Source organism: Dysgonomonas sp. BGC7 (assembly GCF_001261735.1).
Lineage (GTDB): Bacteria > Bacteroidota > Bacteroidia > Bacteroidales > Dysgonomonadaceae > Dysgonomonas.
The window spans coordinates 115344-201421 of sequence record NZ_CVRP01000003.1; the positions used below are offsets into that span (position 1 = coordinate 115344).

89 protein-coding genes (1 of these 89 only partly in view) are annotated in these 86078 nt (G+C 39.9%); 51 read left to right on the forward strand and 38 right to left on the reverse strand.

Annotated elements, in window-relative coordinates; all coding sequences use genetic code 11:
• On the reverse strand, nucleotides 1-539 hold the 5' portion of the coding sequence (locus BGC7_RS02230; protein WP_157258624.1) for a tetratricopeptide repeat protein. Its footprint begins 352 nt before the window's first position; 539 of the gene's 891 nt are visible here — the first part of the coding sequence; it begins with the start codon at nucleotides 537-539; its stop codon lies beyond the left edge, outside the window.
• Nucleotides 540-614: 75 nt separating this feature from the next.
• Between BGC7_RS02230 and BGC7_RS02235 the strand changes: the two genes are divergently transcribed.
• From BGC7_RS02235 to BGC7_RS02245, 3 genes are all read left to right on the forward strand, one after another.
• Nucleotides 615-1637, forward strand: a complete 1023-nt coding sequence (locus BGC7_RS02235) for a pirin family protein (protein WP_050699932.1) — start codon at nucleotides 615-617, stop codon at nucleotides 1635-1637.
• 21 nt (nucleotides 1638-1658) lie between these two features.
• Complete coding sequence (locus BGC7_RS02240; RefSeq protein ID WP_050699933.1) at nucleotides 1659-2174, forward strand: 5' nucleotidase, NT5C type; 516 nt, start codon at nucleotides 1659-1661, stop codon at nucleotides 2172-2174.
• 87 nt (nucleotides 2175-2261) lie between these two features.
• Nucleotides 2262-3200: a DUF4421 family protein gene (locus BGC7_RS02245; RefSeq protein WP_050699934.1), complete on the forward strand. Its 939-nt coding sequence runs from the start codon at nucleotides 2262-2264 to the stop codon at nucleotides 3198-3200.
• Nucleotides 3201-3239: 39 nt separating this feature from the next.
• Here BGC7_RS02245 and BGC7_RS02250 read toward each other — a convergent pair whose 3' ends face one another.
• The 3 genes from BGC7_RS02250 to BGC7_RS02260 all read right to left on the reverse strand — a co-directional run bounded on the left by BGC7_RS02250 (nucleotide 3240) and on the right by BGC7_RS02260 (nucleotide 4493).
• Nucleotides 3240-3608, reverse strand: a complete 369-nt coding sequence (locus BGC7_RS02250) for a DUF4890 domain-containing protein (RefSeq protein WP_157258626.1) — start codon at nucleotides 3606-3608, stop codon at nucleotides 3240-3242.
• Nucleotides 3609-3720: 112 nt separating this feature from the next.
• A complete protein-coding gene (locus tag BGC7_RS02255) occupies nucleotides 3721-4224 on the reverse strand; it encodes a terminase small subunit (RefSeq protein WP_050699936.1) in 504 nt (167 codons plus the stop codon).
• Nucleotides 4224-4493, reverse strand: coding sequence for a hypothetical protein (locus tag BGC7_RS02260; protein ID WP_050699937.1), 270 nt, complete (start codon nucleotides 4491-4493; stop codon nucleotides 4224-4226). The genes BGC7_RS02255 and BGC7_RS02260 overlap by 1 nt, the downstream gene beginning before the upstream one ends.
• 448 nt (nucleotides 4494-4941) lie before the next feature.
• Here BGC7_RS02260 and BGC7_RS02265 point away from each other — a divergent pair, with 448 nt between their 5' ends.
• The gene (locus tag BGC7_RS02265) at nucleotides 4942-6246 is read left to right on the forward strand and encodes an alpha-L-fucosidase (protein WP_050699938.1); all 1305 of its coding nucleotides are present in this window, start codon (nucleotides 4942-4944) and stop codon (nucleotides 6244-6246) included.
• Between the two features lie 314 nt (nucleotides 6247-6560).
• Here BGC7_RS02265 and BGC7_RS02270 read toward each other — a convergent pair whose 3' ends face one another.
• A complete protein-coding gene (locus tag BGC7_RS02270) occupies nucleotides 6561-7964 on the reverse strand; it encodes a cation:proton antiporter domain-containing protein (protein ID WP_050699939.1) in 1404 nt (467 codons plus the stop codon).
• A 565-nt stretch (nucleotides 7965-8529) separates the two neighbouring features.
• On the opposite strand from BGC7_RS02270, the gene BGC7_RS02275 reads away from it, so the two are divergent.
• Together BGC7_RS02275 and BGC7_RS02280 are read left to right on the forward strand one after the other, a co-directional pair.
• Nucleotides 8530-11040: a tetratricopeptide repeat protein gene (locus BGC7_RS02275; protein ID WP_050699940.1), complete on the forward strand. Its 2511-nt coding sequence runs from the start codon at nucleotides 8530-8532 to the stop codon at nucleotides 11038-11040.
• A gap of 166 nt (nucleotides 11041-11206) precedes the next feature.
• Nucleotides 11207-13192, forward strand: a complete 1986-nt coding sequence (locus BGC7_RS02280; protein ID WP_050700019.1) for a DUF4954 family protein — start codon at nucleotides 11207-11209, stop codon at nucleotides 13190-13192.
• 73 nt (nucleotides 13193-13265) lie between these two features.
• Here BGC7_RS02280 and BGC7_RS02285 read toward each other — a convergent pair whose 3' ends face one another.
• Complete coding sequence (locus tag BGC7_RS02285) at nucleotides 13266-13526, reverse strand: type B 50S ribosomal protein L31 (RefSeq protein WP_050699941.1); 261 nt, start codon at nucleotides 13524-13526, stop codon at nucleotides 13266-13268.
• Between the two features lie 210 nt (nucleotides 13527-13736).
• Here BGC7_RS02285 and BGC7_RS02290 point away from each other — a divergent pair, with 210 nt between their 5' ends.
• From BGC7_RS02290 to BGC7_RS02305, 4 genes are all read left to right on the forward strand, one after another.
• A complete protein-coding gene (locus tag BGC7_RS02290) occupies nucleotides 13737-14708 on the forward strand; it encodes a glycosyl transferase family 90 (protein ID WP_050699942.1) in 972 nt (323 codons plus the stop codon).
• A gap of 28 nt (nucleotides 14709-14736) precedes the next feature.
• Nucleotides 14737-15921, forward strand: coding sequence for a lactonase family protein (locus BGC7_RS02295; protein WP_050699943.1), 1185 nt, complete (start codon nucleotides 14737-14739; stop codon nucleotides 15919-15921).
• Between the two features lie 158 nt (nucleotides 15922-16079).
• Nucleotides 16080-17696, forward strand: coding sequence for an ABC-F family ATP-binding cassette domain-containing protein (locus BGC7_RS02300; protein WP_050699944.1), 1617 nt, complete (start codon nucleotides 16080-16082; stop codon nucleotides 17694-17696).
• A 78-nt stretch (nucleotides 17697-17774) separates the two neighbouring features.
• The gene (locus BGC7_RS02305) at nucleotides 17775-18257 is read left to right on the forward strand and encodes a hypothetical protein (protein ID WP_050699945.1); all 483 of its coding nucleotides are present in this window, start codon (nucleotides 17775-17777) and stop codon (nucleotides 18255-18257) included.
• Nucleotides 18258-18332: 75 nt separating this feature from the next.
• Here the strand turns inward: BGC7_RS02305 and pfkA are convergent, their stop codons facing one another.
• The 3 genes from pfkA to cmk form a co-directional block, all read right to left on the reverse strand.
• Nucleotides 18333-19313 carry a 6-phosphofructokinase gene (gene pfkA, locus BGC7_RS02310; RefSeq protein WP_050699946.1) on the reverse strand — a complete coding sequence of 327 codons (981 nt, stop codon included), beginning with the start codon at nucleotides 19311-19313 and terminating at the stop codon, nucleotides 18333-18335.
• Between the two features lie 103 nt (nucleotides 19314-19416).
• Complete coding sequence (locus BGC7_RS02315; protein ID WP_050699947.1) at nucleotides 19417-20292, reverse strand: 4-hydroxy-3-methylbut-2-enyl diphosphate reductase; 876 nt, start codon at nucleotides 20290-20292, stop codon at nucleotides 19417-19419.
• Nucleotides 20285-20983, reverse strand: a complete 699-nt coding sequence (gene cmk / locus BGC7_RS02320; RefSeq protein WP_050699948.1) for a (d)CMP kinase — start codon at nucleotides 20981-20983, stop codon at nucleotides 20285-20287. The genes BGC7_RS02315 and cmk overlap by 8 nt, the downstream gene beginning before the upstream one ends.
• 263 nt (nucleotides 20984-21246) lie before the next feature.
• Here cmk and nusB point away from each other — a divergent pair, with 263 nt between their 5' ends.
• From nusB to BGC7_RS02355, 7 genes are all read left to right on the forward strand, one after another.
• The gene (gene nusB, locus BGC7_RS02325) at nucleotides 21247-22173 is read left to right on the forward strand and encodes a transcription antitermination factor NusB (protein ID WP_050699949.1); all 927 of its coding nucleotides are present in this window, start codon (nucleotides 21247-21249) and stop codon (nucleotides 22171-22173) included.
• A 117-nt stretch (nucleotides 22174-22290) separates the two neighbouring features.
• Nucleotides 22291-22641: a preprotein translocase subunit YajC gene (gene yajC / locus BGC7_RS02330; RefSeq protein WP_050699950.1), complete on the forward strand. Its 351-nt coding sequence runs from the start codon at nucleotides 22291-22293 to the stop codon at nucleotides 22639-22641.
• Nucleotides 22642-22674: 33 nt separating this feature from the next.
• Nucleotides 22675-23658 carry a YbbR-like domain-containing protein gene (locus BGC7_RS02335; RefSeq protein WP_050700020.1) on the forward strand — a complete coding sequence of 328 codons (984 nt, stop codon included), beginning with the start codon at nucleotides 22675-22677 and terminating at the stop codon, nucleotides 23656-23658.
• Nucleotides 23659-23686: 28 nt separating this feature from the next.
• Nucleotides 23687-24277: a dephospho-CoA kinase gene (coaE, locus tag BGC7_RS02340; RefSeq protein ID WP_050699951.1), complete on the forward strand. Its 591-nt coding sequence runs from the start codon at nucleotides 23687-23689 to the stop codon at nucleotides 24275-24277.
• A 3-nt stretch (nucleotides 24278-24280) separates the two neighbouring features.
• Nucleotides 24281-24925: a carbonic anhydrase gene (locus BGC7_RS02345; protein ID WP_050699952.1), complete on the forward strand. Its 645-nt coding sequence runs from the start codon at nucleotides 24281-24283 to the stop codon at nucleotides 24923-24925.
• A complete protein-coding gene (locus tag BGC7_RS02350) occupies nucleotides 24903-25820 on the forward strand; it encodes a metal ABC transporter solute-binding protein, Zn/Mn family (protein ID WP_242034368.1) in 918 nt (305 codons plus the stop codon). Before BGC7_RS02345 ends, BGC7_RS02350 begins: the two co-directional genes overlap by 23 nt.
• A gap of 2 nt (nucleotides 25821-25822) precedes the next feature.
• On the forward strand, nucleotides 25823-26608 hold the full coding sequence (locus BGC7_RS02355) for a metal ABC transporter ATP-binding protein (RefSeq protein WP_050699954.1): 786 nt from the start codon (nucleotides 25823-25825) through the stop codon (nucleotides 26606-26608).
• 3 nt (nucleotides 26609-26611) lie between these two features.
• Here BGC7_RS02355 and BGC7_RS02360 read toward each other — a convergent pair whose 3' ends face one another.
• Together BGC7_RS02360 and BGC7_RS02365 are read right to left on the reverse strand one after the other, a co-directional pair.
• On the reverse strand, nucleotides 26612-27406 hold the full coding sequence (locus tag BGC7_RS02360) for an alpha/beta hydrolase (protein ID WP_050699955.1): 795 nt from the start codon (nucleotides 27404-27406) through the stop codon (nucleotides 26612-26614).
• Between the two features lie 441 nt (nucleotides 27407-27847).
• On the reverse strand, nucleotides 27848-28000 hold the full coding sequence (locus tag BGC7_RS02365) for a hypothetical protein (RefSeq protein ID WP_157258628.1): 153 nt from the start codon (nucleotides 27998-28000) through the stop codon (nucleotides 27848-27850).
• A 303-nt stretch (nucleotides 28001-28303) separates the two neighbouring features.
• Between BGC7_RS02365 and BGC7_RS02370 the strand changes: the two genes are divergently transcribed.
• Together BGC7_RS02370 and BGC7_RS02375 are read left to right on the forward strand one after the other, a co-directional pair.
• Complete coding sequence (locus BGC7_RS02370) at nucleotides 28304-29074, forward strand: alpha/beta hydrolase (RefSeq protein WP_050699957.1); 771 nt, start codon at nucleotides 28304-28306, stop codon at nucleotides 29072-29074.
• 145 nt (nucleotides 29075-29219) lie between these two features.
• Entirely contained in the window at nucleotides 29220-30326 is a 1107-nt protein-coding gene (locus BGC7_RS02375) for a universal stress protein (RefSeq protein WP_050699958.1), read from the forward strand.
• 87 nt (nucleotides 30327-30413) lie between these two features.
• Here BGC7_RS02375 and BGC7_RS02380 read toward each other — a convergent pair whose 3' ends face one another.
• Nucleotides 30414-31625: a protoporphyrinogen/coproporphyrinogen oxidase gene (locus tag BGC7_RS02380; RefSeq protein ID WP_050699959.1), complete on the reverse strand. Its 1212-nt coding sequence runs from the start codon at nucleotides 31623-31625 to the stop codon at nucleotides 30414-30416.
• Between the two features lie 147 nt (nucleotides 31626-31772).
• On the opposite strand from BGC7_RS02380, the gene BGC7_RS02385 reads away from it, so the two are divergent.
• The 8 genes from BGC7_RS02385 (at nucleotide 31773) to BGC7_RS02415 (ending at nucleotide 41371) form a co-directional block, all read left to right on the forward strand.
• Entirely contained in the window at nucleotides 31773-33218 is a 1446-nt protein-coding gene (locus tag BGC7_RS02385; RefSeq protein WP_050699960.1) for an SWIM zinc finger family protein, read from the forward strand.
• A 62-nt stretch (nucleotides 33219-33280) separates the two neighbouring features.
• Nucleotides 33281-35110: a HEAT repeat domain-containing protein gene (locus BGC7_RS02390; protein ID WP_050699961.1), complete on the forward strand. Its 1830-nt coding sequence runs from the start codon at nucleotides 33281-33283 to the stop codon at nucleotides 35108-35110.
• Between the two features lie 87 nt (nucleotides 35111-35197).
• A complete protein-coding gene (locus BGC7_RS02395; RefSeq protein ID WP_050699962.1) occupies nucleotides 35198-36295 on the forward strand; it encodes an ATP-binding protein in 1098 nt (365 codons plus the stop codon).
• Between the two features lie 13 nt (nucleotides 36296-36308).
• Nucleotides 36309-36878 carry a transposase gene (locus BGC7_RS02400; RefSeq protein WP_050699963.1) on the forward strand — a complete coding sequence of 190 codons (570 nt, stop codon included), beginning with the start codon at nucleotides 36309-36311 and terminating at the stop codon, nucleotides 36876-36878.
• A gap of 9 nt (nucleotides 36879-36887) precedes the next feature.
• Nucleotides 36888-37037: a hypothetical protein gene (locus BGC7_RS17815; RefSeq protein WP_157258630.1), complete on the forward strand. Its 150-nt coding sequence runs from the start codon at nucleotides 36888-36890 to the stop codon at nucleotides 37035-37037.
• Between the two features lie 10 nt (nucleotides 37038-37047).
• On the forward strand, nucleotides 37048-39339 hold the full coding sequence (locus tag BGC7_RS02405; RefSeq protein ID WP_050699964.1) for a DUF5682 family protein: 2292 nt from the start codon (nucleotides 37048-37050) through the stop codon (nucleotides 39337-39339).
• A gap of 58 nt (nucleotides 39340-39397) precedes the next feature.
• A complete protein-coding gene (locus BGC7_RS02410) occupies nucleotides 39398-40186 on the forward strand; it encodes an energy transducer TonB (RefSeq protein WP_050699965.1) in 789 nt (262 codons plus the stop codon).
• Nucleotides 40187-40201: 15 nt separating this feature from the next.
• Nucleotides 40202-41371 carry a VWA domain-containing protein gene (locus tag BGC7_RS02415; RefSeq protein WP_050699966.1) on the forward strand — a complete coding sequence of 390 codons (1170 nt, stop codon included), beginning with the start codon at nucleotides 40202-40204 and terminating at the stop codon, nucleotides 41369-41371.
• Nucleotides 41372-41498: 127 nt separating this feature from the next.
• Here the strand turns inward: BGC7_RS02415 and BGC7_RS02420 are convergent, their stop codons facing one another.
• Nucleotides 41499-42419 (reverse strand): TIGR01777 family oxidoreductase, encoded by a 921-nt coding sequence (locus BGC7_RS02420; RefSeq protein WP_050699967.1) that lies wholly within the window; start codon nucleotides 42417-42419, stop codon nucleotides 41499-41501.
• A 294-nt stretch (nucleotides 42420-42713) separates the two neighbouring features.
• Between BGC7_RS02420 and BGC7_RS02425 the strand changes: the two genes are divergently transcribed.
• From BGC7_RS02425 to BGC7_RS02435, 3 genes are all read left to right on the forward strand, one after another.
• Nucleotides 42714-43376, forward strand: a complete 663-nt coding sequence (locus tag BGC7_RS02425) for a DUF2461 domain-containing protein (protein ID WP_050699968.1) — start codon at nucleotides 42714-42716, stop codon at nucleotides 43374-43376.
• A gap of 119 nt (nucleotides 43377-43495) precedes the next feature.
• Entirely contained in the window at nucleotides 43496-43963 is a 468-nt protein-coding gene (locus BGC7_RS02430; protein WP_050699969.1) for a MaoC family dehydratase, read from the forward strand.
• 163 nt (nucleotides 43964-44126) lie between these two features.
• Nucleotides 44127-45209 carry a hypothetical protein gene (locus tag BGC7_RS02435; RefSeq protein ID WP_050699970.1) on the forward strand — a complete coding sequence of 361 codons (1083 nt, stop codon included), beginning with the start codon at nucleotides 44127-44129 and terminating at the stop codon, nucleotides 45207-45209.
• A 77-nt stretch (nucleotides 45210-45286) separates the two neighbouring features.
• Here BGC7_RS02435 and BGC7_RS02440 read toward each other — a convergent pair whose 3' ends face one another.
• The 6 genes from BGC7_RS02440 to BGC7_RS02460 form a co-directional block, all read right to left on the reverse strand.
• On the reverse strand, nucleotides 45287-46000 hold the full coding sequence (locus BGC7_RS02440) for a S24 family peptidase (protein ID WP_050699971.1): 714 nt from the start codon (nucleotides 45998-46000) through the stop codon (nucleotides 45287-45289).
• A gap of 616 nt (nucleotides 46001-46616) precedes the next feature.
• Nucleotides 46617-46760 (reverse strand): hypothetical protein, encoded by a 144-nt coding sequence (locus BGC7_RS17820; protein ID WP_157258632.1) that lies wholly within the window; start codon nucleotides 46758-46760, stop codon nucleotides 46617-46619.
• 23 nt (nucleotides 46761-46783) lie between these two features.
• Nucleotides 46784-47395, reverse strand: a complete 612-nt coding sequence (locus BGC7_RS02445) for a hypothetical protein (RefSeq protein WP_050699972.1) — start codon at nucleotides 47393-47395, stop codon at nucleotides 46784-46786.
• A gap of 35 nt (nucleotides 47396-47430) precedes the next feature.
• On the reverse strand, nucleotides 47431-48018 hold the full coding sequence (locus BGC7_RS02450; RefSeq protein WP_050699973.1) for a P-loop NTPase family protein: 588 nt from the start codon (nucleotides 48016-48018) through the stop codon (nucleotides 47431-47433).
• On the reverse strand, nucleotides 48005-48568 hold the full coding sequence (locus BGC7_RS02455) for a hypothetical protein (protein ID WP_050699974.1): 564 nt from the start codon (nucleotides 48566-48568) through the stop codon (nucleotides 48005-48007). Before BGC7_RS02455 ends, BGC7_RS02450 begins: the two co-directional genes overlap by 14 nt.
• 46 nt (nucleotides 48569-48614) lie before the next feature.
• On the reverse strand, nucleotides 48615-48953 hold the full coding sequence (locus BGC7_RS02460) for a hypothetical protein (RefSeq protein ID WP_050699975.1): 339 nt from the start codon (nucleotides 48951-48953) through the stop codon (nucleotides 48615-48617).
• A 474-nt stretch (nucleotides 48954-49427) separates the two neighbouring features.
• Between BGC7_RS02460 and BGC7_RS02465 the strand changes: the two genes are divergently transcribed.
• On the forward strand, nucleotides 49428-49799 hold the full coding sequence (locus BGC7_RS02465; protein ID WP_050699976.1) for an MmcQ/YjbR family DNA-binding protein: 372 nt from the start codon (nucleotides 49428-49430) through the stop codon (nucleotides 49797-49799).
• 203 nt (nucleotides 49800-50002) lie between these two features.
• Here the strand turns inward: BGC7_RS02465 and BGC7_RS02470 are convergent, their stop codons facing one another.
• The 7 genes from BGC7_RS02470 to BGC7_RS02500 all read right to left on the reverse strand — a co-directional run bounded on the left by BGC7_RS02470 (nucleotide 50003) and on the right by BGC7_RS02500 (nucleotide 55064).
• Entirely contained in the window at nucleotides 50003-51034 is a 1032-nt protein-coding gene (locus BGC7_RS02470) for a threonine aldolase family protein (RefSeq protein WP_050699977.1), read from the reverse strand.
• A 262-nt stretch (nucleotides 51035-51296) separates the two neighbouring features.
• Complete coding sequence (locus BGC7_RS02475; RefSeq protein WP_050699978.1) at nucleotides 51297-51713, reverse strand: SRPBCC domain-containing protein; 417 nt, start codon at nucleotides 51711-51713, stop codon at nucleotides 51297-51299.
• A 38-nt stretch (nucleotides 51714-51751) separates the two neighbouring features.
• Complete coding sequence (locus BGC7_RS02480; RefSeq protein WP_199318960.1) at nucleotides 51752-52141, reverse strand: VOC family protein; 390 nt, start codon at nucleotides 52139-52141, stop codon at nucleotides 51752-51754.
• Nucleotides 52142-52153: 12 nt separating this feature from the next.
• Nucleotides 52154-52624 (reverse strand): SRPBCC family protein, encoded by a 471-nt coding sequence (locus BGC7_RS02485; protein ID WP_157258634.1) that lies wholly within the window; start codon nucleotides 52622-52624, stop codon nucleotides 52154-52156.
• Between the two features lie 256 nt (nucleotides 52625-52880).
• Nucleotides 52881-53609 (reverse strand): DNA alkylation repair protein, encoded by a 729-nt coding sequence (locus BGC7_RS02490; RefSeq protein ID WP_050699979.1) that lies wholly within the window; start codon nucleotides 53607-53609, stop codon nucleotides 52881-52883.
• Between the two features lie 38 nt (nucleotides 53610-53647).
• The gene (locus tag BGC7_RS02495) at nucleotides 53648-54403 is read right to left on the reverse strand and encodes a DUF3307 domain-containing protein (protein ID WP_050699980.1); all 756 of its coding nucleotides are present in this window, start codon (nucleotides 54401-54403) and stop codon (nucleotides 53648-53650) included.
• A gap of 13 nt (nucleotides 54404-54416) precedes the next feature.
• A complete protein-coding gene (locus BGC7_RS02500; protein WP_050699981.1) occupies nucleotides 54417-55064 on the reverse strand; it encodes a hypothetical protein in 648 nt (215 codons plus the stop codon).
• Nucleotides 55065-55598: 534 nt separating this feature from the next.
• Here BGC7_RS02500 and BGC7_RS02505 point away from each other — a divergent pair.
• Nucleotides 55599-56291, forward strand: a complete 693-nt coding sequence (locus tag BGC7_RS02505) for a Crp/Fnr family transcriptional regulator (protein ID WP_050699982.1) — start codon at nucleotides 55599-55601, stop codon at nucleotides 56289-56291.
• A gap of 577 nt (nucleotides 56292-56868) precedes the next feature.
• On the opposite strand, the gene BGC7_RS02510 is transcribed toward BGC7_RS02505, so the two are convergent.
• Nucleotides 56869-57300: a hypothetical protein gene (locus tag BGC7_RS02510; RefSeq protein ID WP_050699983.1), complete on the reverse strand. Its 432-nt coding sequence runs from the start codon at nucleotides 57298-57300 to the stop codon at nucleotides 56869-56871.
• A gap of 112 nt (nucleotides 57301-57412) precedes the next feature.
• Here BGC7_RS02510 and BGC7_RS02515 point away from each other — a divergent pair, with 112 nt between their 5' ends.
• Nucleotides 57413-58522 carry a phage portal protein gene (locus BGC7_RS02515; protein WP_050700023.1) on the forward strand — a complete coding sequence of 370 codons (1110 nt, stop codon included), beginning with the start codon at nucleotides 57413-57415 and terminating at the stop codon, nucleotides 58520-58522.
• Between the two features lie 80 nt (nucleotides 58523-58602).
• Here the strand turns inward: BGC7_RS02515 and BGC7_RS02520 are convergent, their stop codons facing one another.
• Nucleotides 58603-58932, reverse strand: coding sequence for a hypothetical protein (locus BGC7_RS02520; RefSeq protein WP_050699984.1), 330 nt, complete (start codon nucleotides 58930-58932; stop codon nucleotides 58603-58605).
• A 75-nt stretch (nucleotides 58933-59007) separates the two neighbouring features.
• Nucleotides 59008-60384, reverse strand: coding sequence for a tetratricopeptide repeat protein (locus tag BGC7_RS02525; RefSeq protein WP_050699985.1), 1377 nt, complete (start codon nucleotides 60382-60384; stop codon nucleotides 59008-59010).
• 488 nt (nucleotides 60385-60872) lie between these two features.
• Between BGC7_RS02525 and BGC7_RS02530 the strand changes: the two genes are divergently transcribed.
• On the forward strand, nucleotides 60873-62465 hold the full coding sequence (locus BGC7_RS02530; RefSeq protein WP_050699986.1) for an ABC-F family ATP-binding cassette domain-containing protein: 1593 nt from the start codon (nucleotides 60873-60875) through the stop codon (nucleotides 62463-62465).
• A gap of 54 nt (nucleotides 62466-62519) precedes the next feature.
• Here BGC7_RS02530 and BGC7_RS02535 read toward each other — a convergent pair whose 3' ends face one another.
• Nucleotides 62520-63656, reverse strand: coding sequence for an adenylyltransferase/cytidyltransferase family protein (locus BGC7_RS02535; protein WP_050699987.1), 1137 nt, complete (start codon nucleotides 63654-63656; stop codon nucleotides 62520-62522).
• Nucleotides 63657-63843: 187 nt separating this feature from the next.
• Here BGC7_RS02535 and BGC7_RS02540 point away from each other — a divergent pair, with 187 nt between their 5' ends.
• Nucleotides 63844-65481, forward strand: a complete 1638-nt coding sequence (locus BGC7_RS02540; RefSeq protein ID WP_157258636.1) for a hypothetical protein — start codon at nucleotides 63844-63846, stop codon at nucleotides 65479-65481.
• Between the two features lie 152 nt (nucleotides 65482-65633).
• Nucleotides 65634-66284, forward strand: coding sequence for a porin family protein (locus BGC7_RS02545; RefSeq protein ID WP_050699989.1), 651 nt, complete (start codon nucleotides 65634-65636; stop codon nucleotides 66282-66284).
• A 110-nt stretch (nucleotides 66285-66394) separates the two neighbouring features.
• Here the strand turns inward: BGC7_RS02545 and BGC7_RS02550 are convergent, their stop codons facing one another.
• From BGC7_RS02550 to BGC7_RS02565, 4 genes are all read right to left on the reverse strand, one after another.
• On the reverse strand, nucleotides 66395-67150 hold the full coding sequence (locus BGC7_RS02550) for a zinc metalloprotease (RefSeq protein WP_157258638.1): 756 nt from the start codon (nucleotides 67148-67150) through the stop codon (nucleotides 66395-66397).
• A 9-nt stretch (nucleotides 67151-67159) separates the two neighbouring features.
• Nucleotides 67160-67984, reverse strand: coding sequence for a hypothetical protein (locus BGC7_RS02555; protein WP_050699991.1), 825 nt, complete (start codon nucleotides 67982-67984; stop codon nucleotides 67160-67162).
• 190 nt (nucleotides 67985-68174) lie between these two features.
• Nucleotides 68175-69659 carry an MACPF domain-containing protein gene (locus tag BGC7_RS02560; protein ID WP_157258640.1) on the reverse strand — a complete coding sequence of 495 codons (1485 nt, stop codon included), beginning with the start codon at nucleotides 69657-69659 and terminating at the stop codon, nucleotides 68175-68177.
• A 148-nt stretch (nucleotides 69660-69807) separates the two neighbouring features.
• Nucleotides 69808-70344 (reverse strand): hypothetical protein, encoded by a 537-nt coding sequence (locus BGC7_RS02565; protein ID WP_050699993.1) that lies wholly within the window; start codon nucleotides 70342-70344, stop codon nucleotides 69808-69810.
• 170 nt (nucleotides 70345-70514) lie between these two features.
• On the opposite strand from BGC7_RS02565, the gene BGC7_RS02570 reads away from it, so the two are divergent.
• From BGC7_RS02570 to BGC7_RS02620, 11 genes are all read left to right on the forward strand, one after another.
• Nucleotides 70515-71681 carry an XkdF-like putative serine protease domain-containing protein gene (locus tag BGC7_RS02570; protein ID WP_050699994.1) on the forward strand — a complete coding sequence of 389 codons (1167 nt, stop codon included), beginning with the start codon at nucleotides 70515-70517 and terminating at the stop codon, nucleotides 71679-71681.
• Nucleotides 71682-71856: 175 nt separating this feature from the next.
• On the forward strand, nucleotides 71857-72798 hold the full coding sequence (locus BGC7_RS02575) for a hypothetical protein (RefSeq protein ID WP_050699995.1): 942 nt from the start codon (nucleotides 71857-71859) through the stop codon (nucleotides 72796-72798).
• 122 nt (nucleotides 72799-72920) lie between these two features.
• The gene (locus BGC7_RS02580; RefSeq protein WP_050699996.1) at nucleotides 72921-73463 is read left to right on the forward strand and encodes a hypothetical protein; all 543 of its coding nucleotides are present in this window, start codon (nucleotides 72921-72923) and stop codon (nucleotides 73461-73463) included.
• 95 nt (nucleotides 73464-73558) lie between these two features.
• Nucleotides 73559-74137 carry a hypothetical protein gene (locus tag BGC7_RS02585; RefSeq protein ID WP_050699997.1) on the forward strand — a complete coding sequence of 193 codons (579 nt, stop codon included), beginning with the start codon at nucleotides 73559-73561 and terminating at the stop codon, nucleotides 74135-74137.
• 58 nt (nucleotides 74138-74195) lie between these two features.
• On the forward strand, nucleotides 74196-74618 hold the full coding sequence (locus BGC7_RS02590; RefSeq protein WP_050699998.1) for a hypothetical protein: 423 nt from the start codon (nucleotides 74196-74198) through the stop codon (nucleotides 74616-74618).
• Nucleotides 74615-74815, forward strand: a complete 201-nt coding sequence (locus tag BGC7_RS02595) for a hypothetical protein (RefSeq protein WP_050699999.1) — start codon at nucleotides 74615-74617, stop codon at nucleotides 74813-74815. Before BGC7_RS02590 ends, BGC7_RS02595 begins: the two co-directional genes overlap by 4 nt.
• The gene (locus BGC7_RS02600; protein WP_050700000.1) at nucleotides 74805-76658 is read left to right on the forward strand and encodes a hypothetical protein; all 1854 of its coding nucleotides are present in this window, start codon (nucleotides 74805-74807) and stop codon (nucleotides 76656-76658) included. The genes BGC7_RS02595 and BGC7_RS02600 overlap by 11 nt, the downstream gene beginning before the upstream one ends.
• A 4-nt stretch (nucleotides 76659-76662) precedes the next feature.
• The gene (locus BGC7_RS02605; protein ID WP_050700001.1) at nucleotides 76663-76890 is read left to right on the forward strand and encodes a hypothetical protein; all 228 of its coding nucleotides are present in this window, start codon (nucleotides 76663-76665) and stop codon (nucleotides 76888-76890) included.
• Between the two features lie 87 nt (nucleotides 76891-76977).
• Nucleotides 76978-77457 (forward strand): phage holin family protein, encoded by a 480-nt coding sequence (locus BGC7_RS02610; RefSeq protein WP_050700002.1) that lies wholly within the window; start codon nucleotides 76978-76980, stop codon nucleotides 77455-77457.
• Nucleotides 77441-77845, forward strand: coding sequence for an N-acetylmuramoyl-L-alanine amidase (locus tag BGC7_RS02615; protein WP_050700003.1), 405 nt, complete (start codon nucleotides 77441-77443; stop codon nucleotides 77843-77845). The genes BGC7_RS02610 and BGC7_RS02615 overlap by 17 nt, the downstream gene beginning before the upstream one ends.
• Nucleotides 77842-78228 carry a hypothetical protein gene (locus BGC7_RS02620; protein ID WP_050700004.1) on the forward strand — a complete coding sequence of 129 codons (387 nt, stop codon included), beginning with the start codon at nucleotides 77842-77844 and terminating at the stop codon, nucleotides 78226-78228. Before BGC7_RS02615 ends, BGC7_RS02620 begins: the two co-directional genes overlap by 4 nt.
• Nucleotides 78229-78270: 42 nt before the next feature.
• Here BGC7_RS02620 and BGC7_RS02625 read toward each other — a convergent pair whose 3' ends face one another.
• Nucleotides 78271-79455: a TPR end-of-group domain-containing protein gene (locus BGC7_RS02625; RefSeq protein ID WP_050700005.1), complete on the reverse strand. Its 1185-nt coding sequence runs from the start codon at nucleotides 79453-79455 to the stop codon at nucleotides 78271-78273.
• Nucleotides 79456-79786: 331 nt separating this feature from the next.
• Here BGC7_RS02625 and BGC7_RS02630 point away from each other — a divergent pair, with 331 nt between their 5' ends.
• Nucleotides 79787-80287, forward strand: coding sequence for a DUF6712 family protein (locus BGC7_RS02630; RefSeq protein WP_050700006.1), 501 nt, complete (start codon nucleotides 79787-79789; stop codon nucleotides 80285-80287).
• Nucleotides 80288-80382: 95 nt separating this feature from the next.
• Here the strand turns inward: BGC7_RS02630 and BGC7_RS02635 are convergent, their stop codons facing one another.
• Both BGC7_RS02635 and BGC7_RS02640 read right to left on the reverse strand, forming a co-directional pair.
• Nucleotides 80383-80841 (reverse strand): hypothetical protein, encoded by a 459-nt coding sequence (locus tag BGC7_RS02635; protein WP_157258642.1) that lies wholly within the window; start codon nucleotides 80839-80841, stop codon nucleotides 80383-80385.
• Between the two features lie 159 nt (nucleotides 80842-81000).
• A complete protein-coding gene (locus tag BGC7_RS02640; RefSeq protein WP_050700008.1) occupies nucleotides 81001-81597 on the reverse strand; it encodes a DUF4230 domain-containing protein in 597 nt (198 codons plus the stop codon).
• Between the two features lie 59 nt (nucleotides 81598-81656).
• Between BGC7_RS02640 and BGC7_RS18150 the strand changes: the two genes are divergently transcribed.
• Nucleotides 81657-81779 carry a hypothetical protein gene (locus BGC7_RS18150; protein WP_255351446.1) on the forward strand — a complete coding sequence of 41 codons (123 nt, stop codon included), beginning with the start codon at nucleotides 81657-81659 and terminating at the stop codon, nucleotides 81777-81779.
• 144 nt (nucleotides 81780-81923) lie between these two features.
• Nucleotides 81924-82988 (forward strand): DKNYY domain-containing protein, encoded by a 1065-nt coding sequence (locus BGC7_RS02645; protein WP_050700009.1) that lies wholly within the window; start codon nucleotides 81924-81926, stop codon nucleotides 82986-82988.
• 158 nt (nucleotides 82989-83146) lie between these two features.
• On the opposite strand, the gene BGC7_RS02650 is transcribed toward BGC7_RS02645, so the two are convergent.
• On the reverse strand, nucleotides 83147-83539 hold the full coding sequence (locus BGC7_RS02650) for a hypothetical protein (RefSeq protein ID WP_157258644.1): 393 nt from the start codon (nucleotides 83537-83539) through the stop codon (nucleotides 83147-83149).
• A gap of 98 nt (nucleotides 83540-83637) precedes the next feature.
• Between BGC7_RS02650 and BGC7_RS02655 the strand changes: the two genes are divergently transcribed.
• Complete coding sequence (locus BGC7_RS02655) at nucleotides 83638-85920, forward strand: hypothetical protein (RefSeq protein ID WP_050700011.1); 2283 nt, start codon at nucleotides 83638-83640, stop codon at nucleotides 85918-85920.
• Nucleotides 85921-86078: the final 158 nt, after the last annotated feature.

Here is an 86078-nt window from a genome sequence, read left to right on the forward strand (position 1 = left end):
AGCTTCAACACCTCTTCATATTTACCGACACATTCCTTAAAACTATCCACATCTTTTTTGCTCTTGGCTCTATCCAACAGTGTTGTACCCCAGTTAAGGAAGCTTTCTTTATCTTTAGGATTTAGCTCAATAGCTTTTGCAAACTTATCGAAACTCGCTGTATATAAACTATCTCCTTTGGTTCTGAAAGCATAATAGGACAGACATACACCCCACGAACCATATACCTGAGCATTTTCAGGGTTGAGCTCGGCGGCTTTTTCAAACTTGCGCAAACTACTGTCAAGCAATTCTGTACTATCGTTACGTTCGGCATAGCGAGCTATAATAAGTCCCCAGATCATATATATAGCCTCATCTTGGGGCTGAAACTGTACAGCCTGCTCAAACAGTGCATTAAATTCGTCGGGCGATCCCCCTTCAGCCTCTCGCTGCACAGCCATAGCCAGCATCGACTGGGCACGCTGTTGCATATCCTGCGACATAACAGAAAGAACGGACAGCAAACAAAAAGTAAAAAATATAAACAGCTTTTTCATATACAGATAAGAAGAATTATTGAGACAAATGTAGGTAATTTTTCTTACATTTGTTAAAATTAAAACTGTCATAAAATGAAAGTAATCAAAATAGCAAAGATGGGATTTCAATTACCGGTAAAAAATCCCTTTATCGTATGTTTCCATCACAAAGATCACTTTCCTAAAGGTAATGGAAAAATGGAACCGGCTCATTATCTGGAAAGCAGAAGAATTGGTGAAGACTTCGATCACAATGCTCCGTGGCGCATGTATTATGGCGACACTATACCCGGATTTCCGGTACACCCACATCGGGGCTTTGAAACCATAACTGTAGTTACCGAAGGTTTTGCCGACCATTTCGACTCTAAAGGTTCGCACGGAAGGTACGGGCAAGGCGATGTGCAATGGATGACAGCAGGAGCGGGAATACAACATTCGGAAATGTTTCCCGTGCTCAGTGAAACCAAAGACAACCCGATGGAGCTGTTTCAGATATGGCTCAACCTGCCACGAAAAGATAAATTTGCTAAGCCCGATTATAAAATGTTGTGGCACGAACAGATACCCATAGCCAAAATTGATGACGAAAATAGCAATACTTCTCTCGTAAAAGTAATTGCAGGATCGTGCTATGGGGTGAAGTCCCCTGATCCACTGCCTGCATCGTGGGCATACGACAGGAACAACAAAGTGAACATCTGGCTAATAATGATGAATCCCAATGCTGAACTGACCATACCAAAGGTTTCTGCATCAACCGGCCGTATGCTTTACTTCTACGAAGGCAACAAAGCTGATATAGAGGGGCAAGGAATGGAGGTAGATCATTTTGCCGAACTGGATGGCAACGAAGATATACTTATCCGAAACGGCGATACAGAAAGTCGTCTACTGCTACTCGAAGGAGAACCCATACGAGAATCAGTGGCTACCTATGGCCCGTTTGTGATGAATACGCGCGACGAAATAGAACAAGCCATTTCGGACTACGAGCAAACTCAGTTCGGAGGCTGGCAGTGGGATAGCCCGGGGCCGGTAAATAAACGTAATGATGGACGATTTGCCAGCTACAACAATGGAGAAAGAATAGAAAAACCCGAAGATTTTACTTAAATAAGAAATATATAACAACAAATGCAACAACTACTTGTGGATATGGATGGTGTGCTGGCAGACGTTTATGCACAGCTATTCAGATACGAAACAGAAGAACTGGGTATAAAACGAACACTGGCCGATGTGGAAGGCAAGCTTGAATTAGATGCTTTTCGGAACGGAAGAAAATATGTAATGTCGAAAGGCTTTTTCCGCACAGCACCTGTAATGAAAGACAGTGTAGAGGGATTGAAGATGCTGAATGAGAAATATAAAGTACTCATTGTTTCGTCAGCCACAGAGTTTCCATACAGTCTGGAAGATAAATTATTCTGGCTCAACGAGCATTTTCCCTTTATCACATGGCAGCAAATGATATTTTGCGGAAAGAAAGACTCGATAAAAGGAGATATAATGCTCGACGACCACCCCAAGAATCTAGACTATTTCGATGGTGAAACAATACTGTTTAGCCAACCGCATAATGTAAATGTAGAAAACAGGAAACACAAAAGGGTAAACGATTGGAAGGAAGTAATTTCTATATTGGGATAGATATCGCTATACTAACCCCGCTCATTTTTCGTTGATACACATAAAGCAAGATAATTGTACCCTCTAGTGGATAAGAAATGCCGACTTATGCAGCAGACAGGATTTCTCTTTTTACTGATCCTTATATTTACTGTTGCACCTGTATATGGTCAGGTGGATAGTTCGTATGTCCGCTTCTACGAACACGAATCGTCTATCCGCCCCTATTTTTCGGACAAGTACACATCTCTGATCCACAATCTGGGCGACAATGACGAAGCCATCTATCGTCCCAATGCCCCCTTCGGTATAGGTTTGGGCGTATCTTACAAAAACTATTCTATCAGTGGAGGATACGGGTTCGACTTTATGCGCGACAAAAAAAAAGGAAAAACAAAGTCGCTCGATTTCCAATACCATTACTATGGACGCAGATTTGTTACCGACATATTTTTTCAACGATACAAGGGGCTATATACCGAACCCAAAGAGGGAGAATATAATTTCTATTCGGATATAAAACTTGTGCAGTACGGAGCCTTTTCTCAATACATATTCAATGGAAATAAATTCTCGTATCAGGCAGCATACGATCAGAACGAGAAGCAAATAAAATCGGCTGGCAGCTTTCTATTGGGTGGCGGTATATATTTTAATAAGGCCGAATCGGCAGGATCACTTATGTTCAATAATGACTATAAGATAAAAAACTTCCAATTTGGTGTCAGTGCAGGTTATGCATACACATGGGTTATAAACAAATACGTTTATCTGTCCGGTTCCATGTCTTTTGGCATCAACGTAGGCGCAAAAGGTTTTGACCGTTTCGGCAAAGACCGTTTGGAAGTATATCCAACTATGTTTCCTCGTTTTTCGGCAGGCTACGACCGCAACGACTGGTCGATCGGATTATCGGCAATTAACAATGTGGTATATATCATTTATTCCAAAGAGAATGAAATGATGTTCAACACCGGAGCCATACAGCTGAGTTTCGTCAAACGGTTTACCACGTTGCCGGGCTTTCTCCAAAAACGAAAACGGTGAAAGACTCCCGTCTTCCACCGTCCCAACCAATCGTTTTTGTTACCTTTGTCTCCGGCTATTACCTTTCATTTTGTCTTGATTGTCAGATATATGTTTATCTAATTTCTTCTGTTGCTCTGCGGTCAGTACTTCCTTTATTGCAGCTATTCTCTCGCCCTGAAGTTTCTGAAACTCCGCCATCCGTTTTTCTCTATCGGCATTCTCTGTATTTTTTGCATCAGCATTGGCATATTTCAAATTAATTTCATACACCTTGTCTTTTTGCTCCTGAGTCAGGCTAAGTTCTTTTACCAGAGTTTCGGTCTGCCGTTTGGCACGTTCTTCGGGAGTAGCTCTTTGTCGTTGCTGAGCCATTGCTCCGCTAGTGATCATCATCACAGCCATTAAGAATAAAATTAGTTTTTTCATGCTTTTTTTTGATTATTATTAAAGTCTCCGTATAATTAAGACTAGAATAAGAGGAAAAAGTAAAATCAGAAAAGCATATTTTTATAGTTAATTATTGTTAACCCAATTAAACCTATCCCAATCGCAACTTGTCTCTGAATTTTTCAAGCTCATCCTTTGTCTTGCTATCGGCTACTGTAACCATAAAAGGCACGTCTAAACGGTTTTCCTGATCGTTGCTTATCGAATTAAGTTCGAGCAAGCGACTAACAAAACTAGAATTATATGCTCCTATAATAGCGCCCTCTGTCTGATTTTGACAAATAGTATCCAGTATATGCTGTGCAGCACCTTTCATATCGTCCGACTTGAGATAAGTCCTGAATATAGACTCATTGATATTACAATAGACACACAGACCGGCAAGCGTGTATGGTCTGGTTACAGGTATTTCGACAATTTCACCTTTACGATCACCCGATCGCTGCAATTCCTTTTTTGTCCATGGATTGTCTTCGCACCATGCAAAATATTCGAAAGCAGCCGACAAGAACGCATCAGGGTCTTTGTAATCTTTTATCGTTTGTACAAACTTCTTTTTTCGGCTACTGCATCTTTTATTCTTTTCGCTCTGCATTATTCTTTTATTTTTCGTCCTGATTTTTTCTTCTTTACGCCTGTTGAAGTGCTCTTTACAGAGGGTATGTTTTCCTCATTTTGGTCTTCGAGCCATTTTCTGAGTTCTCTCACTTTGCGAATAAGGCAACTGGCACACGACTGGGGAGTCTCATTTTTATCAAACACTCTGTTCGCTACATCATATATCTTACTCATGGAGTAACGATGAGTTTTATCTACTTCGGCCAATAACTGCTCTACTTCTGATTTTAATTCAATTTTACTCATTTTATTATCATTTTATTATCATTTTATTATCATTTTATTATCATTTTATTATCATTTTATTATCATTTTATTATCTATATATTTAAGTACAAAAAATACTGCGAACGACAAAATAAACCCAATATAAAATACCAATTCGCAAGTTAAGACCAATGCACACACAGCTGACAAACACCACATTATATGGAACGACAGACACGGGCGGCAGTTGAAAGGTTTACAATCGAGGGCGGAAAACAATTCGGGCAAATGCAATGAAAGGAAGCTACCCCAATAAACAGAAGCCGAAATGATAATTGCAAGTATCACAAAGATTGAAAATGTATCCATACCGCGTTTTTACAGTATAGATAAATTAATTGCAAAATCTTTATTCTTATTTTAACTTTCAGATAATATCCATTCTCTTTTTCCTATCTTTATAGGCATTAACCCCAAAAACAAGACTATGAAAAAAACATTTGTGTATTTGTTTATATTATTATTTATCTGTGTCAATACGAAAGGTCAGACCGCTAAAGCTCCGGACACAAAATGGTTCGAAGACGCACGTTTTGGTTTGTTTATACACTTTGGGCCTTATAGCGTGCTGGGAGCAGGAGAATGGATTATGAACAATCGCCCTGTGAAATGTAACGACTATATGCGGTTGCAACAACTATTCAACCCTCAGGCATTCGATGCCAAAGAGTGGGTAAGAATAGCCAAAGAAGCAGGGATGAAGTATATAAATTTCACATCGCGACACCACGACGGATTCAGCAACTGGAATACCCAGCAATCGTACTGGAACATAATGAACACCCCTTACGGAAAAGACATTGTAAAACAGCTATCCGACGAATGCGAGAAAGAGGGGATAAAGCTGGTTCTCTATTATTCGCTTATCGACTGGATGCGTAGCGACTACCAATACGAAACAGGACGTACGGGCAAAGGAACAGGCCGCACAGAGAAAAGCAACTGGCCGTCATACATCAACTTTATGAAAGCACAGCTGACCGAGCTGCTCACCAATTATAATGTGGCGGGCGTTTGGTTCGATGGACACTGGGATCAGACAGAAGACAAGAACAGAACAAACCACGCGACGTATGTCGATTGGCACTATCCCGAAATATACGAACTCATTCATAGTATTCGCCCCGAATGTCTGATAGCAAACAATCACCACTTACCTCCGCTTCAGGGCGAAAGTTATCAGGTATTTGAACGTGATGTACCCGGCGAAAACGAGGCAGGATATAGCGGACAGGCAGTATCACACCTCCCTCTCGAAACCTGTCAGACAATATCTGCTTCGTGGGGCTTCAACATCACCGACGATAAATTTAAGTCCACAAAAGAACTGCTACATCTTCTTATCCGCACAGCCGGCACAGGAGCCAATCTGCTGCTCAATGTAGGTCCTATGCCAAACGGAGTGATTCAACCCGAGTGCGTTAGCCGACTACAACAAATGGGCGAATGGCTCAACAAGTATGGCTATACTATCTACGAAACTCAACAAGGTTTTGTAAAACCTCAGACGTGGGGAGCATCTACCAAAAAAGGAAATGTGTACTATCTGCATATTTTGAATAAAGAAACTGAGAATATAGAACTTAATATTCCAAATATAAAATCGGCAAAATGGATAAATGTAGATTCGCAACTGGCATGGAAAAAAGACAAAAAAACGGGTAACGTCAACTTCACTATCGAAGGCAATCTGGACGATACAGATTCGATAATAGAAATAGTGCTGAAATAGTTAAAAAACTATTCCGGTAAAAGAATATTGAGTTAAAATAGCAGTAAAAGAATAAGATCTAAAATCAAAAAAACATTTAGCAACAAATAAAATGGCAAAAATAAATATTTTTGCCATTTTATATAACATATTAGCAGTAAACAGATTTACTTTTAGATCTAAATGTTTATTCTGTGAAAAAATCGCACAATTATGTTAATTAACAAAATGCCTGTGAACATATTTAGCCATTTGGTAGTTTATATGGCATATAGTTTTGTAAAGTTTGTGTTAAGGTTTTAGGGAAGTCTGCGACGAGATGTTGCGGACTTTTTTTATTTGAATACTTTTTGAAACAAATTGAGCAAAGGCCCTGTCATAAATGTAGTAACCAATGCCATAATCACCATCATTGCAAAAATTTCAGCATTCAATATACCCAAGTCGTACCCTATATTGAGCACTATGAGCTCCATAAGCCCTCGGGTATTCATCAAAGCCCCTATACTAAGACTATCTTTCCAGCTTTGCCCTACAAAACGGGCTGCAACACTACTACCTACAAATTTGCCAAGAGTAGCCACAACGATAATAATACCTGTAACCAGCCACAGCGAACCATCGTTGAGTAAGCCTATCTCGGTACGCAAACCTGTGATAACAAAGAAAAGAGGAAGAAGAAGCACCAACGCCACATCTTCTATTTTTTCTATAAACATGCTTCTGAATTTACTGCTATGAGGCATAACAGCCCCAGCCATGAATGCTCCGAAAAGAGCATGTATTCCTATCACCTCGGTAGTGTAAGACGATACCAGAAGAACCAGAAAGAATACGGCTACTATCGACTTCCATCCCGCCTTGCCTGTCTCATACCTCAATGCCAGCTTTTTAAGAAATGGACGTACAAGCTTTATCATCAAAATCACATATGCCACTGCCAGCAGAATGGTATAAACCGAACTTACCACAGATCCCGCTTTCACTATGGCAATTACCACTGCCAGCAAGCACCATGCTGTAATGTCGTCTGCTGCCGCACAAGTGATGACAATAGCACCCAAGCGGGTTTTGTGAATATTCCGTTCCTGAATTATTCGAGCCAGCACAGGAAATGCGGTTATACTCATTGATATACCGAGAAACAGCCCGAACGAAGAAAAAGGAACGCCTGCGGGAGCAAACGAAGAGTAGATAAAATAAGCTAACGCAACCCCGGAAGCAAACGGAACAATAATACTCGCATGACTGATAACAACTGCTTCGTGGGCTTTATTTTTCAAAACGCCTATATCGAGATCCATACCAACAATAAACATGAACAGCACCAACCCTATCTGGCTAAGTACTTGCAGATTGCTCAACGACTGAGGTGCAAACAAAAATGAAGAGACTTCGGGAAAATAGAGCCCAAGCAACGATGGTCCTAAAGCAATACCGGCTATGATTTCGCCGATAACCATAGGTTGCCCCATCTTCTTAAACAACAACCCGAAAATACGGGAAACTGCAATTATAGAAATCACCTGAAGGAGTAAAAGAGCAGCCGGATGATGAAAATTTTCGGTAAATGAATTCAAAAATTGTTGGAACGAATTTTCCGCCGATACATTCAACACTATTTCGCGTCCTTGTTCCAACTGTTTACCAACGTCTATAATCCAGTACATAGCCGCAGAAAATCCTCCTATAATCAGTATATAAAAGAATACTGTCTTAAATTTTTTTATAAAAACCATAAGCTAAATAATTATGATAAAATTATACTCTTGAAATGGGCATCTAAAACATTAATGAATATTTATTATGTTATTTAGTTCATAACAAATAATATGTTTTCACAGTTTTCGCAATGGTGTTAAATATACACCTTTTGCGTAAAATGCAAACTTAGAAAAATATAGAGAAAAGACTGTTATGTTTTTGTAGAAAAATACGCATCAAAAAAAGAAAAAGTACAGCTTTAGCTCTCATACAATATCGTAATCGGATATTAACACATAATTTTAAAACTTTAAATTATTAGAACAGCATAAACAAAAATGAGATTTATGAGTTATAGTATAGTAAAAGATCTATATATTTGTATATTCTCAGAAAATAATAAGCAACTAATTAGGTCTAGGCTCGTGTTATCAGAAAGTAAAAACAATGGAGACTGTTTTTTATATTGCTTCTGTAAATAAACTTCTTTTATATGTTAAAAAAAGGAGCTATTTTTACATCGTCTGCATATATTCGCTATATTTGCAGCAATTTTGCAATATTAAACTTTACAACACTAAGACATAGTAATTTTTTTATATGGAAAAAAGAATCACCAAAGTATTCTCTTCAGGCTTGCATACGGTATTACTGCCCATATTTACGGTAATAATTATAGCTATCATGCTTTCCTGCAAAACTTCACATTCTGTAAGGGAAATAAAAGCTTCGCGAAATCCCGAACTGGGATATGTATCCAAAAAGACACAAGTGAAGGTGCCTCACACGAAGGAAGATGCCATGACCAAAGATTTGTTTATGACATCTCAACGTCCGAACATAGAGTTGCCATACGTAGAAGGAGCCGATAAAGGTTCGGGGACGGCCATGATATCGGAACAAGTAACGTATACCAATGCGGAAGTAATAACAAAATCGAACTCACCCGAAGAAGGTAAGGTTACAAATCTGAACGAAGTACAACACCTCAACGAGGTCGTAGTAACTGCCAAATCACGCTTTACTCCGGAGCAAAACGGAAGAGTAAATATTGACTTTGTAGTAAAAGTTCCTAAAAACCTGATTTCGCCCAACTGGCGCCTTACTTTGTCGCCAGTGTTGCTACACAACGACTCTCTGGTTCCGTTGAAAGATGTAGTTATCAAAGGACAGACTTTTGCCGACAAGCAAAAGGAATCATACGCCGACTATGATAAATTCTTGAAATCGATAGTAGACAAATCGAAATATGACAGCGTATTTGTAGACTATACCGGAGTAAGAAAAGACATCAATACCCAGCAAGGTTTTTATTATGGACAATACCACAAAGAGTGGAGCCGCCAAACAGACTTCGAAACATGGAAATCTGACAAAGATGAAGTAGAAGCACTTACCGAAGCAAAAGGTGTAGGATATACAAAGAAAATATATCATGAGAATGCCCGCAAAGTAAGAGAAAAAGCAATGAAGGACTTTGCCAAGGGAAAAGATACTACAGGATACTTTGCCAAGTATATGAAAAGAGTAATCAAACCGGAAGACTTGGAAAAAGGAAAACAAAAGATTGAACAAAAGAACGAATACCGTGTAGACTTTTACAAAGAATTTTCGCAAAGAGCAAGACAACAAGTTTTGCGCGACTGGTCGAACGGTAAAGATACTATCGGAGCATACAACCGTTATATGAAAAGCTTCGATAAGAACATGAAGAAGATGGTGCTCGATGGTGAAGATATGAGCAAGATACCTGACAGGTTTAGAGACATATACCGCGAAGGACGTACAATGGATCAGATAGCCAATCAGGTGTTCTCGGAAAAAGACTCTATAGATATAGTTCAGCACCGCTACAAATATGAAGACATAGCCCTGAACGAAATGAAGCAGGACATGAGCGAAAGCAAGAGGAAAGAAATAATAGCTTTTCCATACGAAACGAACACACGCCTCGATAGCATTGTCGAAAACAGTACCGACTTCGTTTACTACTACAAGCAAGATTATCCCGTATCACCGGGAATGCGCAGACTACGCCTGACAATGAACAGCAAAGTGGATGCCATAGACCGCAGTAGCTATACAAATCAGCCGGCAGACACATTGTCTTACTTCATATCTTCTTTGTCTCAGTTGGTAGATACATCTCTGATTACAAAACGTACTACAGTGCACCGTGATATGTACAATACAATGGTGATCTATCCTAAGTTCTTGGCAGGAAAATGGAGTTTCAACAACAATTATAAAGACAATAAAGCCGAAACAGATAAAGTAATAAATACATACAAAACTTTCACCGGAGAAGGCAACCTTGTAATGGACAGTGTAGTACTTCGCGTATCAACATCTCTGGATGGCGAATACGAGAAGAATATAGAACTGTCTATGAAACGAGTTGAGGCTCTACAGGCATTCTTTGCCAAGGCTCTGAATGTAAGTTCCGATGTATTTAAAGTTCGTCATAGCGGCGAAGACTGGAACACAATGGCTCGTCTGATGGTGAAACGTGAAGATATGCCAAACAAGTCGCAAATACTGGAAATGCTGACACAGGCAGTAAATCCTGATCAGACAGAAACCGAGATAAAGAAAACATTCCCTACCGACTATAAAATCATCCGTGATTCTATCTATCCAATGCTCAATAAAGCAGACGTAATATTCAATATGACACGTCCGGGAATGGCAGAAGAAATCACTGTAAACACAGAAGTACGTCCCGAGTATGCCAAAGCCCTGCAACATCTGCAAGACAGAGAATACTGGAAAGCATTGGATATACTATCCGACTATCCGGACTATAACACAGCTCTTTGCCTTGTTAGCATGGGGTATAACATGAAGGCGTTCGAACTGCTGCAATCGCTAGAACAAACAGGTAATACAGAATACTTGCTGGCTATACTTGCCATACGCTCGGGCGACGACAATAAGGCTACAGAACACCTGCTGAAAGCTTGTGAGCTAGATCCGTCGAAAGCCTACCGTGCACCACTAGACCCGGAAGTAGCGGCATTTGTACGCAAATATGATCTACAGGACAGACTCTTACACGATGCAACATCATCTGACAAAAGTATGGTGGAAGAAGACCTGAAACAAGAGTAATATTTTCAGCAATATATACCGACAGCCTCGATTTTTTTAATCGGGGCTGTTTGTTTTTCACCCGTATGCTTATTCAATATCCACTCTTATTTGTAAATTTGCGACCTATGACTAAGTAGTATGTAATTTGATTGGGCTTTTGTTGCTCGATATAAAAAAGAATAATATGACTCACAGACCGCTTACCGCCCACGAAATAGATATTCTAAAATCGCAAGGCTGTAAAGCCGATAATTGGGACAATATTTCTGTCCATAACGATTTCACTACCGATTATATAAATTATGTAACCTTTTCGGGAAACATAAAACTAGGAGTATTTAAAGAAGAGTTTACTTTGCCCGGCGGACTAAAAAAGCATTCGGGCATACATCATGCTTGTCTACATAATTGCGAACTTGGAGACAATGTACTTATAGAAGGAATACAAAATTACATAGCCAACTACCGCATAGGAAATAGCGTACGCATACAAAATATTCACCACCTGTATGTAGACGGGCTCACCTCGTTTGGCAACGGTGTAGAAGTATCGGTATTGAACGAAACAGGCGGGCGTGAGGTAATCATATACGATAAGCTCAGTGCACACTTTGCTTATATACTCTCTTTCTATCGGCATCGCCCTACCCTGACCAAAAAATTGCAGGACATGGTACGTGCCTACGCACAGGCTCAGACTTCCGACATGGGGAGCATAGGCAATAATGTAACCATAGTGAATGCCGGAGCCATAAAGAACGTACGCATAGGCGACCATGCTGTAATAGAAGGAGCACGCCACCTCGAAAACGGTAGCATAAACAGCAACAGCCACGATCCTGTGCATATAGGATATAGCGTTATGGCAAACGATTTCATCATCTGCTCAGGGTCACATGTTGAGGATGGAACAATGCTTACCCGTTGCTTTGTAGGACAAGCATGCCAACTGGGACATACCTATTCGGCAAGCGATTCGCTATTCTTTAGCAACTGTCAGGGCGAGAATGGAGAAGCATGTGCTCTCTTTGCCGGGCCATATACCGTTACTCACCACAAGTCCACTTTACTTATAGCGGGTATGTTTTCATTTATGAATGCCGGATCGGGTTCTAACCAAAGTAACCATATGTATAAGCTGGGGCCTATACATCAGGGCATAGTTGAACGTGGAGGCAAAACCACCAGCGACTCGTACATACTATGGCCTTCTCGCATAGGAGCGTTCTCTCTCATCATGGGCAGACACTACCACAATACCGACACATCCAACATGCCTTTTTCGTACCTTATAGAAGACAAGAACGAAACGGTACTTGTACCCGGTGTCAACCTTCGGAGTGTGGGAACGATACGCGATGCCCAGAAATTCCCCAAGAGGGACAAACGGAAAGATCCCGACAAACTGGATCAGATAAATTTCAATCTGCTGAGCCCATATACCGTACAGAAAATGTTTAAGGCTACCGAAATACTCAAAGATATGCTCGACACCTGTGGGGAAGCCAGCGACTTCTACTCATATAAAGGATGCCGTATAAAAAACTCCTCTCTCAACAAAGGACTGAAGCTATATGATATGGCTATAAATAAATTTTTGGGCAACTCTATTATTTCGCGCCTATCCAACTGCACATTCTCAAGCAACGAAGACATACGTCATTGCCTAAAACCCGACACCAATGTAGGGCTCTCGGTATGGAGCGACATAGGCGGGGTACTCATCCCCCGTTCGGAAGTAGATATACTCATTGCCAACATAGAATCGGATAATATCACTACAGTAGAAGAAATAAGCAATGTATTTAAAACCTTGCATGAGAATTACTACTCGCTTGAGTGGACATGGGCATGGGACAAGATTCAGCAATACTACGGGCTATCACCGGATACGATAACAGCTGACGACATTACCGACATTGTAGACCGTTGGCTCAAAGCTGTAATAGATCTCGATAAAATGATATATGATGATGCCCGCAAAGAGTTTTCGCTGTCGTCACAAACAGGCTTTGGTGTAGATGGCGACCGCTATCAAAAACGTATCGACTTCGAACAAGTGCGTGGCGTATTTGAAGAAAATGCTTTTGTGGAAACAGTATTGAAACATATCGACACCAAAACCCGTTTGGGCAACGATATGAAAGAAAAGCTTAGCAAAGTAAAATAAGTGTTGAGAGCAATAAAAAAAGCCGGCTATAACAGTCGGCTTTTTTATTCTATTGAAGTATATATACTTTCAATTATTTCTTAGGCTGAGTACGTTTTGCGTAACGGCTCATGAACTTATCAACACGTCCTGCTGTATCCACAAGTTTTTGTTTACCTGTGTAGAATGGATGTGAAGCACTGGTAATTTCAAGTTTTACCAAAGGATAAGTAACTCCGTCTATTTCGATAGTTTCTTTTGCATTGATAGTTGAACGAGAGATAAATACCTCATCGTTTGACATATCTTTGAAAGCAACCGGACGGTAGTTTTCTGGATGAATATCTTTTTTCATTTTTATAGTGATTTTTAGTTATTTCTCATTTTCAGCCGACAAAGATAGGTTTTTTATATTATTAAAACAAAATATTTCTCCTCAATTTTTCTAAAATCAACGAATTGACCTATTCCTATTTTTATCGGATTCGAATGGTTTTGTAACCAATAGAATTTCTATCTTTGTACATCCCTGTTTTTACATACAAACTAAATTTGTAATTCAAGCATGCTGAAAAATTTAAAGAGAGCTTCGTTTAAGCACAAGAACAACAAACCCTTGTATTATATAAAAAACTATATCCGTTACAGAGTTCCTCTTTTCAACTATCACAAGAAACTTTTAGATAAAAAATTGAGCACTCTGAGCAATTACGATTCAGACTATATAAATAACAGGCTGAATTATTACAACCGCTTGGACAAGACATATCAATTACCCGATACGGCTCTTCCCCTTTCGGCATTCAAACTGAAAGATCATTTCAAAGTGTACTTTTTCGATGCTTTCGAATACACCCGCTATTTTAGTCAGGACTTAAAAATATGCCCCTTGTTCGGAGACATTATCCATGTTCCCGATCATCCTTCGATAGTAAAAAGTCGCCCGATAGAAGGAGACAATACCAATTCGGTGGTTATGAAGCTGGAAAAAATAAGGCACTTTCTTTTTCTTAACGACAAAAAGTCTTTCGATGAAAAAAAGAATATGCTTGTCTTCAGAGGAAAAGTGCGTCAGGAGCATCGTATCCGCTTTATGGACATGTACTATGGCAAAAACCCCAGACTGGATATAGGGCAGGTAAATGTAACAGCAGACGCCAAATATCCTGCAAGCCGACTAACTATAGGAGAGCATCTCGATTATAAATTTATATTGAGCCTCGAGGGCAACGATGTGGCAAGCAACCTTAAATGGGTGATGTCGTCCAATTCGTTAGCCATTATGCCCAAACCGAAATACGAAACGTGGTTTATGGAAGGCACATTGATACCAAATCATCATTATGTACTCATAAAAGACGACTATTCCGATTTGGAAGAACAGATGGATTATTATATCCAACATCCCGACAAAGCTCAAGAAATAATAAATAATGCACATCAATACATAGAGCAGTTCAAAAATAAAGAGAGAGAAGATTTGCTGAATCTTTTGGTCTTGAAAAAATATTTTGAAAAAACAGGACAACTGCCGTAGGTTACATAACATAAAATAGAAATGAGACATGAATAAGTTTATTTTTTTACTCACATTCATCCTATTGGCTACATACTCTTGTAGCAACAAAGGAAAAAACAACAATAATACCAACTCTATAGCCGCAGAAGATATAGAAACCGTAAGCGACGAAAACAGTATGCACCTGCTTGTAGGTACATATACAGGGGGCGAAAGTGAGGGTATATACGTCTATCAGTTCGATACCGTATCGGGCTACTCGCACTTCAGGCAAGTGACAAAAATAGATAACCCTTCCTACCTTACGCTAAGCAAGGACGAAAAGTTCGTATACGCCGTATCGGAAGATTCGGGAGAAAAAGCAACTGCCAGCGCATTTTCGTTCGACAAGAAGGATGGATCACTCAAACTGCTCAACTCACAGAAAACAGGAGGTGATTCACCATGTTATATAGAAGTGGATAAAGATGGGAAGCACGTTATCACAGCCAACTATGGAGGGGGAAGCATTACTCAGTTCGGAGTAAAAGACGACGGGTCACTCAATCTGCCTACACAAGTGATACGATTTATGGGAAAAGGTACAGACACAGAACGTCAGACAAAACCATACCTGCATTGTGTTCGTTTTTCGCCAGATGGCAATTATCTGTTTGCTGACGATTTAGGTACCGACAAAATACATAAGTTTGACGTAAAAGCAGGAGATGCAGACAATTTTCTGCAAGTGGGTACTCCCCCATTCTTCAAAGTAGCCGATGGTTCAGGCCCACGACACCTGACATTTCATCCTAATGGAAAGTATGCTTATCTGATAAATGAATTGTCGGGTGCAGTCATTGCGTTTTCGTACGACAGCCAAAATGGTAATCTTGCTCAGATACAATCTATACAAGCCGATACTCTAAATGCAAAAGGCAGTGGCGACATACACGTTTCGCCCGATGGCAAGTTCCTGTATGCCTCCAACCGCCTTAAAGGAGATGGCATTGCCATATTCAGTATCAATCAGGCAGATGGCAAGCTGACAAAAGCAGGCTATCAGGAAACAGGCATACATCCACGCAATTTTGTTATATCGCCCAACGGAAAATTCCTGTTGGTAGCAAGCCGCGACAGCGATATGATACAGATTTTCCTACGCAATCAGAGTACAGGACTTCTAGAAGATACATTTCAGAATATAAAGCTAGATATGCCCGTATGTCTTAAGTTTGCGGCATTCAAGTGATTGCAGAAATAGAACTTTAACCTATAATATACAAATACGGAGTACACTCGAAGTGTGTTCCGTATTTTTTTGTTGTAGAATAGCTTCGTTGAGGAATTTATTTTCTTCTTACTTTTTCCTACCTTTGCACCTTCAAAAAAAATAAAACAGAAAGATAAATGCTAATTGTAGAAAGTCTGAAAGTTGAATTAGGAGACAGAACATTGTTCGATAATATCAGCTACATAATAAACGAAAAAGACAGAATAGCCCTTGTCGGGAAAAACGGAGCCGGAAAAAGTACTATGCTCAAGATACTGGCAGGAGTCAACACACACTATAAAGGAACTGTAACCAGCCCCGATGGCTCCACTATAGGCTATCTGCCACAGGTGATGAAGACTGTGGACGATCGTACAGTACGAGAAGAAGCATCGCAGGCGTTTTCTCACATCTTCGATCTGCAAGAAAAGATAGAAGATATGAACAAACAGCTGGAAACACGTACCGACTACGAATCGGACGACTACGCCAAGCTGATAGACGATTTCACTCATGCCCACGAAAGGCTCGCAGGAGTGGAAGATGTAAACTTTGAAGGAGAAGTAGAAAAGACTTTGCTCGGATTAGGCTTTAAACGTACCGACCTCGACCGTTCTACCGGCGAGTTTAGCGGAGGATGGCGTATGCGTATCGAACTGGCAAAGTTGCTGCTTCGCAACCCCGACATAATGCTGCTGGATGAGCCTACAAACCACCTCGACATAGAGTCGATAGAATGGCTCGAAAACTTTATCAAGACACAGGCAAAGGCTGTAGTACTTATTTCACACGACAGGGCTTTCATTGACGCTGTCACCACCCGAACCATAGAACTTACTCTTGGGCGAATATACGACTACAAAGTCAATTACAGCAAGTATCTTGAACTAAGGCAGGAACGCCGCCAACAACAGATACACGCATGGGAGGCACAGCAGAAGCAAATAGCCGAAATGGAAGAGTTTATAGAACGATTCCGTGCTCAGGCAGCCAAAGCTGTACTTGTACAAAGCCGTGTGCGACAACTGGAAAAACTGGAGCGTGTTGAGATAGACGAAGAAGACAAATCGCAGGTGCGCATCCACTTTCAGCCGGCAACCCGATCGGGCACTTATCCACTTACAGTGGATATGGTGACTAAGAAATATGACGACTATCTTGTTTTCGAAAATGCCAATCTGATGATAGAACGTGGCGAAAAAATTGCACTGGCAGGTAAGAACGGTGAAGGAAAATCGACTTTCGTAAAATGTGTAATGGGCGAAACACCATACAATGGCACTATGATGCTGGGACACAACGTACAGGTAGGATATTTTGCACAGAATCAGGCAGACTTGCTCGATGAAGACCTTACTGTATTCGAAACCATTGACAGAGTAGCCGAAGGAGATATCCGTACACAGATAAGAAATATACTGGGTGCATTTATGTTCAACAAAGAAGACTCGGACAAGAAAGTAAAGGTGCTTTCGGGAGGAGAAAGAACCCGCCTTGCGATGGTAAAACTATTGCTAGAACCGGTAAACCTGCTTATTCTCGATGAGCCGACAAACCATCTTGACCTGAAAACCAAAGAAGTATTAAAAAATGCGCTGCTCGACTACGATGGAACTATCATACTGGTATCGCACGACCGTGATTTCCTTGATGGGCTGGTAACTAAAGTCTTCGAATTTTCGGATAAAAAAGTACGTGAGCACATAGGCGGAATCAAAGAGTTTCTGGCAAAGAAAAGAGTGTTGTCATCTTAAATTTTGCTCATTTCCTTTTTTTAACTACTTTTGCGACGTTATCAAATTTTATCAAAACTATTTTTAATTTAACACAAAATGAAAAAATTATTATTTTCTTTAATTGCTACGGCATTGGTTCTTGTTTCATGTGGCGGAGTAGATCCTGTAGCATTCAACGATGCAATAGTAAAAGCTAACACTACTATTACAGCTTTAGGTGAAACATATCAGAACGATATAACAAAATCTATAGAAAGTAGTGACTTCAGTGCAATTGCTGCACAAACAGACAGCGCACTTGTCAAAATAAATGCAGAGATAGATATTGTAAAAAGTCTTGAAGTACCAAAAGGAGGAGATGCCTTTAAAGAAGCTGCCGTAAAAACTTACGAAAGTCTTAGAGATGTAGTAGAAACAGGTCGTAAACTATCGACTCTCAACACTGATTCTACAGAAGAGGCTGCAAACAGCATAATGAAAGAGTACGATGAAAAGTCAAACGCATATACAACACAGCATGGCGAACTGGCTAAAGCTCAAATGGACTTTGCTAAAGAAGCAAACTACAAAGTAAAATAAGCACACGTACAGAATACAAAAAAGGATCGGTGAATAACCGATCCTTTTTTTATGCTCTACTCTTTCGTATCTTAATTAGATAGAAAGTATTTTGAGTGTTCTCATCAAGTCGTCCTGCAAAGGCTTGTTTTTCTTTATCGCTTTCGAGAAAGGTACATATATGATCTTATCATTCTGAATACCTATCATCACATTACGCTGATCGTCGAGCAGGGCATCCACAGCAGCGGCTCCCATACGGCTTGCCAATATGCGGTCGTTAGCTGTCGGAGAACCTCCACGTTGTACATGTCCCAATATGGTCACACGCACATCGTACTGAGGATATTCTGTTTTCACACGTTCTGCCATAGCCATAGCCCCTCCGGTAATGTCGCCTTCGGTAACAAGTACGAGGCTACTGTTTTTGCTCTTGCGGAAACCATTGGAGATAAGGTCAGCCAACTGGTCTTGCTGAAAAGACATCTCAGGAATGATGGCAGCTTCTGCTCCCGATGCTATAGCACCATTCAGAGCAAGAAAACCACATTCACGCCCCATTACCTCGATAAAGAAAAGACGTTCGTGCGAACTGGCAGTATCACGTATTTTGTCTACAGCCTGCATTATAGTATTCAGAGCCGTATCGTAGCCGATAGTAAGATCTGTACCCAACAGGTCATTGTCGATAGTACCCGGAAGTCCTACGATAGGGAAATTAAACTCTTGTGCAAATATACGGGCTCCTGTAAGTGATCCGTCTCCACCGATCACCACAAGGGCATCAATACCTTCTCTTACCAGAGCTTCGTAAGCTACCTGGCGTCCTTCTGTAGTCTGAAATTCCTTACAACGGGCCGTTTTAAGAATTGTGCCTCCTTGTTGGATAATATTACTTACACTATTTGTTTTGAAAGGTACGATTTCGTCGAATATAAGGCCTCTATATCCACGCATAACACCCTTCACTTCTATTCCATTATAAATAGCAGCACGAGTCACTGCGCGTATAGCAGCATTCATACCGGGCGCATCCCCCCCTGATGTTAAAAGTCCAATACACTTAATGTTGCCCATAATCTAGTTAATTTATTCCTACTTTTGATTTTGCAAATTGTAAAATACGATGCAAAAGTAGTAATAAAATCAGTGACAATGTAATACGTAGTAAGCAATTTGGTTAATTTTTAACTAATCTTATCTCATCTATTTTGGCTTCTACTGCTTCCATCTGCCACTTTGGAGTAGACGTTGCTCCACAGATACCTATAGAAGCATTGGCTGACAACACATTAGGGTCTATATCGGAAGGGGTAGTGATAAAGTAAGAATTAGGATTGTATTTTTTACACTCGGCAAATAACACCTTTCCGTTCGAGCTTTTTTCACCTGCCACAAAGAAGATTATATTATGTTTCTGGGCAAATTCTTTAATGTTAGGTATACGATTCGAAACCTGTCTGCAAATAGTATCGAAATATTCGAAGCTGGCATCGCCTGTCATGCGGCTCTGTATAATGTCTATTATCTCTTGAAAACCATCGAGAGGCTTAGTTGTTTGAGAGAAGAGGCAAATATTTTTCGAAAAGTCGAGCTTCTCCAGATCATCCTTTTTCTCTATCACAATAGCCGAAGAGTCGGTTTGTCCCAACAAGCCGTTTACTTCGGCATGTCCGTTCTTACCATAAATTACTATTTGCGTATTATTGTCTTTCTCGTTGTCGTACTTGTCGTGTATTTTCTTTTGCAGACGCAATACTACAGGACACGAGGCATCTATTATATCTATATTATTATCTTTGGCTGTCTTGTATGTGGAAGGTGGTTCGCCATGTGCCCTCAATAGCACTCGTGCATTTTTTAGCTGAGCAAACTCCTCATGATTGATAGTCTTCAGCCCCAGTTTTTCGAGTCTGTCTACCTCCAGATTGTTGTGTACAATATCGCCAAGGCAGTACAATACGCCTCCTTTGGCCAATTCTTCCTCTGCTTTTTTAATGGCATTTACCACTCCGAAGCAGAAGCCTGACTTTGCGTCTATTTCAATATTACTCATTACTTGTAGTTATTTGTTTGAACTTATTTACCAACCATTGCATTTGTTCGTCAATGGTCATATGCGAATTATCCAGCAATATGGCATCATCGGCTTGCTTGAGAGGACTTTCCTCCCTGTTCTGATCCATATAATCTCTGGACTTTATATTTTCAAATACCTCTTCAAATGTTGTTTTTGTATCTCCTTTTGCTCTCAACTCATCGAAACGCCTTTGCGCCCTTATCTGAGGATCGGCCGTAACAAATATTTTCATCTCGGCATCCGGAAAAACGACTGTGCCTATATCGCGGCCATCCATCACTATCCCTTTTGCTTTTCCCATTTCCTGTTGCAAAGCCACCATTGCATGACGAACAAAAGGAACGGCACTCACCCGGCTCACTTTTGCCGACACCTCCATGGTGCGTATCTGCTGCTCCACATTCTGTCCGTTGAGGAATGTTTCGGGCAGGGAGGTTTTATCGTTCAGACGAAAATCTATCTTTATATTCTTTATATTATCTTGCAATCGTTTCTCGTCCAGCTCCTCACCATCGAAGAAACTATTCTGAATGCAATAGAGAGTAACAGCCCTATACATAGCACCACTGTCTATATAGATGTATCCTATGTGTTTAGCGAGGCTTTTAGCCATTGTACTCTTTCCGTTCGATGAAAATCCATCTATTGCAATCACTATTTTCTTCATAATATAAAACGCTTGTTTATCTTAAATGTTTATCAATGTGCCATAGATATAATTAATCAGCGGCCACTATGCAAAGATAGTTTAAAACTATAAACCAAAAACTAACAGATTGACTTTAGATGTGTAAAAAAGAATAGTCTTATTCTTATTATAAATATCAAATATAAGTTCCGAGTGAAAACATTATAGTATTACAAAAAAATGCTTATTTTTGCAGCCTGAAACATTTTGAGGTCACAGGCCTTTTCACATAGTAACAGAAAATGATAAACCGCGTTCTTATCCGTATCAGAGTAGTTCAGATAGTGTTTGCATGCTGTCATAACGAAACTACAGACATGAAAAAAGCAGAAAACGATCTGCTATTCAGCCTACAGAAATCGTACGATTTGTACTTCTATCTGCTATCTCTAATGGTCGAGCTCACCGACGCTTATGCACAGAGAGTAGATGCACGCAAGGCCAAACTATTGCCCACCGATGAAGATCGCCGTCCGAATACCAAACTAATCAGCAACAAGTTTATAAGCCAGTTGAGAGAAAACTCTACACTGGAAAAATATATGAACGACAGACCGTTCTCGTGGAGCGATCATGAAGCATTTCTCCGCAATATGCTGGACAATGTACTGAATTCCGACATCTACAAAGAATATGTAGACAACAACAGCGAGGATTATGATACCGACAGAGAATTTTGGCGCAAAGTATTCAAAAACATTGTTTGCACCAACGAAGACCTATATACCACTCTGGAAGACGAAAGCCTTTACTGGAACGATGATATAGAAATCATTGAGTCGTTCGTATTGAAAACCATCAAGCGTTTCGATCAGACCAAAGGGGCTGCACAAGAACTGCTTCCTATGTTTAAGGACGAAACCGACAGGGAATTTGCCGTAAAGCTGCTCAGAGAATCACTCTTCAACGGAAAAGAATACAGACAGCTCATAGATAAATATACCAAAAACTGGGAATCGGAGCGTATCGCCCTTATGGATATGGTGATAATGCAAATTGCCATAGGCGAGATACACACATTTCCGTCTATACCTACCAGCGTGACTATGAACGAATACATAGACATAGCCAAATCGTACAGTACGGCGAAAAGTGCTTCGTTTATCAACGGAATACTCGATTCGGTAGTGAAAGAACTGAAAGAAGAAAAAAAAATAATTAAGAAATAATAATATTTATCGTATTTCTCCCTTAACACAAATTCAAATTATTCAGTTATATTTGTAAACAGATTTTTAGATATAAGGAGAAAATAAGAATCGTAAATTAAATATTAAAAACGAATTATGACTTTATTAAGCGTATTATTGCAAGCAGCAGATGGAGCTGCACCCACAGGAGGACTAGGTGGACTGCTAGGAGGTAGCACAGGAATGATAGTAATGATGGTATTACTATTCGCCATTATGTACTTCTTTATGATAAGGCCACAACAAAAGAAACAAAAACAATTGCAGGAAGCCCGCAATGCTATCAAAGTGGGAGATAAAGTAGTTACAGCAGGAGGAATCCACGGAAAAGTAAAAGAAGTGGAAGACACATATTTCATTATCGAAATAGCTGAAGGAACAAAAATTAAAATAGAAAAAGCATCTGTCTACGTTTCTTCTGAAGACTCTCAGGCTGCATCTAAATAAAGATTGCATGAAACAAACTGTCAAGGTATAGCTATGAGCGATACTAAGAACATAATATTACAAGAAGTCAGATCATTTTTCAAAAACTTATCGTGGAAAAAGATTCTGACTTTTTTGTTTTTCATACTGCTTTCCTCAGTTTTCTGGATGATGCAAATATATCGTCAGAAATTTGAGTCTACCCTTTCCATCCCTGTCAAATATGTAAATGTACCCGACAGCATTGTTTTCGAAAACGAGCTGCCAACAGATGTATATGTACGCATAAAAGACGATGGAGCATCACTATTCAAATACTACTTTACAAAAAGAAAAGACTCACTCACCGTAGACGTGAGAGACATCATACGCAACAGCTCCGAAAAAGCAATACAGGGCAAAAATCTTGAACAGTTTATACGCAGCAAACTCTTAGTTACATCAGAGCTTATAAGCTATTCGCCAACCCGCATGTCGTACGAATATGTAGTATTGCGCGAAAAGATGCTGCCCGTTATATACGATGGCTACATCAATCTGGCCACAGGGCATATTCTCGATGGAGATCTGGCCACTGCACCCGACTCGGTGAAAGCATACGGCAGCAGAGCCGCCCTCGACACCCTCACCTACGCATACACGACAGGAGATACACTCTACAATGTTTCGGAAAACAACAAAATAGAAGTTGCCCTGAAAACCGTAAAAGGAGTACGATTTGTACCCAACGTAGTAAGGCTCAATGTACCTGCTGTCATCTTCATCAAAAAAGAGGTAGAAGTACCTGTGAGATGTGTCAATCTGCCTTCTAACCTCGATATAAGATTCTTCCCATCGTCGGTAAAAATTCCTTTTATCGTAGGCAAAAACAGAGCAAACGAAATCACAGCAAATAATTTTGAAATCACAGTCGACTACAACGACCTCAAAGATATAAAGGAATCTTCCATTCCGGTACGCATAACCGAAAGCCCCGATTATATACAGACCGAACAGCCTATACCGTCGGAAGTAGAATTTGTGCTGGAACGAAAATAGTAAAACAACAAACCACCGCAAAAGAAGAATGATCACTCTAGGTATAACAGGCGGCATAGGAAGCGGAAAATCTACCGTTTCTCGACTATTTTCGCTATACGATGTACCGGTATATATTGCCGATACAGAAAGTAAGCGGTTGGTAGCCACCTCGCCTGTAATAAGAGAAAAACTGACAGCCATGTTCGGCAACGAACTCTTCGAAGGGGGTGTTCTCAACAAAGCACTTCTGGCTGCACATATATTCAACGATAGAGAAAAGCTGGAAAAAGTAAACGCAATCATTCACCCCGAAGTAGCCGCCGACTTTGCCCGATGGCAAGCCGCCCACAGCCAATACGATATAGTGGCACAAGAGGCAGCCATACTTTTCGAGTCGGAGTTCAATAAATATATGGACAAGGTAGTGATGGTGTACACACCTCTGGAAATGAGAATAGAACGAACCATGAAGCGTGATGGAGTTGGACGGGAACTGGTAATGGAACGTATAAAAAATCAGATGAGCGATGAAAAAAAAGCTGAACTTTCAGACTTTGTCGTTGTTAATGATGGTACGCAATCGTTAATAGGGCAAGTGGCGCAAATTTTGCACCGGCTCAAAAGCATAAATAAATAATTGATGGAAAATTCATATAAAAAGATCTTTACAGCCAACAAAGAATGGGTAGCAGCCAAAAACAAGGAGAATCCCAATTTCTTTGCACATCTGGCAAAAGAGCAAAACCCCGAATACCTGTACATAGGATGTGCCGACAGCCGTGTACATGCAAATGAAATAATGGGCTTACAGCCCGGCGAAGTATTTGTGCACCGCAATATTGCCAATATGGTAGTAAATAACGATCTCAACGTTTTGTCGGTAATCAACTATGCAGTAGAATATCTTAATGTAAAGTATATTATCATCTGTGGCCACTATAACTGCGGAGGTATAAAAGCAGCCATGCAGCCCAAAGACATGGGTATTCTCAACCCTTGGCTCAGAAATATTCGCGACGTGTATCGTCTGCACGAAAAAGAACTTGACACGATACCCGATACCAACGACAGATACAACCGCTTGGTAGAAATCAACGTGTACGAACAGTGCCTCAATGTGATAAAAACAGCCGAAGTACAGAAATCTTACCTCGAAAAAGGATATCCACGTGTAGCAGGATGGGTATACGACATCAATGCCGGCATACTCAACGACCTGGATATAGACTTCGAAAAAGAACTGACCCGCATCAGAAAAATATATGACCTTACAAAAGGAGGCTGAACGAATGAAAATAAGAACAATAGCAATCATCATACTGGCAAGCATACTTTATAGCAGTTGCAATACACCAAAGCCGGATAACGAAAAAACACTGTCGGTAACCATCGATCCTCAGAAATATTTTCTGGAGACAATCGTAGGCAATCATTATAAGGTAAACGGCATAGTTCCGGCGGGAGGCAATCCCGAAAGCACCGATTTCACTCCCATGCAAATGGTGAATCTGGACAGAAGTATAGCTTACTTCAAAATAGGCTATCTGGGAATAGAAAATATACTGATAGACAAAGTAACAGCTTCGAATAAAGACCTGAAAGTAATCAACTGTTCGGAAGGCATAACCATCGTTGGCGAACATCATCACGACGAGCATGACGGACACGATCACAGTCACGATTATTACTCAGGACACTCGGGAGGCGATCCGCACACATGGAGCTCTGTAGCTTCAGCACGCATCATTGCCGCTAACATGTACAAGGCTATGCTGAATATAGACAAGGCCAACGAAGCCGACTATACACTGAACTATAAGAAGTTGCAAAACGAGTTTAACGAAACAGACAGCATTATCAAGTCATATCTCGAGCAAGCTCCCAGTAAATCGTTTATTATCTATCATCCGGCTCTCAGCTATTTTGCCGAAGAGTACGGACTGACACAGTACTCTATAGAATACGAAGGGAAGAACCCTTCTCCATCGCAACTGAAAACATTGATAGACAAGGCCAGAGAAGAAGGTATCAAGGTTGTTTTCATTCAGCGCGAATTTGACTCCAAAAACGCTGAAACAGTAGCCGAAGCCATCGGAGGTAAAGCCATACCTATCAACCTGATGTCGTACGACTGGAAAGAGGAAATGATAAAAATAGCCAAAGCTATGGCACAACAGTGATTATGAACAAAATAATAGAACTGAAAGACCTGTCGGTAGGGTACGAAGACAATCCGTATGTACTCAAAAATGTTAATCTGGATGTGTTCAGTGACGACTTTCTGGGCATCATAGGACCAAACGGAGGAGGAAAGACTACTCTCTTGAAAACGATACTTGGACTCGTAAAACCTACAGGGGGCAAGATTACGTTTTTCCACAAAGGGGTGAAAACCGATAAGATCAATATCGGCTACCTGCCTCAGATAAACCAGATAGATAAAAAATTCCCCATCTCGGTTCACGATGTCATTCTTTCGGGACTTACCGCACAGCGTAAGATATTTTCACCATACACAAAAGAGCAAAAAGAAAAAGTAACAGACATAGCCCGCCAAATGGGCTTGGAAAAGCTTATCGACCGACCGATAGGAGCGTTATCGGGCGGACAGCTGCAACGTACCCTACTGGGGCGTGCCATCATAGACAAACCCGACCTGTTGGTGCTGGACGAGCCAAACTCGTATGTAGACAAACGCTTCGAGACTGACTTCTATAAGATTCTCGAAGATATAAATAAGAATACAGCCATCATATTGGTTTCGCACGATGTGGGTACAGTTATTTCTTTAGTAAAAAACATTGCCTGCGTAAATGAAGGGCTGCATTATCACTCGGGGTCGGACATTACGTCTGAATGGCTCGAAGAATCGTATTCTTCATGCCCGATAGAGATTGTTGGTCATGGCGATTTTCCACACCGTGTATTAGAAAAACACGACGGCTGCGATTGCTGCAAAGACGAATAGAGATTATTCCAGTATTTTGCTCAGTTTTTCCCTATAGACTCCATTTTCGGTAATACCCCTATGGCCAATTCCATCGAGCGTAATAAATACATCCGAGTCCTTAAGTTCTTTACTTAGCTTTTCAGAGTTGCTGTAGGCAATCACATTGTCTTGGTTGCCGTGAAATATAACAATAGGTGCTTTTGTTTTTTGCACATATTTGTAAGTTTCCATTTTGTACCTTATCAAGAATGATGGAACGATAGGACATATATCTTTTATCACACCTGTAAGATCATGATACGGGGCTTGCAATATCAGCATACGAGGATTGTTGTCGCATGCCAGTTTTGCGGCGGGGCATGTACCTATAGAAAAGCCTAAGACAACAATTTTATCTTCGGCATATTGTTGCGCCATCTTATCATATACCGACTGCACATCGTCAAAAAGCTGTTCTTGGCTACCTATGCTGCCTTCGCTTTTTCCATACCCTCTATAATCGAAGAAAAGAACATCGTATCCCAATCCTGTATAGAAAGAAGCCAGCCCTCCCCACGAATCGAGAGCTCCGGCATTGCCATGTACGTAGAGTATAAGTCCTTTTGCACTATCCGATCTGAATAGTAAGGCATTGAGTTGTTTCCCGTCTTTTGTAGGAATGTAAAGTTCTTCGAAAGACTGATCGAAGCAATATGCATAATTCTTGTCTAGCCGGGATGGATAAAATATCAGTTTTTCCTGTAAGAAATAAAATCCTGCTCCTAGAACTATATTAAGCAACAAGAATATAATTATTAATCTGATTGTTAGTTTCATAGTTTAAAGTTACATAAAAAAGTTTCCGTATTCTTTTTCTTAATAATTTAAGAAAAGAACACGGAACAAAAGTAAGTGTAATTTCAAAAAAAACAAAGTTGGAAAGTCTTGCCCTCTACGTTATTGGCTAGAACAACAATTAATAAACCCCTATTACTGAAAGTATATTTTAATTAATTTTTAGATTAAACAAATATATCTTTATAAGTTGTTAAAAATAGAACACTCTCAACATAGATAAAGTTCTCAACAAATGAGAATATTTTCATATAATCAACATTATATTTATAGGAAGACTAACTAATAAAAATATAAAATACAGGAATACAGACATTTAACAAATTCTAAAAAAAGCAAAAAAGCCCCCAACAGTTCTTATGTCTGTCAGGGGCTTCATGTACTCTTACTAATTGGGGGGGCAAGAACAGTACAAAATCTTAGTTATGCAGAATTTCCTATCCTCCAACCTGATACTATTCCTTTTTGTATCAATGATTTAATTACAGAATAATCTTTCTCTGACTTTGCCTTCTTTCCGTGTGCCAAAAAATAAACCCGAATAGCATTAACCTTTTCCTTTCTCGCGATTTCCATATAAGTCTTCTTATTTTTACTAAGAAGATAAGTAAAAATATTAGCCATAAGCTACAAGAGTAATAAATTAGATATATAAAGGGGCTTCCACTACTACATCAGCAAAGCTAATAAAAATATTTAGTAAAAAAATACCTTTATCTAACAATATGCAATTTTTTAACAAGTAAGAATAGCTCAGGCCATGCATAAAAAACAAAAAGCAATCAAAATGAGCAAATTATTACAATTGTGTTAACAACAAATGATTTTTTCTTTTCTGCAAAAAATTGTACCTTTATAGTATTAATACAAATAGAAAGCATGCCTCAACCGAATATAAAAAACAAACAATCGTCGAACACATTAAATACTATATGGAAGCTGATACACAGCTTCTATAAAAAAGAGGACACGAATGTATATTTTATTTCGGGTATGTGCTACAATTGCAGTGTATTTGATAAACTAAAGCTGCCAAAGGGATTTAAGAAGAAGTATATAGAATGGCATATTCCCTGTCAGGACGAAACGTTGGAACAGTATAGCAGAGCAATGGCTTCGGCTATAGATACTACCAAGCCTTTTGTGCTTGTCGGGTATTCATTCGGGGCGGTTATTATGCAGGAAATGAACAAGTTTCTAAACCCTGTAAAATGTATTATAATATCATCTTTCAAAAGCGAAGAAGAAATACCGATGCTCTTCAAAGCTGTGAAAAGGACAAATCTGGCAGAAAGGATTCCCATGCGGATATATTCATCCACCGAGTTTGTGACCAATGCTTTCAATCAGCTTGTATATAACATGCCCACCAGCGAACTGGCACGATATATGACATACCTCGATCCTATATATGTGAAGTGGGCTGTAAAACAAATTACAGGCTGGACACCATCCAACAAATGCAAGCATCTTTACCATATACATGGCACTATAGATCAGATATTTCCGTACGAGCTCATACACAATGCCTTTCCGGTAGAAGATGGCGATCATCTGATGGTAATAAAAAAAGCAGACGTGGTCAGTTCTATACTTAGTGGCATATTATTGATGAAGGAGGAGCAATTTACAGGAACGAATACAAAATAAAGTAAATCTTCTTTCTTTTTGTTAAAAGAAAAGTAAATAGCAGCTTTATACGACAATAGTTTTTAGTAAATTTGTTGTAATAGAATCATACAATTATTGTATCGTAGACGACTATATAAATATTACTAATAATAAAATCTTGAATATGGACAAAAATTTGATTACATTAGCCATACACACACCTCCCAAGGCTCACATATTGCAAGAAACGCTAAGGGAAGCCGGAATACACACCGTTTTGGAAACTTTGGGTGGCGGAAGCAATAGCATAGCTGTACGCATCGACGAAAAGGATCTGACATCGGCTTTAACTTTGATAGAAAGAGTACAATTATTCAGATACGACAACGAACAGACAAGAAAGATAGACGACGGACGAAAACGCATACTCGTGGCAGTCGACTTTTCCGACTATTCGCTAAAAGTATGTAGGGCGGCTTTCGGCATTGCACAGATGGTAAATGCCAAAGTGAAGATACTTCACGTATTCAGAGTACCTTTTCCGATGACATTCCCTTTTGCCGACACTATAGGCGATGAAGAACAGCAAGATACCGCCCCTCTCGATCGTGCACGCAAGCAGATGCTCGATTTCTGTAACGATATAGACAAGAAGATATCGGAGAAGGAATTTCCATCCATCAACTATTCTTATTCGCTTAGGGAAGGAATAGACAGCGAAGAAATAGAAAACTTCACCAAAGAGTACAAACCATTCCTGCTGGTGCTGGGAACAAAAGGAAAGAGCAACAACAAAAGCGATATAATAGGTAATGTTACGGCCGACATTATAGAAATGACCGATGTACCTATTCTTGCCGTACCGGAGCACTCATCGATAAAAACAACAAGCGACATAAAGCATATAGCCTATCTTACAAATTTTCAGAAAGACGATCTGGAGTCTTTCGATATGCTTGTAAATATTCTTAAACCATTTCCTACGGTAAGGATAACTTTGCTGCACATAAATGCAATCAACAAGAAAGGTGATAAATGGACAGAAACCGAACTATTGGGCATGAGAGAATACTTTACCAAGAAATATCCGGAGCTGAATGTAAACTACGAAATGATAGACAGTCCCGATATGATAGAAGCTGTAGATTATTACATAGAAGAAGAGGAAGTTAATATAGTCGCCATGAATACCAAAAGGAGAAATCTATTTGGCAGGATCTTTTTACCAAGCATATCGCGCAAAGTGTTAAAAATAAGAACTGACATAACATTACTGATACTCAGAGGATAGTCTCAATAAAAAAAATCAATGGCTGATTTTTAAACAATTTCTTTAAGACGGGCACCCCGAAAGATCTCTCTTTCGGGTGCTTATTTTTTATAAGAGATTGCGAAAACGATCAAACTCATCTGCCGAACGATGAATGCAGTCTTCGATAGACAACCCGTAGAAATAGTTGCCAAGTATATATACATTGTCCGATTTTCCTGCCTCTTCCACTTGCTGCGCCATATTTCGGTGCGACAGGCGTAACGATGGCAAAATGTGACGGATTGTAGCCGACTCAAGAATATCGTTGCGATTAATACCCAACACCTTACATATTATTTTCATCTTTTCGTCCTCATCGCTTATACCCTCTTCGAAGTGAAAAGTGAAGCTTCTCAAAGTATCAGCCTCTACCAAATCGCGCGAAACTGCCGAATGAAAACTATCATCTACCGATATTATTCCGGCAACAGCAGGAAGCGTAATCTTCTCTTTCGGTACTATTACATTCATCGATTCGGAACGAAACAACGGTATGGATGCAAGAACATCTGACAAAGGTTTTTCTATATTCCGAACAATTTCCGATGCGGTTTTGGGATCTGTGGCTATCGCTATTTTCGAGGCTGTGAACACTCTCCCACCCGATCCGATAACTTCATATCTGCCATCAACCATTCGTATGCCCGATATGGCACAGTTTTTTTCTACCTCCAGTTTATCTTTTTCTATTATTGCATCCAAGAACCTAGATATACCTCCCCTGAACGTATATTTGCGGGGATATTCCTTATAACGGTCTTTGCGGCGCTTCAGAAACATTTCGGCAGGATAGTCGTCAGCATTCTGAGAAATAACAGCTCTGAATAGTTTGCTGAACAGCTTCTCATAATTTCTTTTCCCCACTATTTTCCCGAAATACTCTTTCACGGTTTTCCCCTTCTGAGACAAGATAAACAATTTCACACCGTTCAGCACCAAAGAAGGCACAGACATATCGGCAAACATCTTCTTTACCCTACCATCCGAAAAAGTCATGTAGCTGCCTTTACCCAAAGGCTGAAGCAGATCGGAACGTTCTATATCCTTGAGCACCGATAGCAGATATGTGTACGAATTGTAGCAGGTATGCGCTCCAAACTCCCGCCAGTAGCCCGAATACTTTTCCGAGAACAGGCTTTGTATCTGTCCTCCTATATTATTTTCGCTTTCCACTACAAGCACCTTTTGTCCTATAGTATGCAGATAATGGGCAAAAGAGACACCACTGATCCCTCCGCCTATCACAATACAGTCATAAAGTATTTCTTCTTTGGCCATGTTGTTCTGTCTTTCTCTCTTTTATATTTTTTCTGAATATAAAACAAAGATAAGCTTTTTAGAACTTACTATCCATTTCTATAGCTTATTTCCAATTTATCTTATAAATTTGTAAAACCTACATTTTGTACAAACTTACATAAAGCTATGATGGAAATAACTCAAAAGAAAATTGAAGAACTGGCTCCCAATGCCGATGCTGCTAAAAATGGCCGCGATCTGGTAAAAAAGAACAAGTTCGCAAATCAGAAAATATCAGCAGACAAAAACCTTATCTGGGGCGAATGTGCCGGAAGCGGCAAGAACCCTTACTATTGTTCGGCCGACTACATAGACGAACACAACCCCGTATTCAGATGCAACTGCCCCAGCAGACAATTTCCCTGCAAGCATGCCATAGGATTACTTTACAGCTACGAAGCCAACAACAGCGCATTTGCAGTAGCTGATATACCCGAAGATATAACGTCGAAACGCGAAAAAATAGATAAAAAACAAGAAAAGAAAGCTCAGGAAAAAGAATCGATAAAAGAGAAAGCAGACAAACCCAAGAAAGTAAATAAAGCAGCCTTTACTAAAAAAATAGATGCTCAACTGTCGGGTATAGACATTGCTCGCAAGATACTGAGAGATATTGTACAAACAGGACTTTCGTCGATAGACGCAAAACTGTCACGTACATTGCAGGCACAGATAAAAGAACTGGGCAACTATTATATTACAGGAGTACAAACCGCATTCAACGACCTTATACTGGAACTGGCACAAGTAGAAAACGAAGAATACACACTGGTCATAGATCAGATAAACTATATTTCGGCTCTCTTGAAAAAAAGCACCGAATACCTCACCAAGCGTAAAGACAACCCCGATGGCGACCCCGAACTCGATTCGGCTATCGAAGAGCAGATAGGCTATGTGTGGAAATTGGTAGAGTTGATGCAGTACGGACTTTACGAAGAAAACGGAGAGCTGGTGCAACTGTCGTTCAACAGCTACGACAACCGTGCCCGCAAAGAATATGTAGACGAAGGCCTTTGGATAAACCTGAAAACAGGCAAGATATACAAGACCAAAAACTACCGCCCATACCGTGCAGCAAAATATATAAAAGAAGACAACAGCAGTTTCGATGTGTTGCAGCTCGGCAAGATGTACATATATCCCGGCGACCAGAATCCACGTGTGAGATGGGAAGCTGAATCGCTGAAAGAACGACCTTTGGAAGCCAAAGATCTGGCATCTATCCTCGCCTTTGCATCCGACAACTATGCCGATACCATCAAAATGGTGAAAAGCACCATCAAAAATCCGTTGATGGACAAGCACCCTGTAGTATTAGTATCACTGAACAAATCATACCTGAACGGCGACAACCTTGTGATTGAAGATAAAAACGGCAACCGACTGACGCTAAAAGACATCGACCAGCAGAATATATCGTCGGCAACCAATCTGAAAGCAATACTACCACCCCATGCCGAAGGCTATGCACTCACCGTGATGATAAACAACGATGTGCAGACAGGATTGCTGTCGGCTCAGCCCATGTCGCTGATTACACCCGAAAAAATAGTAAGGCTACTGTATTGATCGGGCAACTGCGGCTTATCACTTTTTATTATTCAATCATTTCCTAAAAAAACTGACAACAAATGAAATTGCAACCACTATACGATCTTCAACAAGAAGTAAACCGTCTCTTTATAGCCGGTAGTAAATTTGCCAAAGGCGATCCTCGCCTGCAAAAACACATACCCGTATTGCAAAAGCTGGGCGAGAAAGCACCTGTCTTTGCCAAGCTGGCAAAAGATATAGAAGAGCTCTTAGACACCGACACGCAACAGTCGGCCGAAAAGCTCATGGGCATCTCTACCCTACTCTATTCCGTTTTGTATACACAGGGCGATATGCTCGAAGCCGATGTGCAGGAGGCAGAGCAAACGCCTAACATCCCGCTGTCGGAGGTCAACACCGAATACTCGTACCTGCAACTAAAGCCGGTGATGGAAGCCCTAACCACCAGCAACTCGGGACGTATAGAACTGCTGAAAGACGCTCTCGAAAGAAACATATTCAAAGACTCGCGCACCTACTCTTATCTTGACATAGCCTTGGGCGACAAATACGCCGAATTGTGCGACTATGTGGAGAAAACAATAATGCCAAGTATCGGCAAACCCATTGTGCCGTTCCTTATTCAGAATTTTCGATACGAAGACAAGACCGAAAATGTAAGACGTTTTCGTCTGCTCAATAATTTCGGGTACGAAGGCATAGGAGAAATGACCGATAAGATATTTGCAGAATCGCTACCTGCACTTCAGGCCGAAGCTGTAAATATGCTGAGCAACGACAAAAAGAACGAAGAATTTATAATAAAACTAGCCGACGACAAAAACAAACTGGTGCGGGAAGCCGCATACAAGGCACTGGCAAAGCTGGAAACACGAACGAGCCTCGAAAAACTGAAAGATGTATATCTCACTAACAAAAACAAGACAAATCAGTCATCGATAGTCGCCGCATTAGCTTTCTCGAAGCTTCCATTTTTTTTTCAGGAAGTATTTTATAAGGTTGTTGAAAAATTCGAAGAGTTTATAGCCCTCGACAAAGACACTGACGATAAAGTTCTTGTAGATAAGCTAGAGCGTTTCAGAACGGACATAGATTTGTTCGAAAACAAAGATCGGCCCGAAGTTTATTCGTTTTTCGAACGGGTACTGAAAGACGATAGGTACAACAACATTATCTCAGCAAAAAAGAGCCTGCTCGAAAATCTGGGGCATTCTGTATCACAAAACATCATTGCAGCTTTCGACAGTTTCGATCCTAAAAAAGTCCTTGCTTTTTACGAAAAAAATATGGACAGCATACCCCATACGGCTTGGAAACGTCCGTTGTGGAGCAACTATTTCTACAAAGCCGTAGAGAACGGATATAGCAAAGAGAAAATATTCGATGTATTCAACTCCCAGTTCCGCAATACAATGAATGCAAGCAGCCTTTTCGATGTATATACCAACGGCAGCAATTACTATTATTATTCTAACGACAAAGACGTAACGGTGTACACCGACAAGATAGACAAACGTTGGGTAAACCTGCTGTATAGCTATTTCGAAGGTAAAATAAAATGGAATTACGAATACGATCAGGCTCTGATGCTAATTAATGCCTGCGAACCCAAAAGCGGCAGGTTTGACGATCTGTTAGTCTCTCTTCTTTCGAAAGTAATGCCCGGAGAGCAAATTACAATATTCAAATTGATAATGGAACGTGAGATAAAAAACAGGTTTAATATCATATACTCTGCTATCGAGAAGTATCCTAAAAACACCTATTACTATGCTCTCAATAGACTCAAAAACACAGATTTTTGGAAAAGTTTCCCTAAAGAGTATGCTGCTAAATTCCGTCAATTATATGAAAAAAACAAATTGGAGATCTACAACGAAATAGCAGACGAAATAGAAAGTAAATAGGTGTGTAGGGGCAATCCCCTTGTGGTTGCCAGATTTTTTGTGGCAAACAAACAATTAAATATAATAACAAAATAAACACATATAATAATGGCAGAAAAGAAAGAAGATGTATTGCGGTTACCCGCCGAGTTACTGTATGCACACGAACTGGAAGCACTCCGTGAAGAAGACAAAAAAGAAGAAAAGCCGATTGGCTGGCAGTTGTCGCCAAAGGCAGTATTCAAGTTCGTAACAGGAGGCAAGGCAAACGGGGTTGACATTACTCCTAAATATATAGGACACAACCGGTTGGTAGAAATTGCAATAGCAACACTGCTCACAGACCGGTCACTGCTGCTTATCGGCGAACCGGGAACAGCTAAATCGTGGCTGTCCGAAAACCTCACAGCAGCCATTTGCGGCGATTCGGCAAAGGTGATACAAGGTACTGCCGGAACCAGCGAAGAACATATCCGCTACTCATGGAACTATGCCATGCTGCTTGCCAATGGCCCGTCTGACAATGCGTTGATAAAAAGCCCGATCTATCGTGCAATGGAAACAGGATCGGTTGCCCGCTTCGAAGAAATATCCCGCTGCGCATCGGAAGTACAGGATGCACTGATCTCGATCATGTCGGAAAAGACGATTGCCATACCCGAACTAGGCAAAGAACTACCTGCACAACGAGGTTTCTCTATCATAGCCACAGCAAATACAAGAGACAGAGGAGTAAACGATATGTCGTCGGCTCTCAAACGCCGTTTCAACATTATTGTGCTGCCTGCTCCTGCCAATCTGGAAACGGAGGTATCTATCGTTACCAAGCGTGTAGCCGAAATATCTGGCAATTACCGCCTCAGGGCAAATCTGCCGACCAACGATGCTATAGAAAAAATTGTTACTATCTTCCGTGAGCTTCGTCAGGGAGTTACTCTCGACGAAAAACAAAAGCTGAAATCGCCTAGCGGTGTTATTTCTACTGCCGAAGCCATTTCGCTCATTACCAACAGCATGGCACTTGCTGCCAGCTTTGGCAACGGTACTATAACCGACGAAGACCTCGCCGCAGGATTGCAGGGCGCAGTGGTAAAAGACGAGGATAAAGACAAGCTGGTGTGGAAAGAATATCTGGAAAACGTAATGAAAAAACGTGGGGCTTCGTGGCGAGGATTGTACAATACATGTAGCGACATGAATGGTTGATTGGAGAAAGTAAATGATCGGTGTCCGTTTGCCACAGCGTTGCAGTATTCGTCTTTGCGGATATGACTATTCGCAGGAAGGATTATATTTTGTGACTATCTGTACACAAGATAAGGCTTGTCTGTTTGGTAATATATCCGATGACGAAATAGTATTAAACGATGTGGGAAAGATCGCAAAACACTGTTGGCTATCCATACCTCAACATTTTTCCAATGCCGCATTACACGAATTTGTAATTATGCCAAACCATATACATGGTATTATCGAAATAGTAGAAGCGAATAAACATTCGTCCGATGATGTGAAAACGAACAAACATTCGCCCGACGATACCATCCGATTCAAATCCCCATCCAAAACAATAGGTTCCATGATTCGAGGATTTAAAATTGGTGTAATGAAACAATATAAAGAATATATTACACGGGCGAATATTAATTCGCCCCTACAACAAACACCATCAATTTGGCAACGCAATTATTACGAGCACATTATCCGCAACGAAGAATCTTATCGAAAGATAACGGAATATATTTACGAGAACCCTAAGCGTTGGCAAACCGATGATTATTATAAATAAAAATTTACTATGTCGAATCATATACACATAATCCCTGTAGGGGTGAATCAACATTTGCCTGATGATGTAGGAATGCCCCTTGTGACTACCCGTTCCAATACCGTAGGGGCGAATCAATATTCGCCCGATAATGTAAGTAACGGTTCGCAAACAAACTAATATGTTATAAATGAATGAAAAACTAAATATATTCGGTGTACGGCACTTATCGCCCGGAGCATCGTACCATCTTATCAAATATCTGGAGGAAAAAAAGCCGAAATGTATTCTGATAGAAGGCCCATCCGATGCTACCGAACTGATACCACACATGGCACAAAAAGGTGTGAAGCCGCCTATTGCTATGTTGGGCTATACCACCGAACTGCCTATCGAGACTGTTCTCTACCCTTTTGCAGCCTATTCGCCCGAATATCAGGCAATATGCTGGGGCATGAAGAAAAAGCTCGATGTACGTTTCATCGACCTGCCCTCCGACATCATGCTCAAACTAAGGCAAGAGCGCAACAGAGAGGGGACTGACGAAATGGCTGTCGACTTCTACGCCTATCACAACGGCTTGTACGACAAGCTTGCTACACAGTACGAAGACACCGACTACGAAAGCTATTGGGAACGAAACTTCGAACACAACCTCAACGAAGGTGTATTCAGAGATGGATTGAGCTATCAGTCTACACAGATCAGAGAAATGGTTGTAGAGAAGGAGTACGAGGCTGTACCTTACGATTTTTCGTACAACCTAATACGCGAATCTCATATGTGCCGCGAAATAGAACGTGCCATATCCGAAGGCTTCGCACCGCAAGACATTGTTGTCATAGTAGGTGCATACCACGTATCTGGCATACATAGTGGCTTGGCGATGACCGACAGTGAACTGAACAAACTGCCCCGTGCAACTTCACAACTCACACTGATGCCTTATTCCTATCTCCGGCTGAGTAGCCGTACAGGATACGGAGCAGGCAACAAGGCACCGTATTACTTTGACCTGATGTGGAAAGCTATGCAAGAAGAACGGCTCGAAGATCTTTCTGCCATATACCTCTCGAAGGTAGCAAAAGAACTACGCAAGCGAGGCGACAATGCCTCATCAGCCAGTGTGATAGAAGCCGTAAGGCTGTCGAATGCACTCACTTCGATGCGTCAGGGATCATTGCCCGTACTCAGAGATTTACACGATGCTATTGTCACCTGCTTTGGCGGGGGCGATCTGCCTTCGGTAGCCGAAGCCATCAACATGGTAGATATAGGCACAGCCATAGGTAGCCTACCCGAAGGGGTGAGCCAGACACCTGTGCAGGAGGATATGAATCAGGAACTAAAACGGCTGAAGCTGACCAATTACAAGTCGGCAGTGGCACAGGAACTGACACTCGACCTACGCGAAAATCTGAAAGTGAAAACAAAAGAAGCAGCATTCATCGACCTCAACCGTTCCACTTTTCTGCATAGGCTCAAGGTATTGGGCATCCATTTTGCCGAACAAGCCAGAGTGTCGCAAGACAGCGCCACATGGAGCGAAAAATGGATATTGCAATGGACTCCCGAGGTAGAAATAGAAATAGTAGAAGCCAATCTGAAAGGCGAAACGCTGGAAATAGCTGCCGCCTATCAGCTAAAAGAGCAACTGAACGAGTGCACGGACGTATCGCCTGCCGCCAAAATAATAAGACAGGCCTGCGAATGCCATCTTACCAATATATTCGACAACGCACTGAGCACCTTGCAACGCCTGCTGGTAGACTCCAATAGCTTTAGTGAAACAGCCAATGCCGCACACGAGTTGTCGGTGCTGATACAATATGGAGACCTGCGACAATTCGATCTCGAACCGCTGGTACCTATTCTTCAACAGTTGTTTCTGCGCTCGTCGCTGTTGCTTGTCGATGCTGCTTCGTGCGACGACAAAGCCGCTGCGGGAGTTGTGCAAGCCATCAATGTGATGGAGATTATATCTCAACAGCAATACGATGTGGTAGACGTAGAAACGTGGCAAAAAGAACTCTCGACCCTCGCATGGCGAGACGATCTGAACACAAAACTGTCGGGAGTAGCGTTCTCCATCTTACTAGAACACAATCTGGCAGATGAAGACGACTGTGCCAAAGAGGTATCGAGACGCCTTTCGCCGGGAGTACCTGCCGATTTGGGTGCAGGTTGGTTCGAAGGTTTGTCGGGTAGAAACCGCTACGCCTTGCTGTCGAGAGTATCGTTGTGGAAAGAGCTTGACAAATATGTTCACCAGCTAGATGATGACGAGTTTTTCCGTTCTGTTGTATTTCTGCGTAGAGCATTCGGCGAGTTCGAACCCAATCAGAAAAACAGTATTGCCGAACTGCTTGGCGATATATGGGGCACAGGAGCAGAAGCCACAGCCGAAGCATTGCAAACCGAATTAACAGAATCAGAGACTGCTAAATTGGACGAACTAAACGACTTCGATTTTGAATTTTGAAAAAAAGAAAAGTATGCGTATTATTTTCAGTTCCAACATTCTATTTTTTATTATTTTAATGCAATTAAGTATTCTTAATGCAAGTGCTCAGACTTACAAGGTTTTCTTTGAGCCGAACCCCGATGTTTTACCTCTTTTCCAAGCAGGAGATGTCAATGAGTATATTAAAAATGAAATGAATATCCCTAACGATTTGCCTAAATATCCATCTCATGCAATTGTAAAATTTACTATAACAAAAACGGGGAAAGTCGTCAATGGTGAAATTGAACAAAGTTCGACAATAAAAGAAATAGATGAACAGATATTATCTGCTATAAGAACTATGCCTAATTGGCAACCTGCAAAGAAAAATGGTAAAGCTATAGATGTAGATGTCTATATACCGATATATGGAATGCTTCATTACAATATAAGTTTGAAAAAAGATTATGAAGAGAGAAAGGCAAATAACAGCATACAATTAAATGATACCATTCAAAAAGAAGTATGGGACAATAAATTCGAAACTTATCCACAATTTATAGGAGGAAAACAAGCGTTGATTGATTTTATAGAATTTAACACCAAATATCCGATGATCACAGTTGAAAGTAATATAGGAGGATATACGGTTGTTCAATTTGATGTTTCCGAAAATGGAGCAATAGAAAATATCATCCTTGTCAGAGGAATTGATCCCGCATCGGATAAAGAAGCAATACGTGCTGTAAAAGCAATGCCGGGATGGATGCCGGCTAAAAGTAATGGTAAAAAGATCAGTTCCAAATATCAATTATCAATATTTTTTAATTTGGAAAAAGCGAAGAAACATTTTAAAAGATCAAACAGGCTTATTATTCAATAGATATAGCTAAGACTTATGACAGAAAACAAAAGCGACAATAAAGATACTACCCGTTGGCGACTCATACTCGGGCAAGACACCAGAGCGCTGAGCAACGTGGAACTAAACGAAAAAGAATCGGTGATGGATGCCGCACTTGCCGCCATCTACGATGGCAATGCGGAAGGTACGGGTGCAGGCGGCAAAAAAGGAGGGCTGGGAGCTTCGGCTCCCAATCTGGCAAAATGGCTCACCGATGTGCGCACGTTTTTTCCGCAGGATGTAGTCAGCGTGATCCAATCCGATGCCATAGAGCGCAAAGGCCTGACAAAGCTGCTCTTTGAGCCCGAAACACTGAAAAACGTGAAGCCCGACATTGCGATGGTAGGCACGCTGATGGCTCTGAAAGGGCAGATACCCGAAAAGTCGAAAGAAACGGCACGCTTGTTGGTAAAAGAGGTGGTAGACGAAATAATGAAACGGATGGAGCAGGATTTACGCCGTGCGGTTACAGGTGCGCTGAATAAGAAAGCACATACACCGATTGCCAATTTTGCATCTACCGACTGGAAACGTACCATAAACCGCAACCTGAAAAACTACGATACAAAGACCAAACGACTGATACCCGAAAAGTTTTACTTCTTCGAACGCACACAAAAGCAAAAAAACTGGACAGTGATTCTCGACATCGACCAAAGTGGCTCTATGTGTGACTCTATCATCTATTCATCGGTTATGGGATCTATATTTGCCAGTATGCCCGCCCTCGACACACACGTTGTGGCATTCGACACGCAGGTGACAGACCTCACCGAACTTTGCCGCCAAGATCCTGTGGATATGCTATTCGGAGTGCAATTGGGCGGTGGTACAGACATCAACAAATCTGTCGCCTATTGTCAGACGCTGATAGAAAATCCACGCAAGACGATGTTTATCCTCATTTCCGACCTCTATGAAGGAGGTGTGAGAGCAGGACTATTGAGGCGGCTTTCGCAGATGCACGAAGACGGGGTGAAGGTGATAACCTTGTTGGCATTGTCCGACAGCGGAAGACCCGATTACGATGCCAATCTGGGTAAAGAGATAAGCAAACTGGGTATTGCCTGTTTTGCCTGTACGCCCGACCGTTTGCCCGAACTGGTAGAAGCTGCTCTCAAAGGGTTGGATCTGACCAAGTTTGCCCGAAAAGACAAAATATAATACAGAATACTAGCTGTTTGAATATACAGCAAGCATGTAGGGGTAACTCTTGTGGTTACCCGAAAACAATAGAGGGTAATCACAAGAGTTACCCCTACAGAACGCGTCAATAATGATTATTGGTTACTTATAGTTTCGCACTTTTTTTCTTTCCTTTCATCAGATTGCGAAGAGCCTCGTCGAGATGCTCGAAAGCGAAATTATAATGCAGATCGAGTAGTTTTTGAGGATATACACGCTGACCATCGACCAGCATGGTAGCCGATTCGCCCATCGCCAGACGAATAAGAAATGCGGGAATACGAAATATCTGAGGACGATAGAGTGTTGACGACAGAATATTAGTAAATCGTTTGTTGGTAACGGCATGAGGAGCTGTCATATTGAAAACTCCATCGGCTTCGGGCGTGTTGATAAGAAACAATACGGCATTCACCATATCCTGTATATGTATCCACGATATATATTGCGTACCCTTGCCCAAGACACTGCCCAACCCCAAACGAAACGGAAGCGTAAGCAAAGCAAGCATACCTCCGCTACGAGACAAAACAATACCTGTACGCAGCAGACAAACCCGTGTTTGGTCGCTTGCAGCAGCCAGCGCCAGAGCTTCCCATTTTTGACAGAGAAGGTGAGTAAAACCGCCTCGCGATTCGGTACTTTCTATTATTACATTGTCTGACTGAGCACCATAATAGCCCACTGCCGAACCCGAAATAAACACAGACGGCGGTGTTTGAGAGGCTTGTATCAATTCGGACAAACGGCGGGTTATATTCCAACGACTATTGCACAGACGATTCTTTTGCTTCTTAGTCCACCACTTGCCTGCAATAGGTTCGCCTGCCAGATTTATTACTACATCGTAGCCATCGAGCGACTGCATAGAGTCCAGCGAACTACACAATCTGACCTTTTCGCCTAACAGCTTGGAGGCTTTTGCCGGATTGCGAGTGAGCACCACAACTTCGCTCCCTCTCTTCAGTAGAGTAGATACCAAGACCTTTCCAATCAAACCTGTTCCTCCTGTAATAAATACACGCATATGCTGTTACCGTTAAAAAGAATTAAAAACACCTCCCTCTACTAGTACTTAACACACTGTGTGTCATTTATGTTTATAAAAAAAGGAAATAAAATTATAATTCCTCATATTTTTATTGTTACTTGCTTGACTTAATAGTTAAGGTTGGTTATTGTCGCATTTTGTCTATATCTTGTAAGTACAATTCTCATGGTCGTATGAAAACCTCAATAGGGTAACCATAAGGAATTGCTCCTACATAAAAGTATGACAGTAAAGTATTTTAAGAATTAAATTCAGAAAAGATTATTTACTATGTTGAAAAAAGAAACGTTAAACTTCCTCAAAGCGCTGAAAAAGAATAACAATAGGGAGTGGTTTGCCGAAAACAAAGAATGGTACGAACGGTCTCGATCCGACTTCGAAATACTTGTGGCTCAACTGATACAATCTATTGCGCCCTTCGACTCTTCTGTTGCAGGAGCAGAGCCTAAAAAATGTATATTCCGTATCTATAGGGACGTACGCTTCTCGGCAGATAAGAGCCCTTACAAAACGCATTTCGGAGCTGCCCTGCGCTCAAATCTTTCCGACAAGGCTTCGGGTTATTATATACACATCGACCCCGAAGAGAGTTTCGTTTCGTGCGGGTATTATATGTTGATGCCCGATCAGTTGAAGAAGATGAGACGAGGAATATACAGCGACTTTGATACCTTTAGCGAGATAATAAACGAAAAGCGTTTCAAGAAAGAACTAGGCGACCTCTATCGAGACGAAGATGCTCTGCAACGTGTACCGAACGGATTTGAAAAAGATCATCCTGCTGCCGAATACCTGAAACTAAAACGTTTTTACGTGATAAAGGAAGTAACTGATAAACAGATACTAAGCAAAGACTTTGTAAGCTATGCTACAGACATATATAAGACTATGCAGCCATTAGGCAGATTCTTAGACGATGTTTTGTACGAATAAAAATCGGAGAGTTACAAATCTGTTAAAAAGCGGGCTATAGGGTGAATACAGCATGATTTTTATTTTGTTTTCTCATATAATATCAATATTTTTACACAAGAATTGTTAATTAACGTTTTATGAGTAAAATTATTATCAATTCCTACGATGACTTTGCACAATATGTAGGAAAAGAACTTGGGACATCTGATTATTTGAAAATTACGCAAGACCGTATCAACAAGTTTGCGGAAGCCACGCTCGATTATCAATGGATACACACCGATCCGGAACGGGCAAAAGTAGAAAGTCCTTTTAAGAGCACTATTGCTCATGGTTATCTTATGGTTTCTATCCTACCATATCTTTGGGATCAGATAATCGAAGTAAACAACATAAAGATGCTGATAAACTATGGCATTGAAAAACTGAAATTTAATCAGGCCGTAGTAGTAGACAGCGAAGTAAGGCTCAATGTAAAACTAGAGTCGTTGGTCAACCTGCGTGGAATAGCTAAGGCCGAACTGAAAGTGGTGCTCGAAATCAAAGACAGTCCTAAAAATGCTTTTGAAGAAACGGTTATATTCCTTTATCACTTCAATAACTAAGGCAATATAAAAAGACATAAAAAACTCTCATCTTTTACTGTATTTATTCAATAAGTAAAAGTGGTTAGTTGTTTCCATATAGCAAAAAAAAATGTTAGGTAGCAAGGCTAGATTGATGTATAATTTTCAATTTCTTTGCATTTTAAACTTTACAAACAATATAATGACAAAAACTATAAATAAAATTAAACTTGCAGTGCTGACAATTTTCGTCAGTATCGTTTTTCTTCCACTTTCAGCAAACGAAAAAGACATCAATGCACTAATGGTTATGCTTGAGTGTTATAATAGTGGGGGGATATCGTATAATGAAGTGGCAGAGAATATTATGAATGAAGAGACACAGACCTCGACATTAAAATATATTCAACACACTTTATTCCTTAACCCAAATATGTATCACGAGATGAGCCTCAATTGGAAAGATGGAAATCTTGTTTCAGGAATTTATAAATCGGATCGTAATACAAGTAAAATAATGATTACTCGTCAAAACGGACGTATACACACCATACACATTGATGCCGGAGGTTGGGAGAAGCATAGACTAGAATACAACGAGCAGGGGCAAATTGTAAAACTTTGGCAGGAACACAAACCGGGCTCCGAAACTCAGAGATATTACGAAGTAAAGTACAACGACGACAACAAGATAAGCTACATATCTCTTACGCTAAGCAATGTAAAGAAAAACAAAAGCGCTCCGTTTCACGAAAAAACATTTATCTACAATACCAACAATTGCGAAACACGCTATGTAATGTACAATGGGATAGAAACGCGCAAACTGAAGAAAAAACTCAATAAAATTGAAACAGGATCGTTTCTAGAATTCCCTGAAGAAAGAAAATATATAACTGTATGTAAAAATGAGACAGACGCTTCTGTTTGGACTACCGAAACTACATATAACGCAGATAATCAGAGGATATATCTACTTGACACCAACGTAAACAAGAACAGAACGGCCGTAAACAAAATGACCTACGAATACTCTAACGGTGTTGAAACCAAAGAAATTACACTGAACTCGGTGGACGGTAAATTTGGATATCGTAGAGAAATTTTCAAACACAAATTAGACGCCTCTACCAATCAATATATACCAATGCAAGATGGAGACATCATCAGTAGAAATTACGATGAGTCTGGCGAACCAATATTTGAAGTAAAAAAAGAAGCCCATCCACAATACAGAGAAAAGAAGGATGGTGTGTGGACACCATGGGCATATATGCGAATATAATTTGCAGTCCATTTTTTCACATATAGTAAAAGTAAAAAAATAAAAAAAACGGAGTTTTCACTCCGTTTTTTTTATTTTCAGAAAAGCGAGTTATAACTTACATGAGCCTTGATCAAAGCTCTCCATCCGATGCTTTTGAGGGGAACATCTTTGTCATGGTAATTTTTGTTACATCCTGTAAGGCAGACATAATCGTCACCAAGGGCAGACCTTACAATTTTTTTAATAGTAAGATACTCTTCTCCTTCGAGCCTGATGTGTACCAAATACATCTCGCCCCAATGTATTACATCCTCTTTTCTAGATACCTTAAAACAGACAATATCGCCAGGCTTCAAAGTCGGATACATACTATCGGTTTTTACATATCCGGCACCATCACATGTGCCCAGATTGGGGATAGATATATATCCCTGAAAATACTGCATGTCCTTGTATGAGAATATCGGTATAAACTCGAAAGGAGATTCTACTCTTATCAAATAATCATTTGATATCGAATCCGGATCAATATTCGTCAATTCGGCATACTGCTCTCGTACCAGGTTTAGATCGTGATGAATTGCAAATTGCGAATTTTTGACCATTTCGCCTTCTCCCATTATCAGCCATTCGAGGTTGATGTCGGGGTAGGCCTTGTAGATTTTTGTAATTGTATCGCCCGTAATTCCACTTTTTTTGTCCAAGGTACCATTAGATACTCCAGTCTGGGTATAAAATTTATTTTTGCTAATACCCCGACTTTCCAGATATAGGATAATTCTATCCTTCTGGGTTGTCATTTCACTCATAGTTTGTTGTGTTTAAAGGTGACAAAGTCTTTTTGAACCGTTGTGGTTCAACAACAGCAAGTCAGTTATGTATTTGTAATAATACTAGCAAAAATAGCATAATAATTTTATAATCAGACTTATTATTAGAAAATTTCATCATTATAAACATTAGCTATATAGATTAATAAATATGTGTATGAAATAAATCTATATGTGTTAATTTATGTAAAAATGCATTATTTTAGACAATAATGAAATAATTTTATTTACAACAAACGATATAAATGATTTTTTTTAACATTTTAACATTAAAAGAACAATATAAAAAGCAAAGTGTTAACATAAAAAGTTTCGTTTTTAACATTAATACATAGAATTATTGCAATGTTTTATTTCAATATAGAGTAATATTACATTATATTTGCATGAAAATTGAAATATATAAATTTTCAATAATAAAAAGAATACTACTTTGCGTAGTTTTTAAGTTTGTCTCAAGGTTGGAAAGGGCGTATGCGTGATGCATATGCCTTTCTATTTCATCCTACTGTATCTATACTTCACAAACATAAATTGTTATTATATTTTTATGTAGGGACAAACCCTTGCGGTTGCCAGATCCTTACAGAAATCCTCACCTTTCTTCATACACAAATCTCACCTGACTTGCTTTCACTCTGTACGTTCGGGCACATTCGCTCCTAAAAGCCTGTAGATCATCTATAGACAAATCGACCTTTAGCCGTGTCAGACCCGGGATTCTTATTTGTTTAATCACATACATATCTATTTGGTATTTATTTATTTCACTTCGCGATATCGGTCTGCGAGCCTCTTATTGCTGCGCACATCTGTCAGTATGGTAGAAATAATACGCTGAATACTGTGCGCCTTGATGTGAGTGAGGGCAGCTAATGTCTGATAGTTGATAGCAGGCTTTAGGTTTACATACATTTTGAAAAGTTCGAACTCTTTCAGCTCATACTTCTTATATACATAATCGAACACATCGAGCTCAAGCTGTAGCTGCATACGTTCACGCTCGTAAGGATTGCTATGATGCGCCTCGTAAGTATCGTATTGCGGCATAGATGTGTAGCGGCTCTCAGCCATGCGAGCCTGTATAAAATTGGTATAATACGAACGGTGAAAATATGCTTTATAATCTTTCAGATCGGCACCTGTATAAAGAATCTTTTCGCTGATACGCAGGAATGTATTATTGAAAGTATCTTCATCGTACGTATTCTGACCTATCAGAAAATTTATTAAAGACTGGCAACTGTCGGCAAACCATTCGTTGAAAAGCATTGCTTTATCTACATTTTCGGCAGTAGGTTCTTCTTTTCCGATATCGGCACGTAAGAAATATTTTTTACCCGCGTTGTTTCCTTTGCTGTTTCCTAATTTCATGTCATTTTGTTTTTATATGGTTTATACTTTATTATTCATTTGCGAAGGCTTTCGCCCTGAAACAATATGCGCGTAGTAGTAGACTTTATGCGATCGAGCACCCTGTCGCCATAACGCTTGCGGATATCACCTACCGATAGGTTAGTCGACACCATCACCAGCTTGTTGTGTTTCTCGGCGGCATCCATCACTTCGGCAAATGCCATACGCTTATTGCCATACATATTGCTCACCTCTTCTGTTCCTATATCGTCGATACTGATAATATGTTTCGACAAAACAAAGTCGATATTACTATTCATCTCATAAGTATCGAATATGGTAGTCACCCGCCCGTAGTACCCCAACAAAATAGCCGGAAGCACATAGCGACACAGCAGACTCTTGCCTCTGCCACAGTTGCCATATAGGAAAAGCCCCCTGCCATTGTTTGCACTAAGCCATGCTGCTACTTCATCGTATTCGGGCAACCATTGCATTTCACGCCCCTGCAATGCTAAGAAATATGCCAGACCATCGCTAAGCACCTGAGAGGCATCGGTCAACCGAAGCTGTATCTTATCGCTGGGGAGTGGCATCTGCATACTGCGCATTTCCTTTACGATGGTTTCAAAACTTTTCATATTGCTTCTCATTGTCATGTTTTACAAGTTCGGGTTTGTCCCTGTCTGTTTTCTTTTCCCATGTGCGGACTGCGGCACGCCAATCTTTCATCTTATTACGCCCTATCATCCAATCCTTCGACTGATAAAAGTTGCAAAAGGCATGAGCATCTATTCCATTCCGGCGGCGCAAACAATAATCCTCCACTTCCTTTACCGAAGGCTTGCTAAATGATTCGCTCTTGGTTTTTGCCACATCCGATCGGGCACTCTGTATTTTTCTACTCTCGGGCACACCGGTCAATGTATATTCTGCCGGTTTCGATTTTGCCACTCCTTCCCTGAAAGTGATAAGCCCCATAGCCTGTAAGCGATTGCGACGATCGCCAAAAGCATTCCTGTTCATTTTGAGAATAGCACAAACAACTTCGGTAGGCTGACAAAAGGGATTCTTCCAGCCCAGTCGGTTACATCTATGCACCAGAAAATTGTACAAATCGTGCTCATGTGCCGTAATAAGCCCCTGCTCTCTCATCTCCCATGCTGCATTTATAATCTCTATGTAATTCACTCAGGTTTGGTTTTAAAACAACAGAATAGACCAATATTAACTCATATCAAAAATTATTAGCACGATCTTTCAGCACATGGTGCGCCTGATACCTGATCTCTTTATTCTCTTTATTGTAATCGGCAAGCACAGTTCGCAAGCGGGATGTAAGTACGGCAGTATCTTCATAAAGCAAATCCCAGTCGCTATCCAACACTTCCGACACCTTGAGTTTCACCGTATCCATATATGTATCGAATTCGACACAAACACGTACATCACCTATCTGATCATCGAAGTCGGCAATGTTATACCTGCCCGAATCGCTTAAATGCTCGGTCACAGTATCTACAATTTTCTTCATTTGATGCTCGTCACAATAACAGTCAATTTTCAATGCTCCCATGATAAATAAATTAAGAGTTATGGATTAATAGTTGTAAATATTTTCTTTAGAGATAATCTTAATATAACTTCGTAAATAATAGATATATTTGCTTTGTGCTACATCCGTAATTCATGGTTCAAAATTAAACCAAATAAACCAATAATAAAAATATAAATACTATATAATTCAATTTTAACCCATATTTAGATCAGAGTCTAAACTAAGCATGAAACAAGAAACTGAGGATCAGGATAATGTAAATTATTTAAACAAAACACAAAGAAAACAAACACAACAAATAATTATATATCAGATACATACAACAACATAAGACAAAATAATATTTATCTAACATTACTGAAATCGAGTAACACAAAGGGTTACCAGCATAGGGTGTAAAAAGTAATTGAGTAGGTATTGCTAACAAAAAAAAGATAATTCAAGAGCCAGAGCAATTAATACAATATTGAACCAATACAATACTCCCATAAAATGAATATTGAAGAATTGAGAGAACACTGCATGACAATAAGAGGAGCTACTGAAAGCTTTCCTTTCGACGAATCTACGTTGGTATTTAAAGTGATGAATAAAATGTTTGCATACATATCACTAACACCCAAAGACGGACGATTTAGAGTATGCCTGAAGTGCGATCCGGCAAAGACTGAAGAACTGAGAGAACTGTATGAGGGCATTGCAGATGGCTATCATACCAAAACCCGCATGTGGCACTCAGTATATATAGACAGCGATGTGCCCGACAAGCTGATAGGCGAACTTATACAACATTCGCTAGACGAAGTAATAAAAAAGCTACCTAAAAAAGAACGACTAAAGTATATAGATCTTGCCAACGGCTAAACATAAATAGAAAAAACGATCTGCGAATTTTAACTAACAAAAAGAGCTTTTTTCCTAATTATTGTTTTTTAATATAGTTAATTAACTATATCTGTAAAACAAAACAGACGATTTAGTAGTTATATGTTAGTGTAGTTTGTAAAGTTTGTGTTAAAGTTGGGAGGGTCTACGATGTGATGTTGTGGACCTTTTTCTATTTAAGGTCACAACACCAGATTATTGAGATTTTTTATAAATTCTTCTACAGCAGCTTCGGGTGTTGCCCACGATGTAATAAGGCGAACAGCCGATCGGTCAGTATCTACTATATCCCATACAAGGAAAGCATAATCGGCTTGCAGTTGCCTGATAAGCTCATTGGGGAGTACAGGGAAAATCTGATTGGTATCTGACTCCATCAACATAGAAAATCCTTTGGCTGCAAATGCCGCCGACAGTTTAGCTGCCATACGGTTTGCATGCACTGCCAAATCGAAAATAAGATTGTTGCTCAGCAGGCAATCGAACTGAATACCCAAGGTACGTCCTTTGGCTGTGAGTGCACCGCGTTGCTTGAGGTGATAATGAAAATCTTTTTGCAATGCCGGATTCACTATTACAATAGCTTCTCCCAACAGTGCTCCGCACTTTGTACCGCCAATATAAAACACATCTGTAAGAGCAGCTATATCAGCCAAAGCCATATCGTTAGATGGTGCAGTAAGAGCCATTGCCAATCGTGCCCCATCCATGAAAAGAATCAGGTCGTTGACTCTGCAAAACTCAGATAGTGCAGTCAACTCCTGTTTGGTATATACAGTTCCCAATTCGGTAGAATTGGAAATATATACGGCACGGGTACGCACAGTATGATGTCCTCTTGCTTTGTTAAGAAAAGGTTTTACATCATCAGGACGCAATTTGCCATCCGTTGTATGAGCAGCTTCTACTTTGTGCCCGGTGGCTTCGATGGCTCCCGCTTCGTTAGAAAAAATATGCCCGGTAGTAGCAGCCACCACCGATTCGAACGGTTTAAGTACCGATGCCAACACTACCAGATTGGCCTGTGTGCCACCGGTTGCCAGATGTACATTTACAGCATCATTTGCCACTAGGCGGCGGATCATAGTTTCGGCACTACGAGAATAAGCATCGTCACCATAGCCGGCCTGCTGCACCATATTAGTATCGGCAAGGGCTTTGAGTACCGAAGGGTGACAACCTTCGGCATAATCGTTTGCAAAACTGTATTTCATTTTTGTCTGTTATTTACAAATACAAATGTAAATATTTTCGCCTCTTTTCTTAGAGCCTGCTCCGATTTTTAGTTACAAAATAATTTACTGTCATACTTCGTATCTGCACACAGAAAAGAACAAAGCACAAACAGTTGTCGCTGCCTGTGCTTTGCTTACATTCGAAATATAATAGTTTGTACCTAGTATGCAGACAGATATCGTTCGTCTGCAATAAATAATTATCGGGTATAAAATTTACACCCCTACCCTGCACTACCTACTATTTCTGATTTATCTCCACATAATATTTAAACCGATTGAGAATAGCCTGCCAGCCCCGCCGCTGTGTCTCATGTGAGTTTTCATTTTCGGGCTCTATAGTTTCGGTGATCTCGGTATTATGATCTACCGTGCGAAAACGCACCTTAACTTTTCGCCCATCCATTATGGTATAATCTATTTCCTTGTTCTGCACTATTTTATCATACACACCTTCGAACCGAAAGCCATCATTGCCATCTTTGGCATTCATCTGATATGTAAAATGTCCGCCTACCCACAGGTCATTTATGGCACTGGTAGTATGCCAATCATCAGAGGCACTGTTCCAGTTTACAATATGGTCTGGATCTACCCAGAAGCTCCACACTATATGCAGGGGGGCATTTACCCGAACTTGTACGGAAATAGTATCCATTGGTTTTCATATTCTCGTTCCTACATCTCGTAATTACATTATTTCATAGAGTGCAGTCCAAAGCTATTGCCTTCGGTATCGAGACACATGGTTATATGACCATATTCGCCGATCGAAAACTTTGACTGTAATACTTTACCTCCGGCTGCTGCTACACGACTTTCTTCGACAGAGCAGTCGTCGCAACCAAAATACACAACCGTACTATTGCCTCCGGCACGAACATCTTGAGTCTTTACCAATGCTCCTGAAGCATTGGGAGCGTCTTCGTCTTCGGCATAAGGGAACATCACCATTTCATATCCCGAAGAATCTGCCGGCATTTCTTCCATTTTTTTGTTCAATACCGCTTCGTAAAATTTACGTGCACGGGACATATCGTCTACATATATCTCGAACCAGACTACAGGATTTCTTGTCTTCATCATTTTGTCGGCGTATTATTTATTTTTCAGATAGTTGTTGAGAGAAGTTCCCAGAAGTTTCTCCCATTCTATTTCATTGTCATTTTTAGAAATATCTTTCTCGGCAACGGTAGAGTCTTTAAGATACTCATACTTAAGTATCAACCTTGTTCCTCCTGTTTCGGCAGGCTCAATGGCCCATGTGAGAACAGACAGACGATTGCGGGAGCTTAATTGAGTCCATGTATGTTTAAATTTCTTCTCCGGCACAATCTCAAGAATAACGCAGCGATGGTGGCATAGTTTTTCATCACCAATTTCACAAATATTAAAAGCAGTATCTTCTTCCAGCACAAAATTGTCTACATTGAAATACCACTCCTTCATTTGGTCCTTATCTGTTATAGCCTTCCATACCTTATGGGTGGCTACAGGATAAGTCTTTTTGATAATTACGGGGTTTGTTTCCATAAACGACAAAGGATTTTTTAAAATTTTGTTCTTCATTATATTCCGGCTATTGTCAAAAACAGACGGGGGCATTCTTATTAACGTTACTGTGACTACTTCTGTTCACAGAATTTCTAATTATTTTTTACAAATCTACACTCATACCTATCATCAGGCAACATTTTATTTCATTTTCGAAGATTGACTCATCATAATGTTGGCAAAACAAACTAAGGTCTACACACATTATCATAGAAATCACAGCCTTAAGCAAAACCGACAACCGCTTCTGCATTCTTCAGAAGAGATACTTCTACAGCCAGTCTTTTTTCATAGCTTCTTTTTTCATATCGGCAGGCATTTTTTCTATAGCATAGCGTAACGCCGTTCGGGGCATCACCCGCTTTTTAGACATCACATATTCGAATACATCATCGGCCGATGCTTCGCTGGCAGCTTTCAGCATCCAGCCATAACCTTTTTGCACAAGATCATCGGAGTCGGTAAGCAAAATGTCAGCTATCTGGAAAATATCTTTACGAAACATCCCTTTTCGAGCCGGAATAATCAGGGTAACAGCAGCAGCCCGCCTCACAAACCGTTTGGGGGACAAAGCCCACGTTTTGAGACGTTCGATATATTCGGGATACATCATAACAAATGTACCTACGGTATGATTGCATAAAGTATCACAATCGGCCCAATTAGTAAGATAGTTACATACCCAATGCTCAAAAACCTTAAAATCAGCAGGTTCGTATTGCTTATGCAGCGATTCAGCCCAAATGCAGGCTACTACAGATTCTTCGAAATAGTCCGATTGCCAAAGCCCTTCGCAGAGATTGAAGATATCTTGCTTGGGTAGGTGTTTTATTTCCTTAAGACCTTCTTTTGCTATTTTATCTACATTCGACATCTTTACGCCATGCACCTTTGGGGCTTCGCCGGGTTTGTGAAAACGGTCGGAAGAAACAAGCGCTTTGGGATCGATGTTGTCGCGAAGAGTTTGCCTTATTTCATCGAGAATAGATTCTGGTTTCATGATCCGGCACAGGTTTTATATTACTATTTTTTCGATTACTAACTAAGAAATAAACACTTAACTCCAATACCCAACAAGATAGCTATGCCAAAACTGCACAGCGTACCGATGAGTACATACTCGGTCATACGGATATCTTTGGCTTCTTTGAGGTCGCCGTAGCGAAAGACAGACTTAGCCGCCAGCAAAAAGCCTACAGCCTCGAACTGTCCTACGAGTATAAACGTAAGAATGAGCATACGTTCCATATAGCCTATCCAGCGACCGGCATTGAAAAGACCTGTATCGGGATTGGTTTCGTCGGGCGAAGAGAAGTTTGTGAGTAGTTTTTTCTTACTCTTGGCATTGTCTTCCCATCGCTCGATAAAGATACCTATAAGCAGCGATGAGGGCTTAAGAATGAGCAAGTAAGCTATAATCACAGCCCAGACTTCGGAGGAAGCAAACAAGGCAGCCAGTTGCAGAGCAAACCCATAGAACTGCTCTGTGAGAAAAAGCCACAAAACAACTATAACCATCAGATGGCATAGCTGATCGGCAACAAAAGGCAGCAGCCCCTTGTGCCCTACCTTGAGCCAGTCGATAAGTAAATGAGTAGTAAACACTATCACGGGAATATACCAGCACTGCCACTGGGCAACAAACAAATAAGCCGCGGCAGCATGTATGAAACTATGCAGCAAATGCGCCCACACTACTTTTTCGTGTTTTTTCTTAACCAACGCATTGGGTTGCAACAGAAAATCGGACAGCAGATGTGCGCATACGAGGCGCAGCAGTATAGTGTAATCCATAATAGAGGAAGTATTAGCTATTTAGTTTTCGGCGTATCAGATATTCGTACCTTTCCAGATAAATTTCCATAAGATCGCAACGGGCTGTATTGAGCAGCTTGTTTACCAACTGAGGCGACTTATTGAGTTCGAGAGCCAGTTCTTTCTGGGTTATTTTCGTCATCAGGTACGGGTAGATAACCTCGGCCTGACTTATCGTCCAGCCCGAAAGCAGGTGATCGGCAAATGGGGTACTTACTCTAAATTCGTTGTCTACATCGTCCCAAGGGGTTTTAAGGATCAGGCGGCGGGTCTTGCCCAGTTCGTCAAACTCCCTGCCCGAATAACGAAAAGCTTCTCCATCCGATTCGGCTATATTTCCCGCTGTATATCCACTCTGCCCTACTCCTACCGACAGCCGTGCATCCCATTTTGCCCCTTTAGGCGAATTTTTTCGCAAGGCTGTACGCAGTAGCACTGCCACTCTGAGAGCTTTGGTGGCATCAGATACTATGATCTGAATACTGTCGCCTCTGTATATCTCGGCAGTGGTATGGGTTACAGTAGCGCTTATTTCCTCTACCGCCAACTTTATGGAGTCGGTGAGCTGTGTACGCAATCCCAAGTCGGATATACGGGTAGAGTGCACAATATCTCCTGTAATAACACCGATTGTATTCATCCCCGATACATTTTACATTTAAGATAAGTACAAATATAAGATATTATTATTAAAATCAACTATAAAAGGTTGTTTTTTGAAAATCAACCAAATTTGGGTTATTGTCAAAAATCAAAGATATTCGGTTGATAGGTATAGATCAATAATTAAGTAATCAACAATAATTATTGACGCATCCTATAGGGGTAACCCTTGTGGTTACCCGAAAATAGCAAAAGAGTAACCTTTGTGGCTACCTTCAATCAGGCGGGCAAAGACAAGTCCAGCCCCTACTACAGATACAAATACTACAGTTAATTCTTTTCATTACTTATTATTGATTTCTTAATAAAAAGAGAGCTTGCTTTTTTGTTTTGTTTTTCTCTTGTCTTGTTTTGTCTTATATATATAGTATAGGTGAGCGTATAGGTAACAGTATCTTATAAGATACGGGTAATTTATAAAATAAGGGTGTTATTTAAGAAAAATCATGTCGGCAGATATCTAAAAAGTTGCTATCTTCGTATTTGTGTCGTAGCAGCAAATATCATCACTATGGTTAACCTGATAGAACTTACAGAGCAACAGATAGCAATCATCCGGCGTATTCCGCTATTCAGAGGTATATCGGACAAGATGAGAGAAAATCTGTTGTGTGAGTTGGACTATTTTCTCACTCCGCTAAAAAAAGGTGAAATAATCATCACACAGGGCAGCCCGTGCAACCACATGCACATCTTACTGGCAGGCAAGCTCGATGTAAACATAATAGATGCTTCGGGAAACAACATCAAGATAGAAGATATTATAGCTCCGCGCGCATTTGCAACTCCTCATTTGTTCGATGGCAACAGTATATTTCCTGCAACATTTACCGTTGTAGAAGACGGACTACTGTTTCGTGCCACCAAAGAATCGGCATTCAGGCTCATAAGCTGCGAACCGGAGATGTTGCGCAACTTCTTGCGTATGACCGGTAACTGCAATGCCTGTACAGTGAGCCGCTTGCGTATACTCTCGTATAAATCGCTGCGAAGCCGCATAGCATTCTACCTCTTCGATTATCACAGACAGGCAGGCGATACGATAACAATATCGCACAATCAGACACAGCTGGCCGAATATCTCAACGTAACCCGTCCCGGATTAGCTAGAGAAATAAAAAGCATGGTAGACGAGGGGTTAATAACCATTTCGGGTAAAGAGGTGGTTATACTCAACATACAAAAATTGATGCAAAGCCTGTGACGAAAAAGACAGATTGATAATCTATTCCGCAATTTTCTCTATTCCATATAGCAATAAGTATTCTGTAACAACTATTTACGCATTCTGAACAAGTGTGAGATAAGAAAGAACGAAGCCTGCAGCAAAAGTCGTAACAGACTGATACTATCTTCGGCTATTTTCACAAACAATCGATGATATGTGGAGACAATATGTAATAATCATAAATGTTTACGACCCGATATCCAATTATCATCTGCAAGCTTCGTTGTAGTGTATGTCAGTAACTTATTTATAAAAATAGAAATAAGAAAAATTTTTCCAGTATAAAAATTTCAGATGAGGTAGAGCCGGGAAACTAAAATGAATTTATATATGCTAGTCGCTTATATAAAAGTAGAACTCATATTCGCTCAACTGTGTATTATTTGTAAAACTAAATTTGTTAAATCTTTGTGTATTTTATTAATAACAAAATAAGTACATATTTTGTTAATAGCAAAATTAAACATATAAAACTTATCTATAACGTCCTATTTTCCACTTAAATAATTCGACAAACTATACAAAACACTTATTTTCTTTGCTTTAGGTTGCTTCATCTTCTCTTTCTGTACCTGCCGTCTACAGGAAATTCGTTGATGGTTTCGCGCAGCTTAAACAAATAGCAGGCTTTGTCTCTGTAAATACGGATGTAGATGTCATCTTTCTGCTTGACAATAGAATCTCCGACTTTTAAAAACTGGCTCAGGTTATAAGGTTCGCATTGTATATTTATAGTCTTCGAATCTAGACTGAAAGTAATACCATTGGCTAGGGTTATACGACTAGTAATCCTGCCTTTATCCACATTGCTTACCACACCACGAAAGCCTACATATATATTTTCGTATTTGTCGAGTAAGGGATATTGTACTTCCTGACTTTTCAGGAAAATTACCAAAACAAGTACGCCTAAAGACAGAAGAACAATAAGAACCCACTTGATGATTCTTTGCTTTTTTACAGAATGGTAAAGCTGGTTTGACATAATACACTCTTTCAGGTTAATCTTCCGATAAATGTATGATTTTTTCCTTTTCCGAACAAAAAAGAAAAAGATTATCTATACTCTAAAAACACCAATGCAAAAATCAATGAATATGAAATCTCATTCATCAGAAAACAGTTATGCAGTGATAAAACTGTCGGAAACAGTGAAGTCATACCCCACATTTACAAAAAACACAAAGGGATGGATCAATTATGACCGTGACAATCTGCTGCCTCAACGCATTATAGAGCTTAACAACGAGTCGGCTATAAACAAAGCTGTGATAGACAACAAGGTGACTTACATCTGCGGTACCGGAATAAAAGAGGGCGAATATTATGGACAGCCAAATCCTGCCGACGACTGGGATATGCTGATAGAGAAAGTTGCAAAAGATTATGTCACCTTCGGCGGATATGCTTTTCAGGTGATACTCAACGAGAACGGCAAGACAGTAAGCCTCTATCACACAGACTTTAGCAAAGTGAGAGTGGGCGAAGTGAACGAATATGGAGTATATCTAAGTTTCTTTCTGGCAAACGACTGGCGCAGAACTTACGGCAAGTTTGCCCCTGTACAGATAAAAGCCTACGGAGCAGAAGAAATGCAAAAGGGTGTGCCTTATCTGTTCTACTACAAAGATTATGAACCAAGCCTAGACTATTATCCTGTACCACAATACTATTCGGCACTCAACTACATAGAAGCCGATGGGCTATTAGGGAAATTTTACCGTAACTCCATCAACAACGGTTTTGTGCCTTCTACCATTATTACCATGCCAAGCAATCCTACGAATGAGCAGAAAGAGCAGTTTCAGCGCGACATAGAAAACAGCTATTCGGGCACTAACGGGGCAAACAGTATTGTAGTGCTTTGGGGCGAGAGTCAGGAGATAAAACCGGTGGTGACATCTTACACAGCAAGTAACAATGCAGACTTGTATAACAATGTAGACGAAATCATCTTTCAAAAAATTATATCTGCTCACCGCCTCACTTCGCCCACGCTGGCAGGATTGTCGGGATCGGGTAATCTGAGTGGCAATGCTAACGAGATTATCAACTCGTATGTGCTATACAACGAAACGGTGATACACCAACTGAGACGCAAAATACTGGATACTCTGAGCATTTTTACGGTAAATAATGGTTACAGCAAACTACAGATCAGCGATCTGGATATAGTAAAAGAACTGGCTGCCGATGCCGGTCTCTGATTTCATGTTTTTTAGGTTGATAAGCAAAAAGCACGGACTGCGAAGCCCGTGCTTTGTTTTATGTATTTTTTCTAAAACTGTTATCTATATGGTCGCGAAGGAGGAGGAGGCATATTTTGCGGTTCTTCCCTATTTAGTTCTACCAATTTTCCATCTAGAAAGTGTAGGTAATATTCAACTTGAATATACGCTGTGCTGCCCATTTCCATATTTTGATAACGTATTATCTCTAAATTTCCCTGCTCTGTCTGCGCCATTGTCATCACCTTGTAGTCGGCACCTAATATACTTACTGCAGTTTGCTTACTCATACCCAGTTGTACGTTCGATATGCCTTTCATCTGCGTACCACACGATACAAAAAACAGAGATAAGATAAGCAATAGTCCATAAATCTTTTTCTTTATCATAAAGATCTTTTTTGAGTTATTTAATGACATCAAAGCTAAATATTATTTCCCAAATCGGAAACTTATCTTAATTTTTTATGCCCGTAATTCTTCTTCTATTACTTCTAAGCTGTCGTTTTCATCTTCATCGAAGTCTGTTTCGCCATCAGCCAAAGGACGATATTTATCCAACAATTCTTTTAGGCGGAGATTGGTTCTTATATCTCCAAAATCGCCATTGTATACAATATAGTTTCTATCGTCATTTCCCTGGTCTTCGTACTTCAAAGCTTCTTCGAGCCATACGAAAGCCATATCTTCCTGCTTAAGCAAAAAGTAGAGGCGCGACATTTCTTTTGCAGTTTCTGCAGGGTACTCTTTCACTCCTTTGAGTATAAGTTCTTCTATTTCCGGAGCTCTTTCTTTAAGACAGCCTTCACATTGCGATTTGCGCAACAAAAGAAAGCCCAACATGATGTAGCCGAAGAAATCTTCCGAATCAAATTCAGCTTTATGAACATCCATATAGAGCTTATATACGTCTGCTGCCTGAGCATAAAGATCTTTATCTTTTTTAAGATCGGCTAAGTATATCAAGGTTCTTCCCCATTGCTCTATCTGATACGAATTTTCGGGATCTATTTTATATACATCAGCATAGAGTTTGATGCTTTTTTCATACAAAGCTTCGTTTTCTGTAAGGCTGGCAAACTTTGAAGTGTTATTTGCCCAGTCGGATAATATATTACTGTCTTTATCATCCAGCTCGTGTGCTTTACTATACTTAGCGTAGCTTTCTTCGAACAGCTTAGCGTCTACTTTGTAAGAAGCCATATAAAAGAGCATTCTTCCCCAGCCTGCATATGCTTCTGCGTTGCGTGGATCTACTTCTATAGCTGTTTTATACTTTTCTATAGCTACATGTAATCCGGCTATCCGATCGGGCCATTCTTCTTTTTCAAAAGCTATAGTTACCTGAATATCTCCCCACGCATTATACACCTCTGCACCGGGGTTCAATTCCAATGCTTTTTCCAGTTTCTCGAGAGCTTCGTTTATATATATATTTTTACCTCCTTCTACCAAAGGTGCATATTTACTCAAGGCCAATGCCCATGCTATATACGCTTTGTTATTTGCAGGTTTTAAAAGAATAGCCTCCTTATATTTATCTATTCCTTTGAAAAAGAACGATACATCTTTATCTAAAGATTTATAAGTCATACACAGATTATTACCCCATCCGATATAATTATCGTAAGCTTCGCCAGGCAGCGATTTGGTAAGAAACTTATATGTTGAAGCATAATCATCGTCATCATTATCATCTTCGTCTTCAAAATTGGCAGTACTATAACGCGATGTAGAAGAATACCCCTCGCTCCGACCGTTGTCGCTATGCTGGCTCGATATATAATAGAATATGGCAATAGCAATTCCTACAATGAGGATAATGGCAATAGTAGTAATCATAGTTTTAGTGACTAGTTACAAATGTTTGTCAGGTTTTATCGAGAGTAAAAGTAAATATTAAAATATTCTGTCACAAATTCTTTTCAAGAATAATGCAAATAACACGCTTTTTCCACAACAGATATCATAATTAAACAATACGTGATATTTATTCTCATTTTTATATCTATATTTGCAGATTATAAACGAAAAGACACTCCAATGAGAATATCTAAGTAAAGAAGATGGTTGCGTACCATCATAGCTTCTGACTCAACAGAACATTTTGGTAAAAGAATTGTCAATCTGCCTGATACAATAAATTTTTCTATGCAGGCTAAACTTAGATATCATGTAATATTCCTACAAAAGCAGACGCTATTTTTTGCAGTCGAAAATCATCGGCAGGCATTGTCATGTCTGCACTGATAACCCGTGTTTATTTTTTTATTCAGAGCCCATCCTTGAGAGGCTCTAAGTTTATAATTTTCTAAAAAAACGATTACTATATGGGAATTACAGTAAACTCATTGTCATATATACATCCCGACAGGGAAAGTCTGTTCAGCAACATAAGCTTCGCCATAGAGCAAGGACAAAAAGCCTCGCTGGTAGGTGACAACGGAACGGGAAAATCTACCCTGCTGCGAATTATTGCCGGACAACTATCACCATCGGCAGGCGATATAATAATGTCCGACATGCCTTACTATATACCTCAGCATCTGCTACAATACGATACATACACCATTGCACAGGCATTGCAGGTAGAGACAAAGCTGGTAGCCTTTTATGCCATACTAGGAGGAGACGATTCGGAGCAGGCTTATATCAATCTCGATGACGACTGGGAAATAGAAAGCCGTGTAGAGACTGCATTAACACATTGGGGATTGCCTCACCTCGATGTGTTAAAACCGATGGGCACATTGAGCGGTGGCGAAAAAACAAAAGTTTTTCTGAGTGGAATAGATATTCATCAGCCCGGCATTGTATTGCTCGACGAACCATCCAACCATCTTGACATTGCAAGCAGGGATATTCTTTACGACTTCGTTAGCAAAAGTAAAGCTACAACACTGATAGTAAGCCACGACAGATCTTTACTCAATATGCTTGACTACACGCTCGAACTTCGTGCCAATGCCGTAGAACCCTACGGCGGCAACTACGACTTTTATAAAGAACAAAAAGAGATGGCACTCAATGCACTCCACAATCAGCTAAGCGAAAGTGAAAAAGCGTTGAAACAAATGAAACAAAAAGCTCGTGAAGTAGCCGAACAACGGCAAAAGAGCGAGTCGAAAGGCCGGAGACAAGGCAAAAGCGGAGGTATGGCACGTATTGTTGCAGGTGGGCTCAAACGCAAATCGGAAGAGAGCACAGCCAAATTGAAGTCGATTCACGAAGAAAGAATGGAAGATGTTTCTGCAAACCTCACAGCAATAAGAGAACAGATAAAAAAAGAAACGCTTCTCAAGATAGATCTGAGAGATTCGGAACTACATACCGGAAAGATTCTGATAGACGCCAAGTCTGTCAACTTCTCGTACAGCGAACAGCCTATATGGAACAAGCCTTTAAGCCTACAAATAAGATCGGGCGACAGGCTGAGGATAGAAGGTAAAAACGGAACAGGTAAAACCACGCTCATAAAGCTTCTTTTGGGCAAACTGCAACCAACCGAAGGAGAAATTCTTCGAGCCGCATTCGAGTATCTTTACATAGATCAGGAATATTCGCTGATAAACAACCATCTGACGGTCTTTGAGCAAGTACAGCAATACAACGACAGGCATCTGCCCGAACACGACCTGAAAATGCTGTTGCACTATCATCAGTTTACCCACGACTTGTGGAACAGACAATGCGGGCAACTCAGTGGTGGCGAAAAAATGAAATTATTGCTCTGCTGTTTATCAGTGAGAAACAATATGCCCGATATGCTGATACTAGACGAGCCTACCAACAACCTCGATGTGCGCAGTCAGGAAACTCTGACCGAAGCTATAAAAAGTTTTCGGGGATCGGTGATTATAATATCTCACGACAGATATTTTATCGAAGAAGCAAGAACAGGAAGTTCTATTGTACTGGAGTAGAAAGAGAAAGAGGCGTATCTGTATGATACGCCTCTTTCTGTTTTTATAAGAGTTTTATTCTGTTCTTCTTATTCGTATCTGTATTGCGTTTTCGATAGGAGTTTCGCTTACAAACGTAAGGTATCCTCCCCCACCCGCACCGCTCAGCTTCCAACCCAAAGCCTGCGACTTATATTTGTCGAGCACTCTAAATATATCCTCGTTCACCATGTGCGGATACATTACTATCTGCGCTTCGAAACTCCTGCGCATAGCATCGCCGAGTTTATTTATATTTTTTTCTTTCAATGCCTGCCAGCAATCATTGGCTGCATCGCTGAGTTTTTTTGCATTCTCTTCGTTGATGTTTGTATCCGACAACACATCATATCCATCGTGACGGGGATATAGAGGCACAAGCCAAAGGCTTTTCTCTATCCAGTTGAGCAATTCGTCGTTGTGTATGCTTTCTATCTCCGAAGGCCAGAAGTCGCCATCGTAATGAAGCCTATTCAGTCCCGGCATCACTATCCCTAGCGAGTCTTGCGATCCGCTGACATATTTCGTTCCGGGAGGGTTCTCGAAGCAGAAAAGTGTTTTGGCGAGTTTCTCCTTGTTACCTGCCGGAATATCCACCTGCCACAGTTCTATCGCCTTTTTTCGAGAGCTTGTCGACATACCGCTGCGGTCGTTGAAATCGTAGTCGGGCTCTATACTTATAGTCAGCACAGGGCCTGCATTCAAACGGCTTACAGAAGGTTGGTCGAGCCATCCTCCGGCAAGGTCGATACGGTACGGTATACGGCATTCTTCGCGCAACGATGTGGTAGAGCGGGTAGGCAAATCGGCATGCGGAACACGCTTGCTCACTACATATTCCACACCCAGCTGCTTACACAATTCTTCCTTCAGGGCACTGTGTCCGTCATTGTTTACAAAAAATATATCGGGTTTCAGAGCCTTTATTTCTTCCATAAAGTCTATGAGTCCGCTACCACTATTTACCCACGCATTTTTTACAGCTTTCAGGGCTTTTACCATGTATAGGCGTTCTTGCTCGTTGTTAAAGGTTTTGCGTGCTTTCAGGTCGTTTACTGTTTTGTCCGAACCTATACCCACATACAGGTCTCCGTATGTGGCAGCCTCTTCGAAGAATGCTACGTGTCCGCTATGAAGCATATCGTAACATCCGCTTACGAAAACTTTCTTCATGTTTTTTATGATCGGGTTTTATCTAAATTTGTTTCAGAATGTAAATATAATAGATATATGAGTAAGGCTTGTCAATTTATATACGTTTTTTATTTTTTGTAACTACTCAATTTTAATTCACATATATTTGGTTAATTAACAGATTAATGTTAATTTGAGCCAGTATTAATCTCTAAATTGAATGCTTATGAAAAAGATTTTATTTTGTTTAATCATATTTTGTATTTTTGCCACTAATGGATGGGGGCAAACTTCGGTAAGAGTCTATCCAAAAACCTCTTTTGTAGGTATAACTAAGTCTACAGACACTTATAATAAGCAGTCTATCGATAAAGATCCTAAAACATTTTTTATCGGTTATGATCAGTCTAAGAACATGTGGGGCAGAGGCTACTTAGAGTTTGATATATCTCAAATACCAGCCAATGCTAAAATAGAATCTGCTACCCTCCAGCTAACAAGTAAAATTGATTTTTCTTCAAATTTTAATGGTAAAATACAGATATATCAATGCCAACCAGTATCTGATGCTAATGAAACATTATTCTACATATTAAAAGGGAGCGGAGAACCAGCATTGAGTCCTATCTTAAATAAGGAAGGGGACGGCATAAGTATAACAAGTGAGTTTTTTAAAGCAATTGTTAGGGATCGACGCGGAATGAACATGTATTTATCTATAAACCATGTAGATGAAAGTAAAAAAATTAAACTAGGAGGATCACAAAATGAACTTTATATAGATATTGTTTATAAATTAGAAGATACAACTAACCCTCCTACTCATGTAACATATGAAAAAAAAATAAATATTCTTGGACCTACTAAATTAAATATAAATAGTATTGTTGAATTTAGAGTAGAGCTCAAAGACTTTTATACTATGACAGTTCCCAAATGGATAATTGATGAAAAATACTTTGAGATAGAAAGTACTAGAAGAGAGGAAAATATTCATATTATAAAACTGCGAACAAAAAACATTCCCACCAAGAATACATTCATTAAATATAGAGGATATTATTCAACATGGACAAGTACGACATATTACAATGGATATTTAGAGACCAGCATAACTCCATCTTTTACAGTTAGAGATGACAAAGAATTTATAGTATGTAAGGATAATGATGTAATGTTCTCAATAGGGGATATTACATCTGACGTTTCTGTATATTGGGAAACTGGGCATAAAATGAATTTGGTGTCTGGACAAGGAACCCCAAATGCAATATTTACAGGTTTACTTGATGGAAGAGAAAGTATTAAAGCAACTATTACTTATGATGGCCAAGAATACATTCTTAATCATAATAAAATTTGGATAGGCGTTCCTGACAGAGGAACAAATGTAATTGATACAAAGCCTAATGATTATTTCTCCTCTATTAAGATAGGATACCACGACGACTATGTAGAATCTCATGAATGGCTTAACCTACCTTCCTTATATACAAGCCAAAGAAGAAATGCAACAATGTACATTGCTTCAAAACATATTATAAATGCAGGAGGTCTAAATCTAGCAGTAGACAGAACTAATAAATGTGGAACTACTAGATTCTATTGGAATTTAACAGTAAATGGAAAATCAGGAGAGCCTCCTCGAGAAAAGTCTATAATAAAAACAGATATAGAAAATATCTCCTCCCCTGTCTCTATTCGGGTATTTTCTTTTACAACGGGGTTAGTACTGTATCAGAAGAAAAATGTTATAGATTTCAACATACAAAATACGAGTCTTAAAGAAGGTATTTACATAGTTGAAACGACAGATGCAGCAGGAAAAGTAACTACTGAAAAAGTTCAAAAGAACAGACAATAAATATTCAACATTAAAATATTCAAGAAAAGCGTTTTGTAATTAAATTACAAAGCGCTTTTTTTATACTTTTATAGTCTCCGTTTCCACTCTGAAGAAAATGGAGAAATATATGCCCTCTATTCATTTATATTTTGAATAAATACTTACTAATTATGAAAACAATTAAAATTCTTCTTATCATTTCAGTTGGTCTTTTTTTATCTAAAAATGCAATGGCGCAATCACCTTTGTCGCTTGGTGTAAAAGCAGGTCTAAACCTTTCGGAAATACAGAATATGAAGGATGACATCAAACCGGGATTTAATGTAGGGTTAACCGCCGAAATGCAGCTATCTAACGACTTTTTCCTTATTTCGGGGCTTGAGTTTACAACTAAAGGAGCAAAAGGAGCAGATCTTCCGATGCAGAAAGGTGAAATCCTAAAAAATACAGATGTAAAACTAAACTCCATGTACCTACAGTTACCAATACATGCGGCGTATAAATATCAAATTGCTCCGGGTACTAAATTGGTCATCGAAGCCGGTCCTTATCTGGCCTATGGTGTGGGCGGAAAGATAAAAGGAGAATCCAGGACAATGACACAAGAGGAATTAGAAAGCAGCACATTCTGGAAGATCGACACCGACTTCTTCGGAGATGGAACAAACAAATTTGAGGTTGGCCTTGGTGGAGCCGTAGGTGTAGAATTTGGTAAGATCGGCGTCAAGCTGGGTGGAGATTGGGCTATGACCAAAGTATTTAAAGACAAGAACAACAGAAACCGCTGTGCTTACCTGAGCGTTGGTTATAAATTCTTTTAGAAAAAAAACAGAATGTCATAAGGGCGAATATTTATTGGCTGCACCGGACGTTATTTCGCCCTTATATTCCTATAAAATAAGCTTCACAATTTTTTTAGTCAGCGTTCTGATTAATTCATCCCCAACCCTTCGAGCAATACCTCTTTCTTTAGTCCCGACCTGATGCCGGACGAGTACAACAGACGTATAGCTGTTTTTTCCTGTGGCGATATATAATAAGGCATACCCTGAAACTGTAACCATGTGCCGTAAGCCGTATAGTCTTGTGGAATAACCGAACGGGCTATAGTCAGGTAATAGTCATAGATGCGAAAGGGATGTTCGAGTCCGAGCACATGTTCAAATTCGTGCATCAAAGTCTGTGTATGTGCCTGCTTTGCATCGTAAATATGTGCATAACGTATTTCTCTCGACAAGGGCGTGCATTCGTTTATTTTAGCCAACCCGTTTACACCAAAAAGACGTGAAGGCTTGCGTGAAGGCTCGGCTCTATCTACTCCTCTGTAAACGTACACATTACCACCCTCATCTACTCTATCTATATTTAAGGGAAGAATAAGTGGTCTTAGAATGGCAATTACCGAGTCTACCTCAGCAATAGCTTCGCTATCGAGTTCCGATATATTTTTTATTTCCACCCTGATGTCCGATTCCCATTTGCGGATACGCTGTTCCTTCCTATTGAAAGCTATATCGAGAAACAAGCTAAGCTCTTCGTCAGTACATTGAACCGATTTAAACCTTTCGGCATCAAACAACTGAATCTCTTTTTCTATGGCATCAATATGCAATACGGAAGCCATCCCCGATGCAAATAGCAACAAGACGAAGATAACAATCGAATATTTGATAACCGTTGGTCTCATGCAGCAGGTTTAATAATCGTCGGGCGAAGGATATACAATGATCCTTGGCTTTTTATTTATATCGGGTATCATCCGCTTACGGTCTTCGTCCGTAAATCCCATTTTGCGGGCAAAGGTTTCGATGTGCATCCCCGATTTTATTTCGTCCGAGTAAAGCATTTTTATCACACTCTTTTCCTGATCGGACAAATAGAAAGGCTGACTGCGAAATGCAATAATCTCTTTCTGCGAACGAAGATACTGAGGTATTACCGATCGGCCTATGGTAACATAATACGAATATAGTTTGATAGGATGATTCAGCCCCAAAGCATGCTCAAATTCATGCATCAAAGTTTGCGAACTGGCCTCACAACCATCGTATATGCTGGCATAGGTTATGTCCCACGAATATGGCTTTACTTTATTTATACGAGCCAGTCCATTCAGACAGAAAGGCTCGGGTTTAGATGGGTTCACTTTCTCTACTCGCCTATAGACATGCAGATTGCCGTCTCGTCTTACTCTCTCTATTTTCAATGGGGCTATCAGCGGGGCAAGGATGGCTATCACCGAATCCACTTCTTCGACCGATCTGCTGTCGAGTTCTTCGATATTCTTTATTTCCACCCTGATGTCTTTTCTCCATTTCCTTATCCGCACCTCATCATCGGTGAAAGCTATATCGCAAAAAAGGCTGAGATCTTCGTCCGAAAAGTCTACCATTCTGAAGTTTACAGCATCAAAGTCTCGTGTTTCATTTATTACGGCACTCTCGTACACAAAAGACGCCGATCCTAATATTGTAGTTAGGACTATAGAGGAGAAAATCATATATTTAACGTACTTCACCATGCTGTTTTTCAGATTTAGGTAAATATACGAAGTCACGTTATCTGCTTCCCGAAACGTACCCCCTTTATGCAAATATAATAATTAGATATTTACCCGATGTTTTATAGAGTAAGTTTTTGTAGAAATTCCATAAAAGAGGGTAGAAAAAAAGTCTCTAAATAAATTAGAGACTTTTTTCAATTATAAGGTTTTATCTTGGGTATACATAACCGAGAGCGTTTCCATGAGCCCAACCAGAATTATCTCGTATAATATATGGATCTGTTGTTACAAAATGATTAAATCCTGCATTGTGATAATATTGATAAAGAGCAACGGTTCCTTCTTGTTTATTTTTATAAATATAGCCAGCTCTTCCCAAAGGTGTCCAACCTGAATAACTTCCTACACTGGAGTCTGTAGTAGTAAAATGATTAAATCCTTTCTCATGATAGAAGATATAAAGAGGAATAGTACCGGGTAAATTCTCTTTTAAGACATATCCAGTAACACCATGGTAATCCCAATTTTTATATAATCGATCTATCTCAGGGTCAATTGTTGTAAAATGATTAAATCCTTTTTTCTTATCCGAACCATTATAAAAAATATATAAAGGGGTAATATCTAATAGCGATTTATAGCTATTTATAATATATTCTTCTACAGCTTTTTTTAATGCAGCCTTTTTTACAGGATCTTTTACTAGTTCATATATAGGATAAGCATAGTTCCAATCAATTTTAACCAAAGCTAGATTTTTTAAATTATCATTATTTAATGAGTTTTGCCATTCCTTAGTATCTATAGGTTTAACATTATCATAATCGAAGTTGAAAGAAATATCTATAGCTTTATTTCCTCCGCTAGTTCTCACCCTTATATGTTTATTTTTACTTTCTTTATCAGTTGCTACCGCTTCTGAATGATTGTATGTATCAGTAGTAATACCCAATTTAGATAAAGATAAATTAAAAGACGATTTTGTATATTCTGTTTTCTTCGTGTAATTATGTTCTTTTTCAAAAGAACTACTAAATGAAGAATAAAGCCTTCCTCCTATCGTTATATTAGTTAACACATGAGTTCCATATCTAGCAACGATAAATTGAGGGCTTCTAGTTTTCAAATCATTTGTAAAATCTTCGGTTAGATAGTTTATCAAAGTATCTGTGTACGAATTTATTTTGTAGGTCATCACTTCATGCGTCTGACTTTGATAGCCAAATGAATACTTCGTTGAATACGAGTAAGAGCTAGAGTCGCTTTTATTATGAGAACTCAATGTTCCACTAAATGTAGTTAAATCTTTGAATAAGTATTTATGAGCAGCATTTGCATTCATTGATTTGGAGACATTTGAAGATATTTCCTTCATCAAGTCTTGAGAAGTTGCACCATAAAAAAATTCATGCGTTGTTTCTGTTTGATCATCAATAACAATACGACTTCCACTGTATTTCTCCAACTTTTCAATATCAATAATTGGTACAGTTTTACTATCTTTACTCATATACTCTCCTGTAACATCATATCCCCATCCGAGAACGTTATATTTTGATGCTTGAGGAACTACCGCAGCCTTCATCCCTTTATCTACACTATCAGAAGAACTGTCCATTGTGGTAAACTCTTCGTCACTACAGGATACTAAAATAAAAATCAAACATACCAAACACATCAATTTCTTTTTCATAAACATTTTTTTATAGTTACACATATTGCATTAAATATTAATGCATTAATTAAAATCTAAAAAATACTTAGTTTTTATGAAAAGTCTTTTTGAAACTGCTTAGAACAAATGTAACATTTTTTTTCTTAAATTTAACAATGAAGTGCTTTTATTCCTCCTCCTCTACTTCTATTTTATCACCACCTTTTTTCATTATGTAGCCCGATAGCCAGTTATAATTAGAGAGGAGCAACAGCCCTATAACAAAGTCTATAAGATCGAGCCACATAGAGGTCGTAAAGCTCGATGAAGGGAATAATTCGTTTCGCTCGGGGCTGACCAGCGATGCCAATACATTTCCCAATGTAACCACAAGTGTAGAAAAACTTTTGACTATCAATATTCCGCCTACAATAATAACAGCAAGACAGATTATTTTCCTCATATCTATCGACGACAGACTTATATGATCGTCGTCAAAGCCCTTATCCAGCCGCAGAAAATATATTATGCTATCGGAAAATGCAATCAGCAAGACAGCAAAAAGCACATAAAGTACCAACATAATAAGCGCATACAAAATCATGATGATGTCGAAACCATAGGTTGCCATCGAAGCAACGCTCGAAAAAGCATAAGGGGAAAGTATAATCAGATATAATCCGAACAGCTTAATTAATAAGCGGAAGAAGTCTTTTTTGGTCATAGCACAATATTATTTTTTAGAAGTCTTAGCTATGTATAAAGATAAGAAGAACATTTGGGAATACCATCTTCGAAGAGGAGCTTATTATATGGATGGAGCATTAATATTTTTTCTCTTTTTTCTGCATTTTTTCAAAACACAATTATCTATACATCAAAAAGCACATAACTATGGACTTACCTATCTACAACTGCATTATCGACGACAACGAAGACGAACTGACAGGCATACTTGCCATTTCGTTTGTAGACTCTCCGGCCAATGAGGTCGACTTCGTAGCATTGCAAGGCGAAACAGCCATACAACTCTCGCGAGACGAAAAAAAACAAATACTCACAGGAGTGGTGCTAAAGCCTGAACAGCTCATCTATCGCAACAGCCCTCAATTGGGCGATTACTATATTCGCTTTTCGGCTGAACAGATAGAAAAAATTGCACAAAAAATGATGCGCACAGGCATTGCCTTGCACAACACCACACATCAGCACCAAAACAAACTATCGGGTAACTATCTCACTGAATTGTGGATAGTAACCGATCCCCAGACCGACAAATCGAAAGCATTAGGATTCGAAAACCTTCCCAAAGGGACCTTGATGTGCAGCTACAAGGTTGGCGACAGAGAATATTGGAACACAGAGGTGATGACCGGCCACGTCAGAGGCTTCTCTTTGGAAGGTTTTTTCAATCAATTGCCCGAAATAACAAAACCCAAAAATCAAAACAATGTGAAAATGAACAAGAAGAAACCCAGACAAACATTGCTCGGACGCATTGCCCGCATCTTGCTCGACATCGAAGACGTCAAGAAGGCTGATGTGACTGCAAGCGGAACTCCTTACGTGGTCTTTGTGCTGGCAGACGGTACAGAAGCCAACGTGGACGAAGACGGATTTGCCACACTGGATGGTGAACAGATGCCTGCCGGCGAACATCAGTTGGCAAATGGCAACCTGCTTGTAATAGACGAACAAGGGCAGTTTGTAGAAACCCGCGAAGCATCCGAAAACAAAACTAAGCCCGAAGATGCCAAAGCCCCGCAAACACTGCGCAGTAACAGAGCTAAAACAAAACTGGCAGGATTCGATCCCAAAACAGCCGAAGCACTGAAAGCCAAGATCGGCGAAATGCAGCAGACCATCGATCAACTGACAACTGCTTTGGGCGAAGCACAATCTATGCTCGAAGACACCAAAGGGCAGGTGGAAGAAATGCGTCGTAAAACGCCTTCGGCTCGTCCGGCAGTACAACTCTCGGCATCTAAAGATGCAAGCGAAATGACAACCGCCGAACGCATGGCAATGGCTCTTAACCAAACTATCAACAGAAGAAAATAGAGGGCCCCACCCTGCCTCCCCAAAGGGGAGGAGCACTGAGAGAGCACTTATTTGCAAATCATTTATTTATACAATTTATTATTCAATCAATAATTAACTCACCCCTTATCGTTTTTTTCCATGACAATGGATTCCTCCCTTTTGGGGAGGCTAGGAGGGGCTAATTTTAACAATTATGGCAAACATGTACGACATTTCAGCACTGAGCTACCAGCCTTCTTCCAACATGGATTGGTTTACAAAAGCCGTGTTTGGCGGAAAGCTTATCGAGAAAGGCAAGATTACGCCTATTATCGGAGTAAAAGAATCGACACAATTAAACCTTATCGACCTTGCAGGAAATATCCTTCAGGCAGATAGCCGCGACTGCTCATGGACTCCGCAGCAGATAGCCAAACTGAGCGAAAAGGAACTGAAGGTGAAAACCTACAAAATCAATCTTGAGCAATGTCTCGACGATCTTGAGCGCAAACGCACCATCTGGATGATGGGACCCGGAGCCAAAAATCAGGAATTGCCCGACACTCTCGAAGAAGCTACAATGGCTCTACTGGCCAACGAACTGAGCAGCGAGATAGAAACAAAAATATTCAAAGGCGACAGCTCGGCCGATGCCAACGACTTCGATGGTGTTATCAAAGTACTGACCGACAGTGCAGATGCGATCAAAGTAACAGGCATAGCCCTTACCAAAGACAATGTGTTGGGCGAAATAGGAAAAGCATTTGCCGCATTGCCCGACGATGTAGCAGCAGCCGGATTGGAAAAACAGAGCCTCAATGTGTACGTTTCTTACGCTACACTGATGAAAGTAAAAATCGCTTTGGGAGGTGTATTCGGTTCAAACGTGGTGGTAAATCCAAACTTCATTGTAGAAAACGATGTAGTAAAATACTTAGGTGCCGAAATAGTAGCCGTAAAAGGATTGGCAGACAGCGACATGATTGTTGCCGAAGCATCTAACTTCCTATTAGGAACCGACCTGTTGAGCGACCTTGAAGAAATCCGCCTTGGACAGATGGCTGCTCCATACGACAACAAGATATTCATAGACGGACGCCTGCGTCTGGGCTTTGTGATTCCGTTCGAAGACGAAGTAGTATATTATCATTCGTAAATTAAATCAGATAATTAAATAATATGCCGATGTGCTAATGAATGCACAACAGACCAATTCAGAGTTCTATTTTATTGGCACATAGGCATATCAATTCATTAACACATTAAAAAAAACATATTATGTCAGGATGTAAATTAACTTCAAACATAACAAAAGAAAATTGTGAATATTCACTAGCCGGCATCAAAGCCATTTATCTTTTCAACTACGATGCAGACAACCTGTGCCCGTTAGACACAGACGGAGCTGTAGAGTCTATTACGTTGGCAGACAATACGCTGAAAGTTCACAAGATAGACTTCGTAGACAATACTGCTTCTTTTTCGGACGAATTGGCCGTGAATGGTAATGGTGGCAAGTACCGCACACACACAGTCAACTTCACCATTAGCAATTATGACTACAATTTGCTGAATCAGGAAAGAGCCTTAAGCCTGGGCAAATTTACAGCAGTGGTTGTAGACAAATCGAACAAGGGAGTAATGCTTGGTCGCAACAACGGACTGAGTGCCACAGCATTCAACTATGCTTCGGGTGCAGCAGAAGCCGATGCTTACGGCTGGACTGTAACTATGGCAGGTACCGAAATAGAAATGGGGCGCTTGCTGAAAGACGAAAGCATAATCACTTCCATTGCCGACAAAACAGTGACAACACCGTAAACCTAATATGCTGATGTGCTGATTTTCGGATGTGTTAATCAGCACATTTTAGAAATTGGCACATCGGTATATTTTCACATTATTACATTAAAAATATGACTTGTCGACTATTACAAAATATAAAACATACGTGCGACTACAATCCCGGAGGAATCACCGGAATCTATTTGCTCGACATAAACGACTTTGCCGGTTATCAGTTTGCCGGCGATATCTGGTTAGATACATGTTATGTGGAAAAAATAGATTCTCCCGATGGTTTTCTGGAATTAGACACTGTGGCAGAAAGCACCTTTGTGGAGTCGCATGAGAATGAAATATTCAAACAAGAGCTCAATACTTTCATACACACGCTGGAGGGCTCAAAACTGTCAGACCTGCTGATTGCAAACGTAAACAAATATGTGGTAACGTTCCGCACTTCGCAGGGTAAAATGTACTCCTTTGGCAGCGATGGCGGAGCTTCTCTTTCTTTTTCGCAGGCAACGGGTCAGATGGGTGAAGTGTCGGGCTATCAGATCAAGCTGAGCAAAAACTCTGTTTATCCGCTCTTTGAAGTCAATGCCGAACGTTTCAACACGGTGTCTGTACTGTCTACAGAAGACAATCTAGTATTGAAAACCGAAGACGGGCTACAGGCGCTGAAAGTATTTTCGGACAATATGAACCAATAAGAATGGCGGTTAGAAAAAAGATTTTTTTAGATTATAAACAATAAACAAAATATATGCGATGACAAATGTGACAAAGAAATTAGATCCCATTGCGCTATCGGAGCTCCCTATTGTCGATGATGCCTCAGGCTTTTGGGTATTCGCTTCCAACATAGACGACAAGGGCAAAATGAAATCGGGACGATACCTATTCGACGATTTAGAGAAATATGCCCGCAAAATGCAATTGGAAAGACGCATGTCTATAATGACCGAAACGGACGACTGCGAGCTCTTTATAGGCGAAGAAATGACAATCTACAAAATGGATGTGAAAAATGTCGGCAGCTTGTCCATCAATGGCGAAGAGGTGGCAGATCTTACTTCCGACAAACTAAATATAACGGTAGGCAACGGCTCGGTGGTCAATTTTCACCTTACCCGCCAGCTTACCGATACGAAAGCATATTTATTCATTTACGCAAAAGCTACTGTACTATGATATATGAAGTAAAGAAAGACGATATAGTCTTAGAAATTGACGATATGGTGTTTTTTGACAAACAGCCTAACGAGTTCAGGAATATGCTAAACAGACTACTTGTTGATAATATCGCAGAATTTGACAATTGCCTTGTTATCTTATTGGAAACCGGTCGTGTGATAATAACAGAAAAGGAGGAAAATAATGAAATATAATTTTAAAGAAACATATTTAGGAGCAGAAGAAGCAATACACTTTGTTAGTTACTACTCTCCTGTTGGGATTGGTAATAGCTATACTCGTGATAATCCGGGACATTCTAAATCATTAAGGTCTAAAGAAGGAACTAAAGTATTACATGTTCTATCCAGTGGTGTTCATAATATATCTGTCACTCAAGGTTTAGGTTCAGCACAAAACACATTCCAAGGACAAGGTATCTTTAACACAAAAGTATCAAGCTTCTTTGGAAACGTTAGTATGTGGGGCAATATAGTATGTAGTAAAATGCACATTAAAAATTGGAATTGGTATTTAAATAACAATCAGGGTTATTTTAACAACTGTATCGTAGAAAGTCCATTTAATTCGTCAAATGCCAATACTTCTATTTATTTCAACAGCTGTTTGCTTATAGGTATAAATCCATCATATAAAACAACCTGCAATACAAACAGATGCGTAATATACAAAGCTACGACTCCGTGTGCAAGATCGAGTGCATCTCTCAACCTATTCGACTCTTGTAATATTACCGTTTCTCAAGCAGATATAAACACATATTACAGCAATTATTACGCATACAACAATTGTAAGTTTAAAATTGGTAATGAACCGGAATATACGCTATTGCAACCCTCAGAAAGAACAGAAGAGGGCTACAGGAACGAATTCGATAAAAGGTGTACTGCACAAGGAATCACATTGAAAGACGTGAGCGAATCCGGTGAAACACTTAAGCAAGGACGTTGGGTATTTGCTAATAACTCGACTATAGTAGGTGTACCTATCGAAAATTCTATTATACACAATTTCGAAAAACGCAGATCTATACACTTCGGATATACGAGTGTTCGAGAAAGAATTAATATTTCAGCAACTCCAAATAAACCTGTTAGCTTCAATCCTGCGAATCCCAATACATCAGGTGTTGTTATAAAAGATGATTCTATTTCTTTGCCTGAAAGTTTAAATATGTCGGAGAAGAATATATCGAAAGTATGCTCAAATATTTATCCGCTGATGGGCGTAAACAAATTAACGGACATAATACTCTCTCACAATTTTCCTCGTGAATATGGTGTTGCAGTGAGTAGCAAGTACAATCTTTCTGACAATGTTGTAACATCAGGTAGTATTGTAAGCGGAACCACATATATAGTGCGGTCAAACAATCTTGGAGAAGCAACTATCTCATACAACGGAGCTACATACTCCTCTGCATTATCTAAGTCCAACTATGCTTTTAAAGGCACTACAACTACTACATTTACACCATCAACAAATGCTGTTGTACATGAGGTAATAGACGAAAAGCTATGGCAGCCTATCTATATGCGTATAGTGGATGAAATACCAGCATCAAAAATTACAAGTGGAAACTTACAAGCGGGTTATTGGTATCTAGTAGAACACGACAGCGACCAGAATAATACCTCCGATTATATTACTTATAATGGCATTAATTATCCTCCGCTGAGTTCTTTCCTTGTCGATAATGTGTTGACTTTCTCAAAGACTGGTAATATTCATCTGCGTAGATGCTGGAAAGACAACTTTGACTTCAATACTGAAGTTACAGATAAAACATTCTGGCAAAATAAACAAAAACCTGAATGGTTCCTCATTTTTCCGGAAGATTTAAGATGCTTACGAAAAAACAATAATCTCAATTCGATAGAAATGATGCGAGACGATGAAGGCAATTATATAGCATCGGGAAATCCTGCTTTTTATAATATGCTACTTGCCGAAAATGGTACACCTTATCAAGCTGATAATATAAAAGGATCTTATATCCAATTGAAATTTGATATATCCACATTAAATCCTGTATAATATTATGGCTGATTATGATAATGGACTACCTCCTAGCAGTACGGATGTAAACGATAGTAGTATTAATAGTGTTATTGTTGGCAGATCGCAGATTGACGAGATAAACGAAACATCAATCAATAGTGTGATCATAGGGAAAGCAGAATATATACAAGAGATATTAGAAGAAAATATAAATTCTGTATTATTGAAAAGAGAAAAATCAGGAAAAAACCGGTCAATATTTCTTTAATCATTCATCCACAGGCTGATAGTCTCTAGTACTTTAGAAAGAGTTATCAGCCTTTTTTGATTATTTTTTTAACCCTAAGCAAACCATATGTTACTAATCATAGAATCACTTCTGTCCGGCGATTTTGCGTCGCTTCGTTTCCATCTGGCTATAGTGGCTATTATGTGGCTGATAGTAGCTATAGCCATCATTCTCGACCTTGCGAGTGGGTGGCGCAAAGCTAAAGAGCGAAACGAGGCACGCACTTCGTACGGGCTAAGACGTACCGTTACCAAGACAGTGCTCTACTATGCCATGATGTTGTTTGCATTTATGTTCGACTGCATAGGTATGTTTTTCTATCCTCAGCCATATGTCACCCTCATTGCAGCAGCCTTTCTTATATTCATCGAAGGCAAGTCGATACTCGAAAAAGCCCACGAAAAAGACAGGTACAAACTCAATGAAAACCTCAAAAGCTTTGGACACATACTCGAAAACAGGGACGACCTGCTCAAAGGCATAGCCGATATAGTCAAAGAACAACTAAAAGAAAAGGAGAAAATACAAAATGAGGAAGATAGATAAAATAATACTCCACTGCTCGGCAACCAAAGAAGGGCAGTCGTTTACAACGAAAGATATAGACACATGGCATAGGGCTCGTGGATTTGCACAAATAGGCTATCACCATGTAGTTTATCTCGATGGATCGGTGCATAAGGGGCGGGACGAATCGCTGATAGGAGCACATTGTCTGGGACAAAATGCCACCTCGGTAGGTGTGTGTTATATTGGCGGACTCGATAGCCAAGGAAGACCTAAAGACACTCGCACCCCTCAACAAAAGGCAGCACTAGACAAGCTGGTAGAAGAACTCAAGACAAAATATCCACAAGCAAAAGTATTTGGGCACAACGAATTTGCAGCAAAAGCCTGCCCTTGTTTCGATGTGAAAAAAGAATACAGACAATGAGAAACCTGATTTGTATAGCCCTTTGCCTTTTACTGTTGCAGGGATGTCGCACAAAGCTGATATATATACCGCAGGAATCAGTAAGAACAGAATATATAGATCGTATAAGAACCGATTCGGTCTACTTGCACGACTCTGTAATAGTGAAAATGAAAAACGACACCGTGTTTTTCGAAAAGTACAGATACCTCTACAAAGACCGCCTCGTGCGCGATTCGGTTCTTGTCTCCGATTCCATTCGCATACCATATCCGGTAGAAGTGGAAAAGGAAGTAAACCGCCTTTCTTCTTTTCAGTCCTTCCAGCTCTGGTGTGGACGTATACTACTGCTCTTATTTATTGCATGGGCAGGTATATGGTGGCTTAGAAGAAAACTATTCTAAAAAGGAATTTACCCTTGTCCGATGTTGGACAAGGGTAAATTTTTATAAAACATCATCTTTACTTGCTTTCTGATATTTATCGAGCAATTCGTAAAATCTAAGATCCTGACGTATATTGGCAAAATCGTCATCCTCCATCAAATATTCTGCATCGCCATCTTCTTCGCAGCAAAGATACTTTTCGAGCCACTCCAAGGCAGGCTCTACACTGTTGAGTAAAGAATAGATACGAGCCATTTCACGCGCTGCTATATCGGGATATTCGTCTGCTCCTTTTTCTATCACGGTCTTTATACGATTATGATCTTCATACAGTGTATCATTTATTTTCGACTGCCGGATCAGCATATGTCCGCACACAATATTATAGTAATACCCTTCCGGAAGACAATTCTCGGTACATGCTTCGCTGTATTGCATATATTTGTTAGCAGCCTGCCTATATAGTTCGGCATCATTTGCCAGTTCAGCATAGTTTGCCAAAGCCTCAGCCCAGTACTTTACAATAAGGAGTTCGTCTCTGTCTATCTCATATGCTTTAGCATATAAGTCGAGACTTCTTTTATAGAGCTTTTCGTCTTCGTTGAAGAGTGCATAATCGGAAGTATTCTTTGCCCATTTGGTACAAATATACACATCATTTGGCTCGAGGCGATTTGCCAGGTCATACTTCTTCGTACATTCTTCGAATATAGAATTATCGTTTTTTTCCATCGATAATAGAAACAGAGCCTTTGCCCAGTCGGCAAAATGCCTGCCATTATTCTGATCCAGATGAGCGGCTTTCTTGAACTTATCTATAGCTTCGAGCAATATCTCCTCCTGCTCTCCCACGTCCAAACCTCGCCCCATAGTGAGCAATATATATCCCCATGCGCTGTAGGCTTCGGCACACGGACTTAGCGTTATTGCTTTGCGGGCTTTTTCGAGAGCTTCGCTAAGATAGGGGTTCAAGCGGTTATTGTCTTGCGACTGATAGTCGGCCAAAGCTACTGCCCAACGTATATATGCTTTATTATTGTTCGGATTGAGAACTACGGCTTTTTTATATTTCTCCAAAGCTTTTTCAAATAGTGTATCGTCTCTGTCCGATCTGGCATTCACACTCAGCTCGTTGCCCCATACTATATAATAATCGTATGCATTATCAGGATCTGACTCGATAAACCTTTCATAGGCATAAGAAATATCGTTCTCGGTCTCAGCGGGATCTTTCTTCTTTTCCATTACAAAACTGTATTAAGTTCACAGAACTATTTATTATCCATCCAAGTATAAACGTCAATAAAATCTATGGCTAAAAAAATGTATTATTCAATATTGTACTTAAGTTGAAGTTACAGAACTATATAGAATATTGTATCAGCCCACAATATCAAATATAATATCCGAAATATCGAGATCTTAAGTGTTAAATACAAATAGTAAATCCGTGTAAGGTGTACTAAATAAAATAGATCGACTCTTTTGTCTTGACCAAATTTAGGTATTTATTTATTTCGTCCAAAGAAATTGATGAAGAATATTTTAATTTATCTATACATAAAAACTTAGTATTATGAATCAACAACCTTTGATAAACGAAAGACTATTTAAGCAACATTCTCCTGTGACTTCATCGACAGATATTTCCGAATTTATACCCTATATCGGTATTGCTCAAGAACTTCACATCTTGCCCTTGCTGGGCGAAGCTCTGACAGACGAACTGTGCGAACAGATAGCACAAAACACGCTTAATGAAGCAAACAGCAGTCTGGTACTACGCATTGCCCCTGTATTATCTTTTTATACCGTATATCAGGCATTGCCTTTCCATTGGGCTACGATAGTGAATAAGGGAATCACGATACGAGAAAGTGAAAACAGCCGGGGCGTAGATATTTCCGATCTGGCACAACTCAGACAATGGATAAAGAATGATGCCGATGTGTTAAAAAGACAATTAGCAGACTTCCTTCGCAAAAATAAGGCGACCTACCCTCTTTGGACTGATGCAAGCGGCTGTGACGGCGACAATGAGCATTTCGACAGTGGTTTTTATTTTCCTAAACGATAAGGAATGTTGAAAGTAAGAGGATATTCTGTTTTCTTTCGGTCTATCCTCTGCTTCTCCATAAGTTATCTATACTCTTTTACAGAAGATTGATCCACTTACTTTTCAACAACGGACAATTCTACAGAAGCATCCCTGTCTAGTTTATTCACAATAAGAGCAACGTGCTGGATATGCATTATAGCTGGTACAGGTTTATTCCCTTTATATTTGTAAATAATGGTTTTCAAATAATACTGATTAGGGCTCTCTTCTGTTCGGTACAACTTGGTGGTAATAGCTTCTACCGCACCCGTTGCAAACCGATGGTAAAGTAGCGTATATTTTTCAAAGTCAATGTCTATTCCATCACAGTCTGTCAGATTGAGTGACTCGAATTCCTCCATGCTATCTATTCTGTACAATGTTTTTTCTTTCAAAGGAACATCCTTCCAATCACATCCTTCAGGAAGTTTGTAGCTTATTGTTGACACTACGTTTTCTTCCTCATCATCGCTACAAGCCATCAGACTCATAAAGCAACTTACGATAATAATAATTCTAAAAAATCTTCCCATTTCCAAATTTCGCAAAAATTCTCAATATAAAGATACTTGAAAAAATATAAAAAGATAAGAACCTATAAGTGTTATAAAACACATTCAGATAAGCTGATAGGCGGTCAAAAAAAAAGAAAAGATGTTGTATAAGGATGTTCGCAAAGAGACATCCTTCTTTTATTTGGCCTTGCCTCCTTGAGGAGTATCGAAGCTTATAAGTACGTGCTCGAAACCCATTGCTTGAAGTATAGGCGTCAGCAAATCTGTGGCATTGGTGCGGCTTTTACTCTCCAGATCGAGCTTAAGAGCTTGCTCCCTAAGCTGCTTTTCGGCATGACGGTATGCCTCGTCCACTATTTCGGTAGTCTCCCACAGGCTGTATTGCATATTATAAATACGCGATTGCTCGTGGTTTACCGTCACATGGCACACTTTAGGTGCAGGAAGGCGCAAGCGTATAGAGTCACCCGATGTATATATATCTTCGGGACGCAGTTGGGTGAGGTCTATACATCCCGTTACCTCGCCCGACACTATAAGTGCAGTTTTGGCATTGGGTAGCCATGTGCGTACTTTTTTGTACTCTACAATATCCTGTATGCTGAATTTTACGACCTCCAGATTGCCAAGACTTTCTATTTTCTCCACTATCATGTTGTGCGATACCTGCGTACGGGCTTCAGATTTTCCCTTTCCGCTAAAGATATACATCAGCAGCATACCTATAAGGATGCCGGCAATTAGCAGGATGATACTATTTCGTTGTCTGTTCATTTATTCTTTTTCTTTTGGGCTGTAGCCGCTGGTGCAAAAATACGAAAAGATATGCTAACATGATAAATTTATCTATTGTTTTAGCTACCCTCTGTCCGCTGATCTTCTATCTTACATATTCCGATTTTAGTACCAACATACGCCCCGAAACTGAAACATTCCATATTGTACTGATGTGGTAAACTCAAAACTCAGTTCCATTACTTTTCAGACAAGATAATCGTAAATTATCTACAACAAAGACTAGTATAAAAATGAGTACCGGATTAAACTTTCATTAAAAATATTAGTCTACATTTGTAGATAACTAACAAAAAACTCAGACTATGAAAAAGATAGTATTATTGTGCGTTTCGAGTCTGCTATTACATTCGGCCAACGTCTTTGCAAGAGACAACGAAACAAGCCGAATAGAGGAAGACAGAACAGATTCACCCTACACTGTTCTTCTTTTGCAAGATAGAGAAAGCAAGCACCACAGTGGAGACAGAACAGGAGGCACAAGATCGAATGACCTAATAAATTTAGGATGGGGCTATGCCAAAGATGCCTTTGATGTATATTACAGAGAACGAAAAATTGAGGGGGCACAAGTCAGCAGGTTCGAAGTACTAATAGACGGCTATGCCAAAGACCCGTTTACAGTATATTACAAAGGACGAAAAATTGAGGGAGCGCAAACTAACCGATTCGAAGTCTTAGGAGATGGATATGCCAAAGACCCGTTCACGACATATTACTTCGGCAAGAAGGTAGAAGGGGCACAAAGCAGCCGGGTTGAAAATTTAGGAGACGGCTACACCAAAGATGCCTTTGATGTATATTACAAAGGGCAAAAAATAGAAGGGGCACAAACAAACCGATTCCAGACTTTAGGATATGGCTATGCCAAAGACGCATTCACTGTATATTACAGAGGACGAAAAATAGAGGGAGCACAAACAAACCGATTCGAAGTCTTAAGAGATGGATATGCCAAAGATGCGTTCTCGACATATTACTTCGGCAAAAAGGTAGAAGATACACAAAGCAGCCGAGTTGAAAGCTTAAAAGATGGCTACACCAAAGATGCCTTTGATGTATATTATAGAGGGAGAAAAATAGAAGGAGCGCAAACAAACCGATTCCAAACATTGAGAGATGGATATGCCAAAGACCCGTTCTCGGTATATTTCAGGGGGCAAAAGATAGAAGGAGCACAAACAAACCGATTCGAATCCTTAGGAGATGGATATGCCAAAGATGCATTCTCGGTATATTTCAGAGGGCAAAAAATAGAAGGGGCACAAACCAATCGGTTTCAGATCGTAGGCGATGGTTATGCCAAAGATGCGTTCTCGGTATATCATTGGGGCAGAAAGGTAGAAGGAGCAAATCCTTCCCGATTTTAAAAAGTAATTCTCATTTGACGAGCAGATAAATGATCGAAACTATTCAGAATCAGAAAATAACAAAAAAGCCTGAACGGATATTTCAGGCTTTTTTATTTTATATCAATGTCGTAAAAATATATAATAGAACAAGAATAGGGAAATTGTAAATTACATCATCATCGGGTGTACACCTTATATTTCTCTCCATCAGGCTCTATAGTATAGAGATGATCCCAATAACTCGAATAAACCTTATATTTTTTTCCATATGGATCTATAATGTAGAGATGATCCAAGGAACTCGAATACATCTTATATCTGTCTCCATCAGGCTCTATGGTGTAGAGATGATCCAAAGAAACCGAATACATCTTATATTTGTCTCCATCAGGCTTGATGATATATACTAATTTGAAATCACTATTTTCAAAATACACTTTGTAGTTTTCACCATCAGGCTTGATGGTATATACTAGAATCCCAGAAGAATATCCACCGCCACTAGAATCCTCTACATCGCACCCCAACATGAATGATAATAAAACGAATATATACAGGTACTTTTTCATACATTATTAGATATTAGTTCATATATAATAAGACTAGGGAAAGCAAAGATAAGGTTTAATCATTATTTTATTTCTTTATCTATACCATAAAAACGATTATGGAAAAAAAGATGGAGTATGCTGTCGTTATTCAGGAAAAAGGAAGCGATAAATTAATAGACAAACTAAAAGATATAAAAATAGAAGCAATATCTGCCAAGGAGACTATCGAAAAAATAGCTACTCCCAATGCTGCGACCAAGATAGATAGTCAGCTCGAAAATCTGAGCAAAAACGCAGATAATATAATTGCATCTACGTTGAAAGTTAAGCGTAACTATTTTGCCGTTTCCGACGAACTGTTCAAATCGTTTAGTGGATACGATAAAAATTTGGCAGATCGGTTTACCAAACTAAGCACTCAATCCTCAAAAATGACTCTGACGATGGAGCAGATACAAGGATTGAACGAAAAAGCATATAAGACCCTCACTCAGACTTCGGCTGCAAAACTGACAGCCAATCAGGCTGAAATAGATGCCCTTGCCAAAAATGCAAAATCGGTGGAACAGGTAATAACTGCCTATGAAAAAAAGAAACAACTGCTCGAAGAACAAGCTGAGATAGAAAAGGCTCGCATAGCCTCCGAATACGAAGAAGCCAAAAAGGCAGGTGGAGATATTGTAGCTCTTGAAAAACTGAAAGCCGATAATATAGCACTAATAGACAAGAAACTAAAAGAAGACCTGAAACAAAATGCCAAAAGCTATGAAGCCTCGGCAAAATCGCTCAACGACAAATTGTACAAAAGCCTTACCGAAAATGTAGAGGTAGCTGCAAGTACAGTATCGAGAAAAACAAAAAAAATTATTAACGATATTTCTGCTCAAACTGCTAAAGAATTAGGCATAACCGAAAAGGATCTGGAAAAAGTATCGCAGGCAGCTATAGACGCACAAGACAAAAACAAAAAAGCGGCAGCCGAAGCAAAGAAAGCAAGCGAATCGGCAGGAAATGCAACTACTGCCGCTAAAGCGACAGGCGAAGCTGCTGCAAAAACAGCCGAAGCAACTAAGGTAATAATAGATGTAGAAGCAACTCGCGAGAAGGTGAAAATGTCTATAGAGGCATTAAATCACCAGCGATTGTCGTTGGAACAAAACGGCAAAGCCATTATAGCGCAGTATGATGTAGAGATTAAAGCTTCAGAAAACGATCATGAACGAAAAAAAGAACTGGAAGCAAAGAAAGCTGCGGCGATAAAGTTTTATGGAGAACAGATTATACAAGTAAGGCAAGATATTACAGCACAGGAAAAAAAAGAGCAGGATTTAGACTTGATACAATGGCAACAATATGCCGAAAAACTAAATGGAATAACAAATAGTATTAAAGATGTTACAGGAAAAACAGCCGATTACTTAGGTTCTGCATTCACCGCTGTCAGCAATGTATATAAAGCAGAAATTGCTGCAATGGATGAAGATCTTTTACATTTGAAAAACAAAAATGCGGAATTTACACAAGATTATAAAAATCAACAAGCAGAACTCGCAGCAGCTAAAGAAGAAACTACTGCTAGACAAAGTGAGATAGAAAGAAAAGTTGCAGAGGAATTTAGTAATTATAGCCAATCTCAAATAGATGAAGAAGTAAAAAAGAGAAAAGAAAAAGATGAGACAACTAAGAGATTAAAAGATAACGAGCGTGAAAAACAAAAAGTCTTAGATGAAAGCCTTGCTAAAAAACAAGAGATAGAAGCTAAAGAAAGAGAGCTGCAAGCAAAAAAAGCAAAGAAACAAGCCGAACAGGAAAAAATAGAGAAACTAAACCGCAAAGCAACTTTACTAAAAAACATAGGAGAAGCTACTGCCAGTGTAGCACAGGGCGTTACCAAAACCATAGGAGCATATCCTTTTCCTTTCAATATTGCCCTTGCGGCAATAGTAGGCGCAGCAGGAGCTGTCCAAATAGGTATTATGACCAAACAGCTAGCCAAGTTTGCTGATGGCGGTCTACTATCGGGCAAGCGCCATGCACAGGGCGGTATGCGCATAGAGGGTTCAAATATAGAAGTAGAAGGTGGCGAATATGTAGTCAACAGAGAATCTACTAACAAGAATCTGGGATTGGTGCGCTACATCAATTCACAACGCAGAGAGCTCTCTGCTTCCGATATGACTTCTTTCTTTGCCAAAGCATCGCAAGGCTACGAATCTCCTTTGCGCCGACAATTCGAAGCCGGAGGACAAATACCTGCAATAGCCAGTACCGTAAATGCCGACAACGAAGCCCTTGTAGATGCCATAAAATCTATAAAATTCGCACCTCGTGTTTCCGTAACGGATATATTACGTGTACAGGATGAAATGACACAAATAGATCGCTGGTCTGGGGTATGAGGTTAGTTCTCTGTAATATATATTGAATAATCTCCATCTGACAACCTGTAGGCTGAGAATAGGCGGGCTGACGGAGTTATTTTATCCCCTGCATATATTGAATAATCTTCATCTGAAAACCTGTAGGCTGAGAATAGACGGGCTGATGGAGTTATTTT

Coding starts and splice junctions, on each gene's coding strand:
- BGC7_RS02640 (WP_050700008.1), bottom strand. CDS start 81,597: ATGAACAGACAACGAAATAGTATCATCCTGCTAATTGCCGGCATCCTT.
- BGC7_RS02555 (WP_050699991.1), bottom strand. CDS start 67,984: ATGGTGAAGTACGTTAAATATATGATTTTCTCCTCTATAGTCCTAACT.
- BGC7_RS02360 (WP_050699955.1), bottom strand. CDS start 27,406: ATGAAACTAACAATCAGATTAATAATTATATTCTTGTTGCTTAATATA.
- BGC7_RS02280 (WP_050700019.1), top strand. CDS start 11,207: ATGACTCACAGACCGCTTACCGCCCACGAAATAGATATTCTAAAATCG.
- BGC7_RS18150 (WP_255351446.1), top strand. CDS start 81,657: ATGATAAATTTATCTATTGTTTTAGCTACCCTCTGTCCGCTGATCTTC.
- nusB (WP_050699949.1), top strand. CDS start 21,247: ATGATAAACCGCGTTCTTATCCGTATCAGAGTAGTTCAGATAGTGTTT.
- BGC7_RS02305 (WP_050699945.1), top strand. CDS start 17,775: ATGAAAAAATTATTATTTTCTTTAATTGCTACGGCATTGGTTCTTGTT.
- BGC7_RS02635 (WP_157258642.1), bottom strand. CDS start 80,841: ATGGGAAGATTTTTTAGAATTATTATTATCGTAAGTTGCTTTATGAGT.
- BGC7_RS02570 (WP_050699994.1), top strand. CDS start 70,515: ATGGACTTACCTATCTACAACTGCATTATCGACGACAACGAAGACGAA.
- BGC7_RS02315 (WP_050699947.1), bottom strand. CDS start 20,292: ATGAGTAATATTGAAATAGACGCAAAGTCAGGCTTCTGCTTCGGAGTG.
- BGC7_RS02600 (WP_050700000.1), top strand. CDS start 74,805: ATGAAATATAATTTTAAAGAAACATATTTAGGAGCAGAAGAAGCAATA.
- BGC7_RS02470 (WP_050699977.1), bottom strand. CDS start 51,034: ATGAAATACAGTTTTGCAAACGATTATGCCGAAGGTTGTCACCCTTCG.
- BGC7_RS02525 (WP_050699985.1), bottom strand. CDS start 60,384: ATGATTACTACTATTGCCATTATCCTCATTGTAGGAATTGCTATTGCC.
- BGC7_RS02465 (WP_050699976.1), top strand. CDS start 49,428: ATGAATATTGAAGAATTGAGAGAACACTGCATGACAATAAGAGGAGCT.
- BGC7_RS02535 (WP_050699987.1), bottom strand. CDS start 63,656: ATGAAGAAAGTTTTCGTAAGCGGATGTTACGATATGCTTCATAGCGGA.
- BGC7_RS02240 (WP_050699933.1), top strand. CDS start 1,659: ATGCAACAACTACTTGTGGATATGGATGGTGTGCTGGCAGACGTTTAT.
- BGC7_RS02390 (WP_050699961.1), top strand. CDS start 33,281: ATGAAATTGCAACCACTATACGATCTTCAACAAGAAGTAAACCGTCTC.
- BGC7_RS02530 (WP_050699986.1), top strand. CDS start 60,873: ATGGGAATTACAGTAAACTCATTGTCATATATACATCCCGACAGGGAA.
- BGC7_RS02560 (WP_157258640.1), bottom strand. CDS start 69,659: ATGAAAAAGAAATTGATGTGTTTGGTATGTTTGATTTTTATTTTAGTA.
- BGC7_RS02475 (WP_050699978.1), bottom strand. CDS start 51,713: ATGGATACTATTTCCGTACAAGTTCGGGTAAATGCCCCCCTGCATATA.
- BGC7_RS02335 (WP_050700020.1), top strand. CDS start 22,675: ATGAGCGATACTAAGAACATAATATTACAAGAAGTCAGATCATTTTTC.
- BGC7_RS02440 (WP_050699971.1), bottom strand. CDS start 46,000: ATGAGTGAAATGACAACCCAGAAGGATAGAATTATCCTATATCTGGAA.
- BGC7_RS02655 (WP_050700011.1), top strand. CDS start 83,638: ATGGAAAAAAAGATGGAGTATGCTGTCGTTATTCAGGAAAAAGGAAGC.
- BGC7_RS02270 (WP_050699939.1), bottom strand. CDS start 7,964: ATGGTTTTTATAAAAAAATTTAAGACAGTATTCTTTTATATACTGATT.
- BGC7_RS02285 (WP_050699941.1), bottom strand. CDS start 13,526: ATGAAAAAAGATATTCATCCAGAAAACTACCGTCCGGTTGCTTTCAAA.
- BGC7_RS02255 (WP_050699936.1), bottom strand. CDS start 4,224: ATGCAGAGCGAAAAGAATAAAAGATGCAGTAGCCGAAAAAAGAAGTTT.
- BGC7_RS02380 (WP_050699959.1), bottom strand. CDS start 31,625: ATGGCCAAAGAAGAAATACTTTATGACTGTATTGTGATAGGCGGAGGG.
- BGC7_RS02610 (WP_050700002.1), top strand. CDS start 76,978: ATGTTACTAATCATAGAATCACTTCTGTCCGGCGATTTTGCGTCGCTT.
- BGC7_RS02295 (WP_050699943.1), top strand. CDS start 14,737: ATGAATAAGTTTATTTTTTTACTCACATTCATCCTATTGGCTACATAC.
- BGC7_RS02445 (WP_050699972.1), bottom strand. CDS start 47,395: ATGAAATTAGGAAACAGCAAAGGAAACAACGCGGGTAAAAAATATTTC.
- BGC7_RS02490 (WP_050699979.1), bottom strand. CDS start 53,609: ATGAAACCAGAATCTATTCTCGATGAAATAAGGCAAACTCTTCGCGAC.
- BGC7_RS02550 (WP_157258638.1), bottom strand. CDS start 67,150: ATGAGACCAACGGTTATCAAATATTCGATTGTTATCTTCGTCTTGTTG.
- BGC7_RS02275 (WP_050699940.1), top strand. CDS start 8,530: ATGGAAAAAAGAATCACCAAAGTATTCTCTTCAGGCTTGCATACGGTA.
- BGC7_RS02580 (WP_050699996.1), top strand. CDS start 72,921: ATGTCAGGATGTAAATTAACTTCAAACATAACAAAAGAAAATTGTGAA.
- BGC7_RS02420 (WP_050699967.1), bottom strand. CDS start 42,419: ATGCGTGTATTTATTACAGGAGGAACAGGTTTGATTGGAAAGGTCTTG.
- BGC7_RS02450 (WP_050699973.1), bottom strand. CDS start 48,018: ATGAAAAGTTTTGAAACCATCGTAAAGGAAATGCGCAGTATGCAGATG.
- BGC7_RS02260 (WP_050699937.1), bottom strand. CDS start 4,493: ATGAGTAAAATTGAATTAAAATCAGAAGTAGAGCAGTTATTGGCCGAA.
- BGC7_RS02625 (WP_050700005.1), bottom strand. CDS start 79,455: ATGGAAAAGAAGAAAGATCCCGCTGAGACCGAGAACGATATTTCTTAT.
- BGC7_RS02400 (WP_050699963.1), top strand. CDS start 36,309: ATGATCGGTGTCCGTTTGCCACAGCGTTGCAGTATTCGTCTTTGCGGA.
- BGC7_RS02435 (WP_050699970.1), top strand. CDS start 44,127: ATGACAAAAACTATAAATAAAATTAAACTTGCAGTGCTGACAATTTTC.
- BGC7_RS02370 (WP_050699957.1), top strand. CDS start 28,304: ATGCCTCAACCGAATATAAAAAACAAACAATCGTCGAACACATTAAAT.
- BGC7_RS02520 (WP_050699984.1), bottom strand. CDS start 58,932: ATGATAAAGAAAAAGATTTATGGACTATTGCTTATCTTATCTCTGTTT.
- BGC7_RS02645 (WP_050700009.1), top strand. CDS start 81,924: ATGAAAAAGATAGTATTATTGTGCGTTTCGAGTCTGCTATTACATTCG.
- BGC7_RS02650 (WP_157258644.1), bottom strand. CDS start 83,539: ATGAAAAAGTACCTGTATATATTCGTTTTATTATCATTCATGTTGGGG.
- BGC7_RS02540 (WP_157258636.1), top strand. CDS start 63,844: ATGAAAAAGATTTTATTTTGTTTAATCATATTTTGTATTTTTGCCACT.
- BGC7_RS02620 (WP_050700004.1), top strand. CDS start 77,842: ATGAGAAACCTGATTTGTATAGCCCTTTGCCTTTTACTGTTGCAGGGA.
- BGC7_RS02385 (WP_050699960.1), top strand. CDS start 31,773: ATGATGGAAATAACTCAAAAGAAAATTGAAGAACTGGCTCCCAATGCC.
- BGC7_RS02265 (WP_050699938.1), top strand. CDS start 4,942: ATGAAAAAAACATTTGTGTATTTGTTTATATTATTATTTATCTGTGTC.
- BGC7_RS02510 (WP_050699983.1), bottom strand. CDS start 57,300: ATGTCAAACCAGCTTTACCATTCTGTAAAAAAGCAAAGAATCATCAAG.
- BGC7_RS02430 (WP_050699969.1), top strand. CDS start 43,496: ATGAGTAAAATTATTATCAATTCCTACGATGACTTTGCACAATATGTA.
- BGC7_RS02480 (WP_199318960.1), bottom strand. CDS start 52,141: ATGATGAAGACAAGAAATCCTGTAGTCTGGTTCGAGATATATGTAGAC.
- BGC7_RS02500 (WP_050699981.1), bottom strand. CDS start 55,064: ATGAATACAATCGGTGTTATTACAGGAGATATTGTGCACTCTACCCGT.
- BGC7_RS02290 (WP_050699942.1), top strand. CDS start 13,737: ATGCTGAAAAATTTAAAGAGAGCTTCGTTTAAGCACAAGAACAACAAA.
- BGC7_RS02630 (WP_050700006.1), top strand. CDS start 79,787: ATGAATCAACAACCTTTGATAAACGAAAGACTATTTAAGCAACATTCT.
- BGC7_RS02575 (WP_050699995.1), top strand. CDS start 71,857: ATGGCAAACATGTACGACATTTCAGCACTGAGCTACCAGCCTTCTTCC.
- BGC7_RS02350 (WP_242034368.1), top strand. CDS start 24,903: ATGACCTTACAAAAGGAGGCTGAACGAATGAAAATAAGAACAATAGCA.
- coaE (WP_050699951.1), top strand. CDS start 23,687: ATGATCACTCTAGGTATAACAGGCGGCATAGGAAGCGGAAAATCTACC.
- BGC7_RS02405 (WP_050699964.1), top strand. CDS start 37,048: ATGAATGAAAAACTAAATATATTCGGTGTACGGCACTTATCGCCCGGA.
- BGC7_RS02395 (WP_050699962.1), top strand. CDS start 35,198: ATGGCAGAAAAGAAAGAAGATGTATTGCGGTTACCCGCCGAGTTACTG.
- BGC7_RS02460 (WP_050699975.1), bottom strand. CDS start 48,953: ATGGGAGCATTGAAAATTGACTGTTATTGTGACGAGCATCAAATGAAG.
- BGC7_RS02245 (WP_050699934.1), top strand. CDS start 2,262: ATGCAGCAGACAGGATTTCTCTTTTTACTGATCCTTATATTTACTGTT.
- BGC7_RS02495 (WP_050699980.1), bottom strand. CDS start 54,403: ATGGATTACACTATACTGCTGCGCCTCGTATGCGCACATCTGCTGTCC.
- BGC7_RS02505 (WP_050699982.1), top strand. CDS start 55,599: ATGGTTAACCTGATAGAACTTACAGAGCAACAGATAGCAATCATCCGG.
- BGC7_RS02545 (WP_050699989.1), top strand. CDS start 65,634: ATGAAAACAATTAAAATTCTTCTTATCATTTCAGTTGGTCTTTTTTTA.
- BGC7_RS02410 (WP_050699965.1), top strand. CDS start 39,398: ATGCAATTAAGTATTCTTAATGCAAGTGCTCAGACTTACAAGGTTTTC.
- BGC7_RS02515 (WP_050700023.1), top strand. CDS start 57,413: ATGAAATCTCATTCATCAGAAAACAGTTATGCAGTGATAAAACTGTCG.
- pfkA (WP_050699946.1), bottom strand. CDS start 19,313: ATGGGCAACATTAAGTGTATTGGACTTTTAACATCAGGGGGGGATGCG.
- cmk (WP_050699948.1), bottom strand. CDS start 20,983: ATGAAGAAAATAGTGATTGCAATAGATGGATTTTCATCGAACGGAAAG.
- BGC7_RS02300 (WP_050699944.1), top strand. CDS start 16,080: ATGCTAATTGTAGAAAGTCTGAAAGTTGAATTAGGAGACAGAACATTG.
- BGC7_RS02250 (WP_157258626.1), bottom strand. CDS start 3,608: ATGAAAAAACTAATTTTATTCTTAATGGCTGTGATGATGATCACTAGC.
- BGC7_RS02355 (WP_050699954.1), top strand. CDS start 25,823: ATGAACAAAATAATAGAACTGAAAGACCTGTCGGTAGGGTACGAAGAC.
- BGC7_RS02345 (WP_050699952.1), top strand. CDS start 24,281: ATGGAAAATTCATATAAAAAGATCTTTACAGCCAACAAAGAATGGGTA.
- yajC (WP_050699950.1), top strand. CDS start 22,291: ATGACTTTATTAAGCGTATTATTGCAAGCAGCAGATGGAGCTGCACCC.
- BGC7_RS02565 (WP_050699993.1), bottom strand. CDS start 70,344: ATGACCAAAAAAGACTTCTTCCGCTTATTAATTAAGCTGTTCGGATTA.
- BGC7_RS02605 (WP_050700001.1), top strand. CDS start 76,663: ATGGCTGATTATGATAATGGACTACCTCCTAGCAGTACGGATGTAAAC.
- BGC7_RS02365 (WP_157258628.1), bottom strand. CDS start 28,000: ATGGAAATCGCGAGAAAGGAAAAGGTTAATGCTATTCGGGTTTATTTT.
- BGC7_RS02235 (WP_050699932.1), top strand. CDS start 615: ATGAAAGTAATCAAAATAGCAAAGATGGGATTTCAATTACCGGTAAAA.
- BGC7_RS02585 (WP_050699997.1), top strand. CDS start 73,559: ATGACTTGTCGACTATTACAAAATATAAAACATACGTGCGACTACAAT.
- BGC7_RS02485 (WP_157258634.1), bottom strand. CDS start 52,624: ATGAAGAACAAAATTTTAAAAAATCCTTTGTCGTTTATGGAAACAAAC.
- BGC7_RS02590 (WP_050699998.1), top strand. CDS start 74,196: ATGACAAATGTGACAAAGAAATTAGATCCCATTGCGCTATCGGAGCTC.
- BGC7_RS17815 (WP_157258630.1), top strand. CDS start 36,888: ATGTCGAATCATATACACATAATCCCTGTAGGGGTGAATCAACATTTG.
- BGC7_RS02615 (WP_050700003.1), top strand. CDS start 77,441: ATGAGGAAGATAGATAAAATAATACTCCACTGCTCGGCAACCAAAGAA.
- BGC7_RS02595 (WP_050699999.1), top strand. CDS start 74,615: ATGATATATGAAGTAAAGAAAGACGATATAGTCTTAGAAATTGACGAT.
- BGC7_RS02425 (WP_050699968.1), top strand. CDS start 42,714: ATGTTGAAAAAAGAAACGTTAAACTTCCTCAAAGCGCTGAAAAAGAAT.
- BGC7_RS02415 (WP_050699966.1), top strand. CDS start 40,202: ATGACAGAAAACAAAAGCGACAATAAAGATACTACCCGTTGGCGACTC.
- BGC7_RS02375 (WP_050699958.1), top strand. CDS start 29,220: ATGGACAAAAATTTGATTACATTAGCCATACACACACCTCCCAAGGCT.